This is a genomic window from Acinetobacter sp. WU_MDCI_Abxb74 (assembly GCF_025513915.1).
GTDB lineage: Bacteria > Pseudomonadota > Gammaproteobacteria > Pseudomonadales > Moraxellaceae > Acinetobacter > Acinetobacter calcoaceticus_C.
Genome location: NZ_JAHPRP010000001.1, coordinates 403,700 through 519,042, shown reverse-complemented (window position 1 = coordinate 519,042; position 115,343 = coordinate 403,700). Strand labels below are relative to the sequence as shown.

Sequence of the window (115,343 nt, the reverse complement as noted above, 5' to 3'; positions counted from 1 at the left end):
AATTAGAGGCACTCAGAGTTATTCTAGCTTCGAGTATATCTCTGTTTAAAAGCTTCACTTCTAGAGTCATACCATTTTGAATGTAAATTATATTATTTGCATACTTAACTTTGTTGAATACAACATGCCCACTGGTATCGTCACAAAGTATTCCGTTGCCATCTGAATCAAGTTTTATTGTTGATATGCTTGGGCCAATAGAAATTGTCCATATACCTGATACTGGAAGTGTTGAAGCTTCCACTTCACTAAATTTATTATTAATCATATGATTAGTTGGAGTTACACACCCACTTAATAAAAAAAACAAGCTTAATGCAAATATCTTTTTCATGAAATTATCCATTTTAGTTATGAGTAAAATTTACCAGATCGGAAAATAGAAAACTACCCGAAGGTGACTTAAGTAGTTCAGCCTATTGTTTTGCACTTTCTTTTTCATATTTTTTGTCAAAAAACATCATATTAGACAAGTTTTCGTATAAATTACCCTTCTAGGTGAGCTGAGCAATCTAAAGGAATGAAATGACGCTTAAACAACTAAAAGCTTTTTTAGCCCTTGCGCGGACACTCAACTATGCCAATGCATCTTTAGAGTTACATCTAAGCCAATCTGCTTTAAGCCTCACCATTAAAAGCTTAGAGGAAGAATTAGGCGGGAAACTATTTAACCGTAATACACGTCGTGTTGAACTTACTCAGGAAGGCAAATCCCTCATTCCCTATGCTAAAAAATTACTTGCCAATTGGGAGGAAATGGAAAACGATGTTAAACAACGCTTTAAGCTTAATCGTGGAACATTAAGTATTGCCTCAATGCCATTTGTGACTCATGCAATTCTGCCAGAGGTGATTCATCAATTTTTAGCACTTCATCCCAATCTGAACTTTTCAATTCAAGATATTCCCAATGAGACCATTATAGAAAAAGTACAAGATGGTATTTTTGAACTGGGTATTTGTTTTGAGCCTGATCTTACCGAAGGCTTAGAGTTTAAACCTTTGTTTGAGGAAGATTTCTTAGCCTTATTACCTAAAAATCATCCTCTTGCCGACTCTGATTCTATTACATGGCAAGAGCTTTGTTCAAATCCATTCGTTACATTGCAAAAGCCTTCAATTGTTCGATATTTAGTTGAGCAGAATTGTTTGCGAAATAATATGACGCTTGATTTAAAAGTTGAATGCCATCAAATTTCATCGCTTTCGAGCTTTGTTGCTTACGGAATTGGGGTAAGTGCGATTCCAAGGCATTTTGCGAAACATATTAATAAAGAACATAATGTATTAATCGAATTAAAAGACGAAACTATTCGTAAGACCGTTGGAATTGTTTATAAAAAGAATTTTGAAATTTCAAATATTTCTACTCAATTTATTGAGGCATTGATTCAATATAAATTTTAAAAATTAAATACTGGATTTTAGGATGAGATAAGCTTACGGCCAAGGTGAATTTCTTAATTATTATATTTTTCAATAACCTGAGACAATATTTTAAAAGATTTTAGCTTTGTATGCTTCTGATCTTTTGTTGTTAATTTGATAGCATTCATTGATTATACTTATTAATCCTTTAAAAAAATTAACTTCTATAATACAAATTGAGATGCTAAAAGTAAGATTACTAAGGGATATAGGAAAATAATAGAATGAATAAAGTTTATGCCAATGCAGAGGCAGCACTAAAAGATGTTATTGCAGATAATCAAACACTTGCCGTTGGTGGTTTTGGTTTATGCGGAATTCCGGAAAAACTGATTGTTGCAGTTAAGCAAAGTGGCGTAACTGGTCTTACTTGTATTTCAAATAACGCAGGTGTAGATGATTTTGGTTTAGGTATTTTGCTTCAAACTAAACAGATTAAAAAAATGATCTCTTCTTATGTGGGAGAAAATAAAGAATTTGAGCGCCAATATTTAAATGGTGAACTTGACGTAGAACTCACTCCACAAGGGACCTTAGCTGAAAAGTTACGTGCTGGTGGTGCTGGTATTCCTGCATTTTACACTCAAACTGGTGTAGGCACACTGATTGCTGAAGGTAAAGAAGAACGTACCTTTAAAGGCAAAAACTATATTTTAGAAGAATCATTAACAGCGGATATCGCACTTGTTAAAGCATATAAGGCAGATAAAGCGGGTAATTTGGTATTCCGTAAAACTGCTCAGAACTTTAACCCTGAATGCGCAATGGCTGGAAAAATTACGATTGCAGAAGTTGAACAAGTTGTTGAAATCGGTGAGTTAGATCCAGATGAAATCCATTTGGCAGGTATCTATGTAAATCGTATTGTACTTAATGCATCACCTGAAAAGCGTATTGAACATAAAACTTTAAGCACGGAGGCAGTATAAAATGGCTTGGTCACGCAATGAAATGGCACAACGTGCTGCAAAAGAACTTGAAGATGGTTTTTATGTCAATTTGGGTATTGGCTTACCTACCCTAGTTGCCAATTATATTCCTGAAAATATTAATGTTTGGCTTCAATCTGAAAACGGTTTATTAGGTATTGGCGAGTTTCCAACTGAAGAAACTGTTGATGCCGATTTAATTAATGCAGGTAAACAAACGGTTACTGCTCGCGCTGGCGCTGCTTTTTTCTCAAGCTCAGCTTCATTTGCCATGATCCGTGGCGGCCATGTAAACATTGCAATTTTAGGTGCAATGGAAGTTTCCGAAAATGGAGACTTGGCCAACTGGATGATTCCGGGTAAGAAAGTCAAAGGTATGGGCGGCGCGATGGACTTGGTTGTTGGTGTCCAAAAAGTTGTTGTTCTTATGGAACATTGTGCAAAAGATGGTACGCCAAAAATTGTGAAAAACTGTAGTTTACCTTTAACCGGTAAAGGTGTTGTGCACCGCGTAATTACTGACTTAGGTGTAATGGACATTACTCCACAAGGTGTTGAACTGATTGAACTTGCTAAAGATGTCACACTTGAACAGATTCAAGCTGTTACAGGTGTCGAATTCTATAAAACCTTAGTCGCATAAATTTTAATTTTTAGTTCGCCCTATAAGACTTAAGTTAGAAAGTGAGCTTAAGTCTTAACCCTTTTAAGCACCGGATGTGCTGTTAATGAATAAGAACGAGAAGGATTTTTTCAGCTATGGAAAAACAGCAAGGAATTTTTGAAAGATTTGCCCTTCGGATTAGTGATTGGTCTGAAAAGTGGTTTCCAGATTCGTATATTTTTGCACTACTCGGCGTCATTATTGTCTCTATTGCCGCTTTGGGTATTGGTGCCCCAATTCAAGATGTAGCAACTTCTTTCGGTAACGGTTTCTGGAGTCTTATTCCCTTTACCCTACAAATGACCATGCTGATTATTGTGGGTTATGTCGTTTCTGTATCTAAGCCAATAAAATTCCTGATTCAAAAAATGGCGCATATTCCAAATTCTGGGCGTGGTGCTATTGTTTTGGTTGCAACTGTCAGCTTGTTAATTTCACTGGTCAATTGGGCGGTAAGTACCATACTTACTGCACTTTTGGTGATCGCATTAGCGAAGCGTAAAGAGCTGAATATGGATTATCGTGCTGCCGCAGCGGCTGCGATTATTGGTATGGGTGCAACTTGGGCATTAGGGATCAGTTCTTCAGCAGCACAGCTTCAAGCGAATAAAAGCAGTTTGCCTGAGTCGATTTATAATTTGACCGGTGTTATTCCATTTACAGAAACCATCTTTCTTTGGCAATCAATTGCGATGACCATTATTCTGGTGATTGTTTCAATCGCAATCGCGTATTGGTCAGCGCCAAAAGGCAATAATGTTAAAACGATTGAAAGTTTTGACATTCAGTTTGAAGAAGAAAAGCCACATGAGGAAAAATCTACTCGTCCGGGTGACTGGTTAGAAAACTCGCCTATTTTAACGATTATTGTGGTGGCTTTAGGCTTAATCTGGATGTTTTTTGAATTTTCAAAAAGTAATCCGATCATTGCCATTTCAAGCCTAAACACTTACAACTTTGTGTTTTTAATGCTTGGGTTAGCGTTACATGGAACACCACGAAACTTCTTAAATGCTGTTTCAAAGGGAGTTCCAGCTGTATCAGGCATTTTAATCCAGTTCCCGTTGTACGGAAGTATTGCATTTATCATGACGCAAGCTTTAAACAGTCAGGATTTATCGCTGTCACACTATGTTGCCGAGTTTTTCGTCTCAATCGCTTCAAAAGAAACCTTTGCAATTGTGATGGGAATTTACTCCGCCATCCTTGGGTTCTTCGTGCCATCTGGCGGTGGAAAATGGATTATTGAAGCCCCATATGTCATGCAAGCAGCAAATGATTTAAAAGTTCATTTAGGCTGGTCTGTACAAATTTATAATGCAGCCGAAGCTTTACCGAATTTAATCAATCCATTCTTTATGCTTCCAATGTTAGGCATTCTAAAACTAAAAGCAAAAGATGTGATTGGTTTTACAGTCACTCAGCTCGTCGTGCATTTTCCTTTAGTTTTATTTTTATTGTGGTTCTTTGGAAGAACGCTTAGCTACACCCCACCCACTTTTTAATTTACTGGCGCCTTTAGTTTCAGCTAAAGGTAAATTTAGCAAATACATCAATAAGAGATATTAAGATGAGTTCAATTGTTATAGTTTCAGGTAGCCGTACTGCAATGGGCGGTTTTCAAGGCAGCCTATCGGCTTTAACTGCACCAGAACTTGGTGCTGCTGTCATTCGCGAATCGATCCAACGCGCAGGTGTTTCCCCTAAACAAGTAGATGAAGTTATTTTTGGTTGTGTATTGAGTGCAGGCATAGGTCAAGGGCCTGCTCGTCAGGCTATGCGTAAAGCTGGTGTACCTGATCATGTAGGTGCAGTCACCATTAATAAACTTTGCGGTTCTGCCATGAAAGCAGTGTTAATGGCATCAGACACCTTAAAAGCTGGTAGTGCTAACATTATTGTTACGGGTGGGATGGAGTCCATGAGTAATGCTCCATATATTTTGCCAAAAGCACGTGGCGGCTACCGTATGGGCCATGGCGAAATTAAAGATCATATGTTTTTAGATGGTCTTGAAGATGCTGAAACGGGTCGATTGATGGGTTCTTTTGCGCAAGACATGGCAAATACCAAAGGCTTTACACGTGAGCAAATGGATAACTTTGCGATTTCTTCACTGAAAAAAGCGCAAACTGCCATTACACAAGGTTACTTCAAAGAAGAGATTGTTCCTGTTGAAGTAAAAACTCGTAAAGGTACCGAAGTTATCGATCAAGATGAGCAACCATTAAAAGCGAATCTTGAGAAAATCCCAACATTACGCCCTGCCTTTAGCAAAGACGGTACAATTACAGCTGCAAACTCAAGCTCAATTTCTGATGGTGCTGCTGCATTAGTACTCACTACTGAAGAATATGCAAAAGAGCATGGTTTAAATACTTTAGCAAAAATTGTTGCAACTTCGACCCATTCACAGCATCCAAGCGAATTTACAATTGCTCCGATTAGTGCGATTCAAAAAGTACTTGAGCGTGCTGGCTGGTCTGTTGACGAGGTAGATGCTTGGGAAATTAATGAAGCTTTTGCAATGGTTGCAATGGCACCAATTCACGACTTAGGTATCGATGAAGCAAAAGTTAACATACATGGTGGTGCATGTGCTTTAGGACACCCAATTGGCGCAACTGGTTCAAGAATTATCCTTTCTCTTATCTATGCTTTAAAACGCTTAGGTAAAAAGAAAGGTGTTGCTGCGTTATGTATTGGTGGCGGTGAAGCTACAGCAGTCGCAATTGAAATCTAAAAATTCAAAACAAAGAAGATGTAAGAGTTTTTCTTACATCTTCTTTTTTAGACTTTAAAAAGTTCATAACAGGTTTGACGGAACCATTTGTGGCTACTTTTATGATGGCAAGACATATGCCAATGTTGTTTAACATCATAAGTTGGGAAGTCGAGAGGTGCTGGTAAAATCTGTAAATTTTCTCTCACCAATAAGACTTGGCTCAAATAGTACGGCACAGTTGCAATCGCATCTGTTTCTTGAACGACTAATCCTACCCCTAGATAACTTGGTAAACGGATTAGAATATTTCTATCCAACCCCTTGTTCTGTAATTCATTTTTAATGTGGTAGTGACCGATCCCTGCATCAATATCGATATGATATTCACGCATATAGTCCTCTAAAGTAAAATTATTTGGATCTAAACGAGGATGGCTCTTAGAGCTAATCACCACATAATGTTGTTTGAAAAACTTCTGTTGATAAAAGCCTTCTTCCAATTGAGGTAAAAAGCCAATTGCAAGGTCAATTTCACCATTTGCCATTTGATAACTAGTTTCTGGTGTAATCGGCCGAATATTCAAACGGATTAAAGGGGCCTTCTCTTTTAAATAGTTTGTTAATTGCGGCAATAAGACCAGATGAGATACATCAGTCATCGCAATAGTAAAAAGTTGATCCGAAGTAAGTGGGTCAAAGTTCACACTAAAGTTGTTAATACTTTCAACTTTATCAATAACTTCACTAATGAGTGGAAAGATTTCTTTAGCCAATTCGGTTGGAATCATTTCATTCCCAACACGAATAAAAAGCGGGTCATTAAAATGCTGACGGATTTTGTTCAGTCCATTACTAACACTCGGTTGTGTGAGGCCAATCGCATCAGCAGCCATTGAAACGCTTTTAAACCGATAAATGTGATAAAAAATATTTAGTAATCTACTATCTAGATCAAACAAAATTGTCTCCGTCTGGATCAAATAATCCATTCAAAAGGAATGAAATCAGGTACAGCATATATAGAAATGCTCACTAGATTTTTGAATTATTGATATATGGTCTAAATTAACAAAGAATCTAGACCATGAGCAATGCTTTATAAAGCCTTTCATCATAAAGACAAAGGTATGGGCGCTTTAATTGATTACTTTGTATGTAAATATGTTGAATACAATACATATCCTTATAAATTTTAATCAGGCTGAGTTTGGAAGCCCTTCCAGATTTGCTGGACTGCTTTGTTATCACTCAAATTATTTTTAAAAATGTAAATATCTTGGGGAAGACAATACTCATGATGATCTAACATAACCAATTTTCCGTTAGCAAGATCTTCTTCTACATTGATTTTTGGAATCCATGCGACACCTAAACCTTGTAATACCAGCTCTTTCAAATTAGTTGCATTATCAGTTTCGTATAAGGTTTTATAAATCAGTTTACCTTCGATCAGTTGGTCTACTAATTTTCGCAAATAAGCATGTTTACTATAAGCAAGCAATGAAAAATTATTCTGAATTGTATGCTTAGGCGTATGGTTTGCTTCAGTAGCCGATACAGGAACAATCTCTGTTTCAGCAATCTTGATTCCACTTAAAATATCATCACCAACACGGTTAATATGAGATCGGTCTGCATAACAAATCATAAAATCGCAGGCACCTTCTTTTAAAAGAGATAAACCCTCGCCACTATTTGTCGCTACAATTTCAATTTTTAAATCACGCATAAACGTTGGAAATTTTTTCAAAAAAGTCGTTAAAAAACCGGAAGCTAGTGAGTGAACCACACAAAAACGAATAGTAGATTCGGTTTCATTTTTAATATTTTTAATCAGCTTAGCGGTCTCTTCCACCTGCTTCTCAATATTTTTAGACATAACCAGCATAATTCGCCCGATGTCTGTAAATTCAATATTATTTTTATTATTTCTAATAATAACTTCAGCTCCAATCATCTCTTCTAATTGCTGAATTCTACGCGTAAAAGCGGATTGACTAATAAATCGTTTTTCTGCTGCTTTTGAAATAGAACGCTCTCGCTCTAATGTCAAAAGATCTTCTACCCAACGTACTTCTAAGTTCATTTTATGCATTCCCTTTTTATAGTTATGTCCTTAATTTATCTTGTTGGGAAGCTGAAGAAATAGCTGAATAGATGAATGAAAAATATAAAACATGGGAGTACCTGCAAAAATGCGATGGAAGAATGGCAAAGCCAAACGATAAAAATAAGTATTTAATAATTCTGACATAGAAAAGAGCGTAAGAGAATAAAAGACTTTGATTTAACTCTACAACTCATACAAATATAAAATTCTTCTAATAAAAATTATTTTAAATCAACAATTAAATTAGACATAACGCTAGTAAATGAATAATTCAACCTTAATAAAAAATAAGAATGATCCTATAGTTTCTTCATGTTTTAATTTTGATAAAAAAAGTCCGCACCTTGGGGAAGAATACGGACTGTAAAACTAAAATATTACTATTTTGATCATTTCAGGATTTAAGCTTTCTGACCTAATGAATTCTTTCAAATCAGAAGATATATTTGCAGTATAGTTCCACTAAAGAAACCTGACTATTCTACTAAAGTAGCTATCCCAAATCAGACCGAAACAAATTTCTAATATTCCCCAATGAGATAATATAGCTTTCTTGAAATTTCAACCATCATGTTAGAAGTATATTGAGTAATTTCAAAAACTTGCTTTTTCTGTGGATTAAATACCATATTATCTTTTTCATCGCTAAAAAAGATATATGTGGTGTATTTATCCATTTGATGGATATGCTCTTTTAAGCTTACTTTTTCCCCAGAATTGGGATCATAGGCGATAAACTTCATTCTCATGAATTTTGTCTCTATACATACAGTCTTTTACCTAAAATTTAATAAAACTTAGATAAAACAATATTTTGATGGATAATATAAAATAGTTGAGCTGAGTAATCGTAGCTATTTATAAGATATGGCTACGATATTATTTGCCTTGTTTACAGAGGTTTCTGCAGAGGCAATAGACTGCTCAGCTTCTTTAAGCAGACGAGAGGTTTTAGACTCACTCTTCTCTTCACCATGGAAAAGTACATAGTATGTAAAACTACCCAAAATAATTAATGCAGCTGTGACTTTTAACATAAACTTAAAAACTAGGATTTTTTTGTATTATAGTGCCTTTTATGTGAAATGCATCACATTTTTATATAAATTTGTTAGATAAGCTACACTCTCTGTGCTATTAGCCTCGTTAATTTACTTGATATTTCATTTAAATTAATAAGTCTAAAATTTTGTATACAGTTATTTTTTTAATTACATGATCATTTAGTTCATTCAGTAATTTTATACATTAAATTTAACTAAACAGTAAGCCATTAATTTAAAAAATAAAATTTAGATTTAATTAGCAAAGAAAAAGTTTTTTTATTTTTAGGTTTAGAAAAGAAAAAATTTGATATGCAAAAAATGCATAATTAACTTGATAAATGCATTAGAAGTGAAGCATTTCGAAATCTAATATGAATTATCTACTCTACTAATTCGAAGTTTAATGATGAACGCTGAAATTACCACCCGTATTGAGAAGGATCTTATTGGTTATAGAGAAATCAATAATAATGATTATTACGGAGTTCAAACATTACGTGCTCTAGAAAACTTTAACTTAACTCAAAGCAAAGTTGGAAATTTCCCTCATTTAATTAAAGCGTTAGCAATGGTAAAACTTGCTTGTGCTGAAGCGAATCATAATCTTAAAAGCTTAGATCAAACTAAATTTGAAGCAATTGAATATAGTTGTAATCAACTTATTCGCGGTAATTTTCATGATCAATTCCCGATCGATATGTTGCAAGGTGGTGCTGGTACTTCAACCAACATGAATGCAAATGAAGTATTGGCGAATGTTGCTTTAGAATATATGGGACACGCAAAAGGCCAATATCAATATTTACACCCTAATAATGATATCAACATGTCACAGTCTACAAATGACGTGTACCCTACTGCAATTCGTTTAGGCTTATTATTAAATTTAGACGAATTGAATCTCCCTTTTAATAACTTAATTTTAAGTTTCCGTAACAAGTCTCAAGAATTTGCTCACATCTTAAAAATGGGTCGTACTCAGTTGCAAGATGCTGTACCAATGACATTGGGTCAAGAGTTTGGAGCTTTTGCAGTAACCTTACAAAAAGACCTTGAGCAAATTAATACGCTTATTCCAAATGTTTTAGCTTACATGAACCTTGGTGGCACAGCGATTGGTACAGGCATTACCACTGAATTTAACTATCGCGAACTTGCGATCCAAGCGCTTGCAAAAATCTCTGGTAAGAAAATTAAGTCATCTCCTGATTTAATCGAAGCAACTTCAGATATGGGCGATTTCGTTCTTTTATCCGGTTTATTAAAACGCACAGCAACTAAGCTATCGAAAATTGCTAACGACTTACGTTTACTTTCAAGTGGACCCCGTACCGGCATTAACGAAATTAACCTAGAAGCACGTCAACCTGGTAGTTCAATTATGCCAGGTAAAGTAAACCCAGTTATTCCAGAAGCGATGAACCTTGCTTGCTTCCAGATTATTGCAAATGATTTAGCTGTAACTTTAGCCGCTGAAGCTGGTCAATTACAGTTGAATGCAATGGAACCACTTATTGCATTCAAACTATTTGAATCGATGGATTTGCTTGGTAACGCGATGACAATGTTCCAAAGTAAATGTATTGATACGATTACGGCGAACCCTGAGCATTGTAAAGCTTTAGTTGAAAATTCAATTGGTATTGTGACTGCACTTAACCCATATTTGGGTTATGAAACTACAACTCGTATTGCTAAAACTGCAAACGAAACTGGACAAAGTGTATTGGCTTTAGTTCAGAACGAAGGCTTATTATCGGCACAAGTGCTTGATGATATCTTGTCGATTAATAATATGGTTAAACCAAAAATGTCGGCTTAATTCCTGAAATAAAAAAAGGAGCTTTTATAAGCTCCTTTTTTTATTTGTTTTATAAATTTTAAAAATTAAAAGTTGTAGAGAATTGAGCTGTACGAGGATTACCCAAGAATAAGTAGTCATCGCCCATAAATGCGCCTACATCACGCCAATATTTCTTATTAAATAAGTTATCAATATTGAGTCTAAACGTCGTGTCATGCCCAGCAAAATTTGTTTTATAGGCAGCACCAATATTAAAGACGCTATATCCACCTACTTTTGCAGTTGCCTCTTTGTTTGCATATTTACTACTACTATATTGCATACCACTGAGTAATCTTAAACCTTCAACTGAAGGTACTTTATAAGATAACTGAGCAGTTGCCCGTACTTTCGGTACATTTTGAGTTTGATGACCTTTGTAGCTGTCACTATCAATATCAACAAGGCGAGATTTGGTATAGGTAATACCTGAGCTTAGGTCAATGGTATCTGTTAATGCACCTGTTAAACCTAATTCAATACCTTGATTGTGCTGTTCACCTTGCTCAATAAAATCGAAAGTTCCATCGGCATTGACTTTGCTATATTGATTATCCTGTTTTAAATCAAAAATAGCAGCTGTTAGCAAGAAGTTTTGTACTTGTTGCTTAATACCAAGTTCAAATTGTTCAGAATTTCTAGGTGATAAAATTTCAAGAGCATTATTAGCAAACCAAGGTGCTTCACTACCATCCGATAAACCTTTGGCATATGAAGCATAAAGATTAGACGTAGCAGTTGGGCTATACATGAGCGCTAATTGTGGTAAGAACTTATTTAAATCCGTATCTCGGCTTTGCTGCCCATCTGAATTATAAGCTTGCTCATCAAGGTGAATAAGTTTTCCACCTAGTAGAGTTGACCATTGATCGTTAAATTGAACTCGGTCTGATAGGGTAAATGCAGTCTGATTGCTTTCTAGAGCTTTGTAACGATCGCCTAAGCTGTCTGATGATGGACTGTAGTCAATCGTATCTTGATAGATATTGCCTGTTCCTACCGCTACATTCAGAGGTGTATGGTGCTTTAAGGTTTTATAAGTATTTTGTAATTCGAAAGCAACTTGATGCTGAATGTTGCCAGTATTGAATTGACCATTTAACCCAGCAGCAAACTGGTTGGTAATACGTGTGTCATCTGGGCTACGAAAATCGTAAATATCGTAATTACCGTGTTTATCAAAAGTATTGCCTAAACCAGTAACTTCACAATTATCGTTATAACATCCCCATGGGAAAGCACTATTATCATCAATCACAACACGGCTTTGCGATGCACTTAAGCTGCCATTCCACTGATCGTTAAAGGCATATTGATATTTCAAGCTTGAATTTACGCTGTTATTTACAACAGGCTTGCTCCAAGACTGATAACCCAATAAACGGTCTGCATCAACATTTGTTGGCACTTGCCCATCAAGCAGTTGATAGCCCGGCACTGAGCGTTGGCTTTGATGCTGAGCTTCAATATCAAACAGTAGTTTAGAGCGATCATTAATTTTCCAGTCTAAAGCAACCGAACCGAACTCACGTTTACCATTTGCATGATCGACATTTGGGTGAATACTTTCATGAGCTAAATTTATTCGATAGCCAAACTTATCATTCAAAAAGCCGCCTACATCCGTTGCAAATGTATAACCACCTTCTGAATTTGCATCGACGGTAATACTCTTAACATCGGCAGGTCTTTTGGTCACATAGTTGACAACACCACCTGGAGTCGACATTCCACTTTGAATAGCAGAAATTCCTTTTAAAATTTCTACTCGCTCTTTATTTTCTAAAGCAACGTTTTGTTCACCACGAATGTTATGGCCATTAATGAGATAACTTGAGCCTAAATCGAGTGTAAAACCTCGAGCCACAAAATTAGGATAGTACCCAATTGCAGCGTAGCCATCCCCTAACGATGAATCATTTTTAATAACATCAGTCAGTGTTTTTGCGTGTTGATCTGCTATGCGCTCAGATGTAATTGTTGTGATGGAGGCAGGAATTTTTTTAATATCGCTTGTTTGAAAACCAGATAAATCAACTTTTTTTGAGGAATACAAAGCGTCAACGTTTTGGGTGGCATTGACGGTAATAGTTGGGAGCTGTGAAACCTCCGCTTCATTTGCATAGACTACAGATGTCATCAGTGCAATAGATGAAGCCAATGCTGTTTTAGAACATGTTATGAAGTGAAGATTTAACGAGTGTCTGTCCATTGAATAACTACCTGCCCCTACCGTGCATAATATAAGTGTGCTAAAAGTCGGAGATCTTCCATATTTTTAGCCTCGAAAGAATACAGGGACAAATATCCAGAAACAACAAATTATATAATTTTTAGATCAACTGAATTTTATGTAATAAAGCGTGATCATTATATGAATTTTATTTATTTTCTTTGAAATTGAGACTATAACTTTTTAAGTATTACCAAATAGTCAAAATAAAACTAAGCTCAAAATAGGACTAAAACTAAGGAGGAATACAATAACGCATATGGTTGATAAATTAGATGTTTGATTTTAAATAAAGTTTATGGTGCGATGATCATCTAACAAAATTAAGGAAATGTTCGATAATCGATAAAAATATCTTTAAATCGAACAAAAGATCATACAATCACTAGAATGAAAATTTAAAATTATAAAAAATGCATGGAGAGGAATTCTAAGGATGTGCTCAGGATTGAGTGATATTTAAAAACTCATGCTATTTCCTGTTCAGTACACCTAAAAATTTCTATTTTTTCTGCTAACTGACGGAATATATATGACATACACTAAGGAAGAAAAACGTAGCAGAATACGCGGTATTGTTGGTGCGGCCTCTGGTAACCTTGTTGAATGGTTTGACTTTTATATCTATGCAGTCTTTGCGGCTTATTTTACACAAGCCTTAACTGCACCTGACATGGATAGTTCGACCAAAGCTATTTATGTCTGGGGTGTATTTGCTGCAAGTTTTTTCATGCGTCCTATTGGTAGTTGGATATTCGGGCGCATTGCAGATCGACATGGTCGAAAAAAATCAATGGTCGTTTCTATTTGCTTAATGGCATTGAGTTCCTTTTTATTTGCAGCCCTGCCCACTTATGATCAAGTTGGCTTATTTGCTCCTTTTCTTTTACTCGTTGTCCGCTTACTTCAAGGTTTATCTGTAGGTGGTGAATATGGCGCCGTAGCAACCTACATGAGTGAATTAGGATTAAAAGGTCAACGTGGTTTTTACTCCTCTTTTCAATACGTCACACTCTCTGGTGGTCAATTACTGGCAAGTTTGCTCGGCGTAATTTTATTAACGTTTTTGAGTGAGGAACAATTACTTAATGGTGGTTGGCGTATTCCATTTGTTATTGGTGGTATTGCTGCAATTGTATCTTTACTCGCTCGTAGTCGCTTAGAAGAAACGCTTTCTCATCAAGACAGTGAACGTGCGGGATCAGGTAGTTTAAGAGAACTCTTTAAAAAACACTGGAAAACATTCTTATTGGTGGTTGGTTATACCTCTGCTGGTTCATTAACTTTTTATGTTGAAACCGTTTATTCAAAAACCTATTTAACGAACTTAGGTATGGATGGAAAAACCGTTGGTTATATAATGACCTTCGCGTTGTTTGTCTATATGTGTGCTCAACCTGTATTTGGTTCAATTTCCGACCGTATTGGGCGACGTTCTTCAATGTTGGCTTTTAGCTTATTATCTGCGATTTTTATCTATCCCGTTATGGCAATCGGAATGCCTAATTATATAGATTCGCCGATCATCATTACCTTGCTCCTCATTTTTATGATGTTGATCTTGAGTTTCTATACATCTATTAGTGGTTTAGTTAAAGCCGAAATGTTCCCTCCATATGTGCGTGCATTGGGCGTAGGATTTTCTTATGCAGTAGGTAATGCCATTTTTGGTGGGTCGGCACCTTCGGTTGCATTACAGTTTAAAGCTGCTGGAATTGAAAACACCTTCTTCATCTACGTCATTGTTATGCTCATTATCTGTTTCTTATGTAGCCTCGCGCTTCCGAAAAAACCAGATTATTTAGAACATGACCATTAAATAAATGAGATGCCTTTTGTCCCAAGCAAAAGGCATCCTTAACACTTAACAAACTCTTTTAAGAAAACCCAAGGATAAATTCCTTTGTCATGTCCATCACTAAAACAGATTTGGGCACCATATCCTTGATCAAACATTGCGGTAATTTCAATTTCCGCCTGTTCAATTTCTATTTGTTTTATTCGTTTTGATCTGCAAAAACCGCAAGGACAAATTTCTCTAAGATGTTGGTGGCTCAAGCATAGGCTTGAACCATCATTCCAAATAAAATGAACTTGTTTATTTAAAATATCTACACGGATATCAGGTCTGGTTTGCATACTTCACCTCACCAATTTGATTTAATCCAATACGAATAGCTTTTCGGACTTCAGGATCAGAATCATGTTGATGCTGTTCTAATAGCATTTGAGCTTCTTGTGTGCCAATTTCCCCAAGTGCTAAAGCAACTTCTTTACGTAAATTGCTAATTTCATGTTTAAAATTAACTGCCAAATCTGCAACTGCCAAACTCGATTTTAACAATCCCAAACTGCGTACAGCTGCTATTTGTACTTGCCAGTAAGGATCCACTAATGCCTTAATTAAGGGTGCTTCAAGTTCGGAAATACGTAATTTCCCAATAGTTAATGCAGACTCCACTCTTAACTGCCAACTTTCAGCATTTAGTGAATGATTAAGTGCTTGAATCACATCAATTGATAATTTTTTACTATAAGCCAAACCACCTGTTGCAATACGTCGTACTTCGTCATCTATATCTGTTTCAACAATTTTTGCCAATATGGTAATGGCTTGGTCTTGTTGCAACCAGCTTAAAGCACTCACAGCTTCACGGCGTACAAGAATATCTTGATGCTGTACCAAAGCTGATATTTCTGCAAAGAATTGCTGCGCTCGTAAAGGTTTTAAAGCGCGTAAAATTGCGCTTTTTACAAAAGTATTTTCATGCTGTAAATATGGTGCAAGTATATCAGCTGATGCAGCTTCTTTGATTTCACTTAAGCTCTGACTTGCTGCTTGACGAACATCAGCATTTTCATCTATCAATGCTTGAGCAAGCACATGTAGGCTTGCTTCATCTTCCCAACTTTCTAGTTTTTTAGCAGCTTCTTCACGGACCAAAGCGGAAGGATCATGTTTTAATGCATCATGTACCCAAGGCAATAAATCTGGATTTTCTTCATCACCAATATTCATTAAAGCAACAAACCGAACCTTTTCATCTGGTTGATTTAGCTGGGCGAGAAATTCCTGATTATATTCATCTTGGTCGTCTAAGGTTTGATAATAAAAACTCATTCGTATTCCTTGATTTGTGCTTTCTTTCCAAGCCCTAACGGGTTTAAGCGACTCAACTCTTCTTGTTGAGTGGCTTCCTTTAAAGTTTGCATGCAATGTTTTTTAATGGTTGTAAATTCGCTACTCGTAACAAGTTCGATATCACGTGGACGTTCAAAATCAAGGTTGATTTCCTCAATAATTCGGCCCGGTCTATGACTCATAATCAGTACTCGATCTGCCAGAAAAAGTGCTTCATCAATATCGTGGGTAATAAATAAAACTGAAGTTTGAATTTCTTGCCAAATTTCGAGCAATAGCATTTGCATTTTTAAACGGGTTTGAGCATCAAGTGCTCCAAAAGGCTCATCCATTAATAAGATTCGAGGCTCATTAATAAGTACTCTCGTAATTTCAACCCGTTGCTGCATACCGCCAGAAAGTTCGGCAGGAAATTTGTGTTCAAATCCTTTAAGCCCAACCAGATCAATCATCTTTCTGGCTTGTTCTATACGACTATGCTTACTGATTCCTTTCATCTTTAAACCAAAAGCAATATTTTCTAAAACGCTTTTCCAAGGGAATAAAGTGTGTTGCTGGAAAACCAAACCTCTGTCCGGATGCGGTTCAACAATAGACTCATTGTCGACTGTTAAAGTTCCTGAACTAATGGGTAAGTGTCCTGCCAAAGCCCCTAATAATGTTGACTTTCCACAACCTGAAGGCCCTAATAAACAAATAAACTCACCCGGTTGTATTTCAAAATTGACCCGATCTAATGCTTGAAAGCGATTTTTACCTTGCCCTAAATGTAGTGATAGATTTTGAATGCGCACATGGCCTTGTGTAATTGACATTTTAAGACTTCCTCAATTGATACCATGGGGTAAATCGATTTCCAATCACACGGACTAAGGTACTACTGAACATACCTAATGCCCCGATCAGTACCATACCAACTACAATATTGCTGTAATTTTGCAAGGTGAAAGATTCCCATGTGAAATAACCAATTCCGTGTTGGCCTGAAATCATTTCAGCGGTGACTAAACAGAACCAACAAGTACCCATTCCAATGGATAAACCCGTAATAATGTTGGGTAATGCACCCGGAATAATGACTTCACGGATAATGGCGAGATCAGAAGCACCTAGACTTTTTGCCGATGCAATTAATCTTGGGTCGACTGCACCGACACCATGGACTGTGTTTAATAGAATCGGAAATAAAGCGCCAATAAAGGTAATAAAAATCATGGAAGCTTCTGATGATGGAAAAATCAGAATCGCCAAAGGAATCCATGCAACTGCTGGAATTGGGCGTAATACTTCTAATGGCGGCATTAAAAATGCAGCGATTTTTTGATAACGTCCAGCCAACAATCCAATGCCTACACCAATTAATGCAGCCAATAAAAAACCAATTACAACTCGAAAAATACTAGATTCAACATGTTCAAATGCTGTGCTGAGTTGAAAAAACGACCATAGCGCATGGATGACATCTATAGGTGTCGGTACATTGCTAAAGTTCACAATACCTAAATTTATTTTAAACTGAGCAAGTCCTTGCCAAGTTACTATCCAGAAAACTATGGATGTAAAAGCGATTCCATAATTTTTAAAATGTGTTTGATATGACCTCAACACCTGAAAAAACTTGAGTAAAAAAATGCTTTGGTTCTTGGGTTTTGTCTGGGCTAAACTACTCATTCGGCACCTCCTGCTCATTAGGTAAAACAACATCAACCATGGGTCACGAGCTGAATGGCTTTAAAGTCATATACTTTTCCACCTTGTTGTTTAGCCCATTTTTCAGCATCATCTTTTAATAAAAAGGCCTGCACTTGACCTGCTTTATCTGTGGCGTACCATGCCAGATTGGCAAGCAACTTAATGTCGGATTGATGATCTTGGCTATAAACCACACGTACGGTTTTTCCTACCGCTTGAATTTTCTTTAAATCAGAAAAAGCATGCTCAGGTGTTTCATAACTACGAACCTTTTCTTCACCCTTTACCCAAATTTGAGTAATCCGATTAAACGTTTTGATAGGTTGACCAGTTAAAGCATCATTTGCGACTAGAGGTAATTTTGCATAATCAGCAAGTTGTTGGCTGTAATTGAGTCCAGAAGCCTGAAATGCTTCTTTAATGTATTGGTCATCAATAAATTTATTTACATCGAGACTACCATCGTTTTTGCCTAGAACTTTTAAGGTATCTATGGCAATTTGGGTTGCTTTTCGATATTCAGGTTTCCAAGTCAAATCACGAGTTTGTAGACCTAATGGTCCATGAAACAGATAGACCACCTCGGCAGGAATACCCGTTTTTTCTGCAATCAGTTCACTATATTTTTCAGGTTGTTCCCGAATCAGACGATTTGCTTCAATAGTCGCTTGTAAGTAAGCTTTTATGACTTCTGGATGTTGCTGTGCATAATCCTTGCTGGCAAGTGAGCCATGAAATGTCGGTGATTTTGCTTGTGAACCATCATAGATTTTTTTAGCAAAACCTTGGTAAGCAAATAACTCTCCAAAGGGCACAAAGTCAGCATGCGCAGCAATCTTATGACTTTTTAATGCAGGTCCTGCCACTTCAGGAGCCTGAGCAATCACTTTAATATCTTTATCAAGTTGCCAGCCCTCAGCTTGAATGGCACGAAGTAACAGTCCATGAGCAGTTGAAGCAAAAGGTACAGAAATGGTCTGCCCTTTTAACTCTTTTAGGGATGTTACTTTTGAGTCAATAGGAACAACAATCGCATTACCACTGCCATTAATACTGCCGGATAGAGGCGCTAAAAAGATGCTTTCTTTTCCGGCCTTTTTAAATGCGGCTAAATTATTAACAGCAGGAAAGTCAGCCATTGCACCTAGGTCCAAACGTCCGGCTACCATTTCACTGGTTAGTGGTGCCCCAGAAGTAAAGTTTTTCCATTGAATATCGTATTTAACATGCTTGTATTGACCATCTTTAGGTAAATATTTAGGCAATAAATTCAATTCACGAATGAGTAATCCACCTGTTGCACAGTTGATGGTCGTGTCTTGCGTACCAATCGCTACCCGAACAGTTTCACTTTTGCTGCCACACCCAATAGTGCCGAGGACAATAGCGCTAATTAAACTGCTCAGTAATAATTTTTTATTTCTATCTTTCATTTTATGTATTCCAAATTAATTATTTGAGTAAGTATGGGATATTTACTTTGACTGCATCCGTTGGGCAGTCCTTTTCACAAGGCATGCAGTACCAACATTCATCAAATTGCATATAAGCTTTTTGAGTTATAGGATCGATTGCCAATAAGTCCATTGGACAAACATCTACACAGACTGTACATCCTTTATCAGCAATACATTTATCTTCATCGATAATGACGGGAGCAATAGTACGGTGCTGAATTTCTTTAAAAATAAAAGCCATTGTTTGAGTTCCTGATTTATTTAGTCTGTAAGAGCAACATCTTTTTGAATGCGTAAACGGTCATAAGACACAGCTTCATCTTGATTAATCGGAACCACATAAGGCTCAATTGTTTTTTTGAAACTGGTCATGTTGCCGTTTTCATCTTTTTTCAAATGTGCATGACAGAACCATTCCGAGTTATTCTTCTGAGGAAAATCTGCACGATAATGATAAAGGCCCCAACGGCTTTCTTGTCTAAACAATGAGGCTCTGGCCGCCATTTCTGCACAGTCTCGAATAAAAGATACTTCAGCGGCGCGCATGAGTTCATGCGGGTTTTGTGCAGAAATTCGGGCAATATCCTGTTTTATTTCTTCAAAACGTTTAAGCCCAATTTCCATTTTTTGGCGCGTTTTAGGTGGCTGCAAATAGTCATTTACAAAACGGCGCAGCTTATATTCCACTTGTTCTGCGGGTAAACCTTCAACGCAATTAAGTGGAGCAAAGATTCGTGCTTTCTCTGCCTCTATTTCAGTTTGGTTCAATTCACTATCTACAATTTCGCTCACATATTGTGCTGCGTTTACTCCAGCAAACCAGCCATAGGTAAATGCGCCAAGCATATAGTTATGTGGTACGGCAGCCATGTCTCCTGCACTATATAAACCTTTAACTGAAGTTTCTGCTTTTTCATTTACCCATACACCAGAAGCACTGTGTCCACTGCAAAAACCTATTTCTGAAATATGCATTTCCACCATATCTTGACGATAATTGGTTCCTCGGCCTTCATGAAAACGTCCACGGCTTGGGCGCTCATTGGTATGTAGAATCTCTTCAATGGTTTGAATCGTTTCTTCAGCCAGATGATCTACCTTTAAATAAACCGGACCGTTACCGCTTTCCAGTTCTTGGTAAAATTCCCACATCATTTGACCACTCCAGTAGTCACATTCAATGAAACGTTCACCTTTACTATTGGCTGTATAACCCCCTAAAGGACCTGTCACATAGGCACAAGCTGGACCGTTATAATCTTTAATCAGCGGGTTGATCTGGAAGCATTCTAAATTGGCCAGCTCAGCTCCTGCATGGTATGCCATGGCATAACCATCGCCAGCATTGGTTGGGTTCTCATAAGTTCCCATTAAATAGCCTGAAGCTGGCAGACCTAAACGCCCTGCTGCACCACAACATAAAATGGCAGCTTTAGTCTTAATGACATAAAAATCACCACTACGGCAGTCGAAACCTAATACCCCATTAATCGCACCTTGCTCATTTTTTAAAAGTTTGGTCGTGACAATCCGGTTATTGATTTTGACTTGAGCACGTTTTAACTGACGATATAGAACCTTTTTTACATCATGGCCTTCAGGCATTGGTAAAACATATGCGCCCATGTGATGTACTTTTTTTACAGCAAACTCACCCGTTTCATCTTTTTCAAATTTAATGCCCCATTGATCAAGTTGTTGAATAGTTTTAAAACTGTGTTTGGCATATGCATATACAGTTGTCTGGTTAACCACTCCATCGTTGGCAATCGTAATTTCTTTGGTGTATTGCTCTGGTGTTGCATACCCCGGAATAATGGCATTATTAAGCCCGTCCATTCCCATTGAAATAGCACCACTACGCTTTACGTTAGCTTTTTCAATCAGTAAAACTTTTAAATTGGGGTTTTCCTGTTTTGCTTTAATTGCTGCCATTGGCCCAGCAGTTCCACCACCAATAACGACAATGTCATATTCAAGATATTTAGTTTCCATGGTTGTATATTCCTTATTTTATCTCTGTTATTAACGATGAATACGTAAACGGTATTGGAACGTATCACCTGAAAAATAGAGATATTCATAGTCAATCGGTTGCCCATTTGCATCGTGGGTCAAGCGTTCTACGCGTAATATAGGTGTACCTAACTCCACTTGGAGTAAAGCCGCTAACTCTTCATCAGCTACTGTGGCATCAATGCTTAGATCAGCATGCCCCAGTGGGATACCGCACTCTTCTTCGAGGGCTTTAAAAATATCGGTAGTACGTAAATCAATCGCTTTCTCTTTAAGTTTTAGCCCAATATGTTCTGGTAAATAGGTCAACTCATAGGAAACCGGCTGGCGGTTTAGCAAACGAACACGTTGAATTTCATATACATTGGCTTTAACAGGTAGTTTCAATTTCGGTACGACATGCACAGGAATTTGCTTAAGCTCAGCCGAGATAACCCTGTTCAAAATTTCATGACCCGCAGATGACATTGCTTCAGCAAAGCCTTGTAAATTTGAGATGTTCTGGAAGGTTTTTGGCTTACTTACAAAAGTTCCTTTGCCTGGAACTTTGAAAATGTAGCCCTCTAACTGTAATTGAGTTAATGCCTGACGAACTGTAATTCGACTCACACCAAACTGTTCAGCAAACTCATTTTCAGATGGAATTTGGCTAAGAACAGCATATTCACCATTTACGATTTTATTGAGAATGAGTTCCCTTAACTGATCGTAAAGAGGTTTATGATTTTTTGAATCTTGGGGGAGCTGGCTCATGCTGCACAACCTGTTATAACAACTTGAGCAAATAATGTATAAAATGTTTCTGTAGTGGAAATAATTTAAAGCGATAACTTTAGTTGAAAATATAATTTTTATTAATTTCAAAGTGTTGATATACATAAAAACGTAAGATTGAAAAAATGATCATCAAAAGTACATCTGGCTTTGCTATGCTGTTAAAAATAATTTGGCCTTTCTAAAGCAAATATTTTTATAAATTAAGTTCTATTTTAAAGAGATGGATATGCTACAAAAAGAAGAAACCATCGCGGATGGGCCAGTGGAAAATATCAGTTTCTGGCAAGCTTTTTTATTTTGGTTGAAATTGGGTTTTATTAGTTTTGGTGGACCAGCGGGACAAATCGCAGTCATGCATCAAGAACTAGTTGAGCGAAAACGCTGGATTTCTGAGAAAAGATTTTTACATGCACTTAACTACTGCATGTTACTACCTGGCCCCGAAGCACAGCAATTGGCGACTTATATTGGTTGGCTTATGCACAGAACGGCGGGTGGGCTGGTTGCTGGTATTTTATTTGTATTACCCTCTTTATTCATTTTAATTGGTTTATCTTGGGTTTATATAAAATTTGGAGATGTACCTGTTATTGCTGGAATTTTCTATGGAATTAAACCAGCTGTAACCGCAATTGTATTTCATGCTACTTACCGTATAGGTAGCCGCTCTCTTAAAAATAAATTTTTATGGGGAGTTGCAATTGCTGCGTTTTTTGCCATTTTTGTTTTAAAACTTCCCTTTCCTCTTATTGTTTTATCAGCTGGTATTGCAGGCTACTTAGCCAGTAAAAAATATCCTGAGCTATTTTCTTCAGCAGCGGGTCATAAAGCCAGTCAAAAAGATTATGGCCGTGCATTTATTGATGATGATACGCCCACGCCAGAGCACGCTAAATTCCAATGGTCGCGCTTAGCTAGACTTATTTTTGTGGCTATCGGCTTATGGTTATTACCCATCTTAGCTTTAGCTTCATATTTTGGATGGCACCATTCTTATACTCAAATGGCATGGTTTTTCACTAAAGCAGCTTTGCTTACTTTTGGTGGTGCATACGCCGTTTTACCTTATGTCTATCAAGGCGCAGTGAATAACTTTGGTTGGCTTTCACCTACTCAAATGATTGATGGACTCGCTTTAGGTGAAACTACACCTGGTCCACTGATTATGGTGGTTGCTTTTGTTGGTTTTTTAGGAGGTGTGAATCATGCATTACTTGGCCCAGAACATCTATTTTTTGCTGGAGCATTAGGCGCAGTCATTGTCACTTGGTTTACTTTTCTTTTTTCATTTGTCTTTATTTTTGCTGGTGCGCCCATTATTGAATCTACCCATAATGAAATTAAATTTACGGCGCCCCTTACTGCAATTACCGCGGCTGTGGTCGGTGTGATTTTAAATCTGGCATTATTTTTCAGTTATCACGTGCTATGGCCTCAAGGTTTTTCTGGACCCTTTGATGTTGTTGCGGCTTTAATTACACTTGCAGCATTTATTGCTTTATTCCGCTTCGGAATTAATGTGTTGTATGTGATTTTTGCATCAGCACTGGTTGGTTTAGGTGCTTATCTTTTATAGAAAATTAAACTTGAGTCTTTTAACGTAACTGTGAAGGACTCATGCCATAAAACTGTTTAAAGCGATGGCTCAAATGGCTAGCTGAACTAAAACCACAGACTAATGCAATGTCTTGTAAAGAAAAGTGTGAAGACTGAATTAGTCCTTTTGCCTTCAACAAACGTCTTTGCATAACATATTGGTGAGGTGCCATATTCATAGATTGTTTAAACATATGGGCAAAATGATATTCGCTTAAATTCACAACATTTGCTAAATCAGACAAAGTAAGTGCTTGATCTAAATGATCTTCAATCCAATCTTGAATATATTTAAGTTTATGAGGTGCAAGTCCACCTTTAATGGCAGGCTGTTGCCATTGAACATTGCTATATTTTCGAATTAAATGATTCAGCAATAAACTGGCTGTTGTGCTCATTTGCAAATGATTTGAAGAATCTTGCCAGTCACAATCTAGCAAGAAAAACTGATATAACGCGCGAATCCGTTCGTCATCACTAAATGTAACTTCGTTAAGTTCAATTTGATTAGGTTCTTTGTCCCATATTTTTTCCGCAACATCTCTTAAATGCTGGTCGGTATAATACAAGTGAACGAATTTAAGCCCACCTCGTATATCCCAAGTCGACTCCTGATGTTCTGGCAATAAGCAAAAACGCCCCGGCCCGCCGCCATTTTTCCAGCCCACAGGTGTTTTTTGATAGCTTTCATAACCATCTTGAATATAGAGACTTAAAGTGTGGTGGTCGCTACAGACACTTACACGATCTTGTTGATTAGACCAAAATGCAAGTTGCATATTTTCATCAAGCACCACGGTTTCGTGAAGCTTGGCTTTAGATTGCTGTAGCTGTTCTAAAGTTTGATAGGCCATGCCAATTTAAAACGAATATTATTGAACTTAAGTTAACCATATTCAGCAAAATTGAGCTAGTTTAGATCTATAAAAAACGCAAGATCTTGCATGTACAACACAAGAATATATACGTGAAAAATGAAACATTCCTCGATACTTAAGCTTAGTAATCGAGGATGACTTTATGAATATTTTACTCTATGTTGCGGTGGTGTTGATTTGGGGAACAACATGGATTGGAATTGCCGTTCAGAGCCATTATGCAACGCCTGTCGTCGCAATTTTATGGCGTTTTGCCATTTCAGCCTTATTACTTTGGGTTGTTTTACTATTTTCAGGAAAATTACAACGAATTGCTTTAAAAGATCACTTGTTTTGTATGCTGCAAGGCCTTTGTGTTTTCGGCCTAAACTTTATTTGTTTTTATACTGCCGTTAAATATGTAAATAGCGGTTTAGAGTCCGTTATTTTTTCGATGGCTGTTTTCTTTAATGCCATTAATGCGCTTATCTTTTTTAAACAGAAACCTTCCCCAAACTTTGTGCCAGCTGCACTTTTAGGCCTAGGTGGTATTGTTCTACTCTTTTGGCATGACCTGATTAATAGCCAATTTAATGCACAGTTATTAATGGGTATTGGCTTGTGTGCAATAGGCACTTACGGTTTTTCTTTAGGAAATATGATTAGTGTTAGACACCAAAAACGTGGTCTAAATATTTTTTCAACAAACTGTTATGCCATGACCTATGGTGCATTGGTGATGTTAAGTCTAGCGTTATTTACTGGCCAAGATTTAATGCCTCCAATGAATTTCCCATTTTTAAGCTCGGTACTTTACTTGGCTGTATTTGGTACTGTTATTGGGTTCTCTGCTTATTTTTCTCTGGTTGGACGTATTGGTGCAGCCAAAGCAGCATATAGCACGTTACTCTTCCCTTTAGTTGCTTTAACAGTTTCTACTTTCTTTGAAGGATATGTATGGACCCTAAACGCTCTATTCGGAATTTTATTGATCTTACTCGGTAATTACTTAATGTTCAGCAAATTTAAAATTGGCGGAAAATTATTTACTACTCAAAAAAGTTGTGAGAAGCAGGCCTAAAAGCCTGCTTTTCTATAAATCATGATTAATTTTAGCAGCCCGTTTTTAGCATCAACTCGAAATCTTTTAAAGCTGCGGCTGCTGTGGCTAAGGGAGCAGATGCTCCTCCACTTACAACAAGTTCCCCCATTTCTTGCGTTAGCACCCGAATGCATTTATTTGAACCTTGAAGATGGGCAAAATTATGATTTGCTGGAACTAATCGTAATTCAACACCTGTTTGAATTTGCTGATTTTCAATATGAATAAAACCCACCAGACGAGGAATTAGATCTTCTTTTTTCCAGTCACGAATATGATCGGCAGTAACATGGCTGATTCCTTGTCTTGGAATATCTTGAATTTTTATATCAGCTCCCAAAACGGTATTTGCCAATATCGTAATTTTAGCAGCCGTATCCCACCCATCTACATCAAAAGAACTATTAGGTTCGGCAATACCTTTTGCTTGGGCTTTTTCAAGAGATTCTGCAAATGCACATGCATTTTGCAACATATCATTTAAAATAAAATTTGTGGTTCCAGTAAAAACACCTTCTATTTCTAAAATCTGACAGCCTGCCAAGTTATATTCAAACAAATCAACTGTCGGTAAAACCGCAGCCGTCGCGCCGCTAAAAAATAATTTTTTATTGTGTTGATGTGCCAAATTAATTATTTTTTTGCCCTCTACAACTAAAGCACCTTTAGATACTGCTATCGCATTCATGTTATGTGTTAGAGCATAATTTAAATAAAACAGGCCTTTGCCCCCTGTCACATAATCACTTGGCCCAGTCTCAATAATGACATCCGCCTGTACCTGTTCTAAAAACTTTTGCTCAGTTTGACCTGCTTGATATTGAGTTTTATCTAGCCACTTGGCAGCTTGCAAACCGTCTTGATCAATTAAGCCGGATGATGAGTTGCAGACACCCACTAAACGAGCATCAATTTGATATTTTTGTTTATAGTATTCAGATCGATTTAAAAGAAGCTCTGCAATTTGTTGTCCAATCCGTCCAAAACCACAAATTGCCACGTTAATTCGCTTCATATCGTTTTCTCAAAAAATTTAAATGGTTTAAATTCAAAAGTTTCCAAAGTTAATGTTAAGGCTTCATTTGGAAACTTGTATTTATAAAGGTGAGTTAAAATACTATATCACTTAGATATTTGTGAGATTAACAATCTTAACTACCATATAAATTGCGACAGCAAAAACCATTAAAGCAAAGACTTTTTGTACAATTGCAGCCGGAATAAAACGAATGGCTCGACGTCCGACTAACATACCGAATGCACATGCGAGTGCAAACGCACTGGTAATGCCTACTGGATAGTGAAAACCCTCTGCAATATGCATCACAATACTCGTTCCACTAATAAGAAAAATAATCATGAGTGAGGTTGCAACAATACTATGCATGTCGAGATTAGTGACTCTTCTAAGTGCAGGTACGATCACAAAACCACCGCCAACCCCTAACATTCCCGTTAAAAGCCCAGCAATAATCCCGATGCTCGCGAGAACACTTCCCGTTTTAAAATTCCAGATGAAACGCCCCGTACTTGGGTTAACCTGACACGGTGGGTTGTAAAAATCTGATACGCGATGGCTGATGAGTCGATAGCCTACTGTAAACATAACTAAGCTAAACATGAGCATGAGCCAAATAGGAGAAATCGTGTTGGCTATTAAAATTCCGATATGTGCCATAGGTGCGCCAATAAGGGCGATCCAGATTGCAGCACGATAACGAACCATCTTTTTAAATAGCCCTTCAATCGTTCCAATCAGTGTAGACAGCGCAACTGCCAATAAACCAATTGGTGCTGCTTGAGCCACGCTCCAGCCTTGACTGGTCATTAGTGCAGGTACAGCAAGAATGCCACCACCCGCTCCTGTAAGACCAAGTAAAAAGCCAATCACAATGCCTTCAACGACAAGTAATAACATATCAGAAGCCTAAAATTTCATGTTTTGCATTTGCAGTGAACTGCTATTTGACGTGGTAAAGTTATTCTTCTCTGCAAGGTTTTAACCACCTTTCAGTAGTAAATCTTTGTTGAACTATTCCACTTGAGTACAGCTTTCATCTTCTTGAGAAGCTTTAGCAGCTTCTCCAGACAAAGCGTTGCTTTGTTTAACCTCTTCCGCTCAAGCACAGCTTTCGCCTTGCGCTCGGGTAAAGATTATTAATCTTTACTTATCCTCTTAACTCGAGCACAGCTCTCGACTTGCGCTCGGGTAAAGATTATTAATCTTTACTTATCCTCGCTCAGGTTTGACCATCCATTCGCGGCCTTTGAGCATGCCTTGCCAGTAAATCGGCGGTAAAATCTGTTCTTTAAGTAGCCATGCCAATCGGGATGGTCTTTGCCCATCAATCACCCACTTCGGAAAACTTGGAAGTAACTTGCCGCCATAGCCAAACTCAGCCAGAACAATCTTTCCTCGTTCTACGGTGAGTGGACATGAGCCATAACCGTTATATTCACAAAAGTTTTGCTCACCTTTAAGTTGTACTAGAACATTTACGGCCACTATCGGAGCTTGAGCACGTGCCGCCGCAGCAGTCTTGGCATTAGGCGCATTCATCACATCACCTAAAGCAAAAATATTGGCATGCTGTGTGTGTTGTAAGGTTTGCGGGTTAACGCTCACCCATCCAGCTTCATCTGTGAGGGTACTTGCACGAATAAAATCAGGCGCTTGTTGTGGTGGAACCACATGCAACATATTGAAATCGGTTTCGACTAGTTCCGCATTTTCATCGTTCACTACCTTAAACCATGCTTTTTTTGCTGGTCCATCTACTTTGATAAGTTGATGGTTAAAATGCAGTTCAGAATCGTACTTTTCAACATATTGCATCAGTGCAGGTACATATTCTTTCACACCAAATAAAACACCGCCGGTGTTATAAAAATGGATAGAAATATCTTTAAGTCTGCCTTGCTTTAACCAATAGTCGGCTGAGAGGTACATCGCTTTTTGAGGAGCACCAGCACATTTAATTGGCATAGGTGGTTGGGTAAAGATTGCTTTTCCGTGGTTTAGTTGTTGTACCAGTTCCCATGTATACGGCGCTAAATCATAACGATAGTTAGACGTCACCCCATTTTTACCAAGGGTTTCGACTAAGCCTTCAATCCCATGCCAATTCAGTTTCAAGCCAGGACAGACGACCAATGCTTTATATTGAATCGGTTGGCATCCTTCCAGAATAACCTGATTGTGGTCGGGGTCGAATCCAGCAACAGCAGCTTTCATCCATTTCACTTTGGATGGAATCACACTTGTCATTGAACGTGCTGTTACTTGCGGCTTAAAAATACCGGCCCCTACCATGGTCCAGCCGGGTTGATAATAATGCGTATCTGCCGGATCAATAATGACAATATCTAAGTTTGGTTCACGACATAAGAGACTAGATGCAACAGAAATTCCAGCTGCTCCAGCACCAACAATCACAACGCTATAGCAAGGAATCGTTGCTGATTCATGATCACGTTTTAAAATACGTGGCACTAAGCCTTTTAGGTTAAATCCAAGTTTATGACCTGTTTCGACTAACAGAGCTGCATCTTTTGGGTCAACTTCGGCCAAAGCCCATAAACTGATTGCACGCATGCCAGAGCGGCAATACGCTAAAACAGGTTTCTGGGCATTCTGATAAAACTGCTTAAAATCGTTCACTTGCTGATCGGTAATTTTGCCACTTGTCACTGGCTGATAAATGACTTGTATACCTAACCTTTGTGCTGCTTCTTCAATTTCAATCACATTGGGTTGGTCTGCACCTTCTCCATCTGGACGGTTACAGATCAGAGTTTTTACTCCCTGATTTGCAATTTTTGCGACCTCATCGGCAGTGATTTGACCAGCAACATAAAAATCTTGATCAATTTGTTTGAGTTCCATATTGCCACCTTAAAATTGCGAAGTTGAGCCACAGGCTTGATTGGCAGGTAATGCTTTATCGATCTGTTTTGGATATGGCAGATTTAAATTATTCATCAATTTAATAAAATCTTCACGCGAGCGATTCTGTCCTAAACGTGAATTCTTTAAGCGCTCATTACCAATAGTCGAAGACAGGCGACCTTTATAATCATGTCCCGGATAAACAATAGTATCGTCAGGCAAACTAAAAAGTTGTTTATGAATACTGTCATAAAGTGTGCCAGCATTACCCGCTTGGAAGTCAGTTCGACCACAACCATCAATTAATAATGCATCACCAGTAAAAACCATATTTTCAACCAGATAACTCGTACAAGCATTGGTGTGACCTGGTGTATAGCGTGCTTCAATATTGAGATTGCCCAGTTTAAGCATGCAACCATCTGTAATTAAAATATCTCCACAATTTACACCTGAGTTTCGATGTAAAACCGATTTGCAATGGAAGCGTTCACGCAGCAAATTCGCAGCCGTGATATGGTCGGCATGAACATGGGTGTCTAAGGTATATATGAGTGTAAATTGAGGCTGCTCTAATTCTTTTGCATAAATCTCTATATCTGATGCGACAGGGTCAATTAAAACGGCCTCTAATGTTTCTTCGCATGCAAGCATATAGGTATAAGTCGAACTTTCTTGCTCAAAAAACTGCTTAAAGAACATGGTTTATAACCCCAATAATTTATTTCTTTCCTATATTTTGCAAATAAGATGCCAATTATTTTAAATTAAATAATAAACATAAAAATCAAAAACTTAAAATAATAAGTAAAATTAAAGTTAGAAAATAAACTCAGCTTGATGTTCCTATGAAACTCAAGTATGTTTCAATGAAACGATTATGAAACACAGATAATGGCAAAGTTAAATTTTGAGTCAGAACAAGATTTTTTTATTTTATTTGAGCAATTAAAAGCTTTATTCCCAAATGCGAGCCTGTTTTTAGCTGATATCACGACTCAAGCAATTCACTATAAATTTAATACGGATGATATTTCTGTCGAGAGCATAGCCGCACTGACTCAAGATCATCACAATCAATATCTTGAAATTAATACTCATAAAGTTAAAAAACGATTTATCTATCAAGAGCATGATATTTATATTAAAGAGAACCATTTTATTGGGAAGCTACATATTTTACAGCCAGTTGGCATAGAAGAAGATTTTGCTGATCAAGTGCAATTAACAGAGCAATTAAAAGACTTAGCCAAGGTTTTTAATAGTTGCTCACCAGAAATGACTCGAATGTTTTCAATCATTCAAAGAGTAGCCATTACTGAATTTCCAGTGCTCGTCCGCGGTGAATCCGGTAGTGGCAAAGAGCTTGTGGCAAAAGCGATTCATGATTATAGCCAGCGTAAAAATAAGATTTTCGTAGCTATTAACTGTGCAGCTTTAAATTCTAATATTTTAGAAAGCGAACTGTTTGGGCATGTTAAAGGCGCTTTCACCGGAGCAATTCGCGATCATAAAGGCGTGTTTGAACGTGCCGCGGGCGGAACTCTTTTTCTTGATGAAATTGCCGAGATTCCTTTAGAACTTCAAGCTAAATTATTACGTGTATTAGAAACAGGTGAAGTTACCCCAGTCGGCGGTGAAAAACCGATTCAGGCCAATGTCCGTATTATTACGGCAACGCATAAAGCTCTGCGTGAGGAAGCTAAAGCTGGGCGTTTTCGTCACGATCTACTCTATCGGTTACGTGTGATTCCAATTTTTATACCGCCACTCAGAGAGCGAAAAGTCGATATTCCACTGATTGTCGATCAGATTTTAAAAGAAAGCTCAACTCAACTCGACACAATGCCTCGTCACGTCAATCAAAAAGCCATGCAAGTTCTACTGAATTATGACTGGCCAGGGAATGTTCGTGAGCTTAAAAACACCTTGCTTTATGCGTTAACAATGGCCAATGGTAAGGTCGAAATTGAAGTTGAAGACTTACCAAATGAACTCTTAAATGCTGAGGATTACGTTAAATTGCCAGAGACAAATACGGAACTTAATCCGGAAAATGTGCAAGCAGCTTTAGAAAAATATAATCACAACCTGAATATGGTTGCCAATATTTTTGGGATTAGCCGTACAACACTTTGGCGTTATCGACAAAAACATAAGCTTTAGGGAGGTATTTATCTAATCTAAGGCGTATCATACTGCTCTTGGTTAGGTTCGTTTGTTCAAAGGCTTTATATGATTGTTCGTGATAAAAGCAATGTATTTAAATTATTATTTGCTTGGAAAGGAACAATTTTGCCGAAGGTTCTGCCTGCGCTGAGCATTGTTATTCTCATTTCAGCATTGATCGTTTTTCTTTCTTTTTATCATGTCATTCAAATTCCGACAGTTCCCGCAATTGGATTTACCATTTTTGGCGTCATTCTTTCTATTTGTACGGGCTTTAGAAATAACGCGTGTTATGACCGTTGGTGGGAAGGACGAAAACTCTGGGGTGCTTTAATTGCAAATGCGAGGCATATTGTCAGAGACAGCCATGTTTTATCAGATGAACAACGTGAACATTTAATTCATCAGGTACTAATTTTTAGCAATTTATTGCGTGATCGACTCCGTCAGCAAACTGTTGAACCGACCCAATTTCTTGAACATGCCTATTTAAATAACTCTTCACTTGATTATTTAAATGAGCATATTAATGCCCCACAATTTGTCTTAGAAAATATTCAAAAAGATTTGGTTAAAGTGCTTAAAAATGGCGAGATTAGCGATATTATCTACAGCACACTGAATCGTCATATTGTGGAGTTAGGCAATATTCAAGCAGGTTGTGACCGAATTGCTGGGACACCTTTGCCCTATTCATATTCTGTCTTACTCCACCGTGCAGTTTATTGCTTTTGCTTTATTTTACCCTTTAGCTTAGAAGCAACTTTAGGCATCTGGACACCGCTTATTGTTGGTCTTATTGCTTATATGTTTTTAGGTTTAGATGCCTTAAGTGCCCAAATTGAAGAACCTTTTGGTTTGCAAGAAAATGATTTACCGCTTGATTCAATTGTTCGCCTGATTGAACGAGAGTCTTTAAGCTCTTTAGGGCAGCCATTACCGCCTATTATTGAAGCCAAAAATAACAATTTACTTTAATAAAAAAGAGCGAATCATCGCTCTTTTTTATGGGTTTATCATTTCATTTATGGCTGTACAATAATTTTAACCGCCGACTCATTATTATGAATTAAGGTCTCAAAACCTTGTGAAATCAAATCGTCCAGTTGAATACGCTGAGTGATGAAAGGCTCTAAATTTATTTTACCCTCTTCGACCAGTTTAATGGTTTCTTGATGGTCATTTACGTAGGCGATTGTACCTCGTACATCAAGCTCTTTCATTACCACACTATGCACATTAATTGATGCTGGGTGGCTCCAAATCGAAACAATCACAATGACTCCAGTCGGTCTAGTTGCAGCCACCAAAGTATCTAATACTTTATTAACGCTGCTACATTCAAACGCAACATCAACTCCGTTACCATTGGTGATCTTCATGACCTCAGAAACTACATCAACTTCTGACGGGTCTAAAATATAATCTGCAACTCCCGACTCTTTGGCTTTTTCCTTACGTTTTGCACTCAACTCGGTAATGATGACCTTAAGCCCTTTCGCTTTTAAAATTGCCGAAAGTAGTAAACCAATTGGCCCTGCACCACCAACCAGAGCAATATCACCAGCTTTGGCCCCACTTCGTACAAAAGCATGATGACCAACTGATAGCGGCTCAATCAACGCTGCTTGGTCTAATGGAATTTTGTTGGAAATTGGATGTACCCAACGGCGTTTAACTGCAATCTTTTCCGATAGACCGCCGCCACGGCCACCTAAACCAATAAAATTCATGTTTTTTGAAAGATGATAATTATCGCCCGGTCCAGTCGGCACATCATCCGCCACAATATAAGGCTCTACTACGACATGTTGACCAATTTCAATATCATCAACACCTTCACCCACTGCATAGACCACACCTGAAAACTCATGTCCCATCGTAACCGGAGCTGATTCACCTGAAATAGGATGTGGATGTCCACACGGTGGAATAAAAATTGGTCCTTCCATGAACTCATGCAAATCTGTACCACAAATTCCACACCAAGCAACCTTAATGCCTACAGTGCCAGCAGTGACTTCTGGTTCTGGGATATCTTCAATACGGATATCGCCTCTGTCATAAAAACGTGCTGCTTTCATTATTATCTCCCTCAAATCAGGATGTTGTTTTAGCGATAGACTATTCCGCCGTCCGTTAAAATCGATTGACCCGTAATGTAATCTGAATCTTCACTCGCCAGAAAAGCAACTAATGCGGCTACATCGTCTGGCGTTTGGGCTCTACCTAAAGCAATGCCTTCTACATACTTTTTATAAGTTTCACCTATAGCCGCACCAGTAATTTCAGCAAAACGTTTATCAATTTCAACCCACATGTCGGTTCCGACAATTCCAGGGCAATATCCATTTACCGTAATACCGTGACTGGCATATTCTTTTGCGGCGGCTTGGGTAAGCGCACGTACTGCAAACTTGGTAGCAGAATAAACACCCAGCAAAGCAAACCCATCGTGGCCTGCAATTGAGCAAGCATTAATAATTTTACCTTTATGTTGGCGTTGTTTAAATTTTGCAGCAGCAGCCTGTATTCCCCACAGTACACCGCCAATATTGATATCAACGATTTTATGAAACTCATCTGGTGTGGTATCTGCAATCGCCTGAACCTGAGCGATACCAGCATTATTAATCATGACATCAAACCCACCAAGAGTTTGCTCAGCATGATTTATAGCGGCATACACTTGCTCGCGGTCACTGACATCGGCAATAAATGTGCTCGCATTTACACCTAAAGCCTGAATTTCCTGTTGCACATCATTCAATCGATCTTGTTTCATATCGACTAATGCAATGTGTGCTCCTTCTTGCGCCAAGCGCAGGGCAATCCCACGGCCAATGCCTTGGGCTGCTCCTGTTACTAAAGCGACTTTATCTTTTAATCCCTTAACCATGTTCAACTCCTGTAAATGCAGAATTTCTACATATGAATCGCTCGCTGCATTGAAGCCAAAATGGATTCATGCATGGCTTCTGATAATGTTGGATGTGGGAAAATCACCTGAGCAAGACTTTCATCAGTCGCTTCTAAGTATTTAGCAATTGCAAAGCCTTGAATATGTTCGGTCACTTCATGGCCCACCATGTGTGCACCAAGTAGCTCGCCCGTTTCTGCATGTATCACTGTTTTAACGAAACCTGACGCATCTCCAATTGCCAAAGCTTTACCATTCGCAGTTAAAGAAAACTTGCCGATTCGTACGGGTAAGCTCTGCGCTTTGGCTGCATTTTCCGTTAAACCAATGCTAGCCACTTGTGGATGAGTAAAAATACAACCCGGAATTTGGCTACGGTCGAGTGAATGCACATTTGCTACACCAGCAATTTTCTCGACACATATCATGGCTTCATGACTTGCTTTATGGGCAAGACACGGTGCTCCAGCAACGTCACCAATTGCATAAAGCCCAGCAACGTTGGTTTTACAATAGTCATCAATTGCCACAAAACCTTGTGGTGTGAACTCAACGCCTAAACCTTCCAGTCCTAAATTAGTTGCGTTAGGCTGTACACCAATTGCCGAAAGCACACGGTCAAAAACGATCGTTTGAACATCATTTGCAGTTTCAATTACACAGTGGACCTGACCATTTTCAATTTGAATACTTTGAATTACGGCATCCGTTAGGACCTTCATTCCTTTTTGTTCAAACTGTTTTCTGACAAACTGAGCAACTTCTGCGTCTTCAGTCGGTAGAATCTGCTTAGCTAAATCAATAAGCGTGACCTGACAGCCCAAGTCTTGATAGAGGCTGGCAAACTCACTACCAATCGCACCCGAACCAACAACCAGTAAGCTTTTTGGTAATTCTTCTGGAATAAGTGCTTCTTTATAGCTCCAGACATACGTTCCATCGACAGGAAGTTGAGGAATATGTCGGGCTTTTGCACCAGTTGCTAAAATAATATGTGGTGCACTTAAAGCCTGACTTTTACCTTGAGCATCTTTAACTTCAAGTTTTTCTTTAGCAGTGAGTTTGGCGCGGCCATTAAATACAGTGACCTGATTCTTTTTAAGCAAGTAATCTATGCCCTGCACCAACTGTGCCGAAACTTGACGGCTATGTTGCACAAGCTTTTGAATATCAAAATCGAGTTGGGATACCTGAAAGCCAAACTGTCCAGCATGTTTAAACTGGGTTGCAAGCTCTGCCCCTGCAAGCAAAGCTTTAGTTGGAATACACCCCCAATTCAGGCATATTCCACCTAAATGTTGCTCTTCTACAATTGCGGTTTTTAACCCGAGCTGGGCTGCACGAATTGCAGCCACATATCCACCCGGTCCCGCACCAATCACAATCAAATCGAATTGAGTTTCTGACATGCGGGTTCTCCTACACCAAAATTAAAGCTGGATTTTCAACAAACTGCTTAAAGCTGGCCAAGAACTTTGCACCTACAGCACCATCAATAACCCTGTGATCGCAAGACAATGTTGCCGTTACAATCTCACGAACCACTACATTTCCATTTTCAACAACAGCACGTGGTTCTGAAGCACCCAATGCCATAATTGCACCTTGCGGTGGATTAATAATCGCGTCAAATTGTTTAACGCCAAGCATACCTAAGTTGGAAATGCTAAAGCTGCCTCCCTGAAATTCATCAGGTTGTAACTTGCCGGTTTTGGCACGCGTTGCCAAATCACGCATGTCATCGGAAATCTGTGCTAAAGACTTCTGATTGGCGGCTTTCACAATTGGTGTAATTAAACCGTTTGGAATCGCCACAGCCACCGAAATATCGGCTTGTGAAAATTGCAAAATTGACTGTGTTGCTTCATCAAACTGAACATTCACTTCAGGCACTTTAATGAGTGCTGCTGCAGCGGCTTTAATCAGCATGTCATTAATAGAAAGTTTCACCTGTGGAACAGTCTCATTAATCTGCTTACGTAAATTCTGCAAAGCTTCTACGTTTAGATCGACTACAAGACGGAAATGCGGTGCATTACGTTTTGCCGCTTGCAAGCGTGAGGCAATCGCTTTGCGCATACCATTCATCGCGACAGTGGTGATTGTTGATTGCGGTTGAGCCACAGCGCACTGAGCCGATTGTTCATTTACTGCCGTTGGGTTGTTACGGTGGTAAACGGCTTCAACATCTTCTTTGCAGACACGGCCTCGGGTACCTGAAACACGGCAGTCGTTTAGGTTAATACCCCATTGTTTTGCCAAACGGCGTGCAACTGGTGTTGCCAAAACACGGCTATCATCGGCCGTAGATTTAACTACTTTAGCTTGATGTGGTTGTTTAACATCTGGCCACTGGCCTCCAGCAGCTTGTACAGCCTTTTGGATGTCTTGAACGCTAATACGCCCTTCACGACCTGAACCCGTCACTTTTGCCAATTTAACATTATGCTTTTCAGCAAGTTTCAAAGCATGTGGAGTTGCAAAAAACTCATCAGATGCTTGATAGCCTTGTAATGACTCGGGTACATCGTAGTCACCTTTAGCAGCCTTTACTGGAACTGGAGCACTTGCAGCTACAGACTGTGGTTGTTCTGCTTTTTCAGCAACAGGTGCAGATGTTTCCGCTTTACTCTGTTCCGAAGATGCTTCAGGGGCTTTAGCTGCTGAACCACCGAGCGATGTAATAAATGTTTCAATTTCTTCATCAGAAACTTGGCTTTCAGCACATACAGCAATAAGACCACCGACAGGCAAAGTGTCCCCGTCTTTTGCTAAGATTTTACGGAGTGTTCCTGCAAAAGGTGCTTCTAATACATTGACGATTTTTGTGGTTTCAATTTCACAAATTTCATCACCCTTATTAAAGCTGTCGCCTTCTTTAATCAACCATTGGGCAATCGTGCCTTCTTCCATGGATAATCCCCATTTCGGGATCTCCAGCGTTTTAATTTCGCTCATCCTAAGCCTCCAATGTTTTTCGTACAGCTTGCTCAATACGCTCTACACTTGGAATCCATTCTTTTTCTAAAACTGGTGAGAATGGAACAGGCGTATGTGGTGGCGTTACGAGCTCAATAGGCGCTTTTAAATAATGGAAACCTTTTTGTGCAATTAGGGCAGCAACATCATGTCCGAAGCCACAGCGCGCCGCTGACTCATCTACAATCACAACACGCCCAGTTGAAGCGACTGATTCCAAAATCCCTTCTTCATCAAGTGGAGAAATTGTTCGAGGGTCCACCACTTCAACCGAAATACCATCTTTTGACAGTTTGTCTGCTACTTCATTAGCACGATGGACCATCAAACCTAAAGCAATAATAGTTACGTCCGTACCTTCTCGGGTGTAATTCGCAACTCCAAAAGGAATGGTATAGGCTTCATCTGGAACGTCACCTTTAATGTCATAGAGCATTTTATGTTCACAGAACACGACAGGATCGTCATCTCGAATTGCTTGAATTAATAGCCCTTTCACGTCGTATGGACTAGATGGAACCACAACTTTTAAGCCCGGAACCGCGGCAAATACGTTATAAGGTGATTGAGAATGCTGAGCTGCTGCAGAAAAACCCGCGCCAATCATGCCGCGGACAACCATTGGCGCTTTTGCTTTGCCACCAAACATATAACGGAATTTAGCGGCTTGGTTATAGAGCATGTCATGGCACACGCCGTAGAAATCCATAAACATTAGATCGGCAACAGGACGTAAACCTGTTGCAGCAGCACCAGCCGCCATACCAATAATTGCTGATTCGGTAATCGGGGTATCAATAACACGTTCCGAGCCAAACTCTGTCCACAAACCTTTGGTTACACCCAGTACACCACCAAAGCCTTCAAGCTGGTTATCTTCGGTATTTTTACCGCCATGTCCACCACGCACATCTTCCCCCACAACAAATACAGTGGGGTCACGGCGCATTTCTGATTCAATGGCTTCTTTAATTGCATTACGAAAACTTTTATTTGGCATCTTTACTATTCCTTTAGTAAGAGACATAGACGTCGGTAAGGAGTTGTTCTGGTTGTGGGTATGCCGCAGCACGAGCTTTAGCAACTGCATCATCAACATTTGCCTTAGAGGCTGCATCTATCTCGTCTAGCTTGGCTTCATCAATTTTGCCTTTGACTTTTTCTCGGAAAATTTTCAAAGGATCTTTATTTTCTTTGATGAAATCGACTTCTTCTTTAGAACGAATCAATCCGGGATCACCTTCGAAGTGTCCATAAAAACGGTTAGTAATGGTTTCTATAACGCTTGGGCCTTCACCACAGCGCGCACGTTCAATAGCAGTTTGAGCCGCTTCATATACAGCAAAGAAATCGCTACCATCGACTTTAACTGCCGGCAAACCGAAACCTGCCGCACGGCCCGCAATGTCTTTACTTCCTACCGCGTAGTCATGGCCTGTCCCCTCACCAAACCCGTTATTCTCAAAGACAAAAATCACAGGAAGCTTAAGTACAACAGCCATGTTCATTGCTTCAAAAGTAAGACCTTGGTTTGAACCGCCGTCACCGGTAAAAGAAAGCCCGACACCACCAGTTTTTAAGGTTTTAGCTGTCAAAGCTGCACCAATTGCCAAAGGAGGTCCACCACCCACAATCCCGTTGGCGCCGAGCATGCCTTTATCTAAATCGGCAATATGCATAGAACCGCCTTTTCCTCGGCAAAGTCCGTCATCTTTACCGAAAATTTCCAGCATCATGCCGTGAATGTCACAGCCTTTGGCAATACAGTGCCCATGACCACGATGGGTTGAAGTGATATAGTCTTTATCTGTTAAATTTTCACAAATACCGACTGCCACAGCCTCTTCACCACTATATAAGTGAATAAAGCCGGGAATATCACCATTGGTATTTTCTTCGTGAAGTCGATCTTCAAATTCACGAATATCACGCATACGTTTATATGCTGCGAGTAATTGCTCTTCCGTTAATTGCATATCCTTTTCCTTTATTATCTTGATTTTAAGAAATCAACCAAGTTTCAAGCGAAAATGCTAGTTCGCTATAAATAATTAAACTCAAAATCAACAATCAATCTATTAGACTAAAAAGTTTTTAATTAAAATAATTCCAATTAAACCATTAATTTCAAAAACTTAACCATTGAAAATATTTTTTGAATTTTTTTATATTTTTCATTTAGTTGTAAAACAAACCTTTAACCAACCTTTATTATTTTATAATACTCGCCACACTCTGTATTTATAATTAATTGCAATTTATTAAAATGATTTTAATAGGACTTTAATTTTAAAAATCAGAGTTTAATTAAGTTTTAAAAAAATGGAATTAATAATATGGATTTTAAAAGACAAGTAGAAACTGGTATTAAATTAAGAGGTGCTGATAAAGTATCTCGTATTCCCATTAAGGTTATACCTACACAAGATTTACCAACTAAACCTGAGTGGATTAGAGCAAAAATTACAGATTTTGAAGAAATTAAACGTATTAAAAATCTGTTGCGTCAGCAAAAGTTACATAGCGTTTGTGAAGAGGCTGCATGTCCAAATTTACCGGAATGCTTTGGCGCCGGTACAGCAACATTTATGATTATGGGTGATATCTGCACCAGACGTTGCCCATTCTGTGATGTCGCTCATGGTCGCCCAAAACCTTTAGATGAAAATGAACCTAAACATTTGGCTGAAACGGTCGCTAACCTAAACTTAAAATATGTAGTGATTACCTCTGTAGACCGTGATGATCTACACGATGGTGGAGCTGCACATTTTGTAAAATGTATTGAAGAGATCAGAAAGCGCTGTCCAGAAACCCTAATTGAAATTTTGGTCCCCGATTTTCGTGGTCGTTTAGAGACAGCCCTTTCGACTTTGAGCTTATCTCCTCCAGATGTGTTTAATCACAATATAGAAACTGTTCCACGTTTATATAAAGCCATACGCCCTGGCTCAGACTATCAACATTCGTTAGAGTTATTAAAACGCTTTAAAACCTATTGTCCCGATATCAAAACCAAATCTGGTTTAATGGTTGGATTAGGAGAAATCGAGGCAGAAGTGCTTGCCCTACTGAACGATTTGAAAGACTATCAAGTTGACCTTGTGACCATTGGGCAATATTTGCAGCCTTCAAAATCACATGCACCTATTCACCGATTTGTAAATTTACAAGAATTTGAAAGATACACTCAGCATGGTAAACGACTAGGTTTTAAAAATATTTGGAGTGCCCCTATGGTCCGTTCTAGCTACTTTGCTGACCGACAATATTTTGGAGAAGAAGTACCAAAACCTTTTAGTCGACAAGATGTCTTATCTTAAGGATCAGGTAATTAACAAAACTTATCCAATAGGCTAATGGTCAACCCTTTTAAAATTATTTAAGGTAAGGAGACAACTAGGAAATAGTCACAATAAAAAAGTTATAACTGTTGAGCGGCTACGGATACGCCATTTCAATGATAAAGGAATTTCGATATGGATATGTCAGAACAATTATCATCGCCTTTTATGGATAATACTCCGTCCTTCTTTCGGCCGGAAAAGTCATCTCATGCTCAATATTTAGGAAAAAAGCCATCAGTTGACCTTGAAGCAGCTCCTATATTTGACTTAAGTGAAGAATGGGAACATTCATTATTCGGACGTTCTATTCATGAGTGTCACCGAAACTTAATGCACATTGCCGAAGATGCTGATATGGCAATTGGTGTGACAGATCCTCATGGCACTCTGCTATGGACATGGAGTAGTCATCCTATGCGTTCATCGGCAGAGCAAGTTCATTTTGTTGAAGGCGGCCAGTGGTCTACTCAAGCAGTTGGGCAAAATGCCATTGGTTTAGCATTAAATACTCATTCAGCTAACTGCGTTTACTCACATGAAAACCAAATGAATAGTGTTAGAGATTGGGTCTGTTACGCTGCACCGATTACCGACACGCAGACAGGCCAATTTTATGGGATTATGAATTTGTCTACAAAATCTCATAAGCATAACTCGTTAGGTCTTTTGGCAGTTGAACGCTGTGCTGACATTGTTAAACAAGCGATTCAGCTTCACCAAAAAAATATTTTATACATTAAGGCTTTCGGCACTCCAAAGATTCAATATAACCAACGCAGCCTGACATTAACTCAACGTCAAATTGAGATTCTGTGCATTCTGACACTATGCCCAGAAGGTATTAACCTTGAAGAATTACACTATGCTTTATATGGTGATCGGCCAGTAAGTACCACGACGTTAAAAGCAGAACTTTCACAACTCAGAAACTTAATTCCCGATGTGATCGAGTCTCGTCCATATCGACTTAACTGTGAAATTCAATGTGATTTTTTAATGGCAGAACAAGCATTAAACCTAGGCTTCACAGCAACAACATTAACTCTTTATCGGGGGAGTTTTTTAGCTAAATCAGAAAGTCCATTTTTATGTGCATGGAGAGACTGTTTCGACGCTCGTTTAAGCCATGTAATTTATCAAATTGAAGATGTCGATCAGTTATTACGTGTTGTAGGCCGAGTCCCAGACCGTGTAGATGCAGTAGAGCGTTTGCTTGAGTTATTACCTGAAGACACGCCTTATCGAGCAAAACTTTTAAAATTACTTGAATAAATATAAAAAAGGGAAATACACATAGATATTTCCCTTCTTTTTAAGGTGAGATCAAGCAGAGGCTTGAAGCTGTACCTTATAGCAATCATCCAAGGCTAATTCATAATAGCGTAGCCCTTCTTCGGCCGCATGAAATGCTTTTTTCTGCCAGTCAGAACGATCATTGCACAACCGTTTAATCAGTTCCATAGCCTCATAAGGATGTAAATCATCATAGTGAGCATGTGCACGCAACCAAGCTAAAGAACGTTTATTAATGGACACTTGCGGGTGATCGGTATAGGTGTGAATACCTTTGTATACTTGAATAGACCAATCCCCTGTCGCCCATTCAATTGCAAGATTTGTTGCAGCAAGGCATTCCGCCAAATTACCACGGTGGCTCATATTCCATAAAAAATGATTCACTGCATTCATCGCAGCTGGCGGCCGTACATGGTCGAGTTCATCAAGAGTTAAGCCAAAACCTCCAGCCCAATCGCGATACCATTGTAAATGTCGCTCTTCTACCTTGATATTTTGAATTAACCAATCTCGTGCTTCTGTAACCCCAGGTTCAGAAAACCCCGTTGCTTTGGCTAATGCTCCAGCCATGTATGACGGGAAATGGGCAACCAATGGATAAAAGTTAAGTAAGGCATAGCGAAAACTATCTAGGCTCAATCCCCCATTGGCCATTTCCGTAAAAAACGGATGTTTACTTACTCGTTCTTTCACTGGTAGCAGATCATCCCAGAACTGCTGTGACCATTCATTATGCGGCGTAATTTCTAAATGCATTCCATATTGATTTAGAGCAGTCATTGCTAATTTTCCTATTTATATGACAGCAATCATCTGTATTTCACGCTATAAGTCTATCCGAAAATGATAAAGATACAATCGTTAATCGACCATTTGTAACTTTTTTCGATGGATTGTGAATCTTTAGATACTTACTACGCTAATCATTGAAATGTCGTGATTTTTATCACATTTAAGATAGATAAAAATCATTACTTTTTTAAAAAAACTGTATTATTATTTTGAATAAACCACACATTATATAATCAATATTTTAGATGGAACTTTACTAAAATAAGTCTCATTTCATGACAACTTCCAATATAGTGAGCATTAATTATGAAGTTGCAAGGTTCCAATATATTGGGACAGGAACAAATAGATTTATTAACCACACGAGGCTTAAACTTTGTTTGGTTCCCAAAGCAGCTTGAAACGATCTATCGTTCTCAATACCAAAATGGTGCTGCCTATGAGTTTCGTTATAGAGCTCCTATTATTTTAATATTATATATATTTTTAAGCTTTGGTATATATCAAGTTTTACCAACTGAACAAGTTTTATCCTGGTTTAGCTATTATTCATGGGTCGGTGTAATAATTACTATTGCTTGGATTTTATCATTTATTAAAAAATTAAATCAGTATTTTGATTATTATGTAGGAATTGGTTCAGCTTTAGCTGTTGCGATTACTTTTATTTTAATTAACGTCATTGAAAATGGACAAGATAATGTTCTTTTTCATGCAGCAATGATGTATGCCATTGTGATTATTTATGGTGCTGTAGGTATGCGCTTTTATACCGCCATATTTGCTGGATGGATGGGAGGACTTGTTGGAATTCTGGCAAGTAACTACTTAAATGGGGTGATCGACTGGACCTTCTTGAACCGCACTTACACCTTTAGTAGTTTTCTGGGAATGACCCTTGCCTATGCAACTGACCGTCAGCATCGAGAAAATTACTTACAAAACTGCATGATTGAGCTGAATCGTATTGAATTGATGCAACAAGCACAGCAACTCTCATTACTTTCACAACAGGATGCACTCACTGGTCTAGCCAATCGGCGCTATTTAGATGAAACGTTGGATAACGAATGGCGCCGTGCTTTACGCCATGAAACTCCGCTTACTATCATGATGGTCGATATTGATTACTTTAAGTCATATAACGATACATTAGGTCATCTAAAGGGCGATGAATGCTTAAAAGAAATCGCAATTGCTATTTCTTCTATTGCTGCTCGTAGCGGTGATCTGGTTGCTCGTTATGGCGGAGAAGAGTTTTTACTTTTGTTTCCAATGACAAATGCTCAGCAAGCCTTGATCCAAGTTGAACGATTGATGAGCGCCATTAATAAAATCGCTATTGAGCATCCATCTAGCAGTGTTTCTGGGTCTGTAACAATTAGTGTAGGTGTTGCCACCACGATTCCACGTTTAAATGATTCAATTTCAGCTTTTGTTGCACGTGCCGATCATGCATTGTATAAAGCCAAAACTAATGGCCGTAATCAATATAAAATTGCTGTAAACGAAGAACAAATTGTAGATTTAACTTAAAAATTCAGGCTTTTATAGTTTCTTTTTTAATTAAAATGAATAGAAATAAACAATTAGCTTTCCCATCCGTGGCAAAGCTAAAATGTAATTTAGAACAAATACGTACAAAAACCTCTTTTATTTAAACTTAATAAATTTACCGGCCTTCAATACATTAATATTCAATTTCTAGATAATAAAAATGATAGCTACAGCTAATTTAGTATAAAAAAATTCCATTTCATTAGAGTTCACCTTTTAACCTTTTCCAAAATTTAATTAAAAAATAAAATAATGAATTTTGTTCTATTCTTTGCGGCACATTGGAAATGGCTTCAGCTGAAAATGGTAAAATCGAAACAATATTCTCATGTATTGTTTCATAATTTGGATAGGCTTCTTTTTTTATTATTTCTATAATTTTTTGTATTTCATCAAGAGATAAATTTAAAAATCTCTTAATTTCTTGAGCCGTTTTTGACTCAATAGATAATAAAGCACAAACTCTAGTGACATTAACAATCTGCTCTGCATGAATATTTTTAAAGTTTGGATAACAAATAAGCTTATAAATAATTTTTGTCTCTAAATGTTCTTTAGATACTATATTCTCATTATTTATTATACGTTCTTGATGACTTATTTTGAAATATTCATTCTTCTCAATATCTTGTAAAATATTTAGAAGTTCCTGATATCTTATTGGTCTCTTCAAACCATACTGATAACCTTTTAAAAGCTCAGGGTTATTACTTAATACGATCTTAATTTTTTTAGGAATAAGTATATTGGTATAACCACTATCTAAATCAATAATATGTATATCTGGATTGTTTTCACTGTATATCCAATTCCCCAAAAGATGAGATGACAAAGATAAGTCATGAATAACTTTTATCATTGCCTCTAAATTTTTAGGCAATAGCCTATCCTTTGACATACAGCCAATTCTATATGTGCTCTGATTCATTGATATTTCCCCAATTTCAATGATGACTTTGAAAATTCTTTGTTTAAAGTAATAAAAATTTAAATATGTAATAAACTTATATAAAAGCAATTTGAGTAAAATTACCTTTAAGAGATAAATATAAATATTTGGTACAGTAAAAAATTTAACAAGATTAATTGCCAAGCTCTACAGATGAATATACTCAAAAATAAATCGCAGAATATTATATTTATATAAATATTATAAGACAAGGAAATAATTTAAAATTTAATTAAACTTAATATAATAAAAATTTAAAACCCCATATTTAATTTAAATATGGGGTTTCATTTACTCTAATCAAAAATTATGACTATGGTTCAATTGGAGAAAATGGTGGAATAACATCTGCATTTTGAGCACGATGACGTAAAAAATGGTCCATTAAAACAATGGCTAACATTGCCTCTGCAATTGGTGTCGCACGCACACCTACGCAAGGATCATGACGGCCTTTAGTCAAGACATCGGTATCTTCACGATTTAAATTAATCGTTTTACCCGGTGTCGTAATGCTTGCTGTTGGTTTTAGTGCAATAGCAACTCGAATGGATTGACCACTTGAGATACCGCCTAAAATACCGCCTGCATGATTCGCTAAAAAGCCATTACTGGTCAATTCATCACGTGTTTCATGACCAAACTGTCCAGCAACTGCAAAACCATCACCAATTTCAACACCTTTAACCGCATTAATACTCATCATCGCGTGAGCAATATCAGCATCTAAACGGTCAAAAACAGGTTCACCCCAACCCACAGGAACTTTTTCAGCTAAAATTTCTAGCTTTGCACCGCAGCTTGTTCCTTGTTCACGTAAAGAAGTCACTAAGGCTTCAAAACGTGAAACGGCATCTACATCACCACAGAAAAATGGATTATTCGGAACTTCATTCCAATCCAGTTTTTCAGCAACTTCATTACCAATTTGGGTAACATGACCACGTATCAAGACACCAAATTTCTCTGCTAAATATTTTTTAGCAATTGCACCCGCTGCAACACGCATAGCAGTTTCACGAGCACTTGAACGGCCACCGCCACGATAGTCACGGAAACCGTATTTTTGTGTATATGTATAGTCGGCATGGCCAGGTCTAAAAGTTTGGGCAATATTACCGTAATCTTTTGATTTCTGATCAGTATTCTCAATCAATAAACCAATTGGCGTACCTGTCGTTTTACCTTCAAAAACACCTGAAATGATTTTAACTTGATCAGGCTCTTTACGTTGAGTCGCAAATTTAGAAGTACCTGGTTTACGACGGTCAAGGTCTTTTTGCAAGTCTTCTTCAGATAGCCCAAGGCCCGGTGGCACACCGTCAACAATTGCCATTAAGCCAACGCCATGAGACTCACCGCAAGTAGTTACACGAAAGAGTTGTCCAATACTATTCCCTGCCATATGCCCAACTCCTTATATTTGCTCTTCAAATAGTTTTCTATAACGGCGACATTGTTCAGCAGTCAAAGCAAAAATACCTGAACCACCTTTTTGGAAAGTGAGCCAGTTGAAATCAATCGTATTAAAGTTCTGACGCATTGACCATTCAGAATTACCGACTTCAATGACAATCAGACCATCTTCAGTTAAATAATCTGCCGCTTGTGCAAGCATTTTACGAACTAAGTCTAAACCATCTTGGCCTGCTGCCAATGCGAGTTCAGGTTCATGTAAAAATTCTTCTGGTAAGTCAGCCATGTCTTCAGCATCGACATACGGTGGATTGCTGACAATCAAATCATACTGGTTTTCAGCTGGAATTTTGGCGAATAGATCTGACTCAAGCAATGCAACTTGATATTGCTTATTGTGGTGCTCAGCATTAATTGAAGCAACTTCTAGCGCTTCTTTAGAGATGTCAGTTGCATCTATTTCAGCGTCTGGATAAGCATAAGCCAAAGCCACTGCAATACACCCAGAACCTGTACACATATCTAAAATACGATGCGGAGTTTTAGGGTTTGCATTTTCTGGCAAATTATTGAGCGCTTCGCGCATTTGACCATTTTCATCTAAACAATATGGCGCAAAACGTTGCTCAATTAATTCTGCAATTGGTGAACGTGGAATGAGTACACGCTCATCTACATAGAATGGTTTGTTAAAGAAATAGGCAAGATTTAGTAAATAAGATGTTGGAATACGGTCATTGATACGGCGTTCCAATAAACTTAAAAATTCTGCTTTTTCACTTGGTAATAACTTCGCATCTAGAATTTCTGCGTCTGCTGACCATTCAAGAGATAAGGTTTGTAAAACTAATGCAGAGCTTTCTGCAAAATAATCTTCAGTACCTTGTCCTAAATGTGCATCATGTTGACGTAATGCTGATACCCCAAAACGAATAAAATCTCGAATTGTTGATAAATTTTCAGCCGCTTCCTGTAAGTTTTCAGGGCTAATCGTCGGTCGCTCCACTTAGGCGTCTCCAAAGGCAAATTTTGCAAAGTGACTATTCTACTGAGTGAGGTACAGCAAAGCAACGCTTTGCCCTGTGAACCGGAGTTTTACAGACCTATCTTGAACAATCACACGTTAAAATCAGACTACTTTGTTTTAATTATAAAATAATGAAATTTAATTTAGATGTTCAAAACAAAAAGCAGCCCTTAAATGGTAGGCTGCTTTTGAAGTTTAATGAGTTTTAAAGCTTAAGCTTTTCAGCAACATAATCAGAGTCTTTATCCCCACGCCCCGATAGATTCACCACAATCATAGTTTCTTTAGCCAATTGGGGAGCTTCGCGAATTGCCCATGCAACAGCATGTGAGCTTTCAAGCGCAGGAACAATGCCTTCAACACGAGAAAGTGTCATAAAAGCATCTAAGCACTCTTGGTCAGTTGCGGTGCTATATTCAACACGACCTAAATCTTTTAAAAAACTGTGTTGTGGGCCAACGCCCGGATAGTCAAGTCCCGAGGCAATAGAATGCACGGGTAAAGGTTCACCTTCCTCATTTTCAAGGACATAACACGCCATACCATGAATTTGACTTGGCTTACCTAAAGTTAGCGTTGCCGAATGCATATTGGTATCTAAACCATGTCCAGCAGGTTCAACTCCTATCAGTTTCACATCGGAATCATTTAAAAATGCAGTAAATGCACCTATTGCATTTGAACCGCCACCAACACATGCCACAACATAATCGGGACTTTTCCCAAATCGCTGATGGGTTTGATCTTTAATTTCATTGCCAATAATCGATTGAAAATCACGAACCATCTTAGGAAATGGATGTGGACCTACCACGGAACCAATCGCATATATAAAGTTTTTTGGGTCTTTTAAATATTCTTCAAATGCACTATCAACAGCATCTTTTAATGTTGCTGTACCACGTGTTACTGCGACCAAATGAGCACCTAAAATTTTCATTTTGACAACATTTGGATGTTCTTTTTCAATATCTACTTGCCCCATGTGAATTTCACAAGGAATCCCCACCAAAGCACAAGCTGTTGCCAAAGCTACCCCATGCTGACCAGCACCAGTCTCTGCAATAACTTTCTTTTTACCCATATATTTGGCAAGTAAAGCTTCGCCTAAACAGTGATTGATTTTATGAGCACCTGTATGGTTCAAATCTTCACGTTTTAAATAAATTTGTGCCCCACCTAACTGATCAGAAAGGCGTTTGGCATGAAATAGAGGACTTGGGCGGCCAACATAATTCGCAAAAAGATCGGTCAATTCATTTTGAAATTCAGGGGAGTGTCGAATTTCTTCATAAGCAACATTAATCTCATCCATTGCCTCTTTTAAATGTGGAGGAATGAACTGTCCGCCATATTCACCAAAAAATCCTTGTTCATTCGGCAAAGCAATACCGTTAATTTGATGTTGCATATTGTCTCTCTGTTAAAATTATTAAAGTTATTAAGTTTATCTAGAAAGGTAGCGTGTCATATCCTCAATGCCTTTTAGCGTCATTGGGTACATATGATTTTCAAAAATTTCTTTAATCCAGCCAATGGTTTGAGTGTAATGCCAATAGCTTTCAGTCTCTGGATTTAACCATGCTGTTTTATCAAAATGGTGACGTAAGCGGCGTAACCAAACCTCACCCGTCTCATCATTCATATATTCAACAGAGCCGCCAACCGATTTCAGCTCATACGGTGCCATACTGGCATCACCCACTACAATTACACGATAGTCGCGGCCATAGGTGTGAAACAGATCCCATGTATTCATACGGGTAGCTGTGCGGCGGTGATTATCTTTCCACACATAGTCATAGAGACAATTATGGAAATAAAAATACTCAAGCGTTTTAAACTCGCTTTTAGCCGCACTAAAGAGTTTCTCACATTGGGCAATATGAGCATCCATAGAACCGCCTACATCGAACAACATAAGCACTTTTATTCGATTTCGACGCTCAGGTACCATTTGAACATCAAGGATACCTTGCTTGGCTGTTTCACGGATTGTACCGTCAACATCCAACTCTTCAGCTGCACCTTGACGCGCAAATTTACGCAAACGGCGCAAAGCAATTTGCATCTGACGAGTACCAAGAACTTGGTCGTCATCTAGATTTTGATATTTACGCTGTTCCCATACTTTTACCGCTGAACGTTTACGGCCTGGCCCACCAATCCGTACTCCTTCAGGATGATCACCAAAAGCCCCAAAAGGTGAAGTACCACCAGTACCCACCATGCGATTACCGCCTTGGTGTTTCTTATGCTGTTCGCGTAACCGCTCTTCCAGCATTTTCATCAGTTCTTCTAAGGAACCTGCTTTTTGGAGTTCTGCTCTTTGTTCAGGAGTTAAATGCTTTTCTAGAAGTTCTAAATCAAACCAGTCTTTTGGAAGTTTATGAACTTGTTTAAGCAACTCATCCAGATCAAAGGTTTCGATACCGTCAAAGTAGTCTTTTATGGCACGGTCAAACTTGTCAAAAAAGCGTTCATCTTTAACTAAAATAGTTTTAGCAAGTTGATAGAACTCTTCTTGATCGGCAAAAACCAAACCTTCACTTACTGCACGGTTTAAGTCAATAAGTTCACGAGTTGTAACTGGAACACCGTATTTACGTAAGGTGTAAAATAACCGCACAAACATGGGTTATTCCCTCCTTTAACGTCGAGACATGAAAGCCAAACGTTCGAGGAGTTGCACATCCTGCTCGTTTTTGATGAGTGCGCCATACAAAGGCGGAATAGCTTTAGATGCATCTCGATTGCGTAATACATCTTCAGGTATATCATCTGCCATGAGCAAACTTAACCAATCAATTAACTCAGAAGTTGATGGTGGTTTCTTCAAATTAGGAATTTCACGTAGTTTAAAGAAAACCTGTAAAGCTTCGTTGACCAGTGTTGCAGAAATATTCGGGAAATGAACATCGATAATTTCTCGCATGGTCACTTCATCTGGAAACTCAATGTAATGAAAGAAACATCGACGCAAGAAAGCATCTGGTAACTCTTTTTCATTATTCGATGTAATAATTACAATTGGGCGTTGTGTTGCCGTAATGGTTTCACTTGTTTCATAAACATAAAAAGACATTTTATCGAGTTCATGCAACAAGTCATTTGGAAACTCAATATCGGCTTTGTCAATTTCATCAATTAACAAGACACAACGCTCTTCACTGGTGAAAGCTTCCCACAATTTACCGGGTTTAATATAGTTCTTAATATCGTAAACACGGTCATCACCTAACTGGCTGTCTCGTAAACGAGAAACAGCATCATATTCATACAACCCTTGCTGTGCTTTGGTTGTCGATTTGATATGCCAAGTAATAAGTTTTAAGCCCAAACTTTCTGCTACTTGTTCAGCAAGTAAAGTTTTACCCGTGCCCGGTTCACCTTTAACCAGTAAAGGCTTTTGTAAAGCACGGGCTGCTTTTACAGCGAGCTTAAGACTGTCAGTCGCGATATATTGATCTGTACCGGTAAAATGTTGGGTATCAGCAGACATGTGAAGACCTTATTTTTCTATTTCAATGGTTAGATGGAACGCATGTTTTTGTTTATTGAATATTTTGACCAACAATATCCAATCACCAAACCTAGACCAACTACAAACAGAATTAAAGATAAATTTGACCAAATTAGAGGGCTATCTTTAGTTAAAACACCAAAAAGTAGTCCAAAAATAGCAGGTGCTACCGATGCATTCGGCCCTTCAGACACGGTTGGTGTAACTAAAATAGCAAATACAACAAGCCAACTAATTGCACCAAAAGTTGTAGGAAGGCGACGCATTAATCGCCACCAACACCATAAAGCAATAATAGCGCCTATTCCATAAGCTGTTAATGCAATAGCATCTTCAGGAATAACATCCAAAAAAGAAAATAATTGATTCATTATTCCAGTTTGATTTTCACGCACCACGTAAGCCCTCTGGTTCAACCGCATTTGGGTTAATTAACCCTTCTGGCGGCATCTGAAGAAAGAAACCTTTTGTTTGTAATGAGTCTAAAACATGTAAAACATTAGCACGCGCCAATTTACGTGTTGGAGCTAATTCTAAATGCATGACAAACGTTGCACGGCCAAACGCTTGTAAAACAGCTTCGGGAATTTTTTCAAACGGATCAGCTTGTTCCGCATCATCAGGATAGTTTGGACGAGCAATATAAATGTACATTTCATCTTTTTTGCTCGATCTATAAATATCACAGTGCATTTCAAATCAACTCTTGAACTAAGGACAGCATACATGAAAAAAAACGACTCACACACGCAGGTTTGTTTACGCATCAGTCGTTTTTTTAATTCTTGGGAAATATTAACCTACAACATTGATTAAGGTCGATAATAACTTTGTTCCAAACTAAAGTTAGCTTTCACGCAAAAGCATAACCAATTGATTTAAAACATTAAATATAATTATTCATTTTAATAAAATAAAAATAATTTTTAGAAAAATACCAAATTGTTCATTATTGAGTAATTTTTGTGATCTGTTCTTAATACTTTTACCCTTTAATACCATGAAATTTAACATATTAAATTTGGATATTGCCTTTTTAAAATTCACATTTAAGTAAAACTTCTAACCACTTAACAAACATTAGCAGACATTACTTAACTGGTTTAAATTCTCAATATGTTTCAATAATAAGTATCTTAATAATAGATGTGGAGGATGAACTTATGCCTCGTGGCGATAAAACAGCTTACACAGCAAAGCAAAAACGTCAAGCTAAACATATTGTTGAGAGTGAGGAAGACAGAGGCCATTCTCAAGAAGAGGCTGAACGAATCGCATGGTCTACCGTCAATAAACAAGATGGCGGCGGTAAGAAAAAGTCTCATTAATATAAACTTTGAATACTTCTTTAGCCCAAGCTAAAGAAGTATTTTTACCAAAACAAGTTAATGATATTTAGAAAACTCGAGAACTCTTTATATAGTCATCGCTTACTTGATTTAGGGCATTCAAAATAGCACCATCATCTTGACTTAACAGAGCTTCATTTAGGCATTCCATGTAACCTATGAGCGTAGTCTTAGACAACTTAGCAAATTCAGTTGTGACTGCTTCATCTTCATATAAAATCACGTAGCTACGTGCAAAACCATAGATTAAATAGATGGCTGCTTTTTCTTTTGTATTTTGAGATTCTTTAAGAGACTGTTCACAAGCATTTTTTAAATCTTTAAATGCATCTGTACCAGTAGATTGATTTTTGAAAGATAAAAGTATTGTTTGGAAGTTCATATCCATATTCCACTCAAAAAATAAAGCTACAGAAGATGATAGGATCTGTCAAAGAAAATCATGATTAACATAAGTTTAAATGTAAATAAATTTATGTTCCCTTTTTTAACTCTCTATAAAAGACCGCTCTTAAAAAGCGGTCTAATAAAAAATCGATATTTAAAAGCTTATTTCTATCGTTATGGTTGTACCAGAGTGCTCAATATTGGTTGAAACATTGAAGCCTCTCTCTCTAAGTTCCTCTTCTACGTGTGTGAGATGATCAGGACTTACAGCGTCAATAGGAAACAGGAAAGTTGCTTTTCGCTGCCCTCCCTTAGATTCAATTTCAGTACCTATTAAAATTTTTTCTAACATGGCCTCTTGATTAATTTTAAAATTTTTAGCATTTTGACGCGCTTGTTCAGCACTAAAGTTATTAAGCATATTTATCTCTCTAATTATTAATTTATTTAAGTTTATAGCATAAAAAGATTATATAGTTTTAGTGTTGTGTCGTTAATTCCGACCAGAAATAAGCTTATTGATTAAATAACATTTCTATCCATTCAATAAATTTTCTGGCATTTCTATTTTTAAACTCTTCTTTCTTTGGAATGTAGTAGCACAGCTCTGATTGAATTGATTGAGTTTTAAGCGGTTGTATAAGATTTGCTTTAATAAATCTCTGAGCAAGTGTAGAAGAACAAAATACCAGTCCATTAGCCGCTAATGCTTCATGTATTCCAAAAATTTCCTGATCAAACTTCTTAATTGTTATTTGCGTTCGGTCCCATCCATTCAGCTCAAGCCAAGTCTCTAGTGGCGGATTTGGTAAGGTTTTATTTTTCCATTCTGTGGTGAATAACGTTATTGGCTCACTAGAATGTTCTAGTGGATCAATTTTAGATGCACCAAATACATTAAAAGACTCATATTTAAGAATATCGTTAGAAGGTACTGAAGATACATCACCATATCGAATAGGTAATGTATATAAGTGATTTTCTAGCGCTTCTCCGGTAGAAAATTCAACTGATATATCAGGATATAATTGATAAAATTCATTTATTGAGGGAATTAACAACAGTGCTGCTAATGAAGAGGTGGTCGCCACTCTGAGTGTATTTCCATTTATTGTTATTTCATCTAGTGCATCTTCAATTTTACGAAATCCTTCAGAAATCGCTCCAGCTAGTCTTTCACCTGTGGTTGTAAGCGTTATTTTTCTTACCTGTCGATGAAATAAGTCAACATTTAACCTGCTTTCAAGATTGGTAATATGATGTGAAATTGCAGTGGGTGTTAGCGAAAGCTCTTCAGCAGCCAATTTAAAACTGCCTAGTCGGGCAGCTGATTCAAATGCTCTAAGTGCTTGCAATGAGACCTGCATGCTTTCTCCTAAACTATAAATATAGGTGATTTAAAATCATCTATAGCTGTAATTTTCTCGTTTGTCTACTTCTTATTTAAAACTCAAAATGAATTAACTCCTAACCCTTATGGAATTTATAATGAGTAAGATGTTACATATAGATACTAGCGTGCGAGCTGCAATTAACCCCAATCCAAATCATAATTCTATTTCAAAAAATATTGCCAGCCGATTGATCAATTCATGGAAAAATAAAAGGCCTATGGATGAGTATATCTATCGGGATGTGGGAATGAATCCCCCACCATTTATTACTCAAGACTGGATTGATGCTGTCTTCACACCTGAAAATAAAAGAACACAAGCTCAATGCGATGTCTTATCAATATCAGATCAGTTAATAGCGGAAGTTTCGAGTTCAGATATCATTTTAATTTCTTCTCCTATGTACAATTACGGTATGCCAGCTCAACTAAAAGCATGGTTTGACCAAATTATTCGAATTAATAACACATTTGATTTTGACCTTGCTCGAGGAGACTTCCCTTTACAGCCTCTTTTATCTGGAAAGATTTTAATCATTATCACGTCTAGTGGAGAGTTTGGATTTGAAAAAGATGGCATTCGGGAGAACATGAATCATCTTGTACCTCACCTGCGTACGCTCAGTAAATATTTAGGCGTAGAGAAAATTCATGAAATTGCTTCAGAATATCAAGAGTTTGGAGATGAACGACATATGAAGTCATTAGAAAATTCTTTTCAAAAAGCTGAAGAGCTTGTAGCTGAACTTGCTGGTTCATTCACAAAAAATCCGTAGAATATTAATAGTTAATTTTTAAAATTTAATAACCTACTGACATTTTAACTGAGCTATATCATTAAAAAATAAAAAGCCGACCCAATTGGGTCGGCTTCCTTATTTCTGCACTGAAACAAACTTATAGTTATATATTATTTATATTGAAATTGTTTTTCTTGCCTCTAAGAATATACAGACCTGTATGTTTAATCAATTGAATTTTTCTCATTGAATCGGTTAATTTAATTCATTATCACTTTTACAAATTAAAACTTCTTCAATTCATCACTTTACTAGCTTTTAAAATAAGTTAATTATTTACTATAACTAATATAATTATTCATTTTATTAACTATTAAAGTTAAATATCTATTATTCTAAATAAAAACTACTCAATTTAAAATTTAAGGCATTCAAATCTTCATAATCAAAAAAAGCCCATCACGAAGATGAGCCTTTTAAATTTTAACGATCAAATCATTTTAAATTGATAGACTTTCTTTTTCTTCTTGAAATAAATGAATTAACGGTTGAGTTAATAGCTCATAACGCCAACCCAAAAGATAATCAGGTAAATCTTGTTCATCCCCTTGAGAAAGAACATGTTGATGAATTGCATTTAGCCATTTTTTTCTAAGTAATACTTCTTTAGGAATAGAAGTTTCACTTATTGCATGGGCAAGTACCATATCCATTTTATGTAAAGTTTCTTGAGATGTTACTTTAAAAGGTTTAGCAATTCTTGTTGGCCATTCACTTTCACTCGGTAAATCTTTCAGTAATTCTAGAATTGTTTTTCCATATTCACGAACTACATTTGGGCGAATATCTTTAACTTGCGAGAGTTGAAAATTATTACGTGGATTCTTTTCAACCATATCAATCATGGTTGAGTTTCTAAGAATAAAACTGCGTGGTTGATTGGTCGCTTTAACAATGTATTCACGCCATTCACTTAAATTTTGCAATTGCATCAATTGACGGCGCGAATGACGATAATTACCAACATCGGCATAGAGTAATTCTGTAGGCGTTTCACTAATAATTTCTTTAGTTAGACTACTACAATCTTCAAGAACATAGTCATAAAGCCCTTTCTGCTTAAGTTGTTCTTGAATATGATGAGCTAACTTCATTATATATAGAACATCATTGGCTGCATAACAGAGTTGCTGAGGCGATAAAGGCCGAGCCAACCAATCAGATCTTGTTTGATCTTTTTCAATGTCAATGTCGAGACAAAGCTTTAAAGCACCTTGGTAACTCACTTGTAGGCCATGGCCTAAGAAAGAAAGACCGACTTGAGTATCAAACACATTAAGCAGATCTTCTTGATCAGCGTAATGGTAGATTAAATCGATGTCTTCCCCACATGCATGAAAAATATTTTGCTGTGCGACAAATATTTTTTTCCAAAACTGACTTAGATCTAATGAAACACCATCCAACAGATAGACATCGCCATTTACATTGACTTGGCATACCCCAAGTTTAGGCCAGAGTGTGTCAACCTTAATAAATTCTGTATCAAGTCCATATATTGAACATTGATCCATTTTTTGAAGAACATCAACCAATTCGGTTTGCTGTTGGATAAACTGAAACATGCTTTCTCAAGTAAATGCAAAGAGTGCTAAGAACTCTGGTATATATAACATAGAAGTAGGAAATTACCACTTAAACCTTTATGAATACTCTATTTTTGAACAATTCTTCGCAAATAGATAATTTTTTGATCTTTTATTTATGCTTTTAAAGTTAACTCCAAATATTCATGGTTTAAAATCTCTAAGATCTTTTTGATTCTTATGTGCTTTCATATTTTATTTAAACGATTTTTTCTAATTAAAGACAACATAATATTTGTCTTTAATAGCTAAATTAATAAATTTAATTCAATTTTATATCGCATCAAAGAAATAAGCATCGGAATGCTTATTTCATTCTCATGCGGTTGTGAACTGCCTGACTTAAAGTATGGCTATCGACATATTCAAGTTCACCACCTTGCGGTACACCTTGAGCAATACGCGTCATTTGTATAGGTAAATGCTTGGTCGCCTCTACCAAATAATGAGCGGTCGCCTGCCCCTCTACAGTCGCATTCGTTGCCAAAATCACTTCTTCAATAGTGCCTTGACTTAAACGCTGAATCAGATAAGGAACACCAATTTCTTCTGGGCCAATACCATCTAAAGGAGAAAGATGCCCGCCTAAAACATGGTACTTACCACGGAAACTACCACTTTGCTCAATCGCCATTACATCTGCTGGTGATTCAACTACACACAATAGTTGATCTTCCCGCTCAGTTGAGGCACAAATATCACAAATTTCATTTTCAGTTAGAGAATGGCAAACGCTGCACTCATGAATATAACTTGAAGCCTCATGTAAAGCATGAGCTAATGCGAACGCACCTTCTCGATTTTTCATCAAAAGATGTAATGCCATACGTTGAGCCGACTTCGGACCAACGCTAGGCAATATACGTAAAGCTTGAACGAGTTGTTCAAATCTATCACTAAACACAGAACTTCCTTAGAACATGCCCGCTAAGCCAGGTGGCAAGCCCATACCAGAATTCGCTTTTTGCATTTTTTCTTCTGAAATAATTTCTGCTTGACGCACAGCATCATTTACCGCGGCAGCAATCAAATCTTCAATCATATCTGGTTCATCTTGAAGGAGTTCAGGATTAATTTCGATACGTTTTACAAGATAGCGACCATTCATGGTCACTTTAACCAAACCACCACCAGCTTCTGCTTGGACTTCAGTTTGGGCAAGCTCTTCTTTCGCCTTTTTTATATTTGTTTCCATATCTTTTTGCATGCGCTGCGCTTGCTGCATGAGCATATTGATATTCATAACTTTACTCCGTATCTCTATCAAATCTTTAAAGTATTATTCGTTATCTGGTAATACTTTATAAAAACTCAATCTCATTGAACCAACCCATGTGATTAAAATCCATACAGATTAGTGCATTGAACTCAAATTAATCTGTAATTCTGACACAATAGACTAATGTTTTCTATCAGTATCTCTAGCTCTATTTCACGTGGCTACATGAGTAGCGTGGTTAAACTTAGGTACATTTCATAAATAGCTAAATTTTAAACATTAAAGTCTTATAAAAATTTAGGTCACTATTGAGAGGCCTGTAATCCTTTATCAATTGTTTTATATTCACTTAAAGGAACTTTTTTAAACGAGGTATTTGCTTGTTGAATAGATTTATCAGCTTCTTGTACCGACTTCTCTGCATTGTTAATCAATAAGGTTGTTTCATTTACTGGGTTCTGATTCGGTTTGGTCAGCAATTTGTATCCAACTACCCCGATTACCCCCACCACAACGACAATAGCAATAGGTTTAAGCATTTTTAAAACTCGCATTTCTTTTAATTAAATTTAAAGTCTTTATACCTTGCGCTCTTAGCCCTCATTTAAACAAAAATGTAGGTTTTTTATTGCAATTCTGAAATTTGAGTAACATTTAAATATAAAAAACCATCTCAATTAAAGAGATGGTTTGATAAACAAGACAACCAAAGAGAATTATTTCGATCGAAATAATTAGATTAAATCTAGACCACGTGAGATATCACGGATAATGTCGTTAATATCTTCTAAGCCTACCGATACACGGATTAAACCCTCTTGGATACCTGCCGCAGCTTTAGCTTCAGCAGAAAGTTTGCCATGCGTAGTCGTTGCAGGATGTGTAATTGTTGACTTCACATCGCCCAAGTTACCGGTAATTGAAATAAACTTAGTATTATCAATAACCTTCCAAGCACCTTCACGCTCGCCTTTAACAACGAAAGAAACAATCCCGCCAAAACCATTTTGCTGTTTAGCAGCAAGTTCATGACCTTCTTGAGTTGGCAAACCAGCGTAGTAAACTTTTTCTACTTTTTCATGAGTAGATAACCATTCTGCAAGAATTTGAGCACTCTCGCAGTGTGCTTTCATACGCAAACGTAAAGTCTCTAAGCCTTTTAAGAAAATCCATGCATTAAATGGACTCATTGATGGCCCAAGCGTACGAACAACACCGAAAACTTCTTCTAACAACTGATGATTACCAACAACAGCACCACCTAATGCACGACCTTGCCCATCTAAATATTTAGTTGCCGAGTAAATGACAAGGTCTGCGCCAAATTTTAATGGTTGTTGTAAAACAGGCGTACAGAAACTGTTATCAATCGCAAGTAATGCGCCATTCGCATGAGCAATATCTGCAAGCGCTGGAATATCAGCAATTTCAGCTAGAGGGTTAGATGGTGACTCAACAAATAGAAGTTTAGTTTCTGGACGTACTGCATTTTTCCATGCGTCTAAATCACGTAAATCAACAAATGTAATATCTACACCAAATTTGGCAATGTATTTTTCAAACAAGGCAACAACTGAACCAAAAACTGCTCTTGAACAAATGACATGATCACCCGCTTTTAAATACGCCATAGCAACTGCCAAAATTGCGCCCATTCCCGAGCTGGTCGCAACAGCTCGTTCAGCGCCATCTAAAGCTGCCAAACGTTTTTCGAACATCGATACAGTCGGATTGGTAAAACGAGAATAGATATTTCCTTGAACCTGACCAGAAAATTTTGCAGCTGCTTCAGCAGCATTTTCATATACGAAAGATGAAGTCAAAAAAATCGGTTCGCCATGCTCACCTTCAAAACTACGAGTATGTCCGGTACGAATGGCTAAGGTATCAAGTTGGTATTCTAAATCATCAGACTGGTTCATTAAATGTTCGCCTTTACTGGTCATGTACTAAAAACTATCATCATTTTGAGTGTCTAATGTATTTAAGGTCAAGGTAAACCTTAAAATTATCGCTTAGACTTTATTCAATCTTTAGTAAATAGTTGGTAAAGCAAGATGAAACGCTTAAAGTCCCTTGTCTCTGAACAAAGTCAAATGAAGCATCTTTCTGCCCGACTATTTCACTCAAAAACATTGGTTCTGTCACAAAGCACTCCCTATGAAGTCATTGGCGAATTCAATCAAACCCGTATTCGCTATTACGCAGCAACACAGAAAAGATTTAAAGAGCCTTTAGTATTTGTTGCCCCACTCGCCATTAATATGGCGATATATGATTTATATCCTTATCGTTCTTTAATTAAATATTTCCAAAATGCTGGTTTCGATGTCTATTTGGTCGATTGGGGAAGTTTAAAGTTTAAAGATAGACATCTTAACTTTTTATCATTTATTGAAGTTTTCATTCCTAAAGCGATAGAAATTGTCCGAACACACTCAAAAAGTGAGCAAATCTCACTCCATGGATGGAGTATGGCTGGTATATTTGTGACTTTATATACTGCTCTTAACCAACCTAATTACATTAAAAACCTGATTGTTCTTGGTAGTCCAATAGATAGTTATGCATCTGGCCATATTGGAAAGCTCTACCAGACCATAAATCACTTTATTGGTCGCAATAAAAAAATTCAGGACCGTATTTATTCTGGATTGCCAAAACGCCTGATTCATAGTCCTGGAATTTTAAATTCATTAGGTTTCAAAATTCTTGATCCTAAAGGTTGGTTCGATGGGCATGTTCAATTGCTAAAAAATCTTGATGACCTGCAATTTGTACAAGAGCATGCAACCTTAAGTAGCTTTTTAAATAACATGATTGATTACCCAGGTGGGATTAATCAGGACATGTTGTTTAATGTCTGGCTACAAAATCCATTAAAACGTGGCTTTATTCAGTTAAAAGATAAGAAAATCGAATTAAAAAATATAGATTGTTCTCTTTTAGTGGGTGCGGGTCGTAGTGATCAGTTGGTAACTGCTGACGCTGCTTCTCCATTAAGTCAATTGACAAGCAGTCAAGATGTCACGTTTACTCTCATCCCGGGCGGTCATTTAGGCCTAATGTCGAGTCAGGCAAGTGCTCTGGAGTTCTGGCCAAAACTGGCAAAATGGCTGACCGAACGTTCAACACAAATTTAAGGATAAGGTCATAAGTCAATCTGCTGCATGTATTAGTTTGGGTCCTAACTATTGAAAATTTATAAGGCCTTGCTATATGCAGCTAAATTAGACTAAAGAGCAATCACCACAAAAAGTCCTATAGAGCCCTTCACATAAATTAAATATAAAAAAAGCCCATTTCAATTTTAGAAATGGGCTACAAAAACTATCAAACGCAGCAATTAAGGATAATATAATAGAAGCTAAAACATGTAAAATCAATACATCTTTCAGTTGAATTGTAAACTAAGATTAATTTGGGCTTATCTATATTTTAGATATCAAAAGAAAAAGCCCATTTTCGTCTAAATTAAAATGGGCCCAGTGAATTCCACTTAATCCTAAAATACAAAATGTGATAATTATCACGCTTTGTATTTTTATAATGTCATTGATATATTTCTTTTTCATTGACCTCATTTCCAACTTAAGCCGTCTATTTAGCAAATAAAAAAGCTATAAAATCTTATTTTTCCCTATAATTTTTTATATGTTCTCACCCGAACTAGAAGCATATTTTTATATTGCCAATAAGAGTTAGAATGAATTAAATGAAAATCAAATTCTGGAAATATATATAAAATTTATCTTAAGTTTATGTTTTTATTTGATTTTTATAAATAATTGATATCTAAAGTTTTTATTTATTTTGTGAACAATTTATCAACCAAAATGACACTTGAGTAATTAATAGTCATTGAAATATTGGTAATAAACCTTATATTGAGTACAGGTTCATACCTTTAATTGAGGAAACGCTCATGAATAAATTTATGGTTGCAGTCTTTACTGGCATGGTGAGCATTGCTGGTTTAAACGTTCAAGCTGCAACGCCTGAGCAAGAATGTCAGAAATTGCAAGACGATTATAATTTGATTTATGCATCAAAAGGCTTTTGTTTTAAAGATCCTGATGCTAAAGAAAAATATGGTAATGAAAACTGTCATACGACAAAACCAAAGTTTTCTGACAAAGAGCAACAACGTCTTGATGCGATTAAAGAGCGTCAGAAAGAATTGAAATGTAAGTAATTTTTAAAGGAATAATACATGGCATACGATGATCAAAATATCTTCGCAAAAATTTTACGCAATGAACTTCCAGCGATAAAAATCTATGAAGATGATCAAGTTCTAGCTTTTATGGATATTATGCCTCAAGCCGATGGTCATACATTAGTTATTCCAAAAACACCTGCTGTAACGCTGCTTGATTTACCCCCAGAAGCAGCCGCTTATACCATACAAATTGTTCAGAAAATTGCGAAAGCAATGGAAAAAGCCCTCAATTTAGAAGGTATTGTCTTAATGCAACTTTCTGGAGCAGCGGCAGGCCAAACTGTTCCGCATGTTCATTTTCACCTTATTCCTACAAATGTGCATCAACTTGGACGCCATGCTGTAGAGTTAGGTGACCAAGAAAAAATCAAAAGATTAGCTGAGAAAATTAAAGCAGCTCTTTGATTTTTAATTCATTAAAGCGGAGTTTTGACTCCGCTTTTTTTCGTCTAAAAACTATAAAAAACTAAAATAACTAATATATTTCTAAATTTTAACCGTCATAAAACTGTCATTTATTTTTCACGCCCCTGTCACAAAGTTTGCCGATACTGCTTAGCAAGTTGGTGAGCTTTTGTAACTTTTTGTACATAAGTCAACTACAAAATAAATAGTTAACTAGGCATACGCCATTTTTAAATACTTTTGGAGAAATCTCAATGAAGAAATTGCTACTCGCTGCCGCAGTTGCAACTTTGAGCATAAACGCGGTGCAAGCAGCGCCAACTTTGTATGGCAAACTGAATGTTTCTATTAACCAAGTTGACAATAAAAATTTCGATGGAAAAAGTGACGTTACCGAAATTAACTCAAATTCTTCTCGCATTGGGGTAAAAGGCGAAGAGAAATTAACTGACAAGCTATCTGCTGTTTATTTAGCCGAATGGGCAATTTCTACTGATGGCTCAGGTTCTGATACTGATCTTAGCGCTCGTAACCGTTTTATCGGTTTAAAAACTGAAGGCGTTGGTACATTAAAAGCAGGTAAGTATGACTCTTACTTCAAGACAGCTGCTGGTGGTAACCAAGACATCTTTAATGATGACACTCGTTTAGATATTACCAACATCATGTACGGCGAAAACCGTTTAGACAACGTGATTGGTTTTGAGTTAGACCCTAAATTGCTAGCTGGTTTAACATTCAATATTATGGCTCAAACTGGCGAAAGCACTTCTGACAGTAAAGATGGTGAAACTGGTAAAGATAGCAAAAATGATAGCTTTGACTCAGTATCAACTTCTCTTGGTTATGAAAACAAAGACCTTGGCTTAGCAGTGGCTGCTGCTGGTGACTTCGGTATAAAAGGTAAATATGCTGCTTACGGTCTGAAAGATGTTTATACAGATGCTTACCGTGTAACAGGCTCTTATGACATCGCAAAATCTGGTTTTGTAGTAGGTGCGTTATGGCAACATGCTGAACCTACTGATGACTTGACTGCATATGGTCAAACATATAAATCAGATGGTGCAATCGATAAAGCTGGTAAAGCTTATCGCGGCTTAGAAGAAGAAGCTTATGCGGTAACTGCTGCTTATAAAATTCCTAATACTAAGCTTAAAGTGAAAGCAGAATACGCTTCTGCTGAAACACAAGTAAGTGGTCAAGCAGATCGTAAAATTGACTTGTACGGCTTAGGTCTTGATTATCAAATCAACAAACAAGCTCGCTTCTACGGTATTGTTGCTCAGCAAAAACGCGACTGGATTAAAGAAGACGACAAGCAAACTGTTGTAGGTACTGGTATCGAATATAACTTCTAATCAGTTATCTTTGATTCATATCTAAAATAAAAGGGCTAAGGCCCTTTTATTTTATTGTACAGATTAAAAAAGCCGATATAAAAATTATCGGCTTTTTTAAATTTTTAGCTTACTTTAAGAAACCACTTACCAGATTCATGACATTTTGAATATCTTGGTTTGCTTCTTGATGATCAGTACTGTCACCCTGAGGCGTTAATGAATCAATGACTTGAGGTAAGACTGAAGCAATTGCACCGTAAACTTCTTCTTTCGGTGCTTGTACTTGCTGAGCAACTTGTTCAATATCAGAAGCATTAAATAAGCTTTGTAATTGTTGAGTAGGAACGGCACTATTCGCTTGATTTGGATCGACCCAGCTTTGAACCTGATTACCCAGACCTGCTCCTTTTAACTTTTCTAAAGCAGCTTGTAAGCCGCCTTGTTGTTGAACCCAGCCTAAAATCAAAGGTACAACTGCAATTAATAAACTTTGTACACCGCCACCTGCTTGAGGCGCATTATTATTATTTCCAGTCACTTGACCTAATACAGAACCTAATACTCCACCAAGGCCACCTTGAGCGCCAGAAGAAGTATTATCCCCCATTTGTCCAAGTACAGAACCTAAAATTCCACCCAAACCGCCTTGACCTGATGTTTGTTGATTCCCACCTAAAGCTTGCTTAGCCAAAACTTCAACAATACTGCTTAAATTTGTCATGTGTAACTCTTATGTATGGTTTACACATGAGCATACGCGGATTCTTGTTAAGACAGCAAAAGCCAAATTGTTAAATTTTGAAAGAGGTTAAATAGTCTTTTACCAACGGAATTTATTCCAGTTTTCAGGGTTTGCCCAAAATCTTGAGTTAAACCAATCTGGAACATGTTTATAGGTCAATATATTAAATTGCCATAAAGCAAAATCGCTATCATGCGAAGTCTTATCAATGAGTTGGGTAAACCCTAAAGAACGCAATAACTGTTCATCACTTCGTTTGCTCACCACAACAATTCGTTTTGCTAATAAATCACGTAGTTTTACTAATAATTGTGATTTTTGTACTTCAGTTATGATCTGCATTTCATCGGTATCAAATAATACAAAACCCAAATCATAACGCTGAGTAAAAGGCAGACTTAAAAGCTCAGTTACGGTAAAATAACGCCATTGAATTGCGTTATTCTGGTCAATTTTCTGGCCAATACAAAGTGCAGTATGAATGGGCTGTTCTTTTGATAAATCGTCTAGCATAGAAGCGATGACATTTTGTTCAGCCATGACTGCAACCCTTAATTGAAAGATGTGAGTTTAAACTTTATGGAACTACAAGGCATTTGCCATAAAATGCATGCAGGCCTAAAAGATGCTAGTGTAACTGATCAACAGACAACCAAGGCAAATGTTGAATACAAATTTGTATTAGACCGTTCAGAAATTGATCTTCCTTTTAATTTAGGACAAGAACTAGAAATCGAATGGACAGGTAATATTTATTGCACTTCTTGTGGCACTAAAACACCAAAGTCATATTCTCAAGGCCACTGCTTTAAATGTTTTAAAACTAAAGCGGAATGTGACCTCTGCATTATGAAACCGGAAACATGCCATTACCACTTAGGTACATGTCGTGAAGATGACTTTGCCCACAATGTTTGCTTTCAGCCGCATATTGTCTATTTAGCAAATTCTAGTGCTTTGAAAGTGGGTATTACGCGTGTCAATCACATGCCAGGTCGTTGGTTAGATCAAGGTGCAACTCAGGCCTTACCTATTTTAAAAGTAGGCTCACGTCGCTTATCTGGCCAACTTGAAATCATGTTTGGTTCTTTAGTTGCTGATAAAACTGATTGGCGCAAATTACTCAAAGGTGAGGCTGAACCGCTTAACCTTGTTGAACAACGTGATCAATTAATCGAAGAGTTTGCACCTAAAATTCAAACGATTCGAGAAGAATTTAGCCAAAATCTTGAATTTAACGAAACTGTTGAATTATTAGAAGATGAGTTACCACGTGAGTTTGTTTACCCTGTTGAGCAGTACCCTGAAAAAATTAAGTCTCTAAATTTGGATAAAACACCAAAAATTCGTGGTGTATTACAGGGTATTAAAGGTCAATATTTAATTTTTGATATTGGCGTGATTAATGTTCGTAAATATACAGGTTATGAGCTTATAGTACGTGCTTAAGCTAAAATAGAAATAGGCATTCAGAAGAATGCCTATTTTTTAATTACTTTTCTAAAATTCTTAAAATTGCCTGTACTGAATCTTCTGTATTCCCAGAAATAAGCTGTTTATGCATGGTTAAATGTTGCATCACTTGAATTTGAGCTTTTTCAATATTCATCAGTTTCTCTATTTCAGCAGCTAAATTTTCTGATGTTGCATCAGCCTGAATCAGCTCTTCAATCACTTTTTTACCAGCAATGATATTTGGTAAAGAATAATAAGGAATTTTGACCAAAAACTTCGCAATTAAATAGGTCAACCAATGCAACTTATAAAAAGTGACCATAGGTCTATGCATTAACATTGCTTCTAAAGTTGCCGTTCCAGAAGCTAAAGCAATGATGTTACTTGCATTCATGACCATACGGCCAACTTTTGATTCAGTGTCTGTATTTTCTAAAATATGAACTACAGCTTTTAAATGAGGTGCTAATTGTTCAACACTCTGCTCAATCTGCTGTTTACGTGCATCGTTAATTGCAGGAATTAAAAATTGAATATTTGGATATTTCTTGTGCAAAATATTGGCAGCGCCCAATAGCATAGGAAGAAGTCGTTCTACTTCACCTTTACGGCTACCTGGCAACAAAGCAATATGTTTTTGATTTTCATCAATACCTAATTGTTGTTTAGCAATTTGAATTGGATTTTCAAGCGGTAATTGCTTTGCTAAGGGATGGCCTACAAAAGCTGCTGGAACTTCATATCGCTGATAGAAAACTTTTTCAAAAGGAAATAAACAAAGGACTAAATCTATACTCTGTTTAATGCCATGAACACGCCCCTGACGCCACGCCCAAACTGATGGACTCACATATTGGACGGTTTTTATTGGAAGATTCTTCTCTTTAATACTTTTGGAAAGTCTAAGGTTAAAATCTGGCGCATCAATACCAATAAAAATATCAACGGGTTGCTCAGTCCATTGGTTAATTAAACCATCACGTACAGCGAATAATTTTTTTAAGTCTTTTAGTACTTCAACTATCCCCATCACAGACAAAGTTTCCATCGGGTAATAGCTTTTAAAACCTTCAGCAATCATTTGGGGACCACCGATTCCCTCAAATTCAGCATCAATTCCTTGTTCACGAAAACTACGCATGAGCTTAACGCCAAGTGTATCTCCAGAAACTTCCCCAACTACAATGCCTATTTTAAGTTTTCGGTTTGCCAAGGCGATTTACCCAAGAATTTGAAATAATGCATTCTAGCATAGAGATTTATCAATCTTGAACTTGATGCTTAAGCTATAAACACAAGACAAAATTTTATCTACTATCTAAAATTACATTAAGTATTTATCTTTTAATCTAAATTAACAATACTTTTTCAATTGTAGCTTTTATTTACAAACAATAGAATAAATGAGAATTATTAACATTATCTTTAATCTTATGAATATCCCACCTCGACCGTTTAAGCTATCTGTCATCGCCTGCGCGATTTGTTATGCGAATCTCACCTATGCTCAAGATACAAGTATTCAAGCCCTGCAAACGATTAAAGTAAAAGCTTCGGATGTTGAGCAATCTTCAGAGCAAACCAAAGCCTATAATGTTAAAAACTCAAATAGTGCAACTAAGCTTAATATTGAAGCTAAAGAAACCCCTCAAACCATTAATGTCGTTACTCGTCAGCAAATTGAAGATTTCGGGCTTACCAGTACGAGAGATGTTCTAAAAAACACTCCGGGAGTAACTGTGAGCAATCAAGAAACCGAACGTACGTCGTACATGGCTCGTGGTTTTGAGATTTCAAATATCTTAACTGACAGCGTAGGCTCTCCCCTTTCTAACTATAATTATAATAATACTAATCCAGATACTTACTTTTATGATCGCGTAGAAGTGGTTAAAGGCGCTGACTCACTTACAAATGCATTTGGCGACCCAAGTGCAACCATTAATAATATCCGAAAGCGACCAACTCAAGAATTTCAGGCAAATGGTGGCGTGAGTTATGGTTCATGGGATACACAACGTTATGAAGCTGATGTATCCGGTTCTATTCTACCGAGTGGAAAAGTACGTGGCCGTATCATGGGCTATCAACAAACAGGTGATTCCTACCTTGATCGATACTCTGCTGAAAAAAATGGTTTTGCAGGTATTCTTGAAGCTGACCTAACAGATAGTACGTTGCTCACTGTCGGCTATAGCCAAGAAAAAAATAAACCGAATGCCAATAACTGGGGAGCTCTACCCTTACTAGACGCAAATGGTAAGCAAATTTCTTATGACCGTTCATACAATCCCAACCCCGATTGGGCACATTGGGATAATGAAACCCAAAATGCTTTTGTTGAGTTAAAGCAAAAAATTAATGATCAGTGGACTGCTAAGCTCACATATAACTATCTAGATACAGAACATAATAGCCATTTACTTTACTACTCTGGTTATCCAAAAGCAGATGGATCGGGTGTTTACTTAACCCCATGGGGCGGCCAAGAGCAGCAAGAAAAACATGCTGTAGATTTTAATCTCGAAGGGACTTATAAGCTATTTAACCAAGAACATGAAGCATCTTTAGGTTATAGCTATGTCCGCAGTCATCAACATGATAAGCAATCTACAGGAACAATTAATGACAGTAACGTTATAAAATCAACGACTACAGACTGGGCAAGCTGGACACCTCAATCTGTAACTTGGTCAGATTTCACAGAAGCGGCAAATTATAAGCAAAACATCAATTCATTCTATGCTGCTACACGTTTACATCTGAATGAAGACCTAAAACTTTTACTGGGTGCAAACTACGTTAAGGCCGAAAGTAAAGGCGAAAGTTACGACTCACCAATGTCATATAGTGAAAGTAAGCTTTCCCCTTATTTTGGATTAACCTATAACTTTACGCCTGAATATACCGGCTATATGAGTTACACCTCTATTTTCCGTCCACAGACCGGTATTGATAAAGACACGAATCAAGCTTTAAAACCTATTGAGGGTAAAAGCTATGAAATGGGTGTGAAAAGCTCGTGGCTAAATGATCGCTTAACAGGAACACTTTCTGTCTTTAAAACTGAACAAAATAATTATCCACTACGTAACTCTGATGGAAACCCACTTAATAGAAAAGTACCAACCAGTGATCTGGAATCCCAAGGTGTAGAAGTCGGATTATCAGGTCAAATCACAGATAATGTGAACCTTGCTTTCGGTTACGCTCAGTTTAGTATTAAAGATATTAAGAATGGTGGCGAGGCAAGAACTTATAATCCGAACCAGACGCTTAATTTGCTAACGACCTATACGCCGTCAGTTCTGCCTAAGTTAAAAGTTGGCGCAGGCCTACAGTGGCAAGATGGTGTAAAGCTATATGACTCAACTGTAAACAGTACGATCAAACAAGATGCCTATGCCTTAGTCAACTTAATGGCGAGCTATGAAGTAAATAATCATATTACGCTTCAAGCAAATGGTAATAACATTTTTGATAAGAAGTATCTATATAGCTTCCCTGATGGCCAAGGATTTTATGGTCCTTCTGCCAACTATACAGTTGCTGTGAAGTTTAAATATTAATATCGTAGCCAATCCTAATTTAGGGATTGGCTTTTCTTATTATTCTTTGTTTATGTGTCAGTAAAGATGTCCAAAACTGTAAATCTCCCTGTGTCATATCGCATAAAAGTTTTCTATCGATTTTTGCTCGTTTTCGGTATGGGTTTTGCCTGTATGGCGTATTTAAGTCTTGGTCTCACTGGAATTTTCCGTTTGACCTTAGATAAACCTGAAGCCATATATCTAGCAGCATTTATAGCAATTCTATTTTACGTATTGTTCGTTATTATAGGTTTTTGCATTCAATCGCTTTTGAAACTCACTGGGTTATCAATCGTACTCTGTACCCTTTTCTTTTTTGCAACGCGTATGGTGGGTTATGCATAAAGGTATACGCCAATCTATGGCATGGCTACACTCATGGACTGGCCTAATTTTTGGATGGCTCGTATTTGCCATTTTCTTAATGGGAAGTTTGTCTTATTACCGCCACGAAATTAATTTATGGATGCAGCCTCCACTTGCACAATATGAAGTAAAGCAAGATGTTGCTATTAAAACAGCATATCAATACTTACAAGACCATGCTCCAGATGCCAAATCTTGGTATTTAACTGTTGCAACACCTGAGAGTCCCGTAAACACGATGTATTGGGAAAAATCAGACGGCGGTTATGGAAATGCAACTCTGGATGCAAACACAGGCCAAGAGCTTAAACTTTCGGCAACGCTAGGCGGCGATTTCTTTTACCGTTTCCATTATCAACTCTTCGGTTTGCCAATATTCATCGGACGACTAATAGTATGTCTTGCCGCATTTATTATGTTGATTGCTTTAGTTTCAGGCATTATTACCCATAAAAAAATATTCACCGACTTTTTTACTTTGCGTACATTTAAGTCTCAGCGTTCATGGCTAGACTTTCATAATATTTCTTCGGTGATTGCCCTGCCTTTCTTTTTAACCATTACCTTTACAGGCTTAGCTATTTTCTTTTATTTATATCTGCCTTGGGGAATGCAGAAGCTCTATCCAGAAAACCCATATCAATATTTTACTGAAATACGTACAAAGGCTGTACCCGAGAACCAGTCAATACAGCCAGCTCAGAACCTATCAATTGAAAAGTTATTAAGCCAAGTACAACAAAATTGGGGAAATAAAACTTTATCTACTATTAGTATAAAAAATCCAAATACCAATCAGGCACAAATCACCTTTATTCAAAAAGAAGATCATTCAATTACCCGTAATCAGGCTCAAATTACATTGAATGCATCAACAGGAAAAGTCTTAGCAGATACACGTAATAATAGTGCGATTGTAACGCTTAATGCCGGGGTCTACGGTCTACACATGGCAACATTTGCCCAACCTTTACTTCGCTTAGGTTTCTTCTTCTCTGGCATTTTAGGTTGTGTCATGATTGCCTCTGGTTTGTTACTCTGGAGCCTTAAACGCCAAATTCAAAATAAGAACAGCAAGTTTCATTTTGGACACTATTTAGTTGACCGTTTAAATGTCGCAACTTTTGTAGGACTGCCGTGTGCAACTGTGGCCTATTTGAGCGCGAATCGATTATTTACTGTCACTACAACCACGATCAATTATGAAATTTATAGCTTTTTCTTAGTCTGGCTCATCAGCTTAATTATCGCTTTAGTCACTAAAAAACAATATTTATGGCGAACTCAACTTAGTATTTTTATTCTGCTTTGTATGGTGCTTCCAATCTTAAATTTAAGCTATTTACTTCAACATAACTATATTCAAAGCTTAAACAGTTATTGGGTATTTGCACGTATAGATATCTTTTTGTTGATATTTGCAGGCTTAGCGATTTTTATATTCTGCAAAATTCAACCTATTCAGCATAAAGCTGTAGAAAAAATCCAAAAGAAGCTGAATAAATTAAATACTGAGGTGAGCTCGTGATCTTTATAGCTTTCATTTTAATTTTATTAGGAATGTATTTGTTATTTATGGCGAGTGAAAAATATCGATCACCAAAATCAACAGGCCATTTCAAATCGTTAGCTCAAAAATATTACCAACTCTTTAAAATAGCTGCATTCATATTGTTTGTTTTATGCGCATACATTTTGGTTCAACATTCTAACTTTTCAATTGGTTTTGTCAGTTGGTGGATATTTGCAACGCCGTTAACTTTTGGTCTCATCCTTTTAATTAACCCATTAAAATCATCAAAATAATCTTAAATACTAATAATTTGATGAAAAATGACTCAAGCTAAGCAATATTTCGATTGCTTAGCTTTTTTTTGCATAAGTAAATCATTATTCATGACAACTGTTTATCTCTAAAAGGAATAAGATATGGACGTTTCGTGATAAGTGGCGATAAAGATGTTTGGTCCTTTTGAATTTATCTTAGCGGGTATGTTAGTTGGTTTCTGTGTAGGGATTACAGGAGTTGGTGGTGGATCATTAATGACACCAATTTTAATTAGTCTTTTTAGAATTGAACCGCATATCGCAATTGGTACCGATTTACTTTATGCCGCAATCTCAAAATTTTGTGGATCAATGGTTCATGCCAAGAAACTCAACATTGTCTGGCCAATTGTTTTATGGCTTGCTGTGGGTAGTATTCCAGCATCTTTCGCTACATCTTGGGTACTTGAACACTTTTTAAGCCAGTCAACCCACTATAAAGCTGTGTTAACCATGGTTTTGGGTTTTATGCTAACACTGACTGGTGTTTCAATTATCTTTCGTTCTCGAATTGAAAAATTCTTTAATCGTTTTAGAAGCAAAGAAACAGTACAAACAGAAAATGAGCAATTGGCTATTCACCATAAACGCCTCTACATCATTATTATGGGTATTATTTTAGGCGTATTCGTAACACTTTCATCTGTTGGTGCTGGTGCATTTGGCATTATGGCACTCGTGATCATGTTCCCGAACTTACCAATGATTCGAATTATTGGTTCAGATGTGGTACACGCCGTATTGCTTACCTTAGTGGCGGGCCTTGGACACATGAGTGCTGGAAACGTCGACTTTACGCTTCTTATGTGGTTATTAGTAGGCTCAATTCCAGCGATTATTGTAGGTACGCTCATTAGTTCCCGCATGCCAGAGCGTTTAATCCGAAAAATTTTGGGTATTACCCTATTTGCTCTCGGTGTTAATTTTATGGTTAACCCAGTCAAAGCAAAACCAAAAGCACCTGTGGTACAACAACAAGTAGTGATTGCTGAAAAAACAAGCAACCCAACTGAACAATAGCAAAATCAATAAGATTTTTCCAAAGCGAAATACCATGAGATGTAGGATTTTCATAATTATTTCATGGTATATTCAGTACACAAAACAACCTTTAGTATGATCGAACCAGTGACAGCAATGAATACACATTCAAAATCAGTTTCCAAGCCAGATATCGACGACGTTAATATTAAAAGCATTCAAACTCTTGTAACTCCAGCCGAGCTTAAATCAGAGCTGCCTTTATCTGATGTTGCTTCACAAACCGTCCTAAAAGGTCGTGAAACCATCCGTAATATTTTAGATGGCTCAGATAAACGTTTATTTGTCGTTATTGGCCCTTGCTCAATTCATGACCCTAAAGCTGCTCACGAATATGCCGATCGTTTAAAAGCATTAAATGAAAAAGTTAAAGAAACTTTATATTTGGTTATGCGTGTTTATTTTGAAAAACCACGTACAACAATTGGCTGGAAAGGTCTAATCAATGACCCAGATATGAATGACTCATTTAATATTGAAAAAGGCTTGCGCATTGGCCGTAAGCTTTTACTTGAATTAAATGAAAAAGGTCTGCCATGTGCAACTGAAGCACTTGACCCGAATTCTCCACAATACTACCAAGACTTAATTTCATGGTCTGCAATTGGCGCACGTACAACCGAAAGCCAAACTCACCGTGAAATGTCTTCTGGTCTATCGTCACCAGTTGGTTTTAAAAATGGTACGGATGGTGGCTTAACTGTTGCAACCAATGCCATGCAGTCTGTTAAATATGGTCATAGTTTCTTAGGCCTTAATGACGATGGTCAGGTTTCAATTATTAACACCAAAGGCAACCCATACGCACACGTAGTTTTACGTGGTGGTAATGGTAAGCCAAACTATGATGCTGGCTCTGTTGAAGAAGCAGAAAATGCTTTGGCTAAAGCAAAAGTAAGCAATAAAATCATGATTGATGCGAGCCATGCAAATTCAAACAAAGACCCGTACTTACAACCACTTGTTCTTAAGAATATTACTGAACAAATTTTAGATGGAAATAAGTCAATTGTTGGTCTTATGGTTGAAAGTCACTTAAAAGGCGGCCGCCAAGATATTCCAGAAAATCTTTGTGATCTAGAATATGGTAAATCAGTGACTGATGGCTGTATTGACTGGGAAACAACCGAAAAAACATTACTTGAAATGCATGAAGCTTTAAAAGACGTTTTACCAAATCGTTAATCCATCTTTTTAAGAATATCGATTAAGCCCTCTTTTTTGAGGGCTTTTTATTTTAATGAAATTTCTAGATAAGCCGTAATAGGGTTTAAAAGTTTTATTATTTATAAATAAAAATAACTTACGATAAAAGCAAAAAGCAGCACAGTTTCGCTAAGCTCAATTGCGGCCCCCACAGTATCCCCTGTGATACCATCAATACGTTTTATAAACAGATGTCTTAAATAAACAAGGCTCATTAAAAATCCAATCACGGCGATTAGACCTTGCCATCCCCAATATAAAGGTAACAGCAAAACTAACCCAATTATTATCCAAGAAGCTGTTTTAGGTAAATGGTCGGTCAGAGAACGGCCTAAACCTTTTTCACGAACATACAGTGTAGTTAAAAATAAAATGGATGGCACAAGGCGCCCAAGTGCAGGAACCAATATTAAAAATAGCATTTGATGTTGTTCAATCAGTACATAGACCAGTGCGAACTTGAGCAGACATATAACAACTAAACTCAGTACTCCAATGGGGCCACAACTTGGATCCTTCATAATTTGTAAAGTACGTAGCTTGTCTCCAAAACCACCTACCCACGCATCTGCCGTATCTGCCAGCCCATCTAAATGCAAACCGCCTGTTAGCCAAATCCATAAAGTCATTATGATGGGGGCAAGTAGAAGAATTGGTAATTTTGCGAAAAGACATGCAATAAGAAAAAGAATGCCACCGATAATGAACCCAACCAAGGGATAAAACAAAATAGCTCGACCATTTTGTTGCGCCGTCGGCATTGTCTTTAACTCGATTGGCAGAACAGTTAAAAATTGCAATGCGATCCAAAAGGGTGTCATATCCAATCCAAGTCTCTAACTGATCTATATTCAAAACAGATTGAATTATGAAGAAATAAAAATGGGAATAGCAATCCCTATTCCCATTAAATACTTCAGAAAACTGAAAATCTATTGTATTTGATAGCACTGTTTCAATTTTATGTAGTCGTAGTAGAAACTGGTTGGGCTATAACGCGCGTAGTTACATGCAGACTTAAATAAAGTCTCTTTTTCGTTATAAAGCATTTTTACCAAAGTATTGCCTTGGTTATTTTGATAAATATCCCACTGTACATTGGCAGCCATAGGTGAAACCACTTCTCCGCGCCATGAGCTGGTTGAGTAATTATACGTCTGGCGAAGTGGTAAAGGCTGCATCATATTATGTAAGTCTAGGCTGGTGGCCAGAGGAATAATAATTTCTGCATGAGCAAAACGTAAAACCGCTTTGTAAGGTTGAGCTTTATTGACTACAGCATCAACTTGTTGAAATAAATCTTGCTTTAAACCTTGGGCGATTGCACTTGTGACTTGATTTGACTCTGTAAAGCTTGGACCTTTTTCATAAAAATCATTTGCATCATTAAATCCGGCATAGAATTTTGCGGCTTCAACAGGCATATATTTATCAAAATCGATACCTTTTAGTTCATCTTTCATGCCACCAGAAATCGAATAAAGCTCATACACATAAGCTGCTGCATCAACTGCACTGGCGATAGTGTTTTTACCCTTACCTTTTTCCGTAATTTGCTCACCTTTAGGCGAAGTGACTGTAAAAGACCCCGTATTACTAAAGCTATAACCTGTTGTACCCAATTTTTTAATAAAATCTGCTTTAAAAATTGGACTTAACACAGTTAAAGCGACTTGTTCAGCTTGAGTATGATTTGATAATTCATCTAACTTTTGGGTTAAATCTTTATTATTTTCTTCAAAATCTTGATAGGCCTGACTTGCATCATAAATTTTCTGTTGGTTAACACTTAGCGGCTGAGTTAGGTCTTCATCTGCATTCAAGCTATGGAAATAAAGTTTAAAACGGTCTACCCCACCATCTTCAACACTTGGCACGCTTTCACTCGATAAATTGGTATAAGAGACTGGAACAATTTTATCTTTGAGCTGCGGTTGTTGTTTAATGAGTTCAGCCGTGAAAAATTTAGCACTATCTACCGCACGATCCACACCCGAACTTTGTACCGATATCGAAGCTTGTTGATTAAATAAATTCGGTAATCGTTGTAATAAACGATCAGCAATCCCGCGATGTTCTAAAATACCGGTCATGGTTTCATTTCCATAACCGTACTGGCGAATTCCTTCTACGCCGTAACCTAACAAAATATTGGCTTTCATCATTGCTTCAAGGTCAGTTCCCAATTGCTCACCTAACGGTGTTAAGGCATTTTCTGTTTTTGCCTGTTTCCATAAATTATAAAGAGCTAAATCGTATTTAAGACTTGATAGACCTCTTGAGCCATGACGCGCCACTAACTCTGTAAAAACAGGTTGGAATCCACTTGGTGCTTGTTCATAGCTTTTTAATTCTTGTTGAGCTTGATAAGGTGTTTTGGTTTGATAATACTTTGATTGGGTTATAGGTGGTGTCGTTGGCTGATTATCTTGATCGTCATTATTATTACAAGCCACAAGCACTAATGACGCAGCAAGCATTGTCGTTTTAAATAAAATATTCATAAGTCAGATAAGCTATTAATAAGAAATGCTCATATCTTAATTTTTAGCAATGACAGTACGATTACAATATTTTAAATATCTTTATAAAAATAATAACTTACATGTGTATAAAAATATAAAGCTGCTATCTCAGTATAAAAGTTAATTGACCATCTGTTTTAGAAAATTCGAGAGGATATAACTTCCCAAGTTCTGCTGGCATTTTAAGTAAATCATCTAAAGGCTGTTGCCCAGCTAAACAAGCCAATAATTTAATTACGCCCCCATGGGTAACAACTAAAGCATGTTGCCAGTTTTGGCTCTGCATTTGATCAATTAATTGCTTAAACCCAATCAAAACTCTATTTTGAAATAGAATTAAACTTTCTGCATTAGGAGGACAATACTGACTAGGCTTTTGCCAAAAATTTACTAGCAACTCGGGTGAGGTTTCATAAATCTGCTGTGTTGAAACTCCTTCCCAATCACCAAAATACATTTCTTTTAAATCGGGACTTAAAACTAACGGTAATTCTTTTTGTTCAGCTAGCTGCTCGGCAAAACAAGCACAACGTTTTAATGAGGAACTTACAATCACATCCCATGGCTGATTTGCGACTTGCTCAATGGTTGACTGCATTTGCTGCCAACCTTTTGCTGTTAACTCATCATCTAAATGACCACGTAATGTATGGCTAAACTGACTTTCACCATGTCTGAGTAAATCAATTTTCAATTTACTCAATTTTGTCCCCACTTACAGCCGCTTGAGCAAACGTTGCCATTTGATTATGTAATACGCACGCCATTTTAACCAATGCCAAAGCAGCACCAGCCCCACTACCCTCACCTAAACGCAAATTCATCTTTAAAATTGGCTCAGCATTGAGTTCATGTAAAATACGGCGGTGGCCATATTCTGCCGATTGATGTCCAAATAGCATCCAGCCACGTACATCAGGGTTCATTCGTACAGCACATAAAGCAGCTACCGAACTAATAAATCCATCCACAATCACGGGTAAACCAATTTGAGCACATCGAATATAAGCACCAGTTATGGCAGCAATTTCTAAGCCACCTACAGCACTTAGGATTTTAAACGCATCACCAATGACATGTTGATAGTGACGCTCTATTGCCTGCTCAATCACTTCAATTTTATGTCTTAACTGATCGGCACCAATTCCTGTACCTACACCAGTTAATTGTTCAGCCGTCTCATTTAATAAAAGGCATGCTAACGCAGAAGCAGAACAGGTATTTCCAATCCCCATTTCACCCGCAATATAAATATCTGCACCGTCGGCTTTGGCTGTATCTACGGTCTTTTTTCCTAATTCTAAAGCAGCACGGCATTCTTCAGCATTCATTGCCACTTGTTTTGCAAAATTTGCTGTGCCTGCCCGAATACAATGACGCTCAACACCAGCATATTCGTACGCTTCGCCTACTGTGCCACAATCGATAACTTGCAAATGAGCTTGATGATATTTAGCAATTACACTAATTGCTGCACCACCAGTTGTGAAGTTTTGCAACATTTGACGTGTGACAGCTTGAGGATAGGCAGAGATATTTTCTTCAACTACGCCATGATCACCCGCAAAAACTGTGATCCATGGGTGGTTAACTTGAGGATGAACATTTGACTGTAAACTGGCAAGTGTAATTGCAATCTGCTCCAAATCACCTAAAGCACCCGTAGGTTTAGTGAGTTGGAGTTGATGTTGTTCAGCTTGTTTTTTTGCTTCTAGATTAGGTTGCTTTACCGATTCTAACCACCAGTTCATTTTACTTCTCACCTTTTAAAATCATTGGAAAACCAGCTACACAAAACATAACCTTATCTGCAATTTGTCCTAGAGCTTGATGCAGTCTGCCTGCTTCATCTACAAACCTTCGACTAATTTCACCTAATGGCACAACACCCAGACCAGTTTCATTACTGACTAAAATAATTTCTGACTGGAGCTGAGGTAAAACGTCTATTAGTTGCTCACATTCAAACTCTTGAACGTTTTGATCATCTAAAAGTAATAAATTCGTTAGCCAGAGCGTTAAACAATCCACCAAAATAATTTGATTAGGTCGATCAATTTTCTGCAAAGTTTTTGCTAAAAATAATGGCTCTTCAACCAATGACCAGTGAGCAGGACGCTGGTTTTGATGGTGTGCAATTCGGTTTTGCATTTCAGGATCAAGTGCTTGCGCCGTTGCGACATAAGTCACAGCTAATTGCGTAGCTATTGCCGTTTGTTCAGCCAGTCGACTTTTACCAGAACGAGCACCACCCAAAATTAGTTGCAACATGAATCACCTAAAAACAAATGCTGAGAGGGATATAACTTACCTTGTAAAGTTTGAGCCTGATAATAACCAAACGTCAAATGCTCAATTTTAAGTTCAAATTCAGCGTATTTATATTGTACAGGTAATTCAGAAATTTTTTGCAAAATCAAATCACTACTATAAGCTTTTTTATACAAACCCAAGGTGATATGCGGACAATAATCTAAAGCCGCAATTTCATGAGAAACCGTGCCTAACTTCTGTCGTATTAGAGATAAGATATTATCGGCATCTTGAATTTCTACAAATAAAGCACTACTAAAACTATCAACTGCTCCAATTTTTAAATGAAATGGAGCAAAATCCTCTTTTCTTAAAAATTCCCTCTGTTGCTCAAACTCACTAAAACTAAAATCATCTTTATAAACTTTAGATTCTTGAGTCAAAAAACCGCATATAAACAGCGTGACATGATATTGACGGCTATGAGGTTCTAATAAAAAATCTGAAAAATGCGCGCGTAATGTATCTAAATAATCAACTAAGTTTTGATCATTAATTTCCAGATACCATAAAGCATAATTTTGACGCCCACAGTGCCATTCCCGATAATCCCGGATAAATGTTGGCACCATGAGCGTAGAGGGTTTTAGCAGCACAGCTTTAATTCAAAATGATTCAATTTTTGTATTAAAGCATGTTTACCTTTCAATTCAATTGTAGAGTGCAAATTTATTGAACGAATTTAAGCATATTGAGTGCGCGTAGTGTTGGAGTTAGTACTATTCATGTTCAAAGGTTGCTTGCCTTGTTCAGAAAATAAATATTGAATTAATTGCGTCAACTCAACTTCCAACTGCCGTTTCTGAACTGTACTCAAATCTAAATTCTGAATTTGTTGCTGTAAATGTTTAATCGCATCAGCCTCATCAATTTTTAAAAATTGAATTACATAGGCATAACCCAAAGCAGCGCCCTTTAATAAGTTCTTATAGGGTAAATCATGACTAATATTCACCACAATTGATGCTATTACCCGTTCATTATGACCCAGTTTACGTAGCGGATCTCGCGCCACACGTTGACACGGATCTTTAAATGCATATTCACATGAATCTAGAAAACTCTGTGCAAGTCGATCTAGATCTTTTGCATAGTTAGGTAATACTATTGAAAGTCCTTGCTTTACTTCTGTAATTAAATTCTCTGCAAATGCTTTAACAGAGCTATCGCCCATAGCAACACCAATAGAATCATAACCCAGTAACGATGCATACCAAGCAAGCATCGCGTGTACGCCGTTCCACAGTCGGTTTTTGATTAATTGAATATCTGTAATTTGCTCAACCAACACAACTTGGCGCAATTTTTCGAGTAAAGGGCTACCTTTTTCTACATAAATTGGCATATCCGTTTCGCTATGGAACAAGATTAAGTCCATGCTTTGTAATATATGTCCCGGCTGAAAATTACGACGCATATTATCTACATATAAAGACGCCTGATTTTGCTGATCTTGGGTCAGTTTATTGCAATCTTCAATTTCGACCTGCTCCTCTTGTTCTACATCAGATAAGTGCTGTTCAAGAAAATGGTGCTTAATGCGAAGCTGACGATATAGATTTTGATTAGATAGTTTTGAAACCATGCGGTTTACAACGGTGTCACAAAAGTAATGTTCTTTTAAAATATGCTCTGTCACATCCTCATCATTAGTTAGTTCTAAAAGTGCTTCTCTAAGATGCTTCATCACCAAATATTTGGCGCCAACTTTATTTAAAATAATTAAAAAAGTTAACGGCTCTATACAAGTTTCTAATGCCGAGTTAAAACGAGCGTATAAACCCTTTGCAATCGTCTTTGACTCAGCTTCAATCGCTTGTTCAGGCAAGCAAAGTGCGATCAAACTTGAATGGGTATACATCTCTAACATTTGCTGTTCATTGTCTGAGTCAACAATTGTCATATTTTCAATGCGTTCATCATAAGAAAACTGCCCATAGCGAATGCTATAAGTTCCAAACGCATTTACCGCTTCGCGGAATAGGCTGTTTCGGGTAGAAGCAATAATACGTCTTGGTTTGGTGTATCCATCCCAGTGCGACAAGATTTGCGCTATATAACCGCCACCAATAGCACCAAAACCATGTATCCCAACGGTAAGTTGATTTAGGCTTTGCGGAAAAGGTTCTTGTACTGCTGGCATATCCACAATAGGAATAAATTGATCAAGATCTGTTAAAAAGTCATACATCTGATCGTAATAAAAATCGGCTTTTGCCAACATTTCATCATTTGGTTCTTTAATATCTTTTAATAAAATTGTTTGACCTTCTGATGTGTGCGCTGACGTTAAGCCATTTTCAGAATCTTCGAACATTAAACATTGGTTAGCATCTAAATGAAGTTGACTTGCTGCTTTTAGAAATATTTCAGGATGAGGCTTTCCATTTTGTACTTCATCCCCACAAGTAATCACATCAAAAAACTTATAAACATTTGCGTTAATTAAATATTCTTCTGCTATTGCTCTGCGACTTGAAGTAGCCACAGCCATTCTCAAACCCGATTTTCTTAAACGTTCTAAAACTTGAACCAAACCTTTTTTGATAGGTACGCCGTGTTTTCGTATGTGGTCAAGCTCCATCTCATCGGCTCTTTTTCGTATCTCTTTATATGGAACATTTACACCATATAAACGTTGAGCCAATTGTTCAGCGGTAGTTGCACTTAAACCTAAACATTGCATTAAATATTCGTGTGAAAATTCCTGTCCAATGAGTTCTTGAGATGCGTGTTGCAATGTTTGAAACCGCAACCTCTCAGTATCAAACATTGTCCCATCCATATCAAAAATTGCTCCATGAACAGGTTTTCCATGAAAAATAAGCACGTTTTTACCTCTTTTTTGATCATGTTTTATTCAGGGTATACAAAAAATTGGATAAAAAGGCAGGATGTTAATAAATGAAACATTAGTGGTTATTTTTTAATCAAAAATATAAGTAAACTGTTACTGAGCAGAGTTATAAGCCTAAAAAGGTTGAACAATATAAATAATTATGAAGCTGGCTTTAAATACAAGAGCAGCAAGCCATCCTTGCTTGCTGTTCTTGGTTTATTCTTTTTGTTGCGCTGATCGTATTTATTTTTCTTAGTTCCATTTACCGCTGCTTGGACCTGCATGTTTTTATAATATCTTGCAGGTGTACACATACCAAAAATCAACTCATCTTTCGCCGTTATTCTTGTCTGAGCCTCTGGTATAACTTTAAATCGCCTAAAAACTTAGTATTACAGTAGTAGGCGTTAAATTTAATTATTAAAATATTCTTTAACTTTTAATATAGATAATGATAATCATTTTCATTTGTTGATGCAAGTTTATTTTGCTATTTTTATATTTAATAAGGAATATCTATGATTTATAGATATTCCTTATATCAACTCACATTAATAATTAAATGTATAACTGAGGCCATAAGTACGTCCTTCAGCTGGGATACTTTCTACAAGCCCATATACTTTTTCTGCTTGTTGACTATAGACAGTACGATAGTCTCTATTCCAAACATTATATACACCAAAATCTATACGTCCTTTCCACCACGCTGGGAAATGTGCCAAAACATCCATCGTGCTATAGCCTTTAATTTTTACAGCTGAAAGTGAGTCATCTTTTACGGCTTCATTTGTACCCTTTATAGCAAGCATTTGCACACGAGCGCCATATCCCTCATCATTGTTCCACTCGGCAAAAACAGTACCTTTGATTGGTGATACCTGAAAAGCATTCAACTCTTTCCATTTACCATCCGTATCTTTATATTGACCTCGCGTATAACCAAGCGTTCCCCCCACTTTAAACTCTTCCATAAATGGATAGGTCGCCGTTAGTTCAGCACCATATACACGCTGGTCTTTGTCCATAACCTCAGCAACAGTTTCTTTATTACTGTTCTTGTAAAACTGAACTACTTTATCTGAAGTATTATAGAAACCTGTTATACCTAGATTTAGGCTTTGCTCCCCTTGTAAACGCCAGCCTAGTTCATAGCTGTTTACACTAATAGGTTGGATATTCGCTGTTGAGATATTAAATGCATCACGCATCATTCGTTGTACATCTGGAAAGCTAAAACCTTGAGAGAAATTAGCAAATATTTGCTGCTCGTCTGTTAATTCATATATCGCTCCCAAATTGAATAAAACCGCATCGTCATTTACAGCTCCGTTTGGCTGTATCCCATTTTTAGTCGAGTACTGTTCAGTTTCAGCTTTAATATATTGATAACGAGTACCAGCCTGGACATTCATACGGTCCGTTAAAGCGTAATCACCTTGTAAAAAAACGCCAGCGCTTTGAATTGTTGTATTTGGACCAGCATCGGAGATTTTACCTGTGGGTTTATATGTCAAACCTGTATTAAATGCTGTGAAGTGCTCATAATGTTGATGATCTTTTTCATGTTCATAATCTAAACCATAAGTTAGATTAAGATCACGATTTATAATATTTAAATCACTTTGTACTGTTGACCGCAGACCAGCAACTTCGATTTCAGATTGAGATTGTTTTGCTTCTGTACTTTCCCCTCCTAAAAAGACTGGAAAGAAACGAGCGTCTTCTTTACGGTAATATCCTTCTAGATTTAAGACCTGACCTAAAATATCTTTATTTTGGTATTGAGTGTTGAATGCGTAGCGCTCTGTAAAAGGCTGATTAGATATTTCTAAACCCTTCTTCCCAATATATGAATTAGGCGCTCCTCCATAAATATAATTTTTCCCATAATCAGGACCATAATTCGTGTCTTGTTCATCTTTATAATATTGCGCACCCAAACTTAGTGATTGGTTATCAGTTAAATCTATATTTATACGACTGTTAATATCAATTGTATCAGTGTCAGGACGGCTACCCTGCATAGGTGCTATAGCAATACGATCACCATGGCTATCGAACTGAGATCCGCGACTAGTGAAATTAGCCCCTAAGAAACCATTTATATTATCTTTATTAAATGAAATAGATTGGCCAACTTCATAAGCTAGACTATCACTCCGAAATGTATCAGAAGACGTAATACCAAGTTTAGTCTCAAAACTCACAGGTTTAGTCGAATCAGCACGTTTTGTAATAATATTAATGATCCCACCGGTAGAACCAGATCCATAAATACTCGTAGCTCCAGCAAGGACTTCTATACGTTCAATCATGCCTGGGCTAATACTATTTAACTGTCGAGCAACATCGCGTGATCCATTTTGAGATACGCCGTCAATCATGATCATGACATCACGACCACGCATTGTTTGCCCATAGTTGGTACTCGTTCCACTACTCACCCCAAGTGATGGAACTAACTGAGCCAGAATATCGGCAATTTTTCGTCCAGCTGTTGCTTGTTGTTCAATTTGCTGCTTCTCAATCGTTTGAACTGTACCTGCAATTTCAGCAATATTTTTGGGTGTTCGTGTCGCCGTCACTATAATTTTTTGCAATTGAGCTACAGGCTTTTGTATCGCTTGATTATTAAGGGTTGCCTTCTCAATATTTGTATTCGCATAAACCTGCTGCGCAAATATTGCTGCTACAGCAATACAACAAGGTTTTAATTTAAAATATCGTGGTTTAGCACACGTCAAATGATTTGAGTTAGCCCCGACCTTTTTATATTGATGCATTTTTTCCTTTCTCCAAGCCCAAAAGTTATTAGTTAAGTTTTATAAGGCTCGGAATAATACTAAATATAAGTAATAATGAGAATTGTTTTTATTAAAAAATTTAATTTAATACTACCTATCTTAAAATTAGTTAATTTAATGAGATAAGAAAGAGATTTATTTTACTAATCAAGCACATCAACAAATTGAGCATCTAAAAGCTGTGCTAAATCTTTAGGATTTAAACCAATATCCAGCCCTCTTTTTCCGCCACTGACATAAATTTTGCTAAAGTTTTGTGCTGATGCATCAATGACAGTTTTTAAACGTTTCTTTTGGCCTAAAGGGCTAATTCCTCCTACCAAATATCCAGTTAAACGTTCGGCATCTTTAGGATTAGCCATCTGTAATTTTTTACATCCAAACGCCGTAGCTACTTTTTTTAAATTTAATTGGTGATTAACCGGCAAGACAGCAACATAATAATTCTTATCGTCACTTACCATTAAAGTTTTAAATACTTCTTTTACATCCAAATCTAATTTTTCGGCCGCCTCTAACCCAAAATTTTTGGCATTTGAATCATGTTCATATTCATGAATAGAAAATTCAATTTTATTACTTTTTAACAATCTGCATGCAGGAGTCATAATAAATGGTGTTATAGATGAAATTGTTCTGATTATAGTTTTTTTAGAAAAATTTTGAAATTTGCTTAGGCTATTTACAACAGTTACATAAAAATTCAATCAGCAACTGAAGAAAAAATAATCTCACCTTGATATTCGCGGCTCGACTCCATATATTTTATTTAGATTTGAAGTCTGAGCTGACAATTTATGAGTTATAAACACAACAATCTGATGGCAATGCGTCATCGTTTTTGGGATGAATCTTCAGATTCTGTATTAAATGAAAAACAGTTTTTGCAGCAGACGTTAATTGAACAAGGTATTTTTAATAATGCAACTCTTGATGATGTTAAGTATTTCTTTTATACCCTGCCGAGCATCATTATTGTGAAAGCTCATGCACTTGGTTTTATGCATGATTCAGTCAAACAGATGTTATTGCAACATATTCAGAGTAATCGCCTTCATTTGATGCAGAAATCTGAATTAAAGATTCAATTTAAGATGTAATCCGTTTTGTTATCAAAGATCCGTTTTATTTTAGTTTTACTTATCTGAAGGATGTTAATTTCTTAAATTTCTATATTGCTTAGGCTATTTAAGAGCTAATGAAATAAAGATGGTAATTTCGACCTATCATTCAGTCCGAGAGAACTATTTTAATACGCTTAAAACATGTAATATTCGTTACAATTTTAGATCACAGCGTTTGGCTGCATGATGCGCATAGGATTCTATTTTCATGTCAAATCAGAAAGATAAGCTTAAGAGTTTAAAAACTTCTTCCATGGATCGACGCTTATCAATCGCGAAAGCTTCTTTACTTGCGGGAACACGTTGGGCAACTGCAAGTGCTTCTTCTATTTTTTCTAATGATGAAGAAAAAGAAAAGAAACGCAAAAAAGCGATGAGCGAACAAGCTAATTATCTGGTTTCTGAAATAGGTAAACTTAAGGGTTCTATTGTTAAAATTGGGCAAATGATGGCTCTTTATGGTGAACATTTTTTACCAGAAGAGATTACACAAGCATTAAATACCCTAAATAACCAAACCGTTGCTTTAGATTGGCCTGCAATTAAGCCACATCTACAAGAACAACTGGGCGCTAAATTAAATGATTTAACAATTGACCATGAGCCAATTGGTACCGCCTCTCTCGCACAAGTACACCGTGCAACACGTAAATCAGATGGCTTGGAATTAGTCCTAAAAATTCAATATCCGGGTGTTGCAAACGCAATTGATTCAGATATGAGCTTGTTTAAAAACATGCTTAAACTGACACGTATGGTGCCACAAACCCGTGAATTTGATCAGTGGTTTGATGAAGTGCGTGAGATGATGCATCGTGAAGTTGACTATGATGTTGAAGCTGCAACTACTCGTCGCTTCGGTGAACGTTTAAAAGATGACGAGCGTTATATTGTTCCGACAATTGTAGATGAATATTGTACGAACCAAGTACTTTGCATGACTTTCGAACGCGGTGTCCCAATCAATAGCCCTGTTATGTTGTCTTTGCCTCAAGAGCGTCGTAATCAGCTTGGTGAAGCTTCACTAGAAATTGCTGTTCGTGAAATTTTTGAATGGGGTGAAATGCAAACCGACCCTAACTTCGGTAACTACCTTGTCCGTTTAGGTAATGGCCAAGATGTTCAGGATAAAATTGTTTTATTAGACTTTGGTGCTATCCGTCAGTTTGATGAACATTTGTTATCGGTAGCACGTAATTTAATTCAGGCGGGTTATCAGCATGATAAACATGCGATGGTACAAGCAATGACTGGATATGAGTTTTTTGAGGCAATGCCTGAAAGTATTAAACCGGGCATGGCCGATGTCTTTTTAATCGCGACAGAAGCATTTAGTACCCCTGTAAATAATCCAGAAATGCCCGCCGGCCTTATGGATGAACATGAACGTTATGACTGGAAGAAAAGTCAATTACATAGTCGTGTTATGCAGCAAGCAAGTAAATCAATGGCATCACGTTATTTCTCAGTTCCTCCAAAAGAATTTATGTTTATTAGCCGTAAATTTATTGGAGCTTACACATTTATGACGGTTATTGATGCAAAAACAAATGTGCGACGTATGATTCGTAACTTTGCTTAATTTAATAAAGGACTAGAATGATTCTATGTCATTCTAGTCAATACATCTCTACTCACCCAATAACCAAATTATTTTAAACAAATAAAATCAAAAACTTAAAATAATTTCACTTCTTAACTACCATTTATCTACTCATTTTTGGAATGTCAGTAACGACATAGTTTTTTACTATCAGGCGTGTCAGCATAAAACAATAACAATGTGTTAGGACACCATAATCATGACAAGTATGATCAATAAAGCTCAGGGTTTGGGTTTATCGCTGATCACTAAATTGGCTGGAAGCGATGTACTTGATCAACTCAAGTTGCGTAAATTTATAGAAAAATCTCTTTATCAAGGTTCGAAAGCTGGTTTTAGAGCGTTAAGCCAGACTCAAAAAGCATTTAAACCGAAACAGATCTCCCAACAGCGGTTACCTCAACAACAAAAAACTCTGTTTGATTTAAGCCTAACTGAAGAACAACAAATGACCTCTGAAGCAATGTCTCAATTTGCTCAAGAAGTTTTATTAGGGTTAGCTCACGAAGCTGATCAAGCTGGTCAGTTTCCAGAAAGTCTCTGGCAATATTTAGAAGATTTAGGACTCAATTACTATGCCCTTCCGGAAGCACTCGGTGGTGTAGCAGCTGAACAAAATATTGTTAGTAATTTACTGATTGCCGAGAAACTAGCACAAGGTGATTTTAGCCTTACAGCAGGATTACTCAGTACATTTAGCGTCATTAATGCAATCACGCGTTGGGGTTCAACCGAAGTTCAATCGATGTACTTACCTTGTTTTGCAGAAGACTCAGACATTACAGCAACTTTTGCGGTACAAGAAGCCACTCCGGCTTTTAATCCTTATGAATTAAAAACCAAAGCCTCACTTGAAAATGATCAATTTTTTATTGATGGTGAAAAAACACTTGTTATTTTAGGTGATTTGGCCGATGTATTTATCGTAAGTGCAGACTTTAACGGCAAGCCAGATGTATTTGTTGTGCAATGCAACGAAACAATTTCAATTAAAAACACCTCCGCCATGGGGCTTAAAGCGACAGAAACGGCAACTTTACGCTTTAATAACACACCTGCTCTACGCTTAGGTGCAGCAGATTTTGATTACACCGCCTTTTTAGATTTAGGTAATTTAATGTGGTGTGCAATGGCTGTGGGTACCTGTGAAGCGGTTAAAGCGTATTGTATTAAATATGCCAATGAACGAACTGCTTTCGGTGAACCAATTTCACATCGGCAAAGTGTCGCTTTCATGATTGCAGATATGGCAATTGAAATTGACGCAATGCGTATGCTGGTTTTAAATGCGGCAAGCCTTGCAGAATCAGGCAAGTCGTTCCACCGTGAAGCTTATCTGGCCCAACTACTTTGTGCTGAAAAATCCATGAAAATTGGTACAGATGGTGTGCAAATTCTTGGTGGACATGGTTTCACAAAAGAACACCCAGTTGAACGTTGGTACCGTGATTTACGAGCTACTGCAATTTTACAATCTGGCTTACATGCTTAAATGATCAATCAGAGGATACTATAATGAATTTGCAAAATCCTAGAAAATTCAAAATGATGATTGATCAAGCACGTGATGTTGCAATCAACGTTTTACGCCCTATTTCTCGTAAATATGATAAAGCTGAGCATGCTTATCCTAAAGAACTCGATATGCTTGCCTCACTCATCGATGGAATGAACGAAGGTGGCGAAGGTATTAATGCCGGAGCTGCGGGTGCTGGTAACCGTGGCGATACAGATAACGAAGGCATCCGTAACGGAACCAATATGTCTACCGCTCTTGGGATTATTGAGATGTGTTATGGCGATACAGGCTTATTGCTGAGTATGCCACGTCAGGGTCTTGGGAACTCAGCCATTGCTGCTGTTGCAAATGATGAGCAATTAGAGCGTTTCAAAGGAACATGGGCAGCAATGGCAATTACCGAGCCAGGTTGCGGCTCTGATTCTGCTGCTATTCGTACAACTGCAACCAAAGATGGTAATGACTATATTTTAAATGGCGAAAAGATTTTTGTGACCTCGGGCGAACGTGCAGACTCTGTCGTAGTCTGGGCAACACTGGATCGCAAAGTTGGCCGAGCAGCCATTAAATCATTTGTAGTACCCAAAGGTACACCTGGAATGAAGGTTGAACGTCTCGAACACAAATTAGGAATTAAAGCCTCAGACACAGCAGTGATTAGTTTTATTGATTGCCGTGTACCTGCTGAAAACCTTTTAGGAAATGCTGAAGTTGATGTTGCAAAAGGTTTTGCCGGAGTGATGGAAACTTTTGACAACACTCGCCCTCTCGTCGCTGCAATGGCAATCGGTTGTGCTAAAGCTTCTCTAGAACGTATTAAAGAGATTTTTAAAGATCAACTCGATCCTGACTATTCTACACCTTATCTACACACCTCTAATCTTGCAGCACAAATCTACCGTATGGAAGCTGAGTGGGAAGCTGCTCGCCTGCTTATGTTAAAGGCAACGTGGATGGCAGATAACAAAAAGCCAAACTCTAAAGAAGCTTCTATTGCTAAAGCCAAAGCTGGCCGTGTGGGTAACGAGATTACTTTAAAATGTGTCGAACTGGCTGCAAGCGTTGGCTATAACGAAGACGAGTTACTTGAGAAATGGGCGCGTGATTCGAAAATTCTCGATATCTTTGAAGGTACTCAACAAATTCAGCAATTGATCATTGCTCGCCGAGAACTGGGTAAATCTTCTAGCGAACTAAAATAATAATTAAGGGAATTTCTTCCCTTAATTTATTAGCTCTTTATATCAAAACTTAAAAGCCCTCTAGTCTAATAACTAGAGGGCTTCGTATTTCAGGAATCAATGTTTTATTTATTCAGTAGTTGTACTTTCTAGCGCTTTATCAATTACCCCAAATTTCTTAAAGATTCTTGCACGACGCTTTGATGAAATATTCGCTTTGTTTAAATCACCTTTATAGTGATCAAAAACACGTTTATCCATCATTTTAAACCATAACGAAGGGATTAAGGCTGGTAGTAGCATACTTGCGTAACCGCTTGGTAGCTCTGGTGCCTCATCAAAATGACGTAATGCTTGGAATGGACGAGTCGGATAAGCATGATGGTCTGAATGACGCTGCAACTGGTACAAGAATAAGTTTGTTACTACGTTATTATTATTCCAGCTATGCTCAGGCATTGTGCGCTCATAATTACCATCAGCTTTTTTCTGACGTAATAAACCATAGTGCTCAATATAGTTAATAATTTCGAAAAGACTAATCCCATAAAAAGCTTGAGTGGTTAAATATGGAATTGTACCTTTACCAAAAATTCCAATCATAGAACCATGAAAAGCGGCAGTCATTCCCCAGCCTTGTAATAATTCATTATCTGAAGACCAGAATTCTTTACCTTTACGTTTTAACCGATTTTTTTCAATTTCTATTGCGGATTTAAAAGAACCAATAACAGTACGTGGCCAGAATTCATAGAATGTTTCACCCATACGTGATGAAGCTGGATCTTCTGGTGTAGCTGCACGTTTATGATGACCGTAAGGATGCTCAATACGGAAATGATTATAACCTGTAGGAACTAGAGCAAGATGGGACAAAATATGGTCTATACGATCATGCTTATGACTTAACTCATGGGCTGTATTAATTGCAATACCATTGATTGCTCCCATTGAGATACCAAGTAAAATCTTATCAATAAAAGATGTTGTTTTACGACTTGTTAAATAACATGCATACACATTTGCAGCATACTGTAGAGGAATAAAACTCTTCACAAGACGTGAGTAATATGGATCTTTTTCTAAAAGCTTAATTTCTTCATCTGTCGGATTTCGAGCATCCTTCCCAACAATTGTGTCAATTACAGGAATCACGACATGTAATACAAGTGGACCACCTAACGCGAAAACTTTCTTTAAAGGGCGTGGACCAAACTGATAACCTGCTAAAATACCTAAACCGATAGCAGGTAAAGCAGGACTAATCATCCATAAAAAGCGTTTGCGATCTATTTCACGCATAGACGCACGCACTGGCATAAGTTCTTGCTGAACATTTACTGGTGCATTCATAGCCATATTTCCTTTTTCTATATGTCTATATAGTTAAAGAAATAGTGTTTAGTTAACAGTAGTAAGCGTCCAAAAAACCTATGTTAAAGTCTTTGGCATTTTCTTCCACTTTTTTGTCCTAAAAACACATGTTGATCTATTCTTATAGCTCACTATAATTTTATTAAAATAATGATTGATCATTTAAATATGGATGCACTAAGTAAATTTTTTGATGATATTCACCTGAATAAGTCTGAATACATCTATTTAAAAGCGCAAGGAGAATGGGCTTTTAAAACACAAGATCAATCTGCTCTACTTGCTTATATTGTTTTAACTGGTTCAGTATATATACAACTTAATGCTTCAGAAAAAATAACTGCAACAGCTGGTGATATTATTTTAATTCCTTCGGGAAAAGCACATAATGCGACTGACTCAAAATCAACAGCGAGTAAGTTGGTAGATTTTCTGGATATCACTTCGCTTTTTAACGGTCACAGACAAGACGCAATCGAGTTTGGTACTTCATCTCCAGATAATACATTATTGCTATGTTTACGCTGCCAAATCGATACTCATATGGCTGGGCCGCTCATTAATGCATTGCCGTCCATCATGCATATTCAACATGAAAATCAAACTAATCCACCTGAATGGCTACAAATTGGACTCTATTTTCTAGCAATCGAAACTCAAAAAATCAGACCGGGTCATGACAAAATTATTGATCATTTAGTCAGTATTCTGCTCATTGAATGCATTCGTGATCATATTCAACAGATGACAGATCAACAAAACTGGTTAAGTGCCTTAACACATCCTGAACTGAGCAATGCACTATCTGCTATTCATAGCCAACCCGAAGTAGCATGGACAGTTGAGTCTTTAGCTGAACAATGCTGTATGTCACGTTCTAAATTTGCAAACATATTTAACAGTATTATTGGTGAGCCACCCCTCACATATTTGCAGCATTATCGTTTCCGTTTAGCAAGTCAGTATTTACGCACAAGCAACTTATCAATTCAACAAATATCAAATAAGGTCGGCTACTCATCTGAAACAGCATTTAGTCAGGCATTCAAACGAATTTTTGATTTATCTCCTAAACAATATAGACAGCAATATATTGGACATACCTTAGATTAACTACCAATAAAAAAAGCGCCTCAGCGCTTTTTTTATTGAATCAAATTATTATTTAATTTTCGCATGTGATTTTAAATATTGACTGTAATCTTCTAATATTTGTTGACCACGCGATTGACGATAAAGTTGCTGTAACTGCTGTAACTGATCAGCAGGAATAGCATTTGCAGTAGATGAATTTACATTTGAAACTGCAACAACAACTAGCTCATTTGGTAAATTCGCTGTTGAAACAGACCACATACCTGGCTTAGGTGTAGCTGCACTAAATGCTGCGCGCTCAATTTCACGCTTTAATCCTTGCGAACGACTAAATACGCCAGCCGATTCAAATGCTACTTTATTTTTAACAACAACTTGATCTGCTGGTTGAGTTTTAAATTCAGCCAACATTGTAGCAATTTTTGCTTGAACAGCTTTACGCGCTTTTTCATCGATAACTTTTGCTTTCGCTTCATTCATCGCTTGTGCTAAAGGTTTTACACCAGCAGCATGATAATCACGTACTTTAACCCATACCGTATCACCATTCGCTAATTGAATATTAGATGATGCATTACGGTCACCATTTTTCACGTCATCATTAAACAATTTAATTTTAACGTTTGGATCACTTAAATACGGATTTTGTGTAGCTAAAGTTACGCCATTTAATGATTCAACTTTTGTACCTTTTACTTCTTGCACAACAGCTTCTAAAGAATCATTACCAACAATCGTTTCATTTAGACTATTTACGGTATCTGAATAAACAGTCGCAACTTTATTCTTTTCAACCTCAGCTGTTAAACGCGCCTTCTCTGCTTCGAATGAAGGGATTTGATTAACTTGAGTTTCTGCCTCAATAATATGATAACCATATTGAGTTTTTACTGGTTGAGAAATTTGTCCATTTTTTAAGCTCACTACAGTTTTATCAAACGCATCGGAAAACACACCCGGTGCATATGCTTCAACTAAACCGCCTTTTGCTTTCGAACTTGGATCTTCAGAGAACTGAGATGCAGCTTGTGCAAATGTAAGACCGCCTTGAATTTTCGCATATACTTCTTTAGCAAGTTTTTGAGCTGCTGCATCATCACGAGCATCTGTAGTAATTAAAATATGCTTCACAGTCCGTTTAGCATCTTTTTTCTGAGTTTCAACGAACTTGCTATATGCTTGCTGAAGTTCAGCTTCAGTTGCAGGAGCTGGTTTAGCCATCAGTGATGGAGACACAACAACATAATCCACGTCAACAGAAGCTTGTTGCTTAAACTCATTTTGGTGTTTGTTGTAATAATCCGTAGCTTCTTGATTAGAGGCAGTTAAACCAGTTTTATAACCATCTAATTTAATACTAGCCAAATGTAATGTACGTTGTTCAGTTTGCAAATTCGCAATTTGCATTAAATCAACTTTACTTACTAAAGAATAATCAGAAAAAGTTGACGTTAGCATTTTTAAAGCATGATCTTGACGAAGGCTAGATATTAAGCCCTGACTTGTCATACCAATAGAACGTAAATAATTTTCATAGAGTTTTTGCGAGAATTGCCCATTCTCTTGCAAACTAGGCTGCTGAGCTAACATCTGCTCAATTTGAGTATCACTCAGTGAAATACCTAGTTTTTCAGCTTGTTGAATTAGTAAATTACGTGACACTAAAATATCGAGTGCCTTAGCCTGAATAACAGGCAAATTAAGTAAACTCTCATCACCTTTAACAGCAGCTAAATATTGTTCTTTGTAAGACTGAGTTAAAGTTTCAAGGTCTTTTTTAGATATTTCTTGGCCATTTACTGTCTTTGCAACATCAGCCTTGTTTCCCCTATTAAAATATCCTTCAATACCTACAAGTGCTAAAGGGGTCAAAAACAAAATTAGAAGGACTTTGCCGAGCCAACCCTTAATGACTGTACGAAACGATTCCATAAGTATTCCAATATTTTATTTCGAGGAGAATTTTAACTGAAAAACCACAATCAATGAATGAGCAATATTGGTCAATTCAGATATTTAATAAAAAACGCGCCTATATTGGCGCGTTTAATCATCTTAAAAGATTAAGCTACTGAATCTTTAAGACCTTTACCAGCTTTGAAGCTAGGTACTTTTGTTGCTTTAATTTGAAGCTCTTCACCAGTTTTAGGGTTACGACCAGTGCGTGCAGCACGTTCTTTAACACTGAAAGTACCAAAACCAACTAAAGTTACTGTGTCACCTTTTTTAAGTGCTTCAGTAATTGACGCAATTGTCGCATCGAGTGCCTTGCCTGCATCAGTCTTAGATACTCCCCCTTTTTCAGCAATTGCATCGATTAATTCTGATTTATTCATGAATAAAACATCCTCTTAATATCGTTTGTTTAAGGTCCAAGGCTATAGTTTAAAAGGCCATGACGCCTTTATAGCAATGCTTTAGGGGAAAACGCAATACTAGAGCAGGGCTTTTAGCAAAAATAAATGCTAAAAAACTGTTATATATTTGCTAAATCCCAACATTTTTTTACTTTTTATTCAATTTTGCTTTCAATTGTTGATTTTCTTCTATTAAAGCATCGACCTTAATATGCAGTTGTACAAGCAGCTGTTCGATGTGTTGTAAATCCTTCGGCGTCACCAATCCAATCCGGTTTAAAGAATGATTAACACTTGTATCAAGAATCTTTTCTACTTTGTCTTTCGTTTCAGATACAGATTCTTTTGCTTTTTCTGTGACCTTACCAACAGTATTATCTGCTAAATCTCCGGTTTTAGATTCTAGCTCTTCACCTACCTTAACCAAAGAATCAAATAGCTTGTTACCTTCTTCCTCTGCACGTGAAAAAGCCCCTAGCCCTGCTAACCAGATTTGCTTGGTATACTTCCTAAAATCCAAAGCCGATTTTCTTGAACCTCTTGATTTTAATTTGTTTTTTTCTTCTAACTCTTCTGTCGGGGTATCTATATTTGCATTATCCATTGATCTAAGCTCCTAGTCAGATGAGAGAAATGATGACTGATTTGACCACAAAATATTTCTATAATATCAAAGTAAAGACTTGATCCATTTACAAAACTGTTCTACAAAGCAATTAAGTCATGTAAATATATTTAACAGGACATTTATTAAAGTTTGGGATAGGATGTCCCATTCTTCAGTTAACTACTATTTGTAAGGATAAACTTTTATGAGTGAAACGCAACAAAGACAAAAACATCCCCGTCTGTTGCTGAATATTGTTCTAATTATTTTAGAAACTTTCTTTTCATTTATACTCACCCACGATGGTGTTCTTCGCTTGCAAGCGAAAAAGTTTATTTCAAATAAAACAACTATTCGTATCAATAGCTACCTTCCTTTTTTTGATTTCTATGTTCAATTTACAGAAAAGGGTTTGTTATTCGATATCCACTCTTTTGATCGGCATATTGATCTTGAAATTAATAGTACGCTGATCGATTTGATTAAAATTTTCGCTTTTGCCAACCAGCGTAGTCTCAAGAACATGCGTATTGATGGTGATGAAGAAACGAAAAAAGAGTTATTTGACTTAATTTCTCATCTCACTCTGCCTAAACTTTTAGCTGACTGGAAGCAATGGTTTAATACACCTGATGATGAAGCTGAAACTCTTGCTTCCCGTAAACGAATTGCCCCTTTGCTTGAAAAAATTGATCAACAACGTTCAGAAATCAATTCACTTCAAGTGGAAATTAAACAATATCAAAATCGAATTACTCGCTTACAACAACGTCAACGCAACATTAACTTAGGCTTTGGTATAATTACCCTGATATTTATTGTTTTTTTCATATATAATTTGTGGATAGCTTAAATTATTTTTCCATCCTGATCCTGCACTTGAATTAAAAATAAAAAAACTTGACTATTTTAGTCGGGATTCATAAAATCCTATTATCTAGTCTTAACATGTGTATCGAATCATGCGCCTTACAACTCGCGGTCGCTACGCAGTGACTGCTCTACTTGATTTAGCTTTGCAGCCAACTGAGCAAACGATCACGCTCGCCGAAATTGCCGCTCGTCAATCTATTTCAGTTGCTTACTTAGAGCAGTTATTCGCTAAACTTAAGCGTCATGGGTTAGTTTCTAGTGTCCGTGGTGCAAATGGTGGTTATCATTTGGCTCGAAACGCTGATGAAATTACTGTGTTAGAAATTATTGAAGCCGTAAATGAAACCGTTGATGCAACACGTTGCGACCACAAAGCTAACTGCCAAAATGGTGCAATGTGTCTTACTCACGATTTATGGCAAGAACTCTCTCATCATATTGCCGACTATTTAGCAAAAATCTCTCTTGCCGACCTCATTAGCCGAGACAACGTTCAAACTGTTGCATTGCGCCAAAATGTGACTGGCACAGATTCAGCTCTTTTATCGGGTACAGGTATTTGATATGAAACGTCCAATTTATCTTGATTACGCAGCAACCACTCCAGTAGATCCGCAAGTTGCAGAACGTATGATGGAGTGTTTAACTTTCGACGGTACCTTTGGTAATGCTGCATCTCGTTCCCATGCTTATGGCTGGCAGGCAGAAGAAAAAGTTGAATATGCACGTGAGCAAGTGGCAAATTTAATTAAAGCTGATCCACGTGAAATCGTTTGGACTTCTGGTGCTACCGAATCAGACAACCTTGCACTTAAAGGCGTAGCTCAATTCTATGCTTCTAAAGGCAAACACATTATTACAAGTAAAATTGAACACAAAGCTGTTCTAGATCCTTGTCGTGAATTAGAAGAACAAGGTTTTGAAATTACTTATTTAGAACCAGAACCACAAACAGGTTTAATTACCCCTGAAATGGTAAAAGCTGCCCTTCGTCCTGATACTGTTCTTGTTTCTCTTATGATGGTAAACAACGAAATCGGTTCAGTTACAGATGTAGCAGCAATTGGTGAATTAACACGTGCCAATAAAACCTTCTTTCATGTAGATGCTGCTCAAGCTGCCGGTAAAGTTGAAATCGATTTATCTACCATGAAAATTGATCTTATGAGTTTCTCAGCTCATAAAATTTATGGTCCAAAAGGTATCGGTGCATTATATGTACGTCGTAGCCCACGTGTTCGTTTAAAAGCACAAATCCATGGTGGTGGTCATGAACGTGGTATGCGTTCTGGTACTTTAGCAACTCACCAAATTGTTGGTATGGGTGAAGCTTTTGAAATTGCTGGCAAAAGAATGCACGCAGAGCAAGAACGCATTCGTAAACTACGTGACAAACTTTGGAATGGTTTACAAGGCCTTGAACAGGTTTTCTTAAACGGCCATCCAACTCAAAACGTTGCTAACTATTTAAATGTCAGCTTTAACTTTGTTGAAGGTGAATCTTTAATGATGGCACTTAAAGATGCTGCTGTATCAAGTGGTTCTGCTTGTACTTCTGCAACTTTAGAGCCTTCTTATGTTCTTCGCGCATTAGGTTTATCTGATGAGCTAGCACACAGCTCGATCCGCTTTAGTTTTGGTACATACACAACTGAAGAAGACATTGATCATGTGCTTACAATTACCAAAGCCGCTGTTGAGAAATTACGTGAACTTTCTCCGCTTTGGGATATGTATAAAGAAGGTATCGATCTTTCTACGGTTGAATGGGCAGAACACTAATTCATTGAAATTAGTGTTTTTACCCTCATATTAATATTAGGCTGACCCCGAGGTTTGGAGAAGCGACATGGCTTATAGCGAAAAGGTAATTGATCATTACGAAAATCCACGTAATGTTGGTGTTTTAGATAAAAACTCTGAAAATGTTGGTACAGGCATGGTCGGTGCACCTGCGTGTGGCGACGTGATGCGTTTACAAATCCAAGTAAACGATAACGGTGTAATCGAAGAAGCACGTTTTAAAACTTATGGTTGTGGTTCTGCAATCGCATCAAGTTCTCTTGTAACCGAATGGTTAAAAGGTAAGACTCTTGATGAAGCTCAAACCATCAAGAATATTGATATTGCGACTGAGCTTGCACTTCCACCAGTAAAAGTTCACTGTTCTGTACTAGCTGAAGATGCGATTAAAGCTGCGATTGAAGATTATCGCACTAAAAAATCTAAAGCGTAATTTGTTACCATTGTAAACGTTGGAGTTTTCATGATTCATTTAACTGAAAATGCTGCGACTCATATTAGCAATTACCTTAAAAATCGAGGTAAGGGTGAAGGCATTCGCGTGGGTGTGAAAACTTCTGGTTGTTCTGGATTGGCCTATGTTCTTGAGTTTGTAGACTCTATTGATGAACATGACCAAGTTTTCGAACAATTTGGCGTTAAGGTATTTGTAGATCCAAAAAGCTCAGTGTATTTAGAAGGCTTAGAAATGGACTACGTTAAAAATGGCCTTAATGAAGGGTTCGAATTTAACAATCCTAACAAAAAAGGTGAATGTGGCTGTGGTGAATCTTTCACTGTCTAAGCATTCTCCTTTCATCTCTCATTAAAACAGTGTCTTTTTATAGCACTGTTTTAATGTATTTAATTAATGTGGACCTCATTTCCAATGAATCATTTTGAGTTGTTCAATTTACCCGTAGAACTCGATATCGATTTGGCGAGCTTAAAATCTAGTTTCTTGAGTTTGCAGCAGCAGTATCATCCAGATAAAGCTGAAGATAAAGATCAGGCGTTGATCAAATCAAGTGAAATCAATCAAGCTTTTAAAACTTTGTCGCAAGTAGATAGCCGCGCTGCTTATCTATTGTCACTCAAAAAGCAAGATCACCACCTCGATCAATCTATTAGCGATTTTGAGTTCTTACAATCAGCATTAGAAATTCGTGAACAACTTGATGAAGCAACTTCACAAGAGCATTTAAGTACACTTAAACAAGAAGTGTTTCAATGGATGGATAGCCTAGTTCGCGAATTTAAAATTGATTATGCAGATGAGGACTGGGGCGAAGCTCGAGATACCGTACGTAAATTACGTTTCTTTCAGCGCGTTCTTAACGATATTGAAAAAGCAGAAGATCAAATGTTGGATGATGAAGACAACTTTGATTTAGACGACGATTTTTAATTTTGCTTTTTCCAAATTATATTCAAGGGATTTAACTCATGGCACTTTTGCAAATTGCTGAACCGGGTCAATCCAGTGCCCCACATCAACACCGCATTGCGATTGGTATCGACCTCGGAACGACACATTCTTTAGTTGCGACAGTGTTATCAGGCAAACCTAAAGTACTCAATGACGAAAAAGAAAGAAGACTCCTTCCTTCTATTGTGCACTATGGAAATGATGCAACTCACTATGGTGAAGAAGCAAAGCCTTTCCTTATTGCCGATCCTAAAAATACAATTGTTTCTGTAAAACGTTTTATGGGTCGCTCAAAAGCAGATATCAAATTTCAGCATCCCTATGAATTAATGGGTTCTGAAAATGAGATGCCAGCTTTTGAAACACGTGCTGGTCGTAAAACCCCCGTTGAAATTTCTGCTGAAATTTTAAAGCAATTAAAAGACCGTGCTGAAGCTAGCTTACAAAATCCAATAAATGGCGCAGTAATTACCGTGCCTGCCTATTTTGATGAAGCTCAGCGACAAGCAACACGTGATGCTGCTCAGCTTGCTGGCTTAAATGTATTACGTTTATTAAATGAACCAACTGCTGCTGCTGTGGCTTATGGTTTAGACCAAGAAACTAATTTAGCTACCGATCATAACTATGTAATTTATGATTTAGGTGGTGGTACTTTCGACGTATCAATCTTGCGTTTCTCACAAGGTGTCTTTGAAGTACTAGCTACAGGCGGCCACACTGCTTTAGGTGGTGATGACTTAGATCGTCTCATTGTTAAATGGGCTAAAAAGCAGTTAAATATTGATACTCTGAGCGATGAAGCATATGCAGTATTCATTGTTGCTGCTCGTCAAGCAAAAGAACAACTATCTACACAAGAATCAGTTCAGTTAAAACTGCTTGAAAATGTCCTAACACTTGACCGATCAACTTTTGAAAGCATTATTCAAGTTGCTTTAGATAAAACAATTAGTGTTTGCAAACGTGTTTTACGTGATGCAAAACTTGAATTATCAGATATTCAGAATGTTGTATTAGTGGGTGGCTCTACCCGTTCGTATGCTGTTCAGCAAGCAGTTCGCAATGTATTTAATCAAGAACCACTTTGCACAATCAATCCTGATGAAGTAGTTGCAATTGGTGCTTCTATTACTGCTAACCAATTAATTGGAAACAGCCAAGACGGCTCATTACTTTTAGATGTCACTCCTCTTTCACTTGGCTTAGAAACCATGGGTGGATTAGTAGAGCGTCTTATTTCACGTAATACCGCTATTCCAGTTGCTCGTCGTCAAGAATTCACAACTTATCAAGATGGCCAAACTGCCATGCTTATTCATGTGGTTCAAGGTGAACGAGATTTGGTAGAACATTGCCGTTCATTAGGAAGATTTGTTCTTCACGGCATTCCACCAATGACCGCAGGTCAAGCACGCATTGAAGTTACCTTTCAGGTAGATGCCGATGGTTTACTTACAGTTTCTGCTCGTGAAGCCACTTCTGGTGTACAGGCTCAAATTGACATTAAGCCATCTTACGGTTTATCAGAATCTGATACTGAGCGCTTATTAATTGAAGGTTTCCAACATGCAGAAGAAGATAAAAATCTGCGCCATTTAAAAGAAACCAAAGTTGAAGCTCAGCGTGAACTAGAAGCTTTAGAACAAGCCCTTAAAGTAGATGCCGATTTACTTGATGAAAAGCAGCTTGAAGCACTTACTTCTGCTCAAAACTTGCTAAAAGCACAACTTGAAGGCGACGATATTCAAGCAATTGAAAAAGCTGTAGAACAACTTAAAGTACATAGTGATGCTTTTGCCGCACTGCGTATGAATCGACATATTGACCATGCCTTAAAAGGTACAAAACTTGAAGATTGGTCAAATTCAAACTAAAGGTATAGGTGATCAATATGCCCCGTATTAAAGTACTTCCTCATGCTCAATTCTGCCCTGAAGGCGCAGAATTTGAAGTTGAACAAAATGCAAATCTTTGTCAAAGTTTGCTTGACCGAGGAATCAAAATTGAACATGCATGTGATATGTCGTGCGCTTGCACAACTTGTCATGTAGTTGTTCGTAAAGGCTTTGATAGTCTAGAAGAAATGGATGATGTTGAAGCAGATCTTTTAGATCGTGCTTGGGGTCTTGAGCCTGACTCACGCCTTTCCTGCCAAGTGAAAATTGTTGATGAAGATTTAGAAATTGAGATTCCTAAATATACAATCAATCACGCTTCCGAAAGTCATTAAAATAGAAAAGCTGCTTTAAAAGCAGCTTTTTTTTATTTTAGTTTTAAACCTTAAAGCTAATCTTGTTGATCAATTTCAACAGGTTTAACTTCATCTTCAAGTCTTAAACGTGCAATACCTTGAGTATTAATTAAAGTTTGTTGAACTTTAAGCCTTTGAATCATTTTCTCAAGAACTTCTACTAATTCAGGATATTCATAGTTTTGTACTTCTTCTAAATTAAGTACCAAATGGAAGCCTTTATATTCATAGTCAAACCATTGCTGATGATCTGACTTATTCCCTGAGTATTTCTCCATCACCTGCCATGTCTTTACTGCACCTTGAATACCTTTTAAGTAAATTGGCGTTTTGGGAGCACAAAGAAAATCACTTTTGATTAATTGATAAGTATCATCTGAAATTAAGATTTCATCTATTTCAGCAGCATATTGTAAACGAGCTGCTAAATTCACATCACGACCTACGATGGTGTAAGCCATACGATGTGTTGCCCCATAATTTCCTACGTGGCAGTAACCGGTACTAATTCCCATACGGATGTGTAGAGCTGAATAGCCCATTTTTTTCCAACGTTCACGTAACAACTTCATTTGTTGACGCATAGCGATTGCCATTTCTACGCAGGCTTTGGCATCTTGCTCTACACCTTGAGAATTCGGATCACCAAAAAATATGAGGATGGCATCTCCCATAAATTTATCGACAGTAGCTTCATACTGCTTGGCAATTTCCGTCATATGGCTTAAATAATCATTAAGCAAAAATGCCAAATCATCAGGAATTAAAGTTTCTGATAACTCTGTAAAACCTTGAATATCAGAAAAAAATACAGTCATTTTTTTTCGTTTATATTCAATTTTTGCTTCCGCTTCACCGCGCATAATAGATTGCCACAACTGGAGTGGCGCATAACGGCTTAACTGATTAGCAAAAGCAATATACCGCGTCATTTGATCATAGTAATGTTGACGCTGTTGACTGATTTTTTTAACCCAACGATGTTGGTAATAATTTCCAATGGTGATAAACATGACCAAACCTAAGAGTGTAATTACTGTTAACTCTTGGCTAGTCGGTTCAAAATATGTATAAAAACCAAATAGGAAAAAAGTACTTAAATAAAAAATAATCGCGCCTAACAAGCTAGTCAAACAAATGACTGCGAAAGAAATACGACTATTAATTGCAGAATAAAATAATGCAAAAAGTGCAATAAATGTAGGCACCAAATTAAGATGCAGACCCGCTAAGGTAACCGCTACAACAATTGCATCAATTGCAAAAAAAACACTTTTTTGTGTTTTCTTATCAAATTGATATTGAAGCCAGTGCTCTAACTTTGAGCTAATAAAAAGCAAAAATAGGAAGAAAGGTGGAACATAGATCTGATAATTTGTATTAGGTGAGGTAAAAGCATAGATCACTAAAATTAAGGACAGAATTGAATATCCCATCAAGCGATGAAAATATGCAAACTGCTTAGGCTCTCTATCGATAAACCTCTCTAATTGCACCCTATCCTCCACACCTCAATGTAGCCACATTTATATAAATGTGGCATTACATCGATTTAATCCATGCGCCAATCAAAAGGCATATCACCTTGACCACGTAAAGCAAGCATAAGAGTTTGACGCATATGAGCCAGTACATCATTGGTGTATGGCACTGCAGGTGTACCCCAAACTGGCTTAGGCCATGCAACATCATTTTGATAACGCACGACATGATGGAAATGCAACTGAGGCACCATGTTACCTAATGCGGCAACATTCATTTTATCAGCACGGAATACTCGAGCTAACTGGCTAGACAACCAGCTAGATTCACGTAAAAACTGTTCTTGATCAGCTTGGCTCAATTCATATAATTCTGTGATTCCCGGCACACGAGGGATTAAAATCAGCCACGGGAATTGCATATCATTCATTAAACGACATGTTGAAAGCGGAAAATCGCCTACAAAAAAAGTATCTTGAGCAAGTTGTGGATGCAAACTAAACATATCTTTTATAAATGACAATAAACAATAATGGCTAATACTATCACATCAGTTTTGATGTGAGTATTGCTAGTGTCTGGTTTGATTACAAATAACAATGATTTTATGCACTTATTCCTCTTCTGATCCGAGAAATCGTGCATAAAACCATGCGATCAACTTAGATAAAATTTACATGTAGTAAAAAATGCGTCAAAACATCATTTATACATGTATTTCAGTTAATAATTTCGCTAACAAATCGTTAATGAACTGGATACGTTTTTCATGTTCCTCTAGCTGAACCATAACTTTTAAACGCTGTCCGCCCTCCATACGATAATAGGTCGGATGCTTTTGCATGAGTTGAATAATGCTAATCGCTTGAACAGGAGTATCTGGTGAGAATTCAATATTGCCGCCTTGAGTATTAATATCGATCTTGGTGATACCTAGGTGTTCAGCTTTCAAGCGAATCTGATGGACACTAAACAAATGTTTAACCGATTGCGGTGGAACACCAAAACGGTCAATTAATTCCATACGGATGTTATCGAGTTTTTCTTGCGTAGCTGTATTACTAATACGTTTATAGAACAATAAACGCTGATGCACATCTCCTAAATACTCATCTGGGATAAGTGCAGGAATATGTAAATTAATTTCCGCAGTCAGTGATAACGGTGCATCAAAATTCGGTGTTTTACCTTGCTGAATTGCCTTAGTAGCTTTCTCCAGCATTTCCATATACAAGCTATATCCAATTGCCTGCATTGAACCGCTTTGTTGCTCACCTAAAAGCTCACCAGCACCCCGAATTTCTAAGTCTTCTGTAGCTAGCATAAAACCAGCGCCTAGAGTTGAAGCACGTTGGATTGCATCCAAACGCTTTTCTGCATCACCTTTTAAATGTTTTAGAGAAGGAACTAATAAATAAGCATAGGCTTGATGATGTGATCGACCCACCCGCCCACGTAATTGATGTAATTGAGCTAAACCAAGTTTGTCAGCCCTTTCTATCAAAATTGTGTTGGCATTTGGAACATCGATTCCAGTTTCAATAATGGTTGAGCATACCAATACATTAAATTCTTTGTGATAGAACTGCTGCATGACTTGTTCGAGCTCTCTTTCCCTCATTTGTCCATGAGCGACTGCCACACGAGCTTCAGGCACAAGAACACGGAGGTTTTCGGCAGCCCTTTCAATCGTATCGACTTCATTGTGTAAGAAATATACTTGGCCACCACGTAGTAATTCACGCAAGATGGCTTCTTTAATGGAAGCTTCCGTATGTTCTTGTACAAAGGTTTTAACCGCTAAACGACGAGCTGGTGGTGTAGCAATGATAGATAAATCACGCATTCCCGAAAAAGCCATATTTAAAGTTCGTGGAATGGGTGTTGCAGTAAGCGTCAACATATCTACATCTGCACGCAAAGCTTTAATGCGCTCTTTATCACGCACACCAAATCGATGTTCTTCGTCGACCACCATTAGGCCCAAGTCTTTAAATTGCACATTTTCTTGCAAGAGCTTATGAGTTCCCACCACAATATCGACTTTACCAGCAATTAAATCTTCAATATTTTTTGTATGGGTTTTATTTGAGCCAAAGCGTGACAAGACTTCTATACGTACCGGCCAATCAGCAAAACGATCTTTAAAAGACTCGTAATGTTGTTGTGCAAGTAAAGTTGTAGGTACCAAAACAGCAACTTGCTTGCCGTTTTGCACAGCAACAAACGCGGCTCGCATTGCTACTTCAGTTTTACCAAAACCTACATCGCCACAAACAAGTCGATCCATAGGTCTAGCTTGTTGCATATCGTGAAGTGTTGCTTCAATAGCATTCGCCTGATCAAGGGTTTCTTCGTAGGCAAATCCACTGGCAAATTGCATATAAAGTGATTGATCAAGTTCAAAACCAAAACCAGGTTTTGACTGACGACGTGCTTGTATATGTAATAATTCGGCTGCAACATCATGAATTTGTTCTAAAGCTTTGCGTTTAGCTTTACTCCACGCATCACTTCCAATTTTATGAAGTGGAGCTAAATCTGGGTCTCCACCACTATAACGACTAATAAGATGCAAATTAGTCACAGGCACATAAACTTTTGCCCCTTCAGCATAATTTAGTTGCAAGAATTCATAATCTTGCCCTTCAATTGCTAAAGTAACTAATCCTGCATAACGCCCCACACCATGATCAATATGAACAACAGGAGCATCTATACTTAATTCAGTCAAACTGCGAATTAAGAACTCTTCTGAAACTTCTTGCTGACGTTTACGACGACGCTGAACTACCCGATGTTCATATAACTGATTTTCTGAAATAACCGACAATTGGTCTGTTAAAAGCAACCCACGGTCTAGCGGTGCATTTGTAATAGCAATCGCAAATTGACTGGTCTGAAATTGCTCAAAACTGTCTACGCCAGGAATATCTCCTAAACTGGCACGTAAACCATCTCTTAAGCTTTCACGTCGACCTGCACTTTCTGCAACCAACAAGACCGGATGATTTGCTTCATCAATATATTTTTTGACTACCGCGAATGGTTTTTCTTTTTTTGGATCGACCGCTAACTTGGGTGGCGGCTCTACCTTAAAGTTTAATGCACCAGCTTTTTCTTCAACCGCTTCTGCACTCACGAGCATACGCGGAAATTGATTTAAAGCATTGAGTAAATGATTCGGAGCAATAAATAATTCTTCAGGAGGAAGAATTGGCTGATCTGCGTTATGACGTCTGTCTTCATAACGACGAAAAACTTCTTTCCAAAAATTTGTTAAATCAGTGTCTACATCATTAGTTGTAATTACAATGCAATTCTTTGGGAAGTACGTTGCAAGTGTACTTTGTGCTTCCATTTGTGATTTATCAAAAAACAATGGTAAATAAAATTCAATTCCCGGTGAAGCAATTCCCTCCAAAACATCTTGATAAATTGGATTTTTCTTGGGGTTTGCTGTAGGGAAAAGTTCAGAATACCGATCTCTAAAAATTGAACGGGCTTCTTTTAATGGAAATTCTTTTGCAGGTAAAACTGTAAAACTTTTTAGAGTTGTTGTGGTTCTTTGCGTTTCTGGATCAAAGAATTTTAATGTATCAATTTCATCATCAAACAGATCAATACGAATAGGCGCTTCTTGTCCTGACGCAAAAATATCCATAATACTGCCACGTACAGCAAACTCACCGTGATCATAAACAGTATCTACCAAATGATAACCAGCTTGTACCAATCGTAACTTCTGTTGCTCTAAATCGAATTTTTGTCCAACATGAATATCAAAATGTTCACCCAAAACCCATGAATACGGTGCAACTCTTTGAGCTAAAGTACTTGCTGAAAGGAGTAATACACCCTTCTGAGGCATATTAGATAAAATTGCGAGACGTTCTGAAACAATATCTTGATGAGGTGACAAGCGATCATATGGCAAGATTTCCCAATCAGGAAAAATTGTCGGTTTTATGCCATAAAACTCAAGTTCACTTTCTAATTGAGCAACATGTTGGTTATTTCGAGCCACTACAACGAGCAAAGATGAATGCTGAACAGCAATTTCTTTGAATAATAATGCAGCAGATGAACCTAATAACGACCCTACCCAACGCTTTTCACCGGCTTTGAGCTGTTGTAAATTCAATTGAGAGATTTCTTGTTGAAACATGTATGTGGCTTTTATCAGCTAAGAAGATATGAGCCTAATAGTAGCATGATGTTTTTAGTGAATTGAGTTATTTTTTTGAAAATCAAACTACTAGTTAGCTCTACCTTTTATATTTTTTAATCAATCAACTATGATTATTTATCACGCAAAAACAAAACGTAATATTGATTTAATATTTGTATAATCGCTTTAAGCTGAAGCAGTTTTTCTTGTGTATTTCCTAATCTTTCTACATAACGTTGAGTTGCGATTTCCAGATCAATCTTTTCATTAATTTGTGGAGTAATTAAAAATAACTTTTGAAGATTATCAAAATTTTGCAATTTACGGTTTGAGAAATACTCAAGATGTTCTGACCATTTTTCATTAATCACTACATCTTTAATGATAGGACCGCGTTCAGAATCAAATTTTAATTGATTCTCTTGCAAGTAAGTTTGTTCTGGTGTTTCTTTTGAGCCTTGAAAAAGCTGCGTTATCTTCTTAAACATTTTATCACATCATATTAATTTTCAATTCAAGCAATGGAAGTTCTAGTTACTCCCATCATTTAAGCCTTCTAATTTAACGGCTATTCATCGCCTAAATCATCAAGGAAATCGACAGTAGGTACAAAAAATAAAGTACCAGTCTGTGCGGTACTAAAGTCAAGCAACCGATCAAGATTACCATGCTCATTTCCTAAGAACATGTTTTCTAGCATTTGTCGGGTTGTACTAAATTTACGTGAGTAACCAATAAAAAATGTGCCATATTCATTTTTTGACGGGTTTGAAAAAGGCATATTAGCTCGCATAATTTTAAGCTCATTACCGTCTGCATCATGTGCTTTACTTACGACATTATGAGCTGTTACAGGCTTTTCATCATCACCTAGCTCAATATCATTGAACTTTTTACGGCCAATTACCTTTTCTTGCTCTTCATCGCTCAACCCACGCCATTTCTCCATGTCGTGTGTGTATTTCTGGATAAAAGCATAACTCCCCCCGATAAAATCAGGATCTTCATTGCCTACTAATGCCCACTGCGCTGCAATAACTGGTTCTGGATTTTCTGTTCCATCTACAAAGCCAATAATCGCTCGCCCATCAAAATAACGAAAACCATGAACTTCATCAATTGAATAAGTCACTTTACCAAGTTGTTGATTGATTATATTACCCAGCTCATAACATAGAGCCTGACGATCAGCACGGATATGAAAAAATAGATCACCATGTGTTGAAACAGCCGTGTATTTCGGCCCTTTAATTTCTTTAAATGTTTCTAATTCTTGAGGTTTCGCTTGCTCTGGAAATAAAATATCCCATGCATTGGAACTAAAACCCAAAGTAGCATTAAATTTACTTTCTGGATAACGATTGGACAGGCTTCTTGTTAATGCGGAAAAATTACTAGCAAAATCTTTTACTTTTTCTATTACAGAATCACCTTGAGTGAGTCCCAATACGATAAATAGTGCATTTTCACCAGGACTGCTCGTTACAGGTTGAATTCTCATACATTCCATAAAATATGCCTTATTTGGGTACTTAATCTTATTAATTTAGCATATTCATGCTCTTATAAAATCTGATCTTTTTCAGAGTTTAAATAAATTATCTTAAACTCTGAAAAAATTATCTTAATTAATCAACGAGCATATTGCTTCTTTAAATATTTTACGATTTGAGCAGATTCAAACATCTTCACTCCAGTATTTGGATCTACTAAATAAGGTACCTGCATTTTACCTTGCATAATAGGCAACATTTTTTCTCGTTTTCCACCTTTTAGAGGCACATATTTACCTGGTTTTAAGCGAAGAATAGCTGGGCCTTGATCTTGCCATCGTTCTTTTGCAACATTATGCAGAATATAAGGAAGCTCTAGCTCACAGAGTAGACTCCTTACAACTCGGGAATAAGGACTTGCCTCAAAACTCCATAACTCAAGTTTGTGCTCAGGTGCTGCTCTATTAATGATTTTTTTGTTTATCCAAACGCCTCGAGCACCATTTAGTATGGTCCCAGCAAATGCAGCATAAGGGACCTTAGGGTAACTCGAAAATTTCTGAGGCGTCTTTCCAGTCTTACCGTAGTGTTTAAATAAATGATGAATAATTTCTTGTGACTCATATAAGTAGTCACCTGTATTTTCATCTACTAAAAAAGGAAACCGTAATTTGCCACCTTTTTCTTTTACAACCGAACGATGCTTTGTCCCACCTTTAGGACATGGATAAATTTCGACATCCAGATTTAAAAGTGTAAGGACTTCACGGACACGACGGCAAAATGGTGAACCTTCAAACTCATATAACTTCAAGGCTTTTACAGGTTGCTGAGGAAATGCTGTACCTGTTACGCCCCGACCACCTTCAGCAATTGCAGAGACAACCGCCTGTAATACTTTAATTTGATGATTCACCATCATGCGATCCTTTATAGACTGTGATTACACTAATTTTTCTTTTGAAATCACAATTCCATTATTATCAGCATAAATATAATCGCCTGATTGAATTGTGACACCACCAAAATACAAAGTGGTATCTACTTCGCCAATGCCTTTACGATTACTTTTTTGGGGAATTGCTGCCAATGCATGTATACCTAAATCAAGGGTAGCAATAGCATCGACATCGCGTACACAGCCATAAATTATAGCACCATTCCAGTTATTTTTAACTGCCGATTCTGCAATCAGGTCCCCCATAAGCGCACAACGCATAGATGCACCACCATCTACAACGAGTACTTTATCTGTACCATCTGTTGCCAATAACTCTTTTACACGCGAGTTATCTTCAAAACACTTTACTGTTACAACCTGTCCCCCAAAAGTTTTACGCGCTCCATAACTTTGAAAGAACTTTCCATCCATTGAGGGAATTACAACTTGTAAGTCTTTTTCAGGGTTATCATCTAATAAATCACATGTTACAAACGGTACTGTGGACACTTCTATTTTCCCTTATCGAGTTTTCTGTATGCTCAGATTATCATATCGTTTGAACGCTTCAATTTGCATTAGCGCCGCTACGACCATGGTATGAGCCAATTGCTCGGCAGTTACAGGCTTATATTTGAATGGTTTCTGCAATTTATTCTCAATAAATTTAAATAGACTTTGCCCCAAGTCTTCGATAAGACGTACATCACTGCGCTTACCGATCAGTAAAGATGGTCTAAAAATAGATAATTTTTCAATTCCCAGACTCTCAATATAATCTTCTAGTTGTCCTTTCACTTTATTATAGAAAACGGGTGAATTCGAATTTGCACCAAGCGCACTTACTAACAAAAGATGAATATGTTTATCTTGTACCAAATCTGCAAAATGAGCATTGATTTCATAATCTACCGCGTAGAAACCTTGCTTTGAGCCCGCATTTTTTAATGTTGTGCCCAAACAGCTAAATGCATGGGTATGACCATTCACATCTTCATCATTCAACATTAAGAAATCTTCTATGATGAGCTGATTAACTTTGTCATATGTATTAAATACTTGAGATTCTTTTCTAACCACTACGGTAATGGCTTCAAATTCTGGAGCCTGCTGGAGCTTTTCTACAAGCGCTAACCCGACTAGCCCTGTTGCGCCTAGCACAATCGCTTTTTTCTTAGTTGCTGTCATTTTTTATCCATCCCTATCTAACTTTGTTTTAAATTTAACCTTTTCTTACCGTTTTAACAGCCCCTAAAACAGCTTAAAACGTTCTCAAGGCTTGACTTCACGGTGTCTATTCATCACAATATGGCACTTGTTTACGGGCTGGTGATGGTTACACCAGTTTACTGGATTGACCACAGCCCGCCCAGACCAACTTATTTTCAAGGAGTGCAAGAGTGGCAAACTCTGCTCAAGCTAAAAAACGTGCGCGTCAAAACGTTACTGCACGTAAACACAACGCAAGCTTGCGTTCTATGGTTCGTACATACATCAAACGTACTTTAAGTGCAATTGCTGGTGGTGATCATGCTGTTGCTACAGAAGCTTACCAAAAAGCTGTTCCTGTAATCGACCGTATGGCTGATAAAGGCATCATCCACAAAAATAAAGCTGCTCGTCATAAGAGCCGTTTAAATGCTCAAGTTAAAGCGTTAGCTAACTAATTAAAGCATGTAAAAAAAGCCCAATAGGGCTTTTTTTATGATCTATCATTTTTGAGCTTATAGCGTTTTTCCAAATTTGGCTACATTCAGCTCATAGGCCTTACCTCTCCAAATCCATTTTAATTTGCAATTTGGAAATTCTTCGCCTTCAAACCATACAAATAAGCCTTCCATCATTTCAGGCCAATCTTCTTTCTTAATTTTATTTTCACCAGAAATTACAGCAACAATTGCAGCAATAATAGTGTCATGGCTAACAGCTAAACTAAGTCCGCCTTGAGTTTTAGGGTGCGTATGATAAATAAGCTCTAGTACGTCTAAAACACCAGTGATTGGGTGTTTCATACCAGGTAATGCATTATTTACAAAACTATTAATAAAACCCAAAGCACCTTGCTTCTTAAAATAAGGAGCAGCTTGTTGTATATCGAGTACAAAACTCCCTGGCTCAACCAGTAGTCCTTGCTCAATAATTTCAATTGTATGCGTATTAAATTCAGGCCTTACGTCATCAGCCCCTTCAATCATGAGGGCAGCCGTATCGACACAACGCTGTATGGGACTTGAAATACAATGCTGAATAACACGATCTGTATTTTTGATTAAATAGTTACCCCATGCCTGCGCAAGCTCACGCCCTTGAGGAGTGAGTTGCAGATCATATCCAGCTAAACCTTGCCCATCCACAAGTTCTCTTAGAGAATGGCGCGTAAATAAGGTCACAGGAGTTGAAGCATCGGGCAATAAATCAATTGCTTCAAACATACTTTTAGGCAATAAATCGAGTGCCATTTTTATCTTGTCATCTTTTTTCAATACCTTGCCACTATAACATGTCTGGCATAACTCTCAATCGATAACACCTGATTGGGCTAATGCTTCAAATGCTATTTTTTTGCTTTCCTCATCACGAAATGCGATAAATCCCTTATTTAAAACCGTGTGTCTCTGGTTATATTCAAAAGGTTTTCCATCGAGAGTAAGTAAGCCACCGCCTATACTTTCTAACAAACCTTGACCAGAACTTGTGTCCCATTCAGAAGTCGGATGGAATCGAGGGTAAATATCTATTTCACCTTCTAACATCATACAAAATTTATAGGCACTGCCCGCTTCTCGTCGAATAATGCTATGTTTTTCTTCAATAGGTTGAATAAATTTTTGATATTTCGGATTTTTACTGCCATGACTAAGTCCTATTTGAATAGGCTCATCTGGCGAAAACGAGGTTATTTGATATTGATACCACTGTTTTTGAGTGAAACTATATTTAAAAGGTAAATCTTGCAGATATCCCAAGTACACGACTTGTTCACATGGCACAGCAATAACTGAAAAAATCGTCTCTTTACCCTTAATCAAACTTAGGTTGATCGTAAACTCATCACGCTCATGTATAAACTCTTTAGTTCCATCAAGAGGATCTAACATCCAGCATGTAGGCCACTCATGCCGAGCACTATAATCACTTTCTTCAGACAAAACCGGCAAGTCTGGCGTAATCTCTGCCAAGTGCTTTAATAAGAAAAGGTTCACTTTTAAATCTGCTTGAGTTACAGGTGAATCATCTTGTTTTTCGTGAATAGTAAACTCATAACCCGCAGAATAATTTTGATATTCTTGTAATAAAATTTGGCTCGCTTGCTCCAAAATTGGAAGAAGCTGATTAATCAAAGTATCTTGTGGGCGTGTAGTTGTTATAAACATAAATATGCTCTACATAGTTTCATTTCTATTATAGGTGAATTATGAACGATTCAGTATTCGCCAACAGTTTGATTTACTAAAATAGTCATTTATCTTAATGATTAGATGATCGCTGCTTTTTATGTACGCTATATAGTTAATATGAATAATTATAGTGTTTAAAAGAAGCCTTTATCACGTACAAAAAACAATCTATAAGTGATGAAAAATAAACAACTTAAATCAGATTTATCCATTTCCTTTTCATGTATTTCTTGTTATGTTCAATCACACAATAACAAGATGGAAGAAAGCGTACATGATGCTATATGGATATCATTTCTCGACAATAGAACACAATTGGGAAGAACTCACTCCCTTAAATGAGTTTCTACAAACATTTGCAGATGATGATGGTGGTGTTTCAACAAGAGATAAAGAGTCTCTCAAAGAAATCATTGCGAAATCAGATACAGCTTTAGCTTTAGCAAGAGAAATGGGTTGGGATGGTAGTTACACAGGATGTCCTTATCTATTCTGGTTACCAAGTAAAAATAGCCAGTCTTTTGAGTATGGCTTTGTATTTAAACAGACATCAGACAATACCACTTTTGTGATTTCACCAATTGAGTTGAGCTACCTAGCTCAAGATTCAGAAGTGCAAACTTTAAGTAAAACTATTGAATAAGCAATATAGGTTATTGATTCAGGTGTAACATCAATAACCTCATTCTGCTTTTATTTACGTTAGTCAAACATGCTTAACTGTGGTGTTGGTTTTATAATTTTTTCTTTTGGCACATGAGAGCATTCAAACGCCTCAACTGGAAAACCTTCGATAAAGCTTGAAATATCGGGTGACTCCAAACTCAACCACTCTTCTAATCGGTCATGTGGAATCACAATCACTGATCTTTTTACATCGCCAGGCTCGTGAAAATCTTTCATCATTGGGTGGTCGATCGCATCCATAGTCAACATACTTGCAGAACGAATAACCGTCTCATTGATTTTGCAAATTTCATAAATGGCTGCAATAAAAAAAGCCTGTCCATCTTTACGGCGTACTCCCCACCGCTCAGGTTTATCATTTATATATTTACTTTCATAAAACTCAGTCACCGGAATCACACCGAACTTACATTTAAGTGCAGCTTCTTGAAAACTCGGTTTTTGGAAAATCGTTTCATGACGGGCATTGTAAGTATGTTTTGCTATGTTTGTATCTTCGGCCCATTTTGGAACCAATCCAAACATGACTTCACGCCACTCAAGACCTTGTGGAGATTTAAATAATAGCGGCATTGTTCCAGCAGGGTAAACCTCATCGGCATAACTAAAGCCGACCACAGGCAACTGAAGTTGCTGCAATTGGGCAAGAGTTAAAGGTTTAAAGTTAGCGCACATAGTAAAAATAAAATACTCCACATTTACTTCTCTTATTTTATAAGCATTTAGTCAATAAACCAAATAAAAAGGCACTCGAACGTGCCTTTAACGACATAACTTTACGCTCACGAAATGTGCTGAATTCCTTGAGGAATCGCCTGTAATAGCCGTTTAGTGTAATCATGTTGAGGATGTGCATAGAGCTCATCCGAATTGGCAATTTCAACAACTTCACCATAATTCATGACCATCACCTGATCAGAAATATATTTCACGACCGATAAATCATGTGAAATAAAGATATAACTGAGTCCAAACTCATCTTGTAAATCTTGTAGTAAGTTAAGTACCTGTGCTTGGACTGAAACATCGAGCGCCGAAACAGATTCATCACAAATCAAAATTTCAGGCTTTAAGGTTA

At 37.3% G+C, this 115,343-nt stretch carries 111 protein-coding genes and 1 pseudogene (2 of these 112 running past the window's edge); 42 read left to right on the top strand and 70 right to left on the bottom strand.

Features of this window, described 5'->3' with window-relative positions; genetic code table 11:
- On the bottom strand, window positions 1–334 hold the 5' portion of the coding sequence (locus KTH84_RS02475; protein ID WP_262471824.1) for a J517_1871 family lipoprotein. The gene continues 68 nt to the left of window position 1, outside the view; the window shows 334 of its 402 coding nt (coding positions 1–334); its start codon is at window positions 332–334; its stop codon lies beyond the left edge, outside the window.
- 191 nt (window positions 335–525) lie between these two features.
- On the opposite strand from KTH84_RS02475, the gene KTH84_RS02470 reads away from it, so the two are divergent.
- From KTH84_RS02470 to KTH84_RS02450, 5 genes are all read left to right on the top strand, one after another.
- Window positions 526–1,407 carry a LysR family transcriptional regulator gene (locus KTH84_RS02470; protein ID WP_133973669.1) on the top strand — a complete coding sequence of 294 codons (882 nt, stop codon included), beginning with the start codon at window positions 526–528 and terminating at the stop codon, window positions 1,405–1,407.
- A 245-nt stretch (window positions 1,408–1,652) separates the two neighbouring features.
- Window positions 1,653–2,357: a CoA transferase subunit A gene (locus tag KTH84_RS02465; protein ID WP_016138175.1), complete on the top strand. Its 705-nt coding sequence runs from the start codon at window positions 1,653–1,655 to the stop codon at window positions 2,355–2,357.
- A gap of 1 nt (window position 2,358) precedes the next feature.
- On the top strand, window positions 2,359–3,000 hold the full coding sequence (locus KTH84_RS02460; RefSeq protein ID WP_042896384.1) for a 3-oxoacid CoA-transferase subunit B: 642 nt from the start codon (window positions 2,359–2,361) through the stop codon (window positions 2,998–3,000).
- Between the two features lie 116 nt (window positions 3,001–3,116).
- On the top strand, window positions 3,117–4,526 hold the full coding sequence (locus tag KTH84_RS02455) for a short-chain fatty acid transporter (RefSeq protein ID WP_262471823.1): 1,410 nt from the start codon (window positions 3,117–3,119) through the stop codon (window positions 4,524–4,526).
- 65 nt (window positions 4,527–4,591) lie between these two features.
- Entirely contained in the window at window positions 4,592–5,764 is a 1,173-nt protein-coding gene (locus KTH84_RS02450; RefSeq protein WP_262471822.1) for a thiolase family protein, read from the top strand.
- A gap of 47 nt (window positions 5,765–5,811) precedes the next feature.
- Here the strand turns inward: KTH84_RS02450 and KTH84_RS02445 are convergent, their stop codons facing one another.
- The 4 genes from KTH84_RS02445 to KTH84_RS02430 form a co-directional block, all read right to left on the bottom strand.
- Entirely contained in the window at window positions 5,812–6,705 is an 894-nt protein-coding gene (locus KTH84_RS02445; protein WP_042896782.1) for a LysR family transcriptional regulator, read from the bottom strand.
- A 233-nt stretch (window positions 6,706–6,938) separates the two neighbouring features.
- Window positions 6,939–7,832, bottom strand: a complete 894-nt coding sequence (locus KTH84_RS02440; protein WP_262471821.1) for a LysR substrate-binding domain-containing protein — start codon at window positions 7,830–7,832, stop codon at window positions 6,939–6,941.
- Between the two features lie 545 nt (window positions 7,833–8,377).
- Entirely contained in the window at window positions 8,378–8,599 is a 222-nt protein-coding gene (locus tag KTH84_RS02435; protein WP_080028261.1) for a hypothetical protein, read from the bottom strand.
- A 111-nt stretch (window positions 8,600–8,710) separates the two neighbouring features.
- The gene (locus KTH84_RS02430; RefSeq protein ID WP_042896391.1) at window positions 8,711–8,893 is read right to left on the bottom strand and encodes a hypothetical protein; all 183 of its coding nucleotides are present in this window, start codon (window positions 8,891–8,893) and stop codon (window positions 8,711–8,713) included.
- A 412-nt stretch (window positions 8,894–9,305) separates the two neighbouring features.
- On the opposite strand from KTH84_RS02430, the gene KTH84_RS02425 reads away from it, so the two are divergent.
- Window positions 9,306–10,724 (top strand): aspartate ammonia-lyase, encoded by a 1,419-nt coding sequence (locus KTH84_RS02425; RefSeq protein ID WP_262471820.1) that lies wholly within the window; start codon window positions 9,306–9,308, stop codon window positions 10,722–10,724.
- 58 nt (window positions 10,725–10,782) lie between these two features.
- On the opposite strand, the gene KTH84_RS02420 is transcribed toward KTH84_RS02425, so the two are convergent.
- Complete coding sequence (locus KTH84_RS02420; RefSeq protein ID WP_262471819.1) at window positions 10,783–12,957, bottom strand: TonB-dependent siderophore receptor; 2,175 nt, start codon at window positions 12,955–12,957, stop codon at window positions 10,783–10,785.
- A 553-nt stretch (window positions 12,958–13,510) separates the two neighbouring features.
- Between KTH84_RS02420 and KTH84_RS02415 the strand changes: the two genes are divergently transcribed.
- Entirely contained in the window at window positions 13,511–14,797 is a 1,287-nt protein-coding gene (locus tag KTH84_RS02415) for an MFS transporter (protein ID WP_262471818.1), read from the top strand.
- A 38-nt stretch (window positions 14,798–14,835) separates the two neighbouring features.
- Here KTH84_RS02415 and KTH84_RS02410 read toward each other — a convergent pair whose 3' ends face one another.
- From KTH84_RS02410 to KTH84_RS02375, 8 genes and pseudogenes are all read right to left on the bottom strand, one after another.
- The gene (locus tag KTH84_RS02410; protein WP_262471817.1) at window positions 14,836–15,117 is read right to left on the bottom strand and encodes a DUF971 domain-containing protein; all 282 of its coding nucleotides are present in this window, start codon (window positions 15,115–15,117) and stop codon (window positions 14,836–14,838) included.
- Complete coding sequence (locus tag KTH84_RS02405; RefSeq protein ID WP_262471816.1) at window positions 15,101–16,099, bottom strand: HEAT repeat domain-containing protein; 999 nt, start codon at window positions 16,097–16,099, stop codon at window positions 15,101–15,103. The genes KTH84_RS02410 and KTH84_RS02405 overlap by 17 nt, the downstream gene beginning before the upstream one ends.
- Window positions 16,096–16,935, bottom strand: coding sequence for an ABC transporter ATP-binding protein (locus KTH84_RS02400; protein WP_262471815.1), 840 nt, complete (start codon window positions 16,933–16,935; stop codon window positions 16,096–16,098). The genes KTH84_RS02405 and KTH84_RS02400 overlap by 4 nt, the downstream gene beginning before the upstream one ends.
- Before the next feature lies 1 nt (window position 16,936).
- The gene (locus KTH84_RS02395; RefSeq protein ID WP_262471814.1) at window positions 16,937–17,791 is read right to left on the bottom strand and encodes an ABC transporter permease; all 855 of its coding nucleotides are present in this window, start codon (window positions 17,789–17,791) and stop codon (window positions 16,937–16,939) included.
- 32 nt (window positions 17,792–17,823) lie between these two features.
- Window positions 17,824–19,245, bottom strand: a complete 1,422-nt coding sequence (locus KTH84_RS02390) for an ABC transporter substrate-binding protein (RefSeq protein ID WP_262471812.1) — start codon at window positions 19,243–19,245, stop codon at window positions 17,824–17,826.
- Window positions 19,246–19,264: 19 nt separating this feature from the next.
- Window positions 19,265–19,510, bottom strand: coding sequence for a ferredoxin family protein (locus KTH84_RS02385; RefSeq protein WP_005040873.1), 246 nt, complete (start codon window positions 19,508–19,510; stop codon window positions 19,265–19,267).
- Between the two features lie 20 nt (window positions 19,511–19,530).
- Window positions 19,531–21,267, bottom strand: a pseudogene (locus KTH84_RS02380) (fumarate reductase/succinate dehydrogenase flavoprotein subunit); the annotation flags it as partial.
- Between the two features lie 27 nt (window positions 21,268–21,294).
- The gene (locus KTH84_RS02375) at window positions 21,295–22,038 is read right to left on the bottom strand and encodes a GntR family transcriptional regulator (protein WP_133973692.1); all 744 of its coding nucleotides are present in this window, start codon (window positions 22,036–22,038) and stop codon (window positions 21,295–21,297) included.
- Between the two features lie 250 nt (window positions 22,039–22,288).
- Here KTH84_RS02375 and chrA point away from each other — a divergent pair, with 250 nt between their 5' ends.
- Complete coding sequence (chrA, locus tag KTH84_RS02370; RefSeq protein ID WP_262471810.1) at window positions 22,289–23,638, top strand: chromate efflux transporter; 1,350 nt, start codon at window positions 22,289–22,291, stop codon at window positions 23,636–23,638.
- Between the two features lie 19 nt (window positions 23,639–23,657).
- On the opposite strand, the gene KTH84_RS02365 is transcribed toward chrA, so the two are convergent.
- Window positions 23,658–24,512 (bottom strand): helix-turn-helix domain-containing protein, encoded by an 855-nt coding sequence (locus tag KTH84_RS02365; protein WP_262471809.1) that lies wholly within the window; start codon window positions 24,510–24,512, stop codon window positions 23,658–23,660.
- Between the two features lie 166 nt (window positions 24,513–24,678).
- Between KTH84_RS02365 and KTH84_RS02360 the strand changes: the two genes are divergently transcribed.
- Complete coding sequence (locus KTH84_RS02360; protein ID WP_262471808.1) at window positions 24,679–25,596, top strand: DMT family transporter; 918 nt, start codon at window positions 24,679–24,681, stop codon at window positions 25,594–25,596.
- Window positions 25,597–25,627: 31 nt separating this feature from the next.
- Here KTH84_RS02360 and KTH84_RS02355 read toward each other — a convergent pair whose 3' ends face one another.
- The 4 genes from KTH84_RS02355 to KTH84_RS02335 all read right to left on the bottom strand — a co-directional run bounded on the left by KTH84_RS02355 (window position 25,628) and on the right by KTH84_RS02335 (window position 30,208).
- Window positions 25,628–26,632, bottom strand: coding sequence for a homoserine dehydrogenase (locus KTH84_RS02355; RefSeq protein ID WP_262471806.1), 1,005 nt, complete (start codon window positions 26,630–26,632; stop codon window positions 25,628–25,630).
- A gap of 111 nt (window positions 26,633–26,743) precedes the next feature.
- Window positions 26,744–27,535, bottom strand: coding sequence for a sulfite exporter TauE/SafE family protein (locus KTH84_RS02350; RefSeq protein ID WP_262471805.1), 792 nt, complete (start codon window positions 27,533–27,535; stop codon window positions 26,744–26,746).
- Window positions 27,536–27,847: 312 nt separating this feature from the next.
- Complete coding sequence (locus tag KTH84_RS02345) at window positions 27,848–29,503, bottom strand: TIGR01244 family sulfur transferase (RefSeq protein ID WP_410374392.1); 1,656 nt, start codon at window positions 29,501–29,503, stop codon at window positions 27,848–27,850.
- Window positions 29,504–29,512: 9 nt separating this feature from the next.
- Window positions 29,513–30,208, bottom strand: a complete 696-nt coding sequence (locus KTH84_RS02335) for an MBL fold metallo-hydrolase (protein WP_133973704.1) — start codon at window positions 30,206–30,208, stop codon at window positions 29,513–29,515.
- Window positions 30,209–30,400: 192 nt separating this feature from the next.
- Here KTH84_RS02335 and KTH84_RS02330 point away from each other — a divergent pair, with 192 nt between their 5' ends.
- Together KTH84_RS02330 and KTH84_RS02325 are read left to right on the top strand one after the other, a co-directional pair.
- Window positions 30,401–31,672, top strand: coding sequence for a sigma-54 interaction domain-containing protein (locus KTH84_RS02330; RefSeq protein ID WP_133973706.1), 1,272 nt, complete (start codon window positions 30,401–30,403; stop codon window positions 31,670–31,672).
- A 69-nt stretch (window positions 31,673–31,741) separates the two neighbouring features.
- Window positions 31,742–32,653, top strand: a complete 912-nt coding sequence (locus KTH84_RS02325; protein ID WP_262471804.1) for a bestrophin family protein — start codon at window positions 31,742–31,744, stop codon at window positions 32,651–32,653.
- 47 nt (window positions 32,654–32,700) lie between these two features.
- Here the strand turns inward: KTH84_RS02325 and KTH84_RS02320 are convergent, their stop codons facing one another.
- From KTH84_RS02320 to KTH84_RS02295, 6 genes are read right to left on the bottom strand one after another with little or no spacing between them, the layout of a single operon-like run.
- Window positions 32,701–33,759: a 2,3-butanediol dehydrogenase gene (locus KTH84_RS02320; RefSeq protein WP_262471803.1), complete on the bottom strand. Its 1,059-nt coding sequence runs from the start codon at window positions 33,757–33,759 to the stop codon at window positions 32,701–32,703.
- Between the two features lie 29 nt (window positions 33,760–33,788).
- Window positions 33,789–34,574, bottom strand: coding sequence for an acetoin reductase (locus KTH84_RS02315; RefSeq protein WP_133973712.1), 786 nt, complete (start codon window positions 34,572–34,574; stop codon window positions 33,789–33,791).
- A 26-nt stretch (window positions 34,575–34,600) separates the two neighbouring features.
- On the bottom strand, window positions 34,601–36,004 hold the full coding sequence (lpdA, locus tag KTH84_RS02310) for a dihydrolipoyl dehydrogenase (RefSeq protein ID WP_262471802.1): 1,404 nt from the start codon (window positions 36,002–36,004) through the stop codon (window positions 34,601–34,603).
- Window positions 36,005–36,014: 10 nt separating this feature from the next.
- Complete coding sequence (locus tag KTH84_RS02305; protein ID WP_262471801.1) at window positions 36,015–37,553, bottom strand: 2-oxo acid dehydrogenase subunit E2; 1,539 nt, start codon at window positions 37,551–37,553, stop codon at window positions 36,015–36,017.
- 1 nt (window position 37,554) lies between these two features.
- Entirely contained in the window at window positions 37,555–38,574 is a 1,020-nt protein-coding gene (locus tag KTH84_RS02300) for an alpha-ketoacid dehydrogenase subunit beta (RefSeq protein ID WP_262471800.1), read from the bottom strand.
- A 13-nt stretch (window positions 38,575–38,587) separates the two neighbouring features.
- Window positions 38,588–39,550 (bottom strand): thiamine pyrophosphate-dependent dehydrogenase E1 component subunit alpha, encoded by a 963-nt coding sequence (locus KTH84_RS02295; RefSeq protein ID WP_262471799.1) that lies wholly within the window; start codon window positions 39,548–39,550, stop codon window positions 38,588–38,590.
- 360 nt (window positions 39,551–39,910) lie between these two features.
- Here KTH84_RS02295 and lipA point away from each other — a divergent pair, with 360 nt between their 5' ends.
- Together lipA and KTH84_RS02285 are read left to right on the top strand one after the other, a co-directional pair.
- Complete coding sequence (lipA, locus tag KTH84_RS02290) at window positions 39,911–40,897, top strand: lipoyl synthase (protein ID WP_262471798.1); 987 nt, start codon at window positions 39,911–39,913, stop codon at window positions 40,895–40,897.
- Window positions 40,898–41,053: 156 nt separating this feature from the next.
- Window positions 41,054–42,193 (top strand): transcriptional regulator, encoded by a 1,140-nt coding sequence (locus tag KTH84_RS02285; RefSeq protein WP_262471797.1) that lies wholly within the window; start codon window positions 41,054–41,056, stop codon window positions 42,191–42,193.
- Window positions 42,194–42,244: 51 nt separating this feature from the next.
- On the opposite strand, the gene KTH84_RS02280 is transcribed toward KTH84_RS02285, so the two are convergent.
- Window positions 42,245–42,997, bottom strand: coding sequence for a TenA family transcriptional regulator (locus KTH84_RS02280; RefSeq protein ID WP_042896429.1), 753 nt, complete (start codon window positions 42,995–42,997; stop codon window positions 42,245–42,247).
- Window positions 42,998–43,315: 318 nt separating this feature from the next.
- On the opposite strand from KTH84_RS02280, the gene KTH84_RS02275 reads away from it, so the two are divergent.
- The gene (locus tag KTH84_RS02275; protein WP_262471795.1) at window positions 43,316–44,545 is read left to right on the top strand and encodes a GGDEF domain-containing protein; all 1,230 of its coding nucleotides are present in this window, start codon (window positions 43,316–43,318) and stop codon (window positions 44,543–44,545) included.
- 223 nt (window positions 44,546–44,768) lie between these two features.
- Here KTH84_RS02275 and KTH84_RS02270 read toward each other — a convergent pair whose 3' ends face one another.
- The 8 genes from KTH84_RS02270 to KTH84_RS02235 all read right to left on the bottom strand — a co-directional run bounded on the left by KTH84_RS02270 (window position 44,769) and on the right by KTH84_RS02235 (window position 52,174).
- Window positions 44,769–45,494: a hypothetical protein gene (locus tag KTH84_RS02270; protein WP_075431523.1), complete on the bottom strand. Its 726-nt coding sequence runs from the start codon at window positions 45,492–45,494 to the stop codon at window positions 44,769–44,771.
- A gap of 334 nt (window positions 45,495–45,828) precedes the next feature.
- A complete protein-coding gene (aroC, locus tag KTH84_RS02265; protein ID WP_262471794.1) occupies window positions 45,829–46,920 on the bottom strand; it encodes a chorismate synthase in 1,092 nt (363 codons plus the stop codon).
- Between the two features lie 12 nt (window positions 46,921–46,932).
- Complete coding sequence (gene prmB / locus KTH84_RS02260; protein WP_202742194.1) at window positions 46,933–47,937, bottom strand: 50S ribosomal protein L3 N(5)-glutamine methyltransferase; 1,005 nt, start codon at window positions 47,935–47,937, stop codon at window positions 46,933–46,935.
- A gap of 226 nt (window positions 47,938–48,163) precedes the next feature.
- On the bottom strand, window positions 48,164–49,369 hold the full coding sequence (trpB, locus tag KTH84_RS02255; RefSeq protein ID WP_262471793.1) for a tryptophan synthase subunit beta: 1,206 nt from the start codon (window positions 49,367–49,369) through the stop codon (window positions 48,164–48,166).
- A 36-nt stretch (window positions 49,370–49,405) separates the two neighbouring features.
- On the bottom strand, window positions 49,406–50,593 hold the full coding sequence (locus tag KTH84_RS02250; RefSeq protein ID WP_262471792.1) for a vWA domain-containing protein: 1,188 nt from the start codon (window positions 50,591–50,593) through the stop codon (window positions 49,406–49,408).
- A 15-nt stretch (window positions 50,594–50,608) separates the two neighbouring features.
- Window positions 50,609–51,460, bottom strand: coding sequence for an AAA family ATPase (locus KTH84_RS02245; RefSeq protein ID WP_133973736.1), 852 nt, complete (start codon window positions 51,458–51,460; stop codon window positions 50,609–50,611).
- A 29-nt stretch (window positions 51,461–51,489) separates the two neighbouring features.
- Window positions 51,490–51,876: a hypothetical protein gene (locus tag KTH84_RS02240; protein ID WP_042896437.1), complete on the bottom strand. Its 387-nt coding sequence runs from the start codon at window positions 51,874–51,876 to the stop codon at window positions 51,490–51,492.
- Window positions 51,869–52,174, bottom strand: coding sequence for a YcgL domain-containing protein (locus KTH84_RS02235; RefSeq protein WP_042896438.1), 306 nt, complete (start codon window positions 52,172–52,174; stop codon window positions 51,869–51,871). The genes KTH84_RS02240 and KTH84_RS02235 overlap by 8 nt, the downstream gene beginning before the upstream one ends.
- A gap of 470 nt (window positions 52,175–52,644) precedes the next feature.
- On the opposite strand from KTH84_RS02235, the gene KTH84_RS02230 reads away from it, so the two are divergent.
- Window positions 52,645–52,809, top strand: a complete 165-nt coding sequence (locus KTH84_RS02230) for a hypothetical protein (RefSeq protein WP_042896440.1) — start codon at window positions 52,645–52,647, stop codon at window positions 52,807–52,809.
- Window positions 52,810–52,876: 67 nt separating this feature from the next.
- On the opposite strand, the gene KTH84_RS02225 is transcribed toward KTH84_RS02230, so the two are convergent.
- The 3 genes from KTH84_RS02225 to KTH84_RS02215 form a co-directional block, all read right to left on the bottom strand.
- On the bottom strand, window positions 52,877–53,212 hold the full coding sequence (locus tag KTH84_RS02225) for a hypothetical protein (protein WP_262471791.1): 336 nt from the start codon (window positions 53,210–53,212) through the stop codon (window positions 52,877–52,879).
- Between the two features lie 159 nt (window positions 53,213–53,371).
- Window positions 53,372–53,638: a hypothetical protein gene (locus tag KTH84_RS02220; protein ID WP_262471790.1), complete on the bottom strand. Its 267-nt coding sequence runs from the start codon at window positions 53,636–53,638 to the stop codon at window positions 53,372–53,374.
- 94 nt (window positions 53,639–53,732) lie between these two features.
- Window positions 53,733–54,584 carry a LysR family transcriptional regulator gene (locus KTH84_RS02215; RefSeq protein WP_202742199.1) on the bottom strand — a complete coding sequence of 284 codons (852 nt, stop codon included), beginning with the start codon at window positions 54,582–54,584 and terminating at the stop codon, window positions 53,733–53,735.
- A gap of 118 nt (window positions 54,585–54,702) precedes the next feature.
- Between KTH84_RS02215 and KTH84_RS02210 the strand changes: the two genes are divergently transcribed.
- Window positions 54,703–55,386 carry an FMN-dependent NADH-azoreductase gene (locus KTH84_RS02210; protein ID WP_202742484.1) on the top strand — a complete coding sequence of 228 codons (684 nt, stop codon included), beginning with the start codon at window positions 54,703–54,705 and terminating at the stop codon, window positions 55,384–55,386.
- Between the two features lie 464 nt (window positions 55,387–55,850).
- Here KTH84_RS02210 and KTH84_RS02205 read toward each other — a convergent pair whose 3' ends face one another.
- From KTH84_RS02205 to KTH84_RS02185, 5 genes are all read right to left on the bottom strand, one after another.
- The gene (locus KTH84_RS02205) at window positions 55,851–56,975 is read right to left on the bottom strand and encodes a ribonuclease D (RefSeq protein ID WP_202742200.1); all 1,125 of its coding nucleotides are present in this window, start codon (window positions 56,973–56,975) and stop codon (window positions 55,851–55,853) included.
- A 328-nt stretch (window positions 56,976–57,303) separates the two neighbouring features.
- Entirely contained in the window at window positions 57,304–57,900 is a 597-nt protein-coding gene (gene recR, locus KTH84_RS02200; protein WP_005047371.1) for a recombination mediator RecR, read from the bottom strand.
- Between the two features lie 9 nt (window positions 57,901–57,909).
- Window positions 57,910–58,239, bottom strand: a complete 330-nt coding sequence (locus KTH84_RS02195; protein ID WP_075431395.1) for a YbaB/EbfC family nucleoid-associated protein — start codon at window positions 58,237–58,239, stop codon at window positions 57,910–57,912.
- Window positions 58,240–58,520: 281 nt separating this feature from the next.
- Window positions 58,521–58,754, bottom strand: coding sequence for a hypothetical protein (locus KTH84_RS02190; protein WP_262471789.1), 234 nt, complete (start codon window positions 58,752–58,754; stop codon window positions 58,521–58,523).
- 195 nt (window positions 58,755–58,949) lie between these two features.
- Entirely contained in the window at window positions 58,950–60,137 is a 1,188-nt protein-coding gene (locus KTH84_RS02185) for an O-succinylhomoserine sulfhydrylase (RefSeq protein ID WP_042896447.1), read from the bottom strand.
- 135 nt (window positions 60,138–60,272) lie between these two features.
- Between KTH84_RS02185 and KTH84_RS02180 the strand changes: the two genes are divergently transcribed.
- From KTH84_RS02180 to KTH84_RS02165, 4 genes are all read left to right on the top strand, one after another.
- Complete coding sequence (locus tag KTH84_RS02180) at window positions 60,273–61,358, top strand: alpha/beta fold hydrolase (protein WP_262471788.1); 1,086 nt, start codon at window positions 60,273–60,275, stop codon at window positions 61,356–61,358.
- A gap of 782 nt (window positions 61,359–62,140) precedes the next feature.
- Window positions 62,141–62,410 (top strand): YARHG domain-containing protein, encoded by a 270-nt coding sequence (locus KTH84_RS02175; protein ID WP_003651599.1) that lies wholly within the window; start codon window positions 62,141–62,143, stop codon window positions 62,408–62,410.
- 18 nt (window positions 62,411–62,428) lie between these two features.
- The gene (locus KTH84_RS02170) at window positions 62,429–62,842 is read left to right on the top strand and encodes an HIT family protein (protein ID WP_262471787.1); all 414 of its coding nucleotides are present in this window, start codon (window positions 62,429–62,431) and stop codon (window positions 62,840–62,842) included.
- Between the two features lie 254 nt (window positions 62,843–63,096).
- Window positions 63,097–64,203, top strand: a complete 1,107-nt coding sequence (locus KTH84_RS02165) for a porin (protein WP_133973752.1) — start codon at window positions 63,097–63,099, stop codon at window positions 64,201–64,203.
- Window positions 64,204–64,312: 109 nt separating this feature from the next.
- Here KTH84_RS02165 and KTH84_RS02160 read toward each other — a convergent pair whose 3' ends face one another.
- The gene (locus KTH84_RS02160; protein WP_262471786.1) at window positions 64,313–64,906 is read right to left on the bottom strand and encodes a YidB family protein; all 594 of its coding nucleotides are present in this window, start codon (window positions 64,904–64,906) and stop codon (window positions 64,313–64,315) included.
- A 99-nt stretch (window positions 64,907–65,005) separates the two neighbouring features.
- Entirely contained in the window at window positions 65,006–65,467 is a 462-nt protein-coding gene (locus tag KTH84_RS02155; RefSeq protein WP_262471785.1) for a DUF6231 family protein, read from the bottom strand.
- A 39-nt stretch (window positions 65,468–65,506) separates the two neighbouring features.
- Between KTH84_RS02155 and KTH84_RS02150 the strand changes: the two genes are divergently transcribed.
- Window positions 65,507–66,376, top strand: a complete 870-nt coding sequence (locus KTH84_RS02150) for a DUF2797 domain-containing protein (protein WP_202742205.1) — start codon at window positions 65,507–65,509, stop codon at window positions 66,374–66,376.
- Window positions 66,377–66,419: 43 nt separating this feature from the next.
- Here the strand turns inward: KTH84_RS02150 and lpxB are convergent, their stop codons facing one another.
- Complete coding sequence (gene lpxB, locus KTH84_RS02145; protein ID WP_262471784.1) at window positions 66,420–67,595, bottom strand: lipid-A-disaccharide synthase; 1,176 nt, start codon at window positions 67,593–67,595, stop codon at window positions 66,420–66,422.
- Between the two features lie 220 nt (window positions 67,596–67,815).
- On the opposite strand from lpxB, the gene KTH84_RS02140 reads away from it, so the two are divergent.
- The 6 genes from KTH84_RS02140 to KTH84_RS02115 all read left to right on the top strand — a co-directional run bounded on the left by KTH84_RS02140 (window position 67,816) and on the right by KTH84_RS02115 (window position 74,391).
- A complete protein-coding gene (locus KTH84_RS02140; protein WP_262471783.1) occupies window positions 67,816–69,951 on the top strand; it encodes a TonB-dependent siderophore receptor in 2,136 nt (711 codons plus the stop codon).
- A 66-nt stretch (window positions 69,952–70,017) separates the two neighbouring features.
- Window positions 70,018–70,317 (top strand): hypothetical protein, encoded by a 300-nt coding sequence (locus tag KTH84_RS02135; RefSeq protein ID WP_202742208.1) that lies wholly within the window; start codon window positions 70,018–70,020, stop codon window positions 70,315–70,317.
- Window positions 70,310–71,866: a PepSY-associated TM helix domain-containing protein gene (locus KTH84_RS02130; RefSeq protein ID WP_262471782.1), complete on the top strand. Its 1,557-nt coding sequence runs from the start codon at window positions 70,310–70,312 to the stop codon at window positions 71,864–71,866. Before KTH84_RS02135 ends, KTH84_RS02130 begins: the two co-directional genes overlap by 8 nt.
- Window positions 71,863–72,144 (top strand): DUF1634 domain-containing protein, encoded by a 282-nt coding sequence (locus KTH84_RS02125; RefSeq protein WP_262471781.1) that lies wholly within the window; start codon window positions 71,863–71,865, stop codon window positions 72,142–72,144. Before KTH84_RS02130 ends, KTH84_RS02125 begins: the two co-directional genes overlap by 4 nt.
- Before the next feature lie 153 nt (window positions 72,145–72,297).
- The gene (locus KTH84_RS02120; protein ID WP_262471780.1) at window positions 72,298–73,185 is read left to right on the top strand and encodes a sulfite exporter TauE/SafE family protein; all 888 of its coding nucleotides are present in this window, start codon (window positions 72,298–72,300) and stop codon (window positions 73,183–73,185) included.
- 117 nt (window positions 73,186–73,302) lie between these two features.
- Window positions 73,303–74,391 (top strand): 3-deoxy-7-phosphoheptulonate synthase, encoded by a 1,089-nt coding sequence (locus KTH84_RS02115; RefSeq protein WP_262471779.1) that lies wholly within the window; start codon window positions 73,303–73,305, stop codon window positions 74,389–74,391.
- 101 nt (window positions 74,392–74,492) lie between these two features.
- Here KTH84_RS02115 and KTH84_RS02110 read toward each other — a convergent pair whose 3' ends face one another.
- From KTH84_RS02110 to ybaK, 9 genes are all read right to left on the bottom strand, one after another.
- Complete coding sequence (locus KTH84_RS02110; protein WP_262471778.1) at window positions 74,493–75,233, bottom strand: adenosylcobinamide-GDP ribazoletransferase; 741 nt, start codon at window positions 75,231–75,233, stop codon at window positions 74,493–74,495.
- A gap of 111 nt (window positions 75,234–75,344) precedes the next feature.
- Window positions 75,345–76,916 (bottom strand): histidine-type phosphatase, encoded by a 1,572-nt coding sequence (locus KTH84_RS02105; RefSeq protein ID WP_262471777.1) that lies wholly within the window; start codon window positions 76,914–76,916, stop codon window positions 75,345–75,347.
- 124 nt (window positions 76,917–77,040) lie between these two features.
- Window positions 77,041–77,640, bottom strand: coding sequence for a histidine phosphatase family protein (locus KTH84_RS02100; RefSeq protein WP_262471776.1), 600 nt, complete (start codon window positions 77,638–77,640; stop codon window positions 77,041–77,043).
- A complete protein-coding gene (cobT, locus tag KTH84_RS02095; RefSeq protein ID WP_262471775.1) occupies window positions 77,633–78,688 on the bottom strand; it encodes a nicotinate-nucleotide--dimethylbenzimidazole phosphoribosyltransferase in 1,056 nt (351 codons plus the stop codon). The genes KTH84_RS02100 and cobT overlap by 8 nt, the downstream gene beginning before the upstream one ends.
- A 1-nt stretch (window position 78,689) precedes the next feature.
- On the bottom strand, window positions 78,690–79,208 hold the full coding sequence (cobU, locus tag KTH84_RS02090; protein WP_262471774.1) for a bifunctional adenosylcobinamide kinase/adenosylcobinamide-phosphate guanylyltransferase: 519 nt from the start codon (window positions 79,206–79,208) through the stop codon (window positions 78,690–78,692).
- Complete coding sequence (locus tag KTH84_RS02085) at window positions 79,196–79,822, bottom strand: 2'-5' RNA ligase family protein (RefSeq protein ID WP_262471773.1); 627 nt, start codon at window positions 79,820–79,822, stop codon at window positions 79,196–79,198. Before KTH84_RS02085 ends, cobU begins: the two co-directional genes overlap by 13 nt.
- Window positions 79,823–79,932: 110 nt before the next feature.
- Window positions 79,933–82,080, bottom strand: coding sequence for a bifunctional mannitol-1-phosphate dehydrogenase/phosphatase (mtlD, locus tag KTH84_RS02080; protein WP_262471772.1), 2,148 nt, complete (start codon window positions 82,078–82,080; stop codon window positions 79,933–79,935).
- 560 nt (window positions 82,081–82,640) lie between these two features.
- A complete protein-coding gene (locus KTH84_RS02075; protein ID WP_133973781.1) occupies window positions 82,641–84,875 on the bottom strand; it encodes a TonB-dependent receptor in 2,235 nt (744 codons plus the stop codon).
- A 164-nt stretch (window positions 84,876–85,039) separates the two neighbouring features.
- Window positions 85,040–85,504 (bottom strand): Cys-tRNA(Pro) deacylase, encoded by a 465-nt coding sequence (gene ybaK, locus KTH84_RS02070; protein WP_262472477.1) that lies wholly within the window; start codon window positions 85,502–85,504, stop codon window positions 85,040–85,042.
- Between the two features lie 189 nt (window positions 85,505–85,693).
- Here ybaK and KTH84_RS02065 point away from each other — a divergent pair, with 189 nt between their 5' ends.
- From KTH84_RS02065 to KTH84_RS02050, 4 genes are all read left to right on the top strand, one after another.
- Window positions 85,694–85,996: a hypothetical protein gene (locus KTH84_RS02065; protein WP_034677196.1), complete on the top strand. Its 303-nt coding sequence runs from the start codon at window positions 85,694–85,696 to the stop codon at window positions 85,994–85,996.
- Between the two features lie 232 nt (window positions 85,997–86,228).
- A complete protein-coding gene (locus KTH84_RS02060; RefSeq protein WP_262471771.1) occupies window positions 86,229–87,602 on the top strand; it encodes an ABC1 kinase family protein in 1,374 nt (457 codons plus the stop codon).
- A gap of 229 nt (window positions 87,603–87,831) precedes the next feature.
- Window positions 87,832–89,115, top strand: a complete 1,284-nt coding sequence (locus KTH84_RS02055) for an acyl-CoA dehydrogenase family protein (protein WP_171459090.1) — start codon at window positions 87,832–87,834, stop codon at window positions 89,113–89,115.
- A 23-nt stretch (window positions 89,116–89,138) separates the two neighbouring features.
- Complete coding sequence (locus KTH84_RS02050; RefSeq protein ID WP_133973789.1) at window positions 89,139–90,344, top strand: acyl-CoA dehydrogenase family protein; 1,206 nt, start codon at window positions 89,139–89,141, stop codon at window positions 90,342–90,344.
- Between the two features lie 108 nt (window positions 90,345–90,452).
- Here the strand turns inward: KTH84_RS02050 and KTH84_RS02045 are convergent, their stop codons facing one another.
- Window positions 90,453–91,676 carry an alkane 1-monooxygenase gene (locus KTH84_RS02045; RefSeq protein ID WP_262471770.1) on the bottom strand — a complete coding sequence of 408 codons (1,224 nt, stop codon included), beginning with the start codon at window positions 91,674–91,676 and terminating at the stop codon, window positions 90,453–90,455.
- Between the two features lie 171 nt (window positions 91,677–91,847).
- Here KTH84_RS02045 and KTH84_RS02040 point away from each other — a divergent pair, with 171 nt between their 5' ends.
- On the top strand, window positions 91,848–92,810 hold the full coding sequence (locus tag KTH84_RS02040; protein WP_262471769.1) for an AraC family transcriptional regulator: 963 nt from the start codon (window positions 91,848–91,850) through the stop codon (window positions 92,808–92,810).
- A gap of 48 nt (window positions 92,811–92,858) precedes the next feature.
- Here KTH84_RS02040 and KTH84_RS02035 read toward each other — a convergent pair whose 3' ends face one another.
- From KTH84_RS02035 to KTH84_RS02025, 3 genes are all read right to left on the bottom strand, one after another.
- A complete protein-coding gene (locus tag KTH84_RS02035; RefSeq protein WP_262471768.1) occupies window positions 92,859–94,724 on the bottom strand; it encodes a SurA N-terminal domain-containing protein in 1,866 nt (621 codons plus the stop codon).
- 131 nt (window positions 94,725–94,855) lie between these two features.
- Entirely contained in the window at window positions 94,856–95,128 is a 273-nt protein-coding gene (locus KTH84_RS02030; RefSeq protein ID WP_001043034.1) for an HU family DNA-binding protein, read from the bottom strand.
- Between the two features lie 169 nt (window positions 95,129–95,297).
- Entirely contained in the window at window positions 95,298–95,753 is a 456-nt protein-coding gene (locus KTH84_RS02025; RefSeq protein WP_202742226.1) for a phasin family protein, read from the bottom strand.
- Between the two features lie 208 nt (window positions 95,754–95,961).
- Here KTH84_RS02025 and KTH84_RS02020 point away from each other — a divergent pair, with 208 nt between their 5' ends.
- From KTH84_RS02020 to fdx, 8 genes are all read left to right on the top strand, one after another.
- Window positions 95,962–96,609, top strand: coding sequence for a hypothetical protein (locus tag KTH84_RS02020; protein WP_042896476.1), 648 nt, complete (start codon window positions 95,962–95,964; stop codon window positions 96,607–96,609).
- A gap of 109 nt (window positions 96,610–96,718) precedes the next feature.
- On the top strand, window positions 96,719–97,192 hold the full coding sequence (locus KTH84_RS02015; protein WP_003651563.1) for an Rrf2 family transcriptional regulator: 474 nt from the start codon (window positions 96,719–96,721) through the stop codon (window positions 97,190–97,192).
- Between the two features lies 1 nt (window position 97,193).
- Complete coding sequence (locus KTH84_RS02010) at window positions 97,194–98,411, top strand: IscS subfamily cysteine desulfurase (protein WP_262471767.1); 1,218 nt, start codon at window positions 97,194–97,196, stop codon at window positions 98,409–98,411.
- A 67-nt stretch (window positions 98,412–98,478) separates the two neighbouring features.
- Window positions 98,479–98,865: a Fe-S cluster assembly scaffold IscU gene (gene iscU, locus KTH84_RS02005; RefSeq protein WP_003651560.1), complete on the top strand. Its 387-nt coding sequence runs from the start codon at window positions 98,479–98,481 to the stop codon at window positions 98,863–98,865.
- 30 nt (window positions 98,866–98,895) lie between these two features.
- A complete protein-coding gene (iscA, locus tag KTH84_RS02000; RefSeq protein WP_003651558.1) occupies window positions 98,896–99,216 on the top strand; it encodes an iron-sulfur cluster assembly protein IscA in 321 nt (106 codons plus the stop codon).
- Between the two features lie 84 nt (window positions 99,217–99,300).
- Complete coding sequence (hscB, locus tag KTH84_RS01995; protein WP_042896480.1) at window positions 99,301–99,819, top strand: Fe-S protein assembly co-chaperone HscB; 519 nt, start codon at window positions 99,301–99,303, stop codon at window positions 99,817–99,819.
- A 38-nt stretch (window positions 99,820–99,857) separates the two neighbouring features.
- A complete protein-coding gene (gene hscA, locus KTH84_RS01990) occupies window positions 99,858–101,717 on the top strand; it encodes a Fe-S protein assembly chaperone HscA (RefSeq protein WP_262471766.1) in 1,860 nt (619 codons plus the stop codon).
- A 17-nt stretch (window positions 101,718–101,734) separates the two neighbouring features.
- Window positions 101,735–102,073 carry an ISC system 2Fe-2S type ferredoxin gene (gene fdx / locus KTH84_RS01985; RefSeq protein WP_004792653.1) on the top strand — a complete coding sequence of 113 codons (339 nt, stop codon included), beginning with the start codon at window positions 101,735–101,737 and terminating at the stop codon, window positions 102,071–102,073.
- 56 nt (window positions 102,074–102,129) lie between these two features.
- On the opposite strand, the gene KTH84_RS01980 is transcribed toward fdx, so the two are convergent.
- The 8 genes from KTH84_RS01980 to KTH84_RS01945 all read right to left on the bottom strand — a co-directional run bounded on the left by KTH84_RS01980 (window position 102,130) and on the right by KTH84_RS01945 (window position 111,368).
- Window positions 102,130–103,590, bottom strand: a complete 1,461-nt coding sequence (locus KTH84_RS01980) for an adenylate/guanylate cyclase domain-containing protein (protein ID WP_262471765.1) — start codon at window positions 103,588–103,590, stop codon at window positions 102,130–102,132.
- 56 nt (window positions 103,591–103,646) lie between these two features.
- On the bottom strand, window positions 103,647–104,081 hold the full coding sequence (locus tag KTH84_RS01975; protein WP_004792657.1) for an HIT domain-containing protein: 435 nt from the start codon (window positions 104,079–104,081) through the stop codon (window positions 103,647–103,649).
- Between the two features lie 201 nt (window positions 104,082–104,282).
- Window positions 104,283–107,744, bottom strand: coding sequence for a transcription-repair coupling factor (gene mfd / locus KTH84_RS01970; protein WP_262471764.1), 3,462 nt, complete (start codon window positions 107,742–107,744; stop codon window positions 104,283–104,285).
- Window positions 107,745–107,878: 134 nt separating this feature from the next.
- Window positions 107,879–108,235, bottom strand: a complete 357-nt coding sequence (locus KTH84_RS01965; RefSeq protein ID WP_042896486.1) for a hypothetical protein — start codon at window positions 108,233–108,235, stop codon at window positions 107,879–107,881.
- An 80-nt stretch (window positions 108,236–108,315) separates the two neighbouring features.
- Complete coding sequence (locus KTH84_RS01960) at window positions 108,316–109,248, bottom strand: Dyp-type peroxidase (protein ID WP_133973810.1); 933 nt, start codon at window positions 109,246–109,248, stop codon at window positions 108,316–108,318.
- 131 nt (window positions 109,249–109,379) lie between these two features.
- Window positions 109,380–110,162 (bottom strand): glutathione S-transferase N-terminal domain-containing protein, encoded by a 783-nt coding sequence (locus KTH84_RS01955; RefSeq protein WP_202742232.1) that lies wholly within the window; start codon window positions 110,160–110,162, stop codon window positions 109,380–109,382.
- A 21-nt stretch (window positions 110,163–110,183) separates the two neighbouring features.
- Window positions 110,184–110,690 carry a ribonuclease E activity regulator RraA gene (rraA, locus tag KTH84_RS01950; protein WP_262471763.1) on the bottom strand — a complete coding sequence of 169 codons (507 nt, stop codon included), beginning with the start codon at window positions 110,688–110,690 and terminating at the stop codon, window positions 110,184–110,186.
- Between the two features lie 12 nt (window positions 110,691–110,702).
- Window positions 110,703–111,368 (bottom strand): nucleoside-diphosphate sugar epimerase, encoded by a 666-nt coding sequence (locus KTH84_RS01945; RefSeq protein WP_262471762.1) that lies wholly within the window; start codon window positions 111,366–111,368, stop codon window positions 110,703–110,705.
- Between the two features lie 212 nt (window positions 111,369–111,580).
- Between KTH84_RS01945 and rpsT the strand changes: the two genes are divergently transcribed.
- A complete protein-coding gene (gene rpsT, locus KTH84_RS01940) occupies window positions 111,581–111,847 on the top strand; it encodes a 30S ribosomal protein S20 (protein ID WP_003651535.1) in 267 nt (88 codons plus the stop codon).
- Between the two features lie 57 nt (window positions 111,848–111,904).
- Here the strand turns inward: rpsT and KTH84_RS01935 are convergent, their stop codons facing one another.
- Both KTH84_RS01935 and KTH84_RS01930 read right to left on the bottom strand, forming a co-directional pair.
- A complete protein-coding gene (locus KTH84_RS01935) occupies window positions 111,905–112,639 on the bottom strand; it encodes a histidine phosphatase family protein (RefSeq protein WP_262471761.1) in 735 nt (244 codons plus the stop codon).
- Window positions 112,640–112,696: 57 nt separating this feature from the next.
- The gene (locus KTH84_RS01930; RefSeq protein WP_262471760.1) at window positions 112,697–113,554 is read right to left on the bottom strand and encodes a 3'(2'),5'-bisphosphate nucleotidase CysQ; all 858 of its coding nucleotides are present in this window, start codon (window positions 113,552–113,554) and stop codon (window positions 112,697–112,699) included.
- Between the two features lie 298 nt (window positions 113,555–113,852).
- Here KTH84_RS01930 and KTH84_RS01925 point away from each other — a divergent pair, with 298 nt between their 5' ends.
- Window positions 113,853–114,221 (top strand): hypothetical protein, encoded by a 369-nt coding sequence (locus KTH84_RS01925; protein WP_003651529.1) that lies wholly within the window; start codon window positions 113,853–113,855, stop codon window positions 114,219–114,221.
- A 59-nt stretch (window positions 114,222–114,280) separates the two neighbouring features.
- Here KTH84_RS01925 and KTH84_RS01920 read toward each other — a convergent pair whose 3' ends face one another.
- Window positions 114,281–114,940 carry an SOS response-associated peptidase gene (locus KTH84_RS01920; protein WP_262472474.1) on the bottom strand — a complete coding sequence of 220 codons (660 nt, stop codon included), beginning with the start codon at window positions 114,938–114,940 and terminating at the stop codon, window positions 114,281–114,283.
- Window positions 114,941–115,047: 107 nt separating this feature from the next.
- Window positions 115,048–115,343 carry the 3' portion of an ABC transporter ATP-binding protein gene (locus tag KTH84_RS01915; protein WP_262471759.1) on the bottom strand. It continues 1,438 nt past the right edge of the window, so 296 of the gene's 1,734 nt are visible here — the last part of the coding sequence; its start codon lies beyond the right edge, outside the window — the gene reads right to left on this strand; its stop codon occupies window positions 115,048–115,050.

Bases quoted from the DNA above. Each gene is read 5' to 3' on its own strand.
- KTH84_RS02470 (WP_133973669.1), top strand. From the start codon at position 526: ATGACGCTTAAACAACTAAAAGCTTTTTTAGCCCTTGCGCGGACACTC.
- KTH84_RS02465 (WP_016138175.1), top strand. From the start codon at position 1,653: ATGAATAAAGTTTATGCCAATGCAGAGGCAGCACTAAAAGATGTTATT.
- KTH84_RS02460 (WP_042896384.1), top strand. From the start codon at position 2,359: ATGGCTTGGTCACGCAATGAAATGGCACAACGTGCTGCAAAAGAACTT.
- KTH84_RS02455 (WP_262471823.1), top strand. From the start codon at position 3,117: ATGGAAAAACAGCAAGGAATTTTTGAAAGATTTGCCCTTCGGATTAGT.
- KTH84_RS02450 (WP_262471822.1), top strand. From the start codon at position 4,592: ATGAGTTCAATTGTTATAGTTTCAGGTAGCCGTACTGCAATGGGCGGT.
- KTH84_RS02440 (WP_262471821.1), bottom strand. From the start codon at position 7,832: ATGAACTTAGAAGTACGTTGGGTAGAAGATCTTTTGACATTAGAGCGA.
- KTH84_RS02435 (WP_080028261.1), bottom strand. From the start codon at position 8,599: ATGAAGTTTATCGCCTATGATCCCAATTCTGGGGAAAAAGTAAGCTTA.
- KTH84_RS02430 (WP_042896391.1), bottom strand. From the start codon at position 8,893: ATGTTAAAAGTCACAGCTGCATTAATTATTTTGGGTAGTTTTACATAC.
- KTH84_RS02425 (WP_262471820.1), top strand. From the start codon at position 9,306: ATGATGAACGCTGAAATTACCACCCGTATTGAGAAGGATCTTATTGGT.
- KTH84_RS02420 (WP_262471819.1), bottom strand. From the start codon at position 12,957: ATGGACAGACACTCGTTAAATCTTCACTTCATAACATGTTCTAAAACA.
- KTH84_RS02415 (WP_262471818.1), top strand. From the start codon at position 13,511: ATGACATACACTAAGGAAGAAAAACGTAGCAGAATACGCGGTATTGTT.
- KTH84_RS02410 (WP_262471817.1), bottom strand. From the start codon at position 15,117: ATGCAAACCAGACCTGATATCCGTGTAGATATTTTAAATAAACAAGTT.
- KTH84_RS02405 (WP_262471816.1), bottom strand. From the start codon at position 16,099: ATGAGTTTTTATTATCAAACCTTAGACGACCAAGATGAATATAATCAG.
- KTH84_RS02400 (WP_262471815.1), bottom strand. From the start codon at position 16,935: ATGTCAATTACACAAGGCCATGTGCGCATTCAAAATCTATCACTACAT.
- KTH84_RS02395 (WP_262471814.1), bottom strand. From the start codon at position 17,791: ATGAGTAGTTTAGCCCAGACAAAACCCAAGAACCAAAGCATTTTTTTA.
- KTH84_RS02390 (WP_262471812.1), bottom strand. From the start codon at position 19,245: ATGAAAGATAGAAATAAAAAATTATTACTGAGCAGTTTAATTAGCGCT.
- KTH84_RS02385 (WP_005040873.1), bottom strand. From the start codon at position 19,510: ATGGCTTTTATTTTTAAAGAAATTCAGCACCGTACTATTGCTCCCGTC.
- KTH84_RS02375 (WP_133973692.1), bottom strand. From the start codon at position 22,038: ATGAGCCAGCTCCCCCAAGATTCAAAAAATCATAAACCTCTTTACGAT.
- chrA (WP_262471810.1), top strand. From the start codon at position 22,289: ATGCTACAAAAAGAAGAAACCATCGCGGATGGGCCAGTGGAAAATATC.
- KTH84_RS02365 (WP_262471809.1), bottom strand. From the start codon at position 24,512: ATGGCCTATCAAACTTTAGAACAGCTACAGCAATCTAAAGCCAAGCTT.
- KTH84_RS02360 (WP_262471808.1), top strand. From the start codon at position 24,679: ATGAATATTTTACTCTATGTTGCGGTGGTGTTGATTTGGGGAACAACA.
- KTH84_RS02355 (WP_262471806.1), bottom strand. From the start codon at position 26,632: ATGAAGCGAATTAACGTGGCAATTTGTGGTTTTGGACGGATTGGACAA.
- KTH84_RS02350 (WP_262471805.1), bottom strand. From the start codon at position 27,535: ATGTTATTACTTGTCGTTGAAGGCATTGTGATTGGCTTTTTACTTGGT.
- KTH84_RS02345 (WP_410374392.1), bottom strand. From the start codon at position 29,503: ATGGAACTCAAACAAATTGATCAAGATTTTTATGTTGCTGGTCAAATC.
- KTH84_RS02335 (WP_133973704.1), bottom strand. From the start codon at position 30,208: ATGTTCTTTAAGCAGTTTTTTGAGCAAGAAAGTTCGACTTATACCTAT.
- KTH84_RS02330 (WP_133973706.1), top strand. From the start codon at position 30,401: ATGGCAAAGTTAAATTTTGAGTCAGAACAAGATTTTTTTATTTTATTT.
- KTH84_RS02325 (WP_262471804.1), top strand. From the start codon at position 31,742: ATGATTGTTCGTGATAAAAGCAATGTATTTAAATTATTATTTGCTTGG.
- KTH84_RS02320 (WP_262471803.1), bottom strand. From the start codon at position 33,759: ATGAAAGCAGCACGTTTTTATGACAGAGGCGATATCCGTATTGAAGAT.
- KTH84_RS02315 (WP_133973712.1), bottom strand. From the start codon at position 34,574: ATGGTTAAGGGATTAAAAGATAAAGTCGCTTTAGTAACAGGAGCAGCC.
- lpdA (WP_262471802.1), bottom strand. From the start codon at position 36,004: ATGTCAGAAACTCAATTCGATTTGATTGTGATTGGTGCGGGACCGGGT.
- KTH84_RS02305 (WP_262471801.1), bottom strand. From the start codon at position 37,553: ATGAGCGAAATTAAAACGCTGGAGATCCCGAAATGGGGATTATCCATG.
- KTH84_RS02300 (WP_262471800.1), bottom strand. From the start codon at position 38,574: ATGCCAAATAAAAGTTTTCGTAATGCAATTAAAGAAGCCATTGAATCA.
- KTH84_RS02295 (WP_262471799.1), bottom strand. From the start codon at position 39,550: ATGCAATTAACGGAAGAGCAATTACTCGCAGCATATAAACGTATGCGT.
- lipA (WP_262471798.1), top strand. From the start codon at position 39,911: ATGGATTTTAAAAGACAAGTAGAAACTGGTATTAAATTAAGAGGTGCT.
- KTH84_RS02285 (WP_262471797.1), top strand. From the start codon at position 41,054: ATGGATATGTCAGAACAATTATCATCGCCTTTTATGGATAATACTCCG.
- KTH84_RS02280 (WP_042896429.1), bottom strand. From the start codon at position 42,997: ATGACTGCTCTAAATCAATATGGAATGCATTTAGAAATTACGCCGCAT.
- KTH84_RS02275 (WP_262471795.1), top strand. From the start codon at position 43,316: ATGAAGTTGCAAGGTTCCAATATATTGGGACAGGAACAAATAGATTTA.
- KTH84_RS02270 (WP_075431523.1), bottom strand. From the start codon at position 45,494: ATGAATCAGAGCACATATAGAATTGGCTGTATGTCAAAGGATAGGCTA.
- aroC (WP_262471794.1), bottom strand. From the start codon at position 46,920: ATGGCAGGGAATAGTATTGGACAACTCTTTCGTGTAACTACTTGCGGT.
- trpB (WP_262471793.1), bottom strand. From the start codon at position 49,369: ATGCAACATCAAATTAACGGTATTGCTTTGCCGAATGAACAAGGATTT.
- KTH84_RS02250 (WP_262471792.1), bottom strand. From the start codon at position 50,593: ATGTTTGTGCGGTTATTTTACACCTTACGTAAATACGGTGTTCCAGTT.
- KTH84_RS02245 (WP_133973736.1), bottom strand. From the start codon at position 51,460: ATGTCTGCTGATACCCAACATTTTACCGGTACAGATCAATATATCGCG.
- KTH84_RS02235 (WP_042896438.1), bottom strand. From the start codon at position 52,174: ATGCACTGTGATATTTATAGATCGAGCAAAAAAGATGAAATGTACATT.
- KTH84_RS02230 (WP_042896440.1), top strand. From the start codon at position 52,645: ATGCCTCGTGGCGATAAAACAGCTTACACAGCAAAGCAAAAACGTCAA.
- KTH84_RS02225 (WP_262471791.1), bottom strand. From the start codon at position 53,212: ATGAACTTCCAAACAATACTTTTATCTTTCAAAAATCAATCTACTGGT.
- KTH84_RS02220 (WP_262471790.1), bottom strand. From the start codon at position 53,638: ATGCTTAATAACTTTAGTGCTGAACAAGCGCGTCAAAATGCTAAAAAT.
- KTH84_RS02215 (WP_202742199.1), bottom strand. From the start codon at position 54,584: ATGCAGGTCTCATTGCAAGCACTTAGAGCATTTGAATCAGCTGCCCGA.
- KTH84_RS02205 (WP_202742200.1), bottom strand. From the start codon at position 56,975: ATGTTTCAGTTTATCCAACAGCAAACCGAATTGGTTGATGTTCTTCAA.
- KTH84_RS02195 (WP_075431395.1), bottom strand. From the start codon at position 58,239: ATGAATATCAATATGCTCATGCAGCAAGCGCAGCGCATGCAAAAAGAT.
- KTH84_RS02190 (WP_262471789.1), bottom strand. From the start codon at position 58,754: ATGCTTAAACCTATTGCTATTGTCGTTGTGGTGGGGGTAATCGGGGTA.
- KTH84_RS02185 (WP_042896447.1), bottom strand. From the start codon at position 60,137: ATGAACCAGTCTGATGATTTAGAATACCAACTTGATACCTTAGCCATT.
- KTH84_RS02180 (WP_262471788.1), top strand. From the start codon at position 60,273: ATGAAACGCTTAAAGTCCCTTGTCTCTGAACAAAGTCAAATGAAGCAT.
- KTH84_RS02175 (WP_003651599.1), top strand. From the start codon at position 62,141: ATGAATAAATTTATGGTTGCAGTCTTTACTGGCATGGTGAGCATTGCT.
- KTH84_RS02170 (WP_262471787.1), top strand. From the start codon at position 62,429: ATGGCATACGATGATCAAAATATCTTCGCAAAAATTTTACGCAATGAA.
- KTH84_RS02165 (WP_133973752.1), top strand. From the start codon at position 63,097: ATGAAGAAATTGCTACTCGCTGCCGCAGTTGCAACTTTGAGCATAAAC.
- KTH84_RS02160 (WP_262471786.1), bottom strand. From the start codon at position 64,906: ATGACAAATTTAAGCAGTATTGTTGAAGTTTTGGCTAAGCAAGCTTTA.
- KTH84_RS02155 (WP_262471785.1), bottom strand. From the start codon at position 65,467: ATGGCTGAACAAAATGTCATCGCTTCTATGCTAGACGATTTATCAAAA.
- KTH84_RS02150 (WP_202742205.1), top strand. From the start codon at position 65,507: ATGGAACTACAAGGCATTTGCCATAAAATGCATGCAGGCCTAAAAGAT.
- KTH84_RS02140 (WP_262471783.1), top strand. From the start codon at position 67,816: ATGAATATCCCACCTCGACCGTTTAAGCTATCTGTCATCGCCTGCGCG.
- KTH84_RS02135 (WP_202742208.1), top strand. From the start codon at position 70,018: ATGTCCAAAACTGTAAATCTCCCTGTGTCATATCGCATAAAAGTTTTC.
- KTH84_RS02130 (WP_262471782.1), top strand. From the start codon at position 70,310: ATGCATAAAGGTATACGCCAATCTATGGCATGGCTACACTCATGGACT.
- KTH84_RS02120 (WP_262471780.1), top strand. From the start codon at position 72,298: ATGTTTGGTCCTTTTGAATTTATCTTAGCGGGTATGTTAGTTGGTTTC.
- KTH84_RS02115 (WP_262471779.1), top strand. From the start codon at position 73,303: ATGAATACACATTCAAAATCAGTTTCCAAGCCAGATATCGACGACGTT.
- KTH84_RS02110 (WP_262471778.1), bottom strand. From the start codon at position 75,233: ATGACACCCTTTTGGATCGCATTGCAATTTTTAACTGTTCTGCCAATC.
- KTH84_RS02105 (WP_262471777.1), bottom strand. From the start codon at position 76,916: ATGAATATTTTATTTAAAACGACAATGCTTGCTGCGTCATTAGTGCTT.
- cobT (WP_262471775.1), bottom strand. From the start codon at position 78,688: ATGAACTGGTGGTTAGAATCGGTAAAGCAACCTAATCTAGAAGCAAAA.
- cobU (WP_262471774.1), bottom strand. From the start codon at position 79,208: ATGTTGCAACTAATTTTGGGTGGTGCTCGTTCTGGTAAAAGTCGACTG.
- KTH84_RS02085 (WP_262471773.1), bottom strand. From the start codon at position 79,822: ATGGTGCCAACATTTATCCGGGATTATCGGGAATGGCACTGTGGGCGT.
- KTH84_RS02075 (WP_133973781.1), bottom strand. From the start codon at position 84,875: ATGCATCAATATAAAAAGGTCGGGGCTAACTCAAATCATTTGACGTGT.
- ybaK (WP_262472477.1), bottom strand. From the start codon at position 85,504: ATGACTCCTGCATGCAGATTGTTAAAAAGTAATAAAATTGAATTTTCT.
- KTH84_RS02065 (WP_034677196.1), top strand. From the start codon at position 85,694: ATGAGTTATAAACACAACAATCTGATGGCAATGCGTCATCGTTTTTGG.
- KTH84_RS02060 (WP_262471771.1), top strand. From the start codon at position 86,229: ATGTCAAATCAGAAAGATAAGCTTAAGAGTTTAAAAACTTCTTCCATG.
- KTH84_RS02055 (WP_171459090.1), top strand. From the start codon at position 87,832: ATGATCAATAAAGCTCAGGGTTTGGGTTTATCGCTGATCACTAAATTG.
- KTH84_RS02050 (WP_133973789.1), top strand. From the start codon at position 89,139: ATGAATTTGCAAAATCCTAGAAAATTCAAAATGATGATTGATCAAGCA.
- KTH84_RS02045 (WP_262471770.1), bottom strand. From the start codon at position 91,676: ATGAATGCACCAGTAAATGTTCAGCAAGAACTTATGCCAGTGCGTGCG.
- KTH84_RS02040 (WP_262471769.1), top strand. From the start codon at position 91,848: ATGATTGATCATTTAAATATGGATGCACTAAGTAAATTTTTTGATGAT.
- KTH84_RS02035 (WP_262471768.1), bottom strand. From the start codon at position 94,724: ATGGAATCGTTTCGTACAGTCATTAAGGGTTGGCTCGGCAAAGTCCTT.
- KTH84_RS02030 (WP_001043034.1), bottom strand. From the start codon at position 95,128: ATGAATAAATCAGAATTAATCGATGCAATTGCTGAAAAAGGGGGAGTA.
- KTH84_RS02025 (WP_202742226.1), bottom strand. From the start codon at position 95,753: ATGGATAATGCAAATATAGATACCCCGACAGAAGAGTTAGAAGAAAAA.
- KTH84_RS02020 (WP_042896476.1), top strand. From the start codon at position 95,962: ATGAGTGAAACGCAACAAAGACAAAAACATCCCCGTCTGTTGCTGAAT.
- KTH84_RS02015 (WP_003651563.1), top strand. From the start codon at position 96,719: ATGCGCCTTACAACTCGCGGTCGCTACGCAGTGACTGCTCTACTTGAT.
- KTH84_RS02010 (WP_262471767.1), top strand. From the start codon at position 97,194: ATGAAACGTCCAATTTATCTTGATTACGCAGCAACCACTCCAGTAGAT.
- iscU (WP_003651560.1), top strand. From the start codon at position 98,479: ATGGCTTATAGCGAAAAGGTAATTGATCATTACGAAAATCCACGTAAT.
- iscA (WP_003651558.1), top strand. From the start codon at position 98,896: ATGATTCATTTAACTGAAAATGCTGCGACTCATATTAGCAATTACCTT.
- hscB (WP_042896480.1), top strand. From the start codon at position 99,301: ATGAATCATTTTGAGTTGTTCAATTTACCCGTAGAACTCGATATCGAT.
- hscA (WP_262471766.1), top strand. From the start codon at position 99,858: ATGGCACTTTTGCAAATTGCTGAACCGGGTCAATCCAGTGCCCCACAT.
- fdx (WP_004792653.1), top strand. From the start codon at position 101,735: ATGCCCCGTATTAAAGTACTTCCTCATGCTCAATTCTGCCCTGAAGGC.
- KTH84_RS01975 (WP_004792657.1), bottom strand. From the start codon at position 104,081: ATGTTTAGTTTGCATCCACAACTTGCTCAAGATACTTTTTTTGTAGGC.
- mfd (WP_262471764.1), bottom strand. From the start codon at position 107,744: ATGTTTCAACAAGAAATCTCTCAATTGAATTTACAACAGCTCAAAGCC.
- KTH84_RS01965 (WP_042896486.1), bottom strand. From the start codon at position 108,235: ATGTTTAAGAAGATAACGCAGCTTTTTCAAGGCTCAAAAGAAACACCA.
- KTH84_RS01960 (WP_133973810.1), bottom strand. From the start codon at position 109,248: ATGAGAATTCAACCTGTAACGAGCAGTCCTGGTGAAAATGCACTATTT.
- KTH84_RS01955 (WP_202742232.1), bottom strand. From the start codon at position 110,162: ATGATGGTGAATCATCAAATTAAAGTATTACAGGCGGTTGTCTCTGCA.
- KTH84_RS01945 (WP_262471762.1), bottom strand. From the start codon at position 111,368: ATGACAGCAACTAAGAAAAAAGCGATTGTGCTAGGCGCAACAGGGCTA.
- KTH84_RS01935 (WP_262471761.1), bottom strand. From the start codon at position 112,639: ATGGCACTCGATTTATTGCCTAAAAGTATGTTTGAAGCAATTGATTTA.
- KTH84_RS01930 (WP_262471760.1), bottom strand. From the start codon at position 113,554: ATGTTTATAACAACTACACGCCCACAAGATACTTTGATTAATCAGCTT.
- KTH84_RS01925 (WP_003651529.1), top strand. From the start codon at position 113,853: ATGATGCTATATGGATATCATTTCTCGACAATAGAACACAATTGGGAA.
- KTH84_RS01920 (WP_262472474.1), bottom strand. From the start codon at position 114,940: ATGTGCGCTAACTTTAAACCTTTAACTCTTGCCCAATTGCAGCAACTT.